The sequence below is a fragment of the Arthrobacter sp. K4-10C genome (assembly GCF_059090085.1).
Window position 1 is genome coordinate 398800 of sequence record NZ_JBNHFI010000001.1, and the last position, 114170, is coordinate 512969.

103 protein-coding genes, 1 tRNA gene and 1 pseudogene (1 of these 105 running past the window's edge) are annotated in these 114170 nt (G+C 66.4%); 43 read left to right on the forward strand and 62 right to left on the reverse strand.

Annotated features, from left to right (window positions below):
* The first annotated feature begins 166 nt into the window (after window positions 1-166).
* Window positions 167-1195: a LysM peptidoglycan-binding domain-containing protein gene (locus AC5RUU_RS01870; RefSeq protein ID WP_493973503.1), complete on the forward strand. Its 1029-nt coding sequence runs from the start codon at window positions 167-169 to the stop codon at window positions 1193-1195.
* 88 nt (window positions 1196-1283) lie between these two features.
* On the opposite strand, the gene AC5RUU_RS01875 is transcribed toward AC5RUU_RS01870, so the two are convergent.
* From AC5RUU_RS01875 to AC5RUU_RS01885, 3 genes are all read right to left on the reverse strand, one after another.
* Window positions 1284-1709 (reverse strand): CBS domain-containing protein, encoded by a 426-nt coding sequence (locus AC5RUU_RS01875; protein ID WP_493973504.1) that lies wholly within the window; start codon window positions 1707-1709, stop codon window positions 1284-1286.
* Between the two features lie 256 nt (window positions 1710-1965).
* Window positions 1966-2047 (reverse strand) — tRNA-Tyr (locus AC5RUU_RS01880).
* A 166-nt stretch (window positions 2048-2213) separates the two neighbouring features.
* Complete coding sequence (locus AC5RUU_RS01885; protein ID WP_493973505.1) at window positions 2214-2468, reverse strand: hypothetical protein; 255 nt, start codon at window positions 2466-2468, stop codon at window positions 2214-2216.
* A gap of 188 nt (window positions 2469-2656) precedes the next feature.
* Here AC5RUU_RS01885 and AC5RUU_RS01890 point away from each other — a divergent pair, with 188 nt between their 5' ends.
* Window positions 2657-3148: a YajQ family cyclic di-GMP-binding protein gene (locus AC5RUU_RS01890; protein ID WP_258802981.1), complete on the forward strand. Its 492-nt coding sequence runs from the start codon at window positions 2657-2659 to the stop codon at window positions 3146-3148.
* 172 nt (window positions 3149-3320) lie between these two features.
* Here AC5RUU_RS01890 and htpX read toward each other — a convergent pair whose 3' ends face one another.
* A complete protein-coding gene (htpX, locus tag AC5RUU_RS01895) occupies window positions 3321-4181 on the reverse strand; it encodes a zinc metalloprotease HtpX (protein ID WP_493973506.1) in 861 nt (286 codons plus the stop codon).
* A gap of 165 nt (window positions 4182-4346) precedes the next feature.
* On the opposite strand from htpX, the gene AC5RUU_RS01900 reads away from it, so the two are divergent.
* The 3 genes from AC5RUU_RS01900 (at window position 4347) to AC5RUU_RS01910 (ending at window position 7082) form a co-directional block, all read left to right on the forward strand.
* Window positions 4347-4832 carry a Fur family transcriptional regulator gene (locus AC5RUU_RS01900; RefSeq protein WP_493973507.1) on the forward strand — a complete coding sequence of 162 codons (486 nt, stop codon included), beginning with the start codon at window positions 4347-4349 and terminating at the stop codon, window positions 4830-4832.
* 7 nt (window positions 4833-4839) lie between these two features.
* Window positions 4840-6321, forward strand: coding sequence for a catalase (locus tag AC5RUU_RS01905; RefSeq protein WP_493973508.1), 1482 nt, complete (start codon window positions 4840-4842; stop codon window positions 6319-6321).
* 125 nt (window positions 6322-6446) lie between these two features.
* Window positions 6447-7082, forward strand: a complete 636-nt coding sequence (locus AC5RUU_RS01910) for a DUF2461 domain-containing protein (protein WP_493973509.1) — start codon at window positions 6447-6449, stop codon at window positions 7080-7082.
* A 50-nt stretch (window positions 7083-7132) separates the two neighbouring features.
* Here the strand turns inward: AC5RUU_RS01910 and AC5RUU_RS01915 are convergent, their stop codons facing one another.
* The 6 genes and pseudogenes from AC5RUU_RS01915 to AC5RUU_RS01940 form a co-directional block, all read right to left on the reverse strand.
* Entirely contained in the window at window positions 7133-7735 is a 603-nt protein-coding gene (locus AC5RUU_RS01915; RefSeq protein WP_493973510.1) for a TetR/AcrR family transcriptional regulator, read from the reverse strand.
* A gap of 88 nt (window positions 7736-7823) precedes the next feature.
* Window positions 7824-9374 carry an amino acid permease gene (locus AC5RUU_RS01920; protein WP_493973511.1) on the reverse strand — a complete coding sequence of 517 codons (1551 nt, stop codon included), beginning with the start codon at window positions 9372-9374 and terminating at the stop codon, window positions 7824-7826.
* A 174-nt stretch (window positions 9375-9548) separates the two neighbouring features.
* Window positions 9549-9956, reverse strand: a complete 408-nt coding sequence (locus AC5RUU_RS01925) for a DUF779 domain-containing protein (protein WP_493973512.1) — start codon at window positions 9954-9956, stop codon at window positions 9549-9551.
* Window positions 9956-10978 (reverse strand): annotated as a pseudogene (adhP, locus tag AC5RUU_RS01930) (alcohol dehydrogenase AdhP). The gene AC5RUU_RS01925 and the pseudogene adhP overlap by 1 nt, the downstream one beginning before the upstream one ends.
* A 39-nt stretch (window positions 10979-11017) precedes the next feature.
* The gene (exaC, locus tag AC5RUU_RS01935) at window positions 11018-12541 is read right to left on the reverse strand and encodes an acetaldehyde dehydrogenase ExaC (protein WP_493973513.1); all 1524 of its coding nucleotides are present in this window, start codon (window positions 12539-12541) and stop codon (window positions 11018-11020) included.
* A gap of 142 nt (window positions 12542-12683) precedes the next feature.
* Window positions 12684-14024: a GAF domain-containing protein gene (locus AC5RUU_RS01940; RefSeq protein ID WP_493973514.1), complete on the reverse strand. Its 1341-nt coding sequence runs from the start codon at window positions 14022-14024 to the stop codon at window positions 12684-12686.
* Between the two features lie 200 nt (window positions 14025-14224).
* On the opposite strand from AC5RUU_RS01940, the gene galE reads away from it, so the two are divergent.
* Window positions 14225-15244 carry a UDP-glucose 4-epimerase GalE gene (gene galE / locus AC5RUU_RS01945; RefSeq protein ID WP_493973515.1) on the forward strand — a complete coding sequence of 340 codons (1020 nt, stop codon included), beginning with the start codon at window positions 14225-14227 and terminating at the stop codon, window positions 15242-15244.
* Here the strand turns inward: galE and AC5RUU_RS01950 are convergent.
* Together AC5RUU_RS01950 and AC5RUU_RS01955 are read right to left on the reverse strand one after the other, a co-directional pair.
* A complete protein-coding gene (locus AC5RUU_RS01950) occupies window positions 15241-16683 on the reverse strand; it encodes an FAD-dependent oxidoreductase (RefSeq protein WP_493973516.1) in 1443 nt (480 codons plus the stop codon). The two genes, galE and AC5RUU_RS01950, sit on opposite strands and share 4 nt — an antisense overlap.
* 78 nt (window positions 16684-16761) lie before the next feature.
* Window positions 16762-17760: a DNA topoisomerase IB gene (locus tag AC5RUU_RS01955; protein WP_493973517.1), complete on the reverse strand. Its 999-nt coding sequence runs from the start codon at window positions 17758-17760 to the stop codon at window positions 16762-16764.
* A 104-nt stretch (window positions 17761-17864) separates the two neighbouring features.
* On the opposite strand from AC5RUU_RS01955, the gene rarD reads away from it, so the two are divergent.
* Window positions 17865-18926: an EamA family transporter RarD gene (gene rarD, locus AC5RUU_RS01960; protein WP_493973518.1), complete on the forward strand. Its 1062-nt coding sequence runs from the start codon at window positions 17865-17867 to the stop codon at window positions 18924-18926.
* Window positions 18927-18933: 7 nt separating this feature from the next.
* Here rarD and AC5RUU_RS01965 read toward each other — a convergent pair whose 3' ends face one another.
* The 7 genes from AC5RUU_RS01965 to AC5RUU_RS01995 form a co-directional block, all read right to left on the reverse strand.
* Complete coding sequence (locus AC5RUU_RS01965; RefSeq protein ID WP_493973519.1) at window positions 18934-19602, reverse strand: spherulation-specific family 4 protein; 669 nt, start codon at window positions 19600-19602, stop codon at window positions 18934-18936.
* 131 nt (window positions 19603-19733) lie between these two features.
* On the reverse strand, window positions 19734-20504 hold the full coding sequence (locus AC5RUU_RS01970; protein WP_493973520.1) for a hypothetical protein: 771 nt from the start codon (window positions 20502-20504) through the stop codon (window positions 19734-19736).
* A gap of 38 nt (window positions 20505-20542) precedes the next feature.
* A complete protein-coding gene (locus tag AC5RUU_RS01975; RefSeq protein WP_493973521.1) occupies window positions 20543-21556 on the reverse strand; it encodes a hypothetical protein in 1014 nt (337 codons plus the stop codon).
* Entirely contained in the window at window positions 21556-23214 is a 1659-nt protein-coding gene (locus AC5RUU_RS01980; protein WP_493973522.1) for a hypothetical protein, read from the reverse strand. Before AC5RUU_RS01980 ends, AC5RUU_RS01975 begins: the two co-directional genes overlap by 1 nt.
* A complete protein-coding gene (gene pelF / locus AC5RUU_RS01985) occupies window positions 23198-24775 on the reverse strand; it encodes a GT4 family glycosyltransferase PelF (RefSeq protein WP_493973523.1) in 1578 nt (525 codons plus the stop codon). Before pelF ends, AC5RUU_RS01980 begins: the two co-directional genes overlap by 17 nt.
* Window positions 24776-25748: 973 nt before the next feature.
* Window positions 25749-27119, reverse strand: coding sequence for a 4-aminobutyrate--2-oxoglutarate transaminase (gabT, locus tag AC5RUU_RS01990; protein WP_493973524.1), 1371 nt, complete (start codon window positions 27117-27119; stop codon window positions 25749-25751).
* Between the two features lie 37 nt (window positions 27120-27156).
* Entirely contained in the window at window positions 27157-28587 is a 1431-nt protein-coding gene (locus tag AC5RUU_RS01995; protein WP_493973525.1) for an aminobutyraldehyde dehydrogenase, read from the reverse strand.
* A 156-nt stretch (window positions 28588-28743) separates the two neighbouring features.
* On the opposite strand from AC5RUU_RS01995, the gene AC5RUU_RS02000 reads away from it, so the two are divergent.
* Window positions 28744-30180, forward strand: a complete 1437-nt coding sequence (locus AC5RUU_RS02000) for a PucR family transcriptional regulator (RefSeq protein WP_493973526.1) — start codon at window positions 28744-28746, stop codon at window positions 30178-30180.
* Window positions 30181-30208: 28 nt separating this feature from the next.
* Here the strand turns inward: AC5RUU_RS02000 and AC5RUU_RS02005 are convergent, their stop codons facing one another.
* Window positions 30209-31807, reverse strand: a complete 1599-nt coding sequence (locus tag AC5RUU_RS02005; RefSeq protein WP_493973527.1) for a CYTH and CHAD domain-containing protein — start codon at window positions 31805-31807, stop codon at window positions 30209-30211.
* Window positions 31808-32044: 237 nt separating this feature from the next.
* On the opposite strand from AC5RUU_RS02005, the gene AC5RUU_RS02010 reads away from it, so the two are divergent.
* From AC5RUU_RS02010 to AC5RUU_RS02020, 3 genes are all read left to right on the forward strand, one after another.
* Window positions 32045-33244, forward strand: a complete 1200-nt coding sequence (locus tag AC5RUU_RS02010) for an MFS transporter (protein ID WP_493973528.1) — start codon at window positions 32045-32047, stop codon at window positions 33242-33244.
* Window positions 33245-33250: 6 nt separating this feature from the next.
* Window positions 33251-33931, forward strand: a complete 681-nt coding sequence (locus AC5RUU_RS02015; protein WP_493973529.1) for a FadR/GntR family transcriptional regulator — start codon at window positions 33251-33253, stop codon at window positions 33929-33931.
* An 84-nt stretch (window positions 33932-34015) separates the two neighbouring features.
* Window positions 34016-35275 (forward strand): AI-2E family transporter, encoded by a 1260-nt coding sequence (locus tag AC5RUU_RS02020; protein ID WP_493973530.1) that lies wholly within the window; start codon window positions 34016-34018, stop codon window positions 35273-35275.
* A 101-nt stretch (window positions 35276-35376) separates the two neighbouring features.
* On the opposite strand, the gene AC5RUU_RS02025 is transcribed toward AC5RUU_RS02020, so the two are convergent.
* Window positions 35377-35913, reverse strand: a complete 537-nt coding sequence (locus tag AC5RUU_RS02025) for a hypothetical protein (protein WP_493973531.1) — start codon at window positions 35911-35913, stop codon at window positions 35377-35379.
* 153 nt (window positions 35914-36066) lie between these two features.
* On the opposite strand from AC5RUU_RS02025, the gene AC5RUU_RS02030 reads away from it, so the two are divergent.
* Genes AC5RUU_RS02030 through AC5RUU_RS02040 form a run of 3 tightly spaced genes read left to right on the forward strand, consistent with a single transcriptional unit; the run spans window position 36067 to window position 38527 of the window.
* Window positions 36067-36357 carry a hypothetical protein gene (locus tag AC5RUU_RS02030; RefSeq protein WP_493973532.1) on the forward strand — a complete coding sequence of 97 codons (291 nt, stop codon included), beginning with the start codon at window positions 36067-36069 and terminating at the stop codon, window positions 36355-36357.
* A 3-nt stretch (window positions 36358-36360) separates the two neighbouring features.
* Window positions 36361-37188, forward strand: coding sequence for a DUF1206 domain-containing protein (locus tag AC5RUU_RS02035; protein WP_493973533.1), 828 nt, complete (start codon window positions 36361-36363; stop codon window positions 37186-37188).
* Window positions 37189-37216: 28 nt separating this feature from the next.
* On the forward strand, window positions 37217-38527 hold the full coding sequence (locus tag AC5RUU_RS02040) for an SRPBCC family protein (protein WP_493973534.1): 1311 nt from the start codon (window positions 37217-37219) through the stop codon (window positions 38525-38527).
* Window positions 38528-38615: 88 nt separating this feature from the next.
* Here the strand turns inward: AC5RUU_RS02040 and AC5RUU_RS02045 are convergent, their stop codons facing one another.
* The 12 genes from AC5RUU_RS02045 to AC5RUU_RS02100 all read right to left on the reverse strand — a co-directional run bounded on the left by AC5RUU_RS02045 (window position 38616) and on the right by AC5RUU_RS02100 (window position 53143).
* The gene (locus tag AC5RUU_RS02045; protein WP_493973535.1) at window positions 38616-40082 is read right to left on the reverse strand and encodes an FAD-dependent oxidoreductase; all 1467 of its coding nucleotides are present in this window, start codon (window positions 40080-40082) and stop codon (window positions 38616-38618) included.
* Between the two features lie 100 nt (window positions 40083-40182).
* Window positions 40183-41451 carry a uroporphyrinogen-III C-methyltransferase gene (gene cobA / locus AC5RUU_RS02050; protein WP_493973536.1) on the reverse strand — a complete coding sequence of 423 codons (1269 nt, stop codon included), beginning with the start codon at window positions 41449-41451 and terminating at the stop codon, window positions 40183-40185.
* Window positions 41452-41754: 303 nt separating this feature from the next.
* A complete protein-coding gene (locus AC5RUU_RS02055) occupies window positions 41755-42699 on the reverse strand; it encodes a PLP-dependent cysteine synthase family protein (RefSeq protein ID WP_493973537.1) in 945 nt (314 codons plus the stop codon).
* A 135-nt stretch (window positions 42700-42834) separates the two neighbouring features.
* The gene (locus AC5RUU_RS02060) at window positions 42835-43821 is read right to left on the reverse strand and encodes an ABC transporter permease (protein ID WP_493973538.1); all 987 of its coding nucleotides are present in this window, start codon (window positions 43819-43821) and stop codon (window positions 42835-42837) included.
* Entirely contained in the window at window positions 43811-44536 is a 726-nt protein-coding gene (locus tag AC5RUU_RS02065; protein ID WP_493973539.1) for an ABC transporter ATP-binding protein, read from the reverse strand. The genes AC5RUU_RS02060 and AC5RUU_RS02065 overlap by 11 nt, the downstream gene beginning before the upstream one ends.
* 26 nt (window positions 44537-44562) lie before the next feature.
* A complete protein-coding gene (locus AC5RUU_RS02070; protein WP_493973680.1) occupies window positions 44563-45690 on the reverse strand; it encodes an ABC transporter substrate-binding protein in 1128 nt (375 codons plus the stop codon).
* 130 nt (window positions 45691-45820) lie between these two features.
* Window positions 45821-46987: an RtcB family protein gene (locus AC5RUU_RS02075; protein ID WP_493973540.1), complete on the reverse strand. Its 1167-nt coding sequence runs from the start codon at window positions 46985-46987 to the stop codon at window positions 45821-45823.
* A gap of 351 nt (window positions 46988-47338) precedes the next feature.
* The gene (locus AC5RUU_RS02080; RefSeq protein ID WP_493973541.1) at window positions 47339-48742 is read right to left on the reverse strand and encodes a sulfate adenylyltransferase subunit 1; all 1404 of its coding nucleotides are present in this window, start codon (window positions 48740-48742) and stop codon (window positions 47339-47341) included.
* The gene (cysD, locus tag AC5RUU_RS02085) at window positions 48742-49689 is read right to left on the reverse strand and encodes a sulfate adenylyltransferase subunit CysD (RefSeq protein ID WP_493973542.1); all 948 of its coding nucleotides are present in this window, start codon (window positions 49687-49689) and stop codon (window positions 48742-48744) included. Before cysD ends, AC5RUU_RS02080 begins: the two co-directional genes overlap by 1 nt.
* Complete coding sequence (locus tag AC5RUU_RS02090) at window positions 49686-50444, reverse strand: phosphoadenylyl-sulfate reductase (RefSeq protein ID WP_493973681.1); 759 nt, start codon at window positions 50442-50444, stop codon at window positions 49686-49688. The genes cysD and AC5RUU_RS02090 overlap by 4 nt, the downstream gene beginning before the upstream one ends.
* Window positions 50445-50473: 29 nt before the next feature.
* Window positions 50474-52219 (reverse strand): nitrite/sulfite reductase, encoded by a 1746-nt coding sequence (locus AC5RUU_RS02095; RefSeq protein WP_493973543.1) that lies wholly within the window; start codon window positions 52217-52219, stop codon window positions 50474-50476.
* Between the two features lie 54 nt (window positions 52220-52273).
* On the reverse strand, window positions 52274-53143 hold the full coding sequence (locus tag AC5RUU_RS02100; RefSeq protein ID WP_493973544.1) for a sirohydrochlorin chelatase: 870 nt from the start codon (window positions 53141-53143) through the stop codon (window positions 52274-52276).
* Between the two features lie 60 nt (window positions 53144-53203).
* Here AC5RUU_RS02100 and AC5RUU_RS02105 point away from each other — a divergent pair, with 60 nt between their 5' ends.
* On the forward strand, window positions 53204-53872 hold the full coding sequence (locus tag AC5RUU_RS02105; RefSeq protein ID WP_493973545.1) for a trimeric intracellular cation channel family protein: 669 nt from the start codon (window positions 53204-53206) through the stop codon (window positions 53870-53872).
* A 13-nt stretch (window positions 53873-53885) separates the two neighbouring features.
* Window positions 53886-54311, forward strand: coding sequence for a hypothetical protein (locus tag AC5RUU_RS02110; RefSeq protein ID WP_493973546.1), 426 nt, complete (start codon window positions 53886-53888; stop codon window positions 54309-54311).
* A gap of 134 nt (window positions 54312-54445) precedes the next feature.
* Here AC5RUU_RS02110 and AC5RUU_RS02115 read toward each other — a convergent pair whose 3' ends face one another.
* The 4 genes from AC5RUU_RS02115 to AC5RUU_RS02130 form a co-directional block, all read right to left on the reverse strand.
* Window positions 54446-55270 (reverse strand): DUF559 domain-containing protein, encoded by an 825-nt coding sequence (locus AC5RUU_RS02115; RefSeq protein WP_493973547.1) that lies wholly within the window; start codon window positions 55268-55270, stop codon window positions 54446-54448.
* Between the two features lie 426 nt (window positions 55271-55696).
* Window positions 55697-56797: a polyprenyl synthetase family protein gene (locus AC5RUU_RS02120; RefSeq protein ID WP_493973548.1), complete on the reverse strand. Its 1101-nt coding sequence runs from the start codon at window positions 56795-56797 to the stop codon at window positions 55697-55699.
* Window positions 56794-58125: a geranylgeranyl reductase family protein gene (locus tag AC5RUU_RS02125; RefSeq protein WP_493973549.1), complete on the reverse strand. Its 1332-nt coding sequence runs from the start codon at window positions 58123-58125 to the stop codon at window positions 56794-56796. Before AC5RUU_RS02125 ends, AC5RUU_RS02120 begins: the two co-directional genes overlap by 4 nt.
* 4 nt (window positions 58126-58129) lie before the next feature.
* Window positions 58130-58915: a demethylmenaquinone methyltransferase gene (locus AC5RUU_RS02130; protein WP_493973682.1), complete on the reverse strand. Its 786-nt coding sequence runs from the start codon at window positions 58913-58915 to the stop codon at window positions 58130-58132.
* Between the two features lie 129 nt (window positions 58916-59044).
* Here AC5RUU_RS02130 and AC5RUU_RS02135 point away from each other — a divergent pair, with 129 nt between their 5' ends.
* The 6 genes from AC5RUU_RS02135 to AC5RUU_RS02160 all read left to right on the forward strand — a co-directional run bounded on the left by AC5RUU_RS02135 (window position 59045) and on the right by AC5RUU_RS02160 (window position 65591).
* The gene (locus AC5RUU_RS02135) at window positions 59045-60457 is read left to right on the forward strand and encodes an isochorismate synthase (protein ID WP_493973550.1); all 1413 of its coding nucleotides are present in this window, start codon (window positions 59045-59047) and stop codon (window positions 60455-60457) included.
* A gap of 281 nt (window positions 60458-60738) precedes the next feature.
* Window positions 60739-61542, forward strand: a complete 804-nt coding sequence (locus tag AC5RUU_RS02140; protein WP_493973551.1) for an ABC transporter substrate-binding protein — start codon at window positions 60739-60741, stop codon at window positions 61540-61542.
* 129 nt (window positions 61543-61671) lie between these two features.
* Window positions 61672-62463 carry an amino acid ABC transporter permease gene (locus AC5RUU_RS02145; protein WP_493973552.1) on the forward strand — a complete coding sequence of 264 codons (792 nt, stop codon included), beginning with the start codon at window positions 61672-61674 and terminating at the stop codon, window positions 62461-62463.
* An 11-nt stretch (window positions 62464-62474) separates the two neighbouring features.
* Window positions 62475-63275, forward strand: coding sequence for an amino acid ABC transporter ATP-binding protein (locus AC5RUU_RS02150; protein WP_493973553.1), 801 nt, complete (start codon window positions 62475-62477; stop codon window positions 63273-63275).
* 253 nt (window positions 63276-63528) lie between these two features.
* Complete coding sequence (locus AC5RUU_RS02155) at window positions 63529-64746, forward strand: aminotransferase class I/II-fold pyridoxal phosphate-dependent enzyme (protein ID WP_493973554.1); 1218 nt, start codon at window positions 63529-63531, stop codon at window positions 64744-64746.
* Window positions 64743-65591, forward strand: a complete 849-nt coding sequence (locus tag AC5RUU_RS02160) for a VOC family protein (RefSeq protein ID WP_493973555.1) — start codon at window positions 64743-64745, stop codon at window positions 65589-65591. Before AC5RUU_RS02155 ends, AC5RUU_RS02160 begins: the two co-directional genes overlap by 4 nt.
* Before the next feature lie 4 nt (window positions 65592-65595).
* Here AC5RUU_RS02160 and menD read toward each other — a convergent pair whose 3' ends face one another.
* The 3 genes from menD to AC5RUU_RS02175 all read right to left on the reverse strand — a co-directional run bounded on the left by menD (window position 65596) and on the right by AC5RUU_RS02175 (window position 70728).
* Window positions 65596-67386 (reverse strand): 2-succinyl-5-enolpyruvyl-6-hydroxy-3-cyclohexene-1-carboxylic-acid synthase, encoded by a 1791-nt coding sequence (menD, locus tag AC5RUU_RS02165; RefSeq protein WP_493973556.1) that lies wholly within the window; start codon window positions 67384-67386, stop codon window positions 65596-65598.
* 61 nt (window positions 67387-67447) lie between these two features.
* The gene (locus AC5RUU_RS02170) at window positions 67448-69517 is read right to left on the reverse strand and encodes a PhoX family protein (RefSeq protein WP_493973557.1); all 2070 of its coding nucleotides are present in this window, start codon (window positions 69515-69517) and stop codon (window positions 67448-67450) included.
* A gap of 200 nt (window positions 69518-69717) precedes the next feature.
* On the reverse strand, window positions 69718-70728 hold the full coding sequence (locus AC5RUU_RS02175; RefSeq protein WP_493973558.1) for an o-succinylbenzoate synthase: 1011 nt from the start codon (window positions 70726-70728) through the stop codon (window positions 69718-69720).
* Window positions 70729-70824: 96 nt separating this feature from the next.
* On the opposite strand from AC5RUU_RS02175, the gene AC5RUU_RS02180 reads away from it, so the two are divergent.
* From AC5RUU_RS02180 to AC5RUU_RS02190, 3 genes are all read left to right on the forward strand, one after another.
* Entirely contained in the window at window positions 70825-71160 is a 336-nt protein-coding gene (locus tag AC5RUU_RS02180) for an ArsR/SmtB family transcription factor (RefSeq protein ID WP_493973559.1), read from the forward strand.
* A 16-nt stretch (window positions 71161-71176) separates the two neighbouring features.
* Entirely contained in the window at window positions 71177-71683 is a 507-nt protein-coding gene (locus AC5RUU_RS02185; protein ID WP_493973560.1) for an SRPBCC family protein, read from the forward strand.
* Window positions 71684-71795: 112 nt separating this feature from the next.
* Window positions 71796-72701: a phosphatase PAP2 family protein gene (locus tag AC5RUU_RS02190; protein WP_493973561.1), complete on the forward strand. Its 906-nt coding sequence runs from the start codon at window positions 71796-71798 to the stop codon at window positions 72699-72701.
* Window positions 72702-72737: 36 nt separating this feature from the next.
* Here AC5RUU_RS02190 and AC5RUU_RS02195 read toward each other — a convergent pair whose 3' ends face one another.
* The 9 genes from AC5RUU_RS02195 to AC5RUU_RS02235 all read right to left on the reverse strand — a co-directional run bounded on the left by AC5RUU_RS02195 (window position 72738) and on the right by AC5RUU_RS02235 (window position 80963).
* Window positions 72738-73853 (reverse strand): carboxylate-amine ligase, encoded by a 1116-nt coding sequence (locus AC5RUU_RS02195; protein ID WP_493973562.1) that lies wholly within the window; start codon window positions 73851-73853, stop codon window positions 72738-72740.
* Between the two features lie 306 nt (window positions 73854-74159).
* Window positions 74160-74810 (reverse strand): LbetaH domain-containing protein, encoded by a 651-nt coding sequence (locus AC5RUU_RS02200; protein ID WP_493973563.1) that lies wholly within the window; start codon window positions 74808-74810, stop codon window positions 74160-74162.
* Between the two features lie 737 nt (window positions 74811-75547).
* The gene (locus tag AC5RUU_RS02205) at window positions 75548-76063 is read right to left on the reverse strand and encodes a hypothetical protein (protein ID WP_493973564.1); all 516 of its coding nucleotides are present in this window, start codon (window positions 76061-76063) and stop codon (window positions 75548-75550) included.
* Window positions 76063-76554, reverse strand: coding sequence for a signal peptidase I (locus tag AC5RUU_RS02210; RefSeq protein ID WP_493973565.1), 492 nt, complete (start codon window positions 76552-76554; stop codon window positions 76063-76065). The genes AC5RUU_RS02205 and AC5RUU_RS02210 overlap by 1 nt, the downstream gene beginning before the upstream one ends.
* 145 nt (window positions 76555-76699) lie before the next feature.
* A complete protein-coding gene (locus tag AC5RUU_RS02215) occupies window positions 76700-77308 on the reverse strand; it encodes a SipW-dependent-type signal peptide-containing protein (RefSeq protein ID WP_493973566.1) in 609 nt (202 codons plus the stop codon).
* A gap of 80 nt (window positions 77309-77388) precedes the next feature.
* On the reverse strand, window positions 77389-77931 hold the full coding sequence (locus AC5RUU_RS02220; protein WP_493973567.1) for an alternate-type signal peptide domain-containing protein: 543 nt from the start codon (window positions 77929-77931) through the stop codon (window positions 77389-77391).
* A 135-nt stretch (window positions 77932-78066) separates the two neighbouring features.
* On the reverse strand, window positions 78067-78972 hold the full coding sequence (locus AC5RUU_RS02225; protein WP_493973568.1) for an LssY C-terminal domain-containing protein: 906 nt from the start codon (window positions 78970-78972) through the stop codon (window positions 78067-78069).
* Window positions 78969-79673, reverse strand: coding sequence for an esterase/lipase family protein (locus tag AC5RUU_RS02230; RefSeq protein ID WP_493973569.1), 705 nt, complete (start codon window positions 79671-79673; stop codon window positions 78969-78971). The genes AC5RUU_RS02225 and AC5RUU_RS02230 overlap by 4 nt, the downstream gene beginning before the upstream one ends.
* A 72-nt stretch (window positions 79674-79745) precedes the next feature.
* Window positions 79746-80963 (reverse strand): MFS transporter, encoded by a 1218-nt coding sequence (locus AC5RUU_RS02235; protein ID WP_493973570.1) that lies wholly within the window; start codon window positions 80961-80963, stop codon window positions 79746-79748.
* 153 nt (window positions 80964-81116) lie between these two features.
* Here AC5RUU_RS02235 and AC5RUU_RS02240 point away from each other — a divergent pair, with 153 nt between their 5' ends.
* The gene (locus AC5RUU_RS02240; RefSeq protein WP_493973571.1) at window positions 81117-81461 is read left to right on the forward strand and encodes a hypothetical protein; all 345 of its coding nucleotides are present in this window, start codon (window positions 81117-81119) and stop codon (window positions 81459-81461) included.
* On the opposite strand, the gene AC5RUU_RS02245 is transcribed toward AC5RUU_RS02240, so the two are convergent.
* Window positions 81429-83348, reverse strand: coding sequence for a hypothetical protein (locus tag AC5RUU_RS02245; RefSeq protein ID WP_493973572.1), 1920 nt, complete (start codon window positions 83346-83348; stop codon window positions 81429-81431). The genes AC5RUU_RS02240 and AC5RUU_RS02245 overlap by 33 nt on opposite strands.
* Window positions 83349-83571: 223 nt before the next feature.
* Here AC5RUU_RS02245 and AC5RUU_RS02250 point away from each other — a divergent pair, with 223 nt between their 5' ends.
* From AC5RUU_RS02250 to AC5RUU_RS02260, 3 genes are all read left to right on the forward strand, one after another.
* Window positions 83572-83895, forward strand: coding sequence for a hypothetical protein (locus AC5RUU_RS02250; RefSeq protein WP_493973573.1), 324 nt, complete (start codon window positions 83572-83574; stop codon window positions 83893-83895).
* A gap of 271 nt (window positions 83896-84166) precedes the next feature.
* Window positions 84167-84493 carry an ArsR/SmtB family transcription factor gene (locus tag AC5RUU_RS02255; protein ID WP_493973574.1) on the forward strand — a complete coding sequence of 109 codons (327 nt, stop codon included), beginning with the start codon at window positions 84167-84169 and terminating at the stop codon, window positions 84491-84493.
* Window positions 84490-85239 carry a cation diffusion facilitator family transporter gene (locus tag AC5RUU_RS02260; protein WP_493973575.1) on the forward strand — a complete coding sequence of 250 codons (750 nt, stop codon included), beginning with the start codon at window positions 84490-84492 and terminating at the stop codon, window positions 85237-85239. The genes AC5RUU_RS02255 and AC5RUU_RS02260 overlap by 4 nt, the downstream gene beginning before the upstream one ends.
* Window positions 85240-85278: 39 nt before the next feature.
* On the opposite strand, the gene AC5RUU_RS02265 is transcribed toward AC5RUU_RS02260, so the two are convergent.
* The 5 genes from AC5RUU_RS02265 to aztB form a co-directional block, all read right to left on the reverse strand.
* The gene (locus AC5RUU_RS02265) at window positions 85279-85818 is read right to left on the reverse strand and encodes a dihydrofolate reductase family protein (RefSeq protein WP_493973576.1); all 540 of its coding nucleotides are present in this window, start codon (window positions 85816-85818) and stop codon (window positions 85279-85281) included.
* A gap of 112 nt (window positions 85819-85930) precedes the next feature.
* Window positions 85931-87157, reverse strand: coding sequence for a zinc metallochaperone AztD (gene aztD, locus AC5RUU_RS02270; protein WP_493973577.1), 1227 nt, complete (start codon window positions 87155-87157; stop codon window positions 85931-85933).
* A 36-nt stretch (window positions 87158-87193) separates the two neighbouring features.
* A complete protein-coding gene (gene aztC / locus AC5RUU_RS02275; protein ID WP_493973578.1) occupies window positions 87194-88132 on the reverse strand; it encodes a zinc ABC transporter substrate-binding protein AztC in 939 nt (312 codons plus the stop codon).
* Window positions 88129-89334, reverse strand: a complete 1206-nt coding sequence (locus tag AC5RUU_RS02280; RefSeq protein WP_493973579.1) for a YncE family protein — start codon at window positions 89332-89334, stop codon at window positions 88129-88131. The genes aztC and AC5RUU_RS02280 overlap by 4 nt, the downstream gene beginning before the upstream one ends.
* Entirely contained in the window at window positions 89315-90220 is a 906-nt protein-coding gene (gene aztB / locus AC5RUU_RS02285) for a zinc ABC transporter permease AztB (RefSeq protein WP_493973580.1), read from the reverse strand. The genes AC5RUU_RS02280 and aztB overlap by 20 nt, the downstream gene beginning before the upstream one ends.
* Window positions 90221-90277: 57 nt before the next feature.
* On the opposite strand from aztB, the gene aztA reads away from it, so the two are divergent.
* The 5 genes from aztA to AC5RUU_RS02310 all read left to right on the forward strand — a co-directional run bounded on the left by aztA (window position 90278) and on the right by AC5RUU_RS02310 (window position 97716).
* Window positions 90278-90916, forward strand: a complete 639-nt coding sequence (gene aztA / locus AC5RUU_RS02290; protein ID WP_493973581.1) for a zinc ABC transporter ATP-binding protein AztA — start codon at window positions 90278-90280, stop codon at window positions 90914-90916.
* Between the two features lie 335 nt (window positions 90917-91251).
* Window positions 91252-92274, forward strand: coding sequence for an extracellular solute-binding protein (locus AC5RUU_RS02295; protein ID WP_493973582.1), 1023 nt, complete (start codon window positions 91252-91254; stop codon window positions 92272-92274).
* A complete protein-coding gene (locus AC5RUU_RS02300) occupies window positions 92271-93962 on the forward strand; it encodes an ABC transporter permease (protein WP_493973583.1) in 1692 nt (563 codons plus the stop codon). The genes AC5RUU_RS02295 and AC5RUU_RS02300 overlap by 4 nt, the downstream gene beginning before the upstream one ends.
* Window positions 93959-95131 carry an ABC transporter ATP-binding protein gene (locus tag AC5RUU_RS02305; protein WP_493973584.1) on the forward strand — a complete coding sequence of 391 codons (1173 nt, stop codon included), beginning with the start codon at window positions 93959-93961 and terminating at the stop codon, window positions 95129-95131. Before AC5RUU_RS02300 ends, AC5RUU_RS02305 begins: the two co-directional genes overlap by 4 nt.
* Window positions 95132-95169: 38 nt before the next feature.
* Entirely contained in the window at window positions 95170-97716 is a 2547-nt protein-coding gene (locus AC5RUU_RS02310; RefSeq protein WP_493973585.1) for an AMP-binding protein, read from the forward strand.
* 110 nt (window positions 97717-97826) lie between these two features.
* Here AC5RUU_RS02310 and AC5RUU_RS02315 read toward each other — a convergent pair whose 3' ends face one another.
* The gene (locus AC5RUU_RS02315; protein ID WP_493973586.1) at window positions 97827-99074 is read right to left on the reverse strand and encodes a glycoside hydrolase family 26 protein; all 1248 of its coding nucleotides are present in this window, start codon (window positions 99072-99074) and stop codon (window positions 97827-97829) included.
* Between the two features lie 232 nt (window positions 99075-99306).
* Window positions 99307-100752: an MFS transporter gene (locus AC5RUU_RS02320; RefSeq protein ID WP_493973683.1), complete on the reverse strand. Its 1446-nt coding sequence runs from the start codon at window positions 100750-100752 to the stop codon at window positions 99307-99309.
* A gap of 296 nt (window positions 100753-101048) precedes the next feature.
* On the opposite strand from AC5RUU_RS02320, the gene AC5RUU_RS02325 reads away from it, so the two are divergent.
* The 3 genes from AC5RUU_RS02325 to AC5RUU_RS02335 all read left to right on the forward strand — a co-directional run bounded on the left by AC5RUU_RS02325 (window position 101049) and on the right by AC5RUU_RS02335 (window position 103090).
* On the forward strand, window positions 101049-101438 hold the full coding sequence (locus AC5RUU_RS02325; protein WP_493973587.1) for an Hpt domain-containing protein: 390 nt from the start codon (window positions 101049-101051) through the stop codon (window positions 101436-101438).
* A gap of 34 nt (window positions 101439-101472) precedes the next feature.
* Window positions 101473-102237, forward strand: a complete 765-nt coding sequence (locus tag AC5RUU_RS02330) for an SDR family oxidoreductase (protein ID WP_493973588.1) — start codon at window positions 101473-101475, stop codon at window positions 102235-102237.
* Between the two features lie 97 nt (window positions 102238-102334).
* Complete coding sequence (locus AC5RUU_RS02335; RefSeq protein WP_493973589.1) at window positions 102335-103090, forward strand: ANTAR domain-containing protein; 756 nt, start codon at window positions 102335-102337, stop codon at window positions 103088-103090.
* 175 nt (window positions 103091-103265) lie between these two features.
* On the opposite strand, the gene AC5RUU_RS02340 is transcribed toward AC5RUU_RS02335, so the two are convergent.
* The gene (locus AC5RUU_RS02340) at window positions 103266-103403 is read right to left on the reverse strand and encodes a hypothetical protein (RefSeq protein WP_493973590.1); all 138 of its coding nucleotides are present in this window, start codon (window positions 103401-103403) and stop codon (window positions 103266-103268) included.
* Window positions 103404-104233: 830 nt separating this feature from the next.
* Between AC5RUU_RS02340 and AC5RUU_RS02345 the strand changes: the two genes are divergently transcribed.
* The gene (locus AC5RUU_RS02345; RefSeq protein ID WP_493973591.1) at window positions 104234-105499 is read left to right on the forward strand and encodes a glycoside hydrolase family 26 protein; all 1266 of its coding nucleotides are present in this window, start codon (window positions 104234-104236) and stop codon (window positions 105497-105499) included.
* Between the two features lie 356 nt (window positions 105500-105855).
* Entirely contained in the window at window positions 105856-106098 is a 243-nt protein-coding gene (locus AC5RUU_RS02350; RefSeq protein ID WP_493973592.1) for a three-helix bundle dimerization domain-containing protein, read from the forward strand.
* A 26-nt stretch (window positions 106099-106124) separates the two neighbouring features.
* Here the strand turns inward: AC5RUU_RS02350 and AC5RUU_RS02355 are convergent, their stop codons facing one another.
* Window positions 106125-107249, reverse strand: a complete 1125-nt coding sequence (locus AC5RUU_RS02355) for a serine hydrolase domain-containing protein (protein ID WP_493973593.1) — start codon at window positions 107247-107249, stop codon at window positions 106125-106127.
* Between the two features lie 733 nt (window positions 107250-107982).
* On the opposite strand from AC5RUU_RS02355, the gene AC5RUU_RS02360 reads away from it, so the two are divergent.
* Window positions 107983-108708: a hemerythrin domain-containing protein gene (locus AC5RUU_RS02360; protein ID WP_493973594.1), complete on the forward strand. Its 726-nt coding sequence runs from the start codon at window positions 107983-107985 to the stop codon at window positions 108706-108708.
* 48 nt (window positions 108709-108756) lie between these two features.
* Here AC5RUU_RS02360 and AC5RUU_RS02365 read toward each other — a convergent pair whose 3' ends face one another.
* Together AC5RUU_RS02365 and AC5RUU_RS02370 are read right to left on the reverse strand one after the other, a co-directional pair.
* Entirely contained in the window at window positions 108757-109944 is a 1188-nt protein-coding gene (locus AC5RUU_RS02365) for an acyltransferase family protein (RefSeq protein ID WP_493973595.1), read from the reverse strand.
* Between the two features lie 131 nt (window positions 109945-110075).
* Complete coding sequence (locus AC5RUU_RS02370) at window positions 110076-110897, reverse strand: SGNH/GDSL hydrolase family protein (protein ID WP_493973596.1); 822 nt, start codon at window positions 110895-110897, stop codon at window positions 110076-110078.
* A gap of 122 nt (window positions 110898-111019) precedes the next feature.
* On the opposite strand from AC5RUU_RS02370, the gene AC5RUU_RS02375 reads away from it, so the two are divergent.
* Together AC5RUU_RS02375 and AC5RUU_RS02380 are read left to right on the forward strand one after the other, a co-directional pair.
* Window positions 111020-111403 (forward strand): hypothetical protein, encoded by a 384-nt coding sequence (locus tag AC5RUU_RS02375; RefSeq protein WP_493973597.1) that lies wholly within the window; start codon window positions 111020-111022, stop codon window positions 111401-111403.
* Complete coding sequence (locus tag AC5RUU_RS02380; protein ID WP_493973598.1) at window positions 111396-113438, forward strand: DUF8189 domain-containing protein; 2043 nt, start codon at window positions 111396-111398, stop codon at window positions 113436-113438. The genes AC5RUU_RS02375 and AC5RUU_RS02380 overlap by 8 nt, the downstream gene beginning before the upstream one ends.
* A gap of 85 nt (window positions 113439-113523) precedes the next feature.
* Here the strand turns inward: AC5RUU_RS02380 and AC5RUU_RS02385 are convergent, their stop codons facing one another.
* Complete coding sequence (locus AC5RUU_RS02385; protein WP_493973599.1) at window positions 113524-113946, reverse strand: DUF1801 domain-containing protein; 423 nt, start codon at window positions 113944-113946, stop codon at window positions 113524-113526.
* 175 nt (window positions 113947-114121) lie between these two features.
* Between AC5RUU_RS02385 and AC5RUU_RS02390 the strand changes: the two genes are divergently transcribed.
* Window positions 114122-114170, forward strand: partial view of a hypothetical protein gene (locus AC5RUU_RS02390; RefSeq protein WP_493973600.1) — the start only. 236 nt of this gene lie beyond the right edge of the window; the window shows 49 of its 285 coding nt (coding positions 1-49); its start codon is at window positions 114122-114124; its stop codon lies off the right edge, out of view.

The window sequence follows — 114170 nt, forward strand, 5'->3', positions numbered from 1 at the left end:
CCGTTTCGTCGCGGAGCCTCCGTATTTCTGGGTATGCGGATGCCTCCATCCCGCGCTGCCTGCGCACCCCGGCACCAGCCGGAGCCACCGGCGCGCTGCATCTCGATCCGTCCCCGTTTGCCGCATTCCTGCGTCTGCGCGGGGGCCGACCCCGGATGGGCCACCCATGAACCAGCCATACCTCAACACCTCCGAAGCTGAGAGCAGAAGCTTCGCCACCGATGAACCCCGCAACGGCCTCACCACCGGCCGCCCCGCCATCAGCAACAGGCTGTGGGCAGGGATGGCCACCGCCGCCGTCGTGGCAGCGGTAGGCGTGGGAGCCCTGGCGGCCCCGTCCTCCTCCCTGGGCCAAGGTACGACGGCGGCCGGCGGGGTTGCCGGCGCCGCGGCACCTGCCGAAGGCGCTGTCCCGCCCGTGGACACGGCGGCAAATCAAGCTTCCTCCGGGCAGGAGCCCGGTGCTGCCGCCCCGGCAGAGGCAGCAGCGGCAGCCGAAGCACCCGCAGCCGAAGCACCCGCAGTCGAAGCGCCCGCACCAGCAGAGCCGGCGCCCGCGGACCCTGCACCGCCACCCCCTGCGGAAGCTGCGCCTGCCGCGGCCGGAGACCCGAACCTTTACACAGTGGTTCCGGGCGACACGGTGGGCGGCATCGCCGGCAGGCATGGGGTGGACATGAATGCCATGCTTGCCGCGAACGGCCTGAGTCCGTACAGCATCATCGTTCCCGGCCAGACGCTCGTCCTGACCGGCCCGCCGGCAGCAGCTCCTGCCGCGCCCGTTTCCTCCCCGGCTGCGGCGCCGGCTCCTGCTCCCGCACCGGCAGCGGCGCCGGCTCCTGCTCCCGCACCGGCAGCGGCACCGCCCGTACGCACCATTTATGTTGCCGGTGCTGGCGGGCAATCGATGGTGGACGCCTGCATCGGCCCCATCCACTACACCCCGAATGACGGCTACTCGCTGTTCATCACCGAACACGATTACTGCGGGGGCTGGGCACGCTTCTCGGGGATCGGCGTAGGAGAAACTGTGAGCATCCCCGGTTACGGCACCTACACGGTGACGGCCCGGGGCCAGGTTCCCAACCCGGGCACCACCAACGACGTGCTGAATGTATTCGGCGGGTTCCCCCGCGCCATACTGCAGACCTGCATCCCGGGTACCAGCCAGATGCTCCTGATTGCGCTGAACTGATTTTTCGGATTTCACAAGCTTGTCCGCGGGTCCGGACCTACAAGGACGGAATCCGCGGACAAGGCCAGGTTGCAGCAGGGTACCTGCGCTACACCCGATGGCGCTCCGAGATGTGCTCCACCAGTTCGCCCACGCGCTGCTCGGAGTAGTTGCGGGCAATGTCGCCCTGGCTGATGATGCCTACCAGCTTGTGGTCGGCGATCACGGGGAGCCGCCGGACCTGATGCCGCTCCATCATTTCGATGGCTTCGTCAACATTTGCGTCGGCATCAACCCAGTGGGGCTTGCCGGTTGCGAGGTCCCGGGCCATCACGTCGCTGGGGTTGCGGCCGGCGGCAACGCACTTGAGGACGATGTCGCGGTCGGTAATCATGCCCTTCAACTTTCCGTCGTCACCGCAAATGGGCAACGATCCGCAGTCGAGGTCCATCATCATCCGGGCTGCGTCCACCAGGGACTGGTTTTCCTTGATACACCGTGCGTCCGTGGTCATGAATTCACGTACAGCACTCATTGAATCCTCCTTCATCGATGGATGTATCGACGCAGGGCATCGGGGCACGTGCGCCGATATCGCCAGCCTACGCCGCCCCCGGCGCAGTGTCGACGGCGGATTTCCGCTTCTGCGGAGGCCCCAGTTCTCCCCCTCAGATGGTCAGCTCCCCCTGCAATAACAGGGGGAAAAGACCAGTGCGCGGGGAGCAGCCGGGCGGGAATTCCAGGCACGAAAAAGCCTCCGGAACCGTGTGGTTCCGGAGGCTTTCCTTGGGTGGCAGATGAGGGATTCGAACCCCCGTAGGCGTTGCCAGCTGATTTACAGTCAGCCCCCTTTGGCCGCTCGGGTAATCTGCCGAACTTCATAAGAAGACCCGGGCTGCAGTCTACAGAACGTCCGTTTCCGGGCCGTTCCGCTTCCAGTAACCGCGGGCAAGACAACTTTACAGAACTTCCGCCAAAGAATCGAATCGGGCCCCGGCCGGGCAGAAAAACCCTGGATCCTGCGGATGTTCGAAGCCCATCACGCCTCGCCCAGGATCCTCCCGGCAAGCTTCGCCTCGAATTTCACGGCCTGCTCCTCGGTGATCTGGTTCAGCTGCACAGCCCGCTGCAGATCCTCGCGGACGCCTTCCATCCGGGAGGACGCGTCCGCCACCGGACTGAAGATGATGGACGCAGCTACTGCCGCCGCCGCCACGGAGGTTGCTGCCGTCGCCACTGCCCCGGCCGCGGCTGTGGTGGTTTTCGTGACGTACTTGGCGGCTTTGCGGTGCATTGTGTTTTCCCTTCGAGCAACGATCCAACACGTACAACCCTTTCCGGCGCTCCTTCGTTCCCTCCGTGCGTCCGCTGAGAGGGAACTGTGAATCCCTCCACGCACCCGGCCGGGTATCCGTATTAGGCTTGAACGCAGTGATCCAGGCCCTGTCCGTGCACAGGGCTCCCACCCCCAGAAGGAGAGTCATGGCAGGCGAGTCAACGTTCGACGTCGTAAGCAAGGTGGACAAGCAGGAAGTGGCCAACGCACTCAACCAGGCCCAGAAGGAACTGGCGCAGCGCTACGACTTCAAGGGCGTCGGCGCCGAGGTGGATTTCAGCGGCGAGAAGATCCTGATGAAGGCCAACTCCGAGGAACGCGTCCTCGCCGTGCTGGACGTGCTTCAGTCCAAGCTGATCCGCCGCGGTATTTCGCTGAAGTCGCTGGACACGGGCGAGCCCTACGCGTCTGGCAAGGAATTCCGCCTGGAGGCCTCCATCAAGGAAGGCATCGCCCAGGACCTGGCGAAGAAGATCAACAAGCTCATCCGGGACGAAGCCCCCAAGTCGGTCAAGTCCCAGATCCAGGGCGATGAGCTGCGCGTTTCGTCCAAGTCCCGCGATGACCTGCAGGCAACGATGGCGCTGCTGAAGGACTTCGACGAAGCCGACCTGCAGTTTGTGAACTTCCGCAGCTAGCCATCAGTTTCAAGGCGCAAGATCCTGCCGCCGGCAATAGACGCCGGCGCTGCCTGATACGGGTAGCGCCCGCGTTTTTTCGTGTCGCGTTTGGTTTTCTGCGTCGCCGGACAAGGATGCCATGTGGCGGAAAGTACGACGCCGGCGCGCCAGTTTGGCGGCAGGCCCCAGGTCAGCGCCTGCCCGCCATCCGCTCCAGCCGGGCAATCCGGTCGCGCATGGGCGGGTGCGTTGCGAACAGCCTGGTGATCGCCCCGCCGCGGAAGGGGTTGGCGATCATCAGGTGCGATGCATTGACCAGCCGCTGGTCCTGGGGCAGCGGTGCGATACTGACGCCGCGCTCTATCTTGGCCAGGGCGGAGGCGAGCGCCAGCGGATCGCCGGTCAGCTGCGAACCGTCCTCGTCGGCGTCGTACTCCCTGGTCCGGGAGATGGCCATTTGGATCAGCGACGCCGCGAAAGGGGCCAGGAGGGCCATGGCCAGCACGGCCAGGGGGTTGGCGTTGCGACGGTCGCCACCGAAGAACAGCAGCATCTGCCCCACTGACGTGATGACGCCCGCGACGGCGGCCGCAACAGATGAGGTGAGGATGTCGCGGTTGTAGACGTGCATGAGTTCGTGGCCCAGGACGGCCCGGAGTTCGCGTGCGTCGAGGAGCTGCAGGATCCCCTCCGTGCAGCAGACGGCGGCGTTCCGGGGATTGCGGCCGGTGGCGAAGGCGTTGGGGTTCATAGTGGGTGAGATGTAGATACGCGGCATGGGCTGGTTGGCACGGACGGACAGCTCACGGACCATCCGGTGGAGCTGCGGGGCCTGTGCCTCGCTCACGGGATACGCCTGCATGGACCGGATGGCGATCTTGTCGCTGTTCCAGTAGCCGTAGGCCGTGGTGCAGACGCCCACCAGCGCCATGATCCAGATGGGCGCCGAGCTGCGCGTGCCTGCCCCGATCAAGGCTCCAAGGCCTAGCAGCACGGCCCAGAGGACGCCAAACAGCGCTGCGGTCTTCAGCCCGTTGTAATGCTTGTGCACGTCCGCTCCCTTCCTCCATGGGTCGATGACAGCCGCCGGCAGCCGGGCCGGCCCCCAGGCAAAATCCTAGCCCCGGCGTCTCCCGCGGTGGCCGCCGGCAACCGACTTGAAGAAGTTAGCCAACCCTTATTGTGAGAAATTCATAATAGGTGTTTCAATGGAGCCATGACGGAGCACTCTGGGGGCCACGAGGACTGGGCTGGAGCCCTGCGCGCCCACGGCCGCAGGGTGACCAAGCAGCGGCTGGCCGTGCTGGCCGCCGTCGAACGCCACCCCCACTCCCCCGCCGAAAGCATCCTTGCCGCTGCCCGTGCCGAGCTCCCCGAACTGACCGCGCAGTCCGTGTACGTGGTCCTGGGGGACTTGACGGACCTGCACATGCTGCGCCGCTTCGAACCCCCACACTCACCGGCTCTTTACGAAACCCGGGTGGGCGACAACCACCACCACGCCATCTGCATCAGCTGCGGACGCGTCGAGGACGTGGACTGCGCCGTAGGCCACGCACCGTGCCTGACGCCCCACTGGGATGAGAACACCAGGCCGATGACCATCCAGATCGCAGACGTCATGTACCAGGGCATCTGCCAGGACTGCCAGCAGTCCCAACAACTTCCCTCCAATCGTCCCTCCCAAGAAAAACAGAAATAGGAGAACAATGACTGTCATTTCGACAACCCAGTCAGGTGCCCCCGTTACGTCCGATGCGCACTCCAAGTCGGTTGGTGCCGATGGCGCCATCATCCTGACTGACCACTACCTGGTGGAAAAGCTCGCCCAGTTCAACCGGGAACGGGTGCCGGAGCGCGTTGTGCACGCCAAGGGCGGCGGTGCATTCGGCACGTTCAAGACCACCGAGGATGTCTCAAAGTACACCAAGGCCGCGTTCCTGCAGCCCGGCGTCGAAACCGAGATGCTGATCCGCTTCTCCTCCGTCGCCGGCGAGAACGGCTCCCCCGACACCTGGCGCGACCCCCGCGGTTTCGCCGTGAAGTTCTACACCTCCGAGGGCAACTACGACCTCGTTGGCAACAACACCCCGGTGTTCTTCATCCGCGACGGCATCAAGTTCCCGGACTTCATCCACTCCCAGAAGCGCCTTCCGGGCACGCACCTGCGCGACGCCGACATGCAGTGGGACTTCTGGACCCTGTCCCCCGAGTCCGCCCACCAGGTCACCTGGCTGATGGGTGACCGCGGCCTGCCCGCCTCCTGGCGTGAAATGCAGGGCTACGGCTCGCACACCTACCAGTGGATCAACGCCGCGGGCGAGCGGTTCTGGGTCAAGTACCACTTCCACTCCAACCAGGGCGTGAAGAACATGACGTCCGAGCAGGCCGAGGCCCTGGCCGGCTCCGACGCCGACTTCTACATCCGCGACCTGTCCGAGAACATCGAAGCCGGCAACCTGCCCTCCTGGGACCTGCATGTCCAGGTCATGCCCTACGAGGACGCCAAGACCTACCGCTTCAACCCGTTCGACCTGACCAAGGTCTGGCCGCACGCCGACTACCCGCTGATCAAGGTGGGCACCATGGAACTGAACCGGAACCCGGAGAACTACTTCGCACAGATCGAGCAGGCCACCTTCGCGCCGTCGAACTTCGTGCCGGGCATCGCTGCTTCCCCGGACAAGATGCTGCAGGCCCGCATCTTCTCCTACGCGGACGCACACCGCTACCGTGTGGGCACTAACCACGCCCAGATCCCGGTGAACCAGCCCAAGAGCCAGGTCAACAACTACAGCCAGGACGGCGCCGGACGCTACCTGTTCAACGCCCCGTCCGTTCCTGTCTACGCCCCGAACACCTTCGGTGGCCCGGCCGCGCTTGAGCCGCAGAACCCGGCCGGCGGCTGGGAGAACGACGGCGAGCTGACCCTTGCCGCGCATTCCCTCCACGCCGAGGACAGCGACTTCGTCCAGGCCGGCACCCTGTACCGCGAGGTTTACGACGAAGCCGCCAAGGCCCGCTTCCTCGACACCATCACCGGTGCCGTGGGCGGCGTCAAGCGCTCAGACATCAAGGAACGCGCCATCCAGTACTGGACCAACGTTGACGCCGAACTCGGCGCCAAGCTGCGCGCCAACCTCGGTGCAGCACCCCTCTCCGACGCAGAAGCAGCCAACAAGATCGGCTGATTCTCCGCTCGCTGAGCATTGAAACCACCCCGTCGCGGATGTTCGTGGCGGGGTGGTTTTTTGTGCTATCCACATAGCCAAAGGGTTTTATGGCCGCCGCCGGAAGCGGTCCCTAGGATCGCTGTATGACAAGTTTCCAGGGCATCCCGGCCGGCGCTTTCGGGTTCTATGCGGAGCTGCAGGACAACAACAACCGGGAGTGGTGGCTGGAGCACAAAGGCAGCTACCAGTCGCTGGTACGGGATCCGCTCACCTCCCTCCTGGCTGAGCTGGAACCCCGGTTCGGGCCGGGACGCATTTTCCGTCCCAACCGGGACATCCGGTTTTCACTGGACAAGTCCCCCTACAAGACAGCCCAAGGCGCGTTTGCCTCGGTGCAGGAAGGCGTGGGCTACTACCTCCAGATCAGCGCCGAGGGCCTGCTGGTGGGCGGTGGCTACCACTCCCATTCCCCCGCCCAGCTGGTCCGGTACCGGAACGCGGTGGACGCCTCCGGCACGGGAGAGTCCCTGCAGCGCATTACGGGTGCGGTGGCAGCCGCAGGTTTTTCGGTGGAGGGAGAGAAACTGAAGACGGTGCCCCGCGGCTACGACCGAAACCATCCGCGGGCCGAACTCCTGAAGCATAAATCACTCGCGGCCAGTATGGATCTCGGCCAGCCTGGCTGGCTGGACAGCCCTGCTGCCGTCAGGGAAATTTCCGGCCTGTGGGATGAGCTGCGTCCGCTGGTGGATTGGGTGGGCCGCTATGCGGCCCCGTGACACCCCGCAGTTGTTCCGGGTACTCTTCCCGCTTGCACTTGACGGGTGGTTCACGCCTCGTGGACGGCCGCGAGGCGGGTTTCAAGGTTGTTGAAGAAGACCGAGAGCATCAGTTCGAAAGCCTTGGTGGCCGCCTCCGGCTCGTTCATGACCACGAAGTCGAACTGCAGTCCGTAGAAGGTTGACGTGAACAGCCGGGCATCGGTGTCGGCGTACTCCTCAGGGATACCCTGCACCATCAGCCAGTCACGGGTCTTGTGGTGGAGCATCCGGAAGTGCTCCTGCGACGTTCCCCTGGGCTCTGCAGCCACGATGTCCTGGGCCGTGGCCTCGAATTCAAGCCGGGTCAGGTGGCGGTTCCGCTGGGCCATGGTCCACTGCCAGGAATCAAGCAGGAATTCCCGCCATGCTGCGCGGTCGATGTCGCGGACGTCGGTGTTCCGCATCCGGTCCAGCCGGGACTCAATGGAAACCACGATGTCATTGATCAGCTGGTCCCGGTTTCCGAAGTGGTACACCAGCACATAGGCACTCATGCCCAGCCCCTCCGCGAGGCTACGGAAGGTCAGCTCCGCAAGGGTCTTGTCCATCAGGTAATCGAGGATGGCGCCCAGCAGTTCTGCTTTTCGTTCGGTTCGTGTGGGGCGTGCCATGAATCCATCCTAAGAGCCGGCTCCGTCCCGGGAGCCGGGCATGTGAATGCCCGCCCCGGCCAGGCCCGGGCGGGCATCAGCAGGGCCGTCAGGCCCGGGAGTACTCGTCTTCCTGGTCGGAGTCGCGTACGGCTGCAGCGGCACCGTTGACAGCGGAGTTGGCCTCGCTGAAACGCTCGTTGAGGCGCGAGTGGCGCTGGCCGTAGGCGAAGTAGATGGCCAGGCCGATCGCGAGCCAGATGGCGAAGAAGATCCAGGTCTCTACGGCCAGGTTGGTCATCAGGTAGAGGCACAGCACCGCGGAAAGGATCGGCAGGACCTTGCCGAACGGGACGCGGAAGGCAGGCTTCAGGTCCGGGCGTTTCCTGCGCAGCACGATGATGCCCAGGCTGACCACGACGAAGGCGGACAGTGTGCCGATGTTGATCATTTCCTCGAGCAGGTCCACGTTGGTCAGGCCGGCCACCAGGGCAACCGCGGCGCCGCAGATGATCTGGAGGCGGGCCGGCGTCGCATGTTTCTCGCTGGTCTTGGACAGGGCCCGGGGCAGGAGGCCGTCGCGGCTCATGGCCAGGACCACCCGGGACAGGCCCATCAGCAGCACCATGATCACGGTGGTCAGGCCCACCAGGGAACCGAACGCGATGATCTTAGCGGCGGAGGTGTCTCCCACTGCTTCGAACGCGGTGGTGAGGGTGGGGTTTTCCGCCTCGGCCAGTTGGGTGTAGGACACCATTCCGGTCAGCGCCAGCGAGACAAGGATGTAGAGCAGTGTCACCAGGGCAAGTCCGCCGAAGATGCCGCGCGGCAGGGTCTTCTGCGGGTTCTTCACTTCCTCGGCCGAGGTGGCCACGACGTCGAATCCGATGAAGGCAAAGAACACCAGGGCTGCGCCGGCGAAGATTCCCAGGGTGCCGTACTGTGCCGGGGCTGCGCCCGTGAGGAACCCGAAGAAGGACTGCTTCAGGACGTCAGCGGTACCGGTTCCGCCTGTCGGCTCGGCCGCGGGAATGAACGGAGCGTAGTTCTCGAACTTCACGTAGGTGAAGCCGACTACGATCACGAAGAGGACAACGCCGATCTTGATGAGGGTGAAAATGTTCCCCACCCGTGCGGACAGCTTGGTGCCCAGCACCAGCAGCACCGTGAAGACGGCAACAATGAGGAACGCCCCCCAGTACAGGTCCACGCCGGCCAGTGAGATGGCCGGCGGGATGTCCGCGCCCATGAGGGCGAACACCTTGCTGAGGTAGATGCCCCAGTATTTGGCGATGACCGCCGCGGCGGTGAAGAGTTCCAGGATCAGGTTCCAGCCAATGATCCAGGCGAGGAGTTCGCCCATGGTTGCGTACGTGAAGACGTAGGCGGAGCCGGCTACCGGGATGGCGGTGGCGAACTCGGCGTAGCACATGATCGCAAGGGCGCAGGTGATGGCGGCGACCGCGAAGGACACGGTTACGGCAGGGCCGGAGAAGTTGGCTGCGGCCTTCGCGCCCACCGAGAAGATGCCGGCGCCAACAGCAACGGCGACGCCCATGATCATGAGGTCCCAGGTGCTGAGTGAGCGCTTGAGCTTGCGTCCGGGTTCATCGGCGTCGGCTATTGACTGCTCGATGGATTTAGTCCGGAGAAGGTTCATAGGGGATCACAATCCTGATTTCGGATGGAAACAGACTTATCCACGATAGTGTCCATCCACTGGACGGCCCCAATTGTTCCGAATGGTGAGACGGTACTGTTGCCGAACTTTATTCTGGAAAAGCACTTGGGGCCCTCCAGTTGGAGGGCCCCAAGTGCTTTTGGGCCGAACCGCTCAGGCGGGCCAATCCATCAGGGTGGACCGGATGAGGAAGCGTTTGCCTTCGGGCGCCTCCACCGAGAACCCGCTCCCCCGGCCGTTGACCACATCGACGGTCAGGTGGGTGTGGCTCCAGTAGTTGAACTGCTCCCGGGACATCCAGAACTCCAGCGGCTGCGGGTCCGCACCGCCGGACAGGTCAAACAACCCCAGCAGGACGTCCGAGTCCCCGGTCAGGAAGTCGCCCGCCGGATAGCACATGGGCGAGGACCCGTCGCAGCACCCGCCGGACTGGTGGAACATCAGGGGCCCGTGCCGGAGCCACAGCGAGCGCAGCAGGTCCACCGCTGCCGGCGTGAGCGCCACCCGGGAAAAGTCCTCCCCGGGCAGCGTCACAGCGGCATCGAGCCGCTCCGGAGCCATCAGAACCTCAGGACCACGCGGCCGTCGATCTTGGCGTGCTTCATCTCGTCGAATACCGCGTTGACCTCCGAAAGCTCCCGGACCGAGACGGTGGGGTGGATCTTGCCCTGCGCATAGAAGTCCAGGGCTTCCTCCAGGTCCTGCCGGGTGCCCACTATGGAGCCGCGGACGGTAAGACCCTTAAGCACAATCTCGAAGATCGGAGCCGGAAAGTCTCCCGGCGGCAGGCCGTTGAACACGATGGTGCCGCCCCGGCGTGCCATCCCGATGGCCTGGCCGAAAGCTGACGGGTGCACCGCAGTGACCAGGACTCCATGGCAACCTCCTGTTTCGCGCTGGATTACTTCAGCCGGGTCCTCGTGCAGCGCGTTAACAGTCACTTCCGCCCCGTGTGCCTTGGCGAGTTCCAGCTTGTCATCGGCGATATCGACGGCGGCCACCCGCAGTCCCATCGCGACGGCGTACTGGACGGCAATATGCCCCAGGCCGCCGATGCCAGAGATGGTGACCCATTGACCGGGCTGGGCTTCGGTCATCTTCAGGCCCTTGTAGACGGTGACGCCGGCGCAGAGCACGGGTGCCACTTCGACGGGGTCGGATCCCGCCGGGATGCGGGCGGCGAAGCGCGAGTCCACCAGCATGTATTGGCCGAAGGAGCCGTCCACGCTGTAGCCGCCGTTCTTTTGCGCCTCACACAGGGTTTCCCAGCCGGTACGGCAGTACTGGCAGTCGCCGCAGGCGGATCACAGCCAGGCGTTGCCCACCAGGTCGCCGACGGCGAGGTCGGTGACGCCCTCGCCGAGGGCCACTACTTCGCCGACGCCCTCGTGGCCCGGAACAAAGGGCGGTGCGGGCTTGACCGGCCAGTCACCCTCAGCCGCATGGAGGTCCGTGTGGCAGACGCCCGTGGTGAGCACCTTGACCAGCGCCTCCCCCGGGCCGGGGGTGGGTACTGCGATGTCCTGGACCTGGAGGTCCTGACCGAATTCGTTTACTACTGCTGCTTGCATTGTCGTCGTCATTGGCGAAATCCTTGCGTCGTTGTAGCGGGAGTGGAGCGGTTAGAAGAAGCCGAGCTTGTTCTCGTCGTAGCTGACCAGCAGGTTCTTGGTCTGCTGGTAGTGGTCCAGCATCATGGCGTGGTTCTCGCGCCCGATGCCCGAGGACTTGTAGCCGCCGAACGCGGCACCTGCCGGGTAGGCGTGGTAGTTGTTGACCCATACGCGGCCGGCCTGGATTTCGCGGCCTGCACAAAAGGCGATGTTTCCGTTACGGGACCAGACGCCGGCGCCCAGTCCGTAGAGGGTGTCGTTGGCGATGCCCATGGCGTCGTTGTAGTCGCTGAACTTCGTCACCGAGACCACGGGGCCGAAGATCTCCTCCTGGAAAATCCGCATCCTGTTGTGGCCTTCGAAGACGGTGGGCTGGACGTAGTAGCCCCCGGCGAGGTCGCCGGGCAGTTCGGCACGGCCGCCGCCGGCGAGGACTTTGGCACCTTCCTGCCTGCCGATGTCGATGTAGGAGAGGATCTTCTCGAGCTGGTCGTTGGAGGCCTGGGCGCCCACCTGGGTGTCGGTGTCCAGCGGGTTGCCCTGCACCATTTTTTCCACCCGGGCGACGGCGTCGGCCATGAATGATTCGTAGATGTCTTCCTGGACCAGGGCGCGGGACGGGCAGGTGCACACCTCGCCCTGGTTGAAGGCGAACAGCGCGAAGCCTTCCTGCGCCTTGTCGTAAAAGGCGTCGTTGGCCTGGGCGACGTCGTTGAAGAAGATGTTGGGGCTCTTGCCGCCGAGTTCGAGCGTGACTGGGATCAGGTTCTGGCTGGCATACTGGCTGATCAGGCGGCCTGTGGTGGTCTCGCCGGTGAAGGCAATCTTGCGGATCCGCGGGCTGGATGCCAGCGGCTTGCCGGCTTCCACGCCAAAGCCGTTGACCACGTTCACCACGCCGGCGGGCAGGAGGTCGCCAATTAGTTCCATGAGCACCAGGATGGACGACGGCGTCTGCTCGGCCGGCTTGAGGACGACGGCGTTGCCGGCCGCGAGCGCAGGTGCCAGCTTCCAGACGGCCATGAGGATGGGGAAGTTCCAGGGGATGATCTGGCCTACGACACCGAGCGGCTCGTGGAAGTGGTAGGCGGTGGTGTCGTCGTCCAACTGGGACAGCCTGCCCTCCTGGGCACGGACAGCGGAGGCGAAGTACCGGAAGTGGTCCGACGCGAGCGGCAGGTCGGCGTTGAGCGTTTCGCGGACGGGTTTGCCGTTGTCCCAGGTTTCGGCGACGGCGAGCATTTCCAGGTTTTCGTCGATCCGGTCGGCGATCCTGTTGAGGATAGCGGCCCGTTCCGCGACGCATGTCCTGCCCCAGGACGGTGCGGCCTTGTGCGCTGCGTCCAGTGCCAGGTCGATGTCCTCGGCGGTGCCGCGGGCCACCTCACAGAAGGGCTTTCCTGTCACCGGCGTGATGTTCTCGAAGTACTGCCCCTTCACCGGGGCAACCCATTCACCGCCGATCCAGTTCTCGTAGCGGTCCTTGAAGGTGACCTTCGATCCCTCGGTTCCGGGCTGTGCGTACACGGTCATTGCTAGCTCCTTTGCTGTGCAGAAGGCTTGCCCGAGCGGGCGTTTGCCGTAAAGCCAGCGTAGGAGCGGGCAGGTTGCAGCAAGGTTGCAACCAGGTGATCCAGCTCACGAAGCGATGACCGCGCCTCTCCGCACCACCGCCTTAGGCGTGGAGTTCGGCTTCCAGCCGTTCCAGGTCAGCGACGACGGCGGCCCGCTTGGGTGAGCGCGCCGGAAGGAGGCGCAGCGCGGCGCGGCGGACTCCGACGTCGTCCCTTGCCTCGGGGAGGTCCGCGTACTTGAGCAGGGCCTCGGCACTGCCATCGGTCAGGACCGCCTCGCGCAGCAGCGACGAGACCTTATGCCGCAGCTCGATAATGCCGGGGGCCTCCGACCTCGGCAGCACGGCGCCGCGGTAGATCTCCAGGGCGATGCGGTGGGCGCCGCGCTGGAGGCAGCTCAGCACCTGGCCGCTGTCCGGCACCACGTCCAGCGGAAGGCGGTAGGGCCGGGAGCCGGGAACGGCGTCCGGGTGGAGCTCCTGGAGGACCTTTCGCAGGCGGACCATCTCGGCGCGCAGCGTCACGGTGGAACCCTCACCCGGATAGAGCAGGACGCTGAGTCCCTCGGCAGTGAGCCCGTCCTGATGGGTGCTGAGCAACGCAAGGATCTCGCTGTGCCGTGCGGACAGCACCACCGTCCTGCCCTCGAGGCTGAGCAGGGCCTGGTCGCGGCCCAGCAGCTGAAGGCTGTTCCGGTACAGGCTGCCTTCCTTGCCGCCTGCCCGTGGTGCGCGGGAAGCGGAAGCCCCTGCCCGGCGTCGTGCAGGGCTGATGGCGGGATCCGCGGCAAGCTGCAGCCGCTCGACGCGCAGCTGCGCCTGGGCAGCCGCCACGGTGGCCTCCACCAGGGACAAGGTGTGGGGCGCCACCGCGGTGTCTGTCCCAGTAATGTCCACGACCCCCAGGACGGCGCCGGAATCGGGGTCGTGGAACGGGACGGCGGTGCAACTCCAGGCGTGGACTGCGCGCTGGTAATGCTCAGCCCCGGCAATCTGGATTCCCCGGCCAAGGGCCAGGGCGGTGCCCGGGGCACTGGTGCCCACCGTGGCCTCGGACCAATCGGCGCCGGCGACGAACATCATGCCTTCGGCCCGCCGCTGCAGCGCCGGGTCGCCGTCCACCCACAGCAACCGTCCCACCTCATCACCCACTGCCACCAGCAGCCCGCTGTCGTGGCTGGGCTGGACCAGGAGCTTGTTGATGACCGGCATGATGGCGGCCAGCGGGTGCTGGCTGCGGTAGTCTTCCAGCTCATCCGCATCCAGGGCGAGCGGGGCGGCGGGGTTGTCCGGGTTGGCCTTGAAGCTGACCGAACGCTGCCAGGATTCCCGGATCAGGGGGCGGAGAATGCCGGGGGCATCCGGAAGGGCCCGGCCGTCGAGCTGCTCGTGGGCGGCAAGGGCGCCGCGCTGCAGCGGTTCGGGCTGCATCAGGTTCCGCATTGAACTCCTGTTGGGCTTCTTTCGGGCATTGGCGCCCCTCAGACCGCGTGTGGGCAGTAGTTTATCCCGCGGGCACAAGGCCCCGCCCGTGCCTGGGAGGTTTTCCCGCGCACGGGTTGGCACTCCAGGCCGCGCATATGTCAGCGCTGACGCGCCTGAAAGAGTTCCTCCGGGGCGCTGACACTTCTAAGCTGTGGTGCATGAAGGTATTGGTTACCGGCGGGGCCGGCTACATCGGATCGCATACTACGCTTTGCCTCAGCGAAGAAGGGCACGACGTCGTAGTGCTGGACAACCTGGTGAACTCGAATCCTGAATCACTTCGAAGAGTGGAGCAGTTAACCGGCAGGCGCCTCGAATTCAGGCAGTTGGACCTGATGGATGCAGAGGCTGTCAATCGTCTTCTCGCTGAGGGCGGCTTCGAGGCAGTCATCCACTTCGCCGGATTGAAGGCAGTGGGGGAATCCGTTGAAAAGCCCCTGCACTACTACCGGAACAACATCATGGGCACACTGAACCTGTTGCAGGCCATGGATACCCATGGGGTCCGCCGGCTCGTTTTCAGCTCCTCGGCCACTGTCTACGGGGCTTCGCAGGATGTCCCGCTGACCGAAAAGGCTCCGCTGGATGCCACCAACCCGTACGGCCGGACCAAGGAACAGATCGAAGACATTCTCACTGATCTGGGCGCAGCAGATCCCGACTGGAGCATTGCCCTCCTCCGCTACTTCAACCCGGTCGGCGCCCACGAAAGCGGGCTGATAGGCGAAGATCCGGTTGGCATCCCCAACAACCTGCTGCCATTCGTCGCCCAGGTCGCCGTGGGGCGCCGGGAAAAGGTCATGGTCTTCGGCAACGACTACCCCACCCCTGACGGCACCGGGATCCGCGACTACATCCATGTCATGGACCTGGCGTCCGGCCACCTGGCCGCTTTGGGCTACCTGGCAAACAAAAAGGGTGTATTCCGTTGGAACCTCGGCACCGGCAAAGGCTCCTCTGTCTTGGAGGTTATTGACGCCTTCAGTGCTGTGGTGGGCCGGCCCATACCGTACGAAATCACCGGCCGGCGCCCGGGAGACTCCGCAGTCAGCTATGCCGATCCGTCCGCTGCCCTCGCTGATTTGAGTTGGGCGGCCCGCAGGGATCTCCGCCAGATGTGCCAGGACCACTGGCGATGGCAGCAGACAAACCCGATGGGTTACTCCCCGGAGGGCTAGGCGCTGGGTGTTTCGCGGGAAATCCTGATCATTTCCTCGCGCGGGACCACCTTGATCCGTTCACGGACCACATGGTCCAGCCCTTCGGGCCCGGTCCAGGCTGCGCCCAGTCCGGCTTCGTGGGCGTCCAGCTTGTTCCAGCCCTCCCAGGTGGTGTATTCAATGCCGCGCTCTTCGAGCAGGTTGATGATCGCCTGCGGGTCCGGGTTCTGGGCCGGCGGCAATGTCAGCCGGTCCTCGAGCAGGAAGCCGATGGTCTCCAGGGCGTCCCCCTTGGTATGGCCGATGAGGCCTACCGGGCCGCGCTTGATCCAGCCCGTGGCGTAGATGCCGGGAACCGGGTTGCCGCCCGCGTCCAGGACGCGGCCGCCCTCATTGGGGATGACGCCCCGCTTGGCGTCGTACTCCAGCTCGTCCAGGGGCGAACCGTGGTAGCCGATGGCGCGGTAGACGGCCTGGACGGGGTACTCGATGTACTCGCCGGTGCCCTTGGCATTGCCGGTGCCGTCCAGCTGCATCCGCTCGAACTTGACCCCGCCCACCTTGCCCGTGCCGTCGTCGAGCACTTCAACCGGACTGTGCAGGAAGTGCAGGTGCAGGCGGCGGGAGGACGGATTCTCTGACTCGGCATGTTCCTCCACCAGCCAGTTGGTGAGGGTGTTCACCATGGTTTTGATCTGGTTGTTGCTGCGGATCGCTTCGTCAGAGGCGTCATCGAATTCGAAGTCCTCCGGGTAGAGCACAATGTCCACGTCATCCATGTGGCTGAGCTCCCGCAGCTCCAGCGGAGTGAACTTCACCTGGGCCGGACCGCGGCGGCCGAACACGTGCACGTCCGTGACCGGGGAGGACTTCAGCCCCTGGTAGACGTTGTCCGGGATCTCGGTACTGAGCAGCTCCTCCGGGTGCTTGACCAGCATGCGGGCCACGTCCAGGGCCACGTTCCCGTTTCCGATCACCGCGATCTCCCTGGCGTCCAGCGGCCATTCGCGGGGGACGTCGGGGTGCCCGTCGTACCAGGATACAAAATCGGCGCCGCCGAAAGATCCGTGCAGCTCAATCCCCGGGATGTTCAGGTCCGCGTCCTTGACCGCGCCGGTGGAGAAGATCACGGCGTCATAGAAGGCGCGGAAATCGTGCAGGGTGAGGTCCCGGCCATACGTCACGTTGCCAAGGAACCTGATGTCGCCGCGGTCCAGTACCTTGTGCAGGGCGTTGACGATGCCCTTGATCCGGGGGTGGTCCGGGGCAACGCCGTAGCGGATCAGACCGTAGGGGGCCGGGTAGGCCTCGAAGAGGTCGATGCTGACCTCGAAGTCCCCGTCCTTGACCCCGCTGGATTTGGTGAGGATGTCCGCAGCATATACTCCTGCCGGTCCTGCGCCCACAATGGCGACGCGAAGCGGACGGGTGGAAGCTGATTCGCTGGAGGTGGACACCGGGAGCCCTTCTGAACTGGTCCTTCATTGCACAATGAGGATGCGCCGGAGGTAGCGCACAGTCCCTTATTCTAGGCCTCAGCCGCTCTTCGCCAGCGGGACCACGTTGCCTTCGCGGTAAAGCAGCGCCCGAAGCTCGGCCTCCGCGGAATCAGGCCGCTTCGGGTCGATGGTTTCGCCCTGGTGGTAGTGGTCCAGCACCCGTGGGTCCACATAGCTCTTCCGGGCGATCGACGGCGTGTTTCCCAGGACCTCGGAAGCTTCGTACATCGCGCGGCTGATGGCCCGCTTGCGCTTGGCTGCCGTCCGCTGCGCCCCGGTCCGGGCCAGGCTGGCGGCAGCTGCCACCGTGCCCCGGAGGGTCCGGAAGTCCTTGGCCGTGAAGTCCGAACCCGTCCGTTCCTTCACGTACGTGTTGATATCGGCGCTGGTGACAGGCCGCCAGTTCCTTCCCTCCTTATAGGCAAGGAGCCGGGCGTTCGGGCCGCGCCGCTTGAGCAGGCGCAGCAGGGCGGCGAGGTCGGCGTCGCGCATTTCCGATTCCCAGTCCTTGCCGCTCTTGCCGGGGAACCTCAGCAGGATCCGGTCCTTGCGGACCTGGACGTGGGCGCAGAGCAGGGTGGCGAGTCCGCGGCTGCCGTTTTCATTGGTGTAACGCTCTGAGCCCACGCGCAGCGAACCGCTGTCCAGCATCCTGAAAGCCCCGGCCAGGACGCGCTCACGGGAAAATCCCTCGCTGCGCAGGTCCATGGTGACCCGCCGCCGGGCGGACGGAAGCGACTCGGCCAACTGGAGGGCGCGGTCGAATTTCAGCCGGTCCTTCCGTTCCCGCCATTCCGGATGGTAGATGTACTGGCGCCGGCCCACGGCATCCACGCCGGTGGCCTGGATGTGCCCGTTTTCAAACGGGGCGATCCACACGTCCGTCCAGGCAGGCGGAATCCCGATGCTTTCCAGGCGGTCCCGGATTGGGCCGGACGGCAGTGTTGCACCATCAAGGTCCCGGTAGCTGAAACCCTTGCCCGCGGGCACACGGCGGTACCCGCGGCCCGAGGCGTTGCTGCGCCGGAGCCTCATGGCAGGGCCTTCAGACGGTCGGCAAATATCATAAAAGCAAGCCTACTGACTATTTTGGGTTTTCCGGCCTGCCGGCTTGGAATACCTGTCCTGCGGCTGGTGTTATGGGTTTCGTGCCTATCCCCGAAGGACCCGTCCCCAGCAGTCCCCCGGCCCCGTCGGCCGTACCGCCGGGGCGGCAGTCTTCCACCGGTGCAGCAGGGCGCCAGGCTCCCGGCGCACCCAAGGCAGTGGACAAAGAGACGACGGCGGGAATCCTCTTTGGCATCGGGGCGTACGGGCTCTGGGGGCTGCTCCCGCTGTACTTCTTCGTGCTTATGCCGGCCGGCGCCGTCGAAATCGTGGCCAACCGGGTGGTGTGGTCACTGCTGTTCTGCGCCCTGCTGATCACCGTGACCCGTGCCTGGCCGGTCCTGGTTGCGGCATTCCGGGACCGGGCGGTGTTCGGCAGCCTTGCCGTCGCGGCCATGCTCATCGCCGTGAACTGGCTGACCTATACCTACGGCGTGACCACCAACCAGGCCGTGGAAGCCTCGCTGGGCTACTTCATCAACCCGCTGGTTTCAGTCCTCCTTGGCGTGTTCGTCCTCAAGGAGAGGCTGCGTCCCCTGCAATGGGCCGCCGTCGGCATTGGCTTCGTTGCGGTGGGCGTGCTCACCTACTCCTACGGGAAGCTGCCATGGATCGCCCTGACGCTGGCTTTCAGCTTCGGCCTCTACGGCTTCGTGAAAAAACGGGTGGGCCCCAAGGTGGACGCGGTGACCAGCCTCAGCGTGGAAACCATGGTGCTCGCCCCTTTCGCGGCCGCCACCATGGTTTACCTGGGCGCGGCGGGATCTGCGACGCTTACCACACAGGGCCCGGGGCATTTCTGGCTGCTGCTGGCCTCCGGCATCATCACTGCCGTCCCGCTGCTCTTCTTCGGTGCTTCCGCCCGCCGGTTGCCGATGACCACCATCGGCCTGCTGCAGTACTTCGCTCCCCTGCTGCAGTTCATCCTGGCGCTGCTCGTGTTCCACGAAGCGATGACGCTGGCCCGCTGGATTGGGTTCGCTGTGGTGTGGGTGGCACTGCTGGTCCTCACCGTGGATATGCTCCGCACGGCCCGGAAGAATTCAGTGGCCAAACGCGAGGTCGCCCCCGGTCGCAACGCTTCGGAACGCTGACTCCGGGCTACTCTTCCAAGGCGTCCCGCTTCTCCGCCCAGTATGTCGGAAGGCTGTCGTAGGGGTTTGGTTCTTCATCGTCAGTCACGAACAGCTTTTCGACCCCCTGCCCGCGGGCCCGGTTTACCACCTCATCCAGCCGGTCCTGGGGAGCACCGCTGACGATATGCCACACCTCGGTACGCGTCTGCGCCCGAAGCCACTCCGGGGGTTCTTTCGCTGAGAAGTAGTTCTCCATCGGATCTTCGAAGGTCACAATGGCGTCGGCGAACTCAAAGTAGCCGCGGTCTGGCATTATTCCGGGGTTGAGGACCGCAATCCCTCCAGACCCGTGGACCACATCGGCGTAGTCCGCATAAGTATCGACCTCCTCCGAAACCGATGCCGCCTCGTCCAGGAAGATATCGTCCACGCCGTACCATTCCCGCCAGCGGTTGATGTCTTCTGTGACGGCAGCCGCCTCGCGCTCACCCCACCCGGTCATGACGTAGCCCAACACCCGGACACCTGCATCACGCAAAGTCCTGACCAGTTGGACGTGCCGTTCCGATGTTGCCGCACCGGGTCCGTTGTGGGGGTTGACGATGACATCGCGTACCTGTGGCGCGGCTTCAACTACCGACTGCCAAAAACCCGAGTCCTTCGGGTCAACGTACGCCGGGATGGCAATATGCAAACCATCCGATCCCGTGGACGGGAGCGGGGTAGGGGGGTCCGGGTCCCCCAGCCCGCACCCCGCCAGGAAGCACAGCAGGGCGGACGCCAGAACGGCAGCGGCCGGCCGCTTGCGCCTATACCCGGCGGCTTTCACCGTCCGACCCAAAGCTCTGCGGGAGGCCTGATGAGGACATTGTCAACACAGCTGTAGACAGGGTCGGTGAGGTGGAAGGCATCTATGTTGTAACCCCGCAACTCGGCCAACACCCGCGACGCCAGAAGGTCGGCGTACTGGAGGTCCCTGCTCGTGGCAGTCTCGAAAAGGGTTATTCCCAGAGTCGCTTTATAGGCGGCCATTCTTGCCAGCTTCGGCCTGTACGTGGCCGGGGACAGGAACCTGCCATCTGACAGCACGTCGTTCTCGCCCAGGTAGCCGTCCCCCGGTCCCATTGTTACCGACCGCTTCAGGACGTCGTCGGGATCCCATGCGTTCGCCAGCACGCTTAGCCCCAGGGAATGTGCGTATTGCACTGCTGCGTCGAACCGGGCCCGGGTTACCCCGTAGTCTGCACCGGCGCAATCGAGAAGCATTCCCCGGACGCCGAGCCGGCACCAGGCATCCATACGCTCGCGCAGCTCCCCCATGGAGTGGTTGGGTTCCCCGTCGATAACTCCGAGGGTGACGTAGCCGTAGGGGTGCCCACCCCGGGCGGTGACCCCCGCCATGATCGGAGCCGCCAAAGGATCGCCCTCCGGCGTAGCGGTGTCGTCACCGAAAACCACCACCCCGTACCCGTCGAAGGCGGCGACGGCACGAGCCACGTGTTCGCGGGCGCCGTTGACGTAGCTCGGCCACCCGTAGTAGATGGCAAACGGCCAAATTGCCGCTTGCTGGGTGCCCTGGACGCGTGCGCCAGTCACCTGGGGTGGCGGTTTTCGGGTCCCGAACCTCCAGGCCTTCACTTCCGTACTACCTGCAGTTCGTCGCCGCCTGCATAATCAAAGGCCCCCAGCCGGACTGGCTCGCGCCCCTGCTCGGTAATCTCCAAGGTGCCGTTGCCCTTCGCAGCGTAGGGCGGAAGTTCCAGCGTGGCATTGCCGCCGTGCGTTGCCACCGACTCTCCCAAGGTCGCGCCCTGGTTGTCAACGAGCCTCACGGCGGCGCCGTCGGGCAACCCGTGAAGCTGCAAGTGGTCGTCCTTGGCTACCCAAAAGTTCTGGAACGAGGAAACGAACGGCGTCTTGACGGCCTGCACCTCAAGGTACGGCTGGTAAGGAGCCTGGATGTCCAACTGGAGCTCGTCGGAGTGGAACACCTGTTCGCTGCCGAACCAGACCGTCAGCGTGCGCCGGCCGTCCGTACGCAGGGTAATTTCCTGGGTGTCCGGTGCGTCAGCCGCCGGAGTGCTGTTCCAGTAGTTGACGTATGCGGCGTTCCTCACATGCCCATACATATAGCCCACCCGCCAGGCTGTGGTTCCTCCCGTGCTGTCGGCTGACAGCACAATGAAGTTGATCAGGCCGGTGATCTTGGTGGAGGCAGTCTGGACGGCGAAGACTGCCTGGCCGACCTGGTCGAGCGACTGGATCTGTCCGAGCTGTTTCGACATCCGCACATGGAAGATGCTGGTCTCCGGATATGCGTCGTGCGTTACAGCGAAGTAGCCATTGTGGCTCTCAGCCTTCGGCATCGGCTCCACGCCAACCTGGAGGCCGTCGTCGGTGGCACGCACGAAGGCGAGATCAGGGTCGGTGTCACCATTGAACTCATAGGTGTCCTGTAGCACCCGGCTCGGGATGGCCTTGTCGAAGGGATTGTCCATAAGAGTGCCTTCGGTGGTCCGCAGCAGTTGCCACTGACCGGACGAAGCGAGGACAGTTCCCTCATCGTTGAGCACGCTGGCGGCGGAGGCGCCGGCAGCCGTGAGCCCTACGGCGGTCAGTATTGCCACGATAGTCCTGGAGAGTCTCATTAGAACGCCCTGAAGTAGCTGAGATCGAATTGACGGAACATGCGGTAGGCGGCCACCGAAGTCACAATCGCGAACACTGCCGACCCCGCCATCAGGCCAATGACGGGACCCAGAATGTCGTCCCACTCATAGGCAAGGATCAGTCCTGTCGCCAGGGACACACCCGCTCCGATCCAAACCACGGCTGCAGGCATCCGGGCCCTGCCGAGGCTGAACAACTGCCCGGTGTTGAAAGCGCCAATCCCCAATAAGAGGTAACCGATCAGCGACATGGTGTATACCTCTTTGGCCATCTGGAGGTGCACCGTCAAGAGGCTCACCGTAGCGAGCCAGTCTGTGGCACCCAGCAGGAGAGCACCGCTGACCAGCCCGACAAGCACCGTGACAAGCAGGTGCCGGCGGTAGAAACGGAGCAGCACGCGGTTGATTCCGTCATTGCCGGAGACACTGTGCCGCCTCATCTCGCGCCGCACCGTCGCAGGGAGCAGGAAACCTGCAGCGATCGCGTAGGTGAGGGTCGGAACAAGGATGAGCAAGCCGGTGCCGACACCCACCTGGTACAGCCCGTTGTAGTGGAAGACACCCATCCATAGGCCGCCCGCCACCAACTGGTCGACAATAAGGAGCACAAAGAAACCCGTCCCGTAGGCCCAGTAGGCACGCACGGAACGCGCCACCGGGCCAAGCCGTGGCGCCAGGACAGACCTGCTGGCACTTGATGTGTGTTCGTTCCCGACGGGTGGTGCTGCCAGCCGCCGCAGGACCCGGACATCGAACAGGACGGCGATAACCACAGTGGTCCACAATGCGCTGAACTGGACCCACTGGGCAGTGAAGAGGTTGATGTAGTTTCCCTCAGTGATCCACAGCCCGCCGATCACGGCAACCAGCCCGCCAGCGGAAGCAGCGATCACCACTTCCCGCATGGCGCGGGCCAGGTACAGCGGCGAGAAGGCCAGCAGCAGGACCCCGATGGAGATTCCGAAGAACAGGAATGACCGGTTTGCGGCGGGCGTGTATGCCTCAACAACGTACTCCAGAAGCAGGTAGCTGCCACCGATGACCACGAGGAGCGCCACCAGGCCTGCGCCCAGCGTCCAGCGGAGCGCCCATTGCAGCAAAGGGGCGTTGTGCTGCAGCGAATAGAACAGCCCCCTCCGTGCGAACGCCTGCATGAATCCGCCGGTCACAATCAGAGCAGCAAACAATGCCAGGCTGACGGTAGTGGAGAACATTTGCGGAGTGATCGTGGACCAGAAGGAAACACGCGCTATTACCAGCGCGAGGACTGCAACGATCCACGGCGCAGAATAGAGCAGCGCGCGGCCAAGAAGTCCCAAGCTCATCCGGTCTGGCCCGGGCGGCGGCTCGGGGACATGGTCGATGCTGCCGACCGGGGGTTCGTCCACCGGCCCGCCGTAAAGCGGCAGGAGTGACTTCACCTTGCCGGCGAGCTCGAAGACGTCCCTGCAGCCCAGTTCACGCGCACGCTCGTCGCTGTAACCCAGGGTGGCGAGGATCACTGCCACCTCGAAGGCGTCCTGCGCTTCCCGTGTCCTGCCCGCGACGGAGCGCGCCTCGGCGTGCAAGTCCGGGCCCAGTTCGTCGAGATCCATTGTGAGTTCGGCGGGGAGGGGGTTCTCAGGCAACATCGTCATTGACCACTCCTTGGTAGAGGGCGCCGTATTTCTCAAGGAAGCGCTCCCGGGAGAACAGGCCGACCGCGCGCTCCCGGAACTCCTCGCCGATTGCCGCACGTTCTGCCGGGGTTTTCCGGAAGAGGGCTATCAGCGCGTTAGCGAGCGCTGCCGGGTCTTGCGGCTCGACGAGCAGTTCGGGTCGGTTCAGTGCCTCCGGCACGCCGCCTACAGCAGTGGAGACAACCGGACGGCCACTGCTCATCGCCTCCACCACTGTGTAAGGGAACCCCTCCGAGACCGAGCAGAGCACCACAACGTCCGATTCCTGGTAGGCCCTCGCCGGGTCCTTCGTTGATCCCTCGAACACGACGTTGTCTTCGAGCTGCAGCATTGCCACGGCCAACCTGCAGCGTTGCGCATAGCGGCGGTCATCGTCAGGGCCATGGATCCGCAGGAGGACATCGGGAATTTCGCGACGAACCATGTTGAGGGCGGTGATGAGGCCAAGTACGTCCTTGAGCGGCTCAATACGCCCTACGTAGGCTATGGTCGGCCTGCTCAGCTCAACCGCTCGCGGAAAGAACTCGTCGGGGTTGACGCCGTTGTAGATGACCTCCAGCCGGCCGGGATCGGCCCCCAGCTCGTACTCCCACCTGGTGTTGTACTCGCAAACCGGCAGGACGGCGTCGGCAAGCGCGTAGGCACAGCGGGCAATCGAACGGTAGAGGTTGCCAAGCAGCACCTTCCGCAGGAGCGGGGTGTCATTCCGGACCAGATGAAGAACGCGTTCGCGAACGTAGACCCCGTGTTCGGTCAGGAGTAGTGGTACACCCCGGTAGGCTTTGGCTGCGACAGCGGGCAGCGCACATAATGCAGCACCCGACGAATGTGCCACGTCGACATCCGGAAGGGGTACCGCGAGAGGTGTCAGGTAGCGGTACAGCGAACGGGCGAAGTCGATTGCGTCGGCCATGGAAATGTCGGCCAGGAGCGAGTGTTCACTGAGCCGGGCACGCACCAGTTCCCAGCACCGCGGGTCACGCAAGCCCTCATGCAGGTCATTGTTCTCGGAGTACTTGGCGATGTCGGCGATGGCAGTGCCCAGTTCCCGCGGATCCCGGGGTTCCAACAGGTTTGCTACCAACTCCTCGTACGCAGGCAACAGCAAGTCCGCAAAGGCGCGCTCCCGCGACCGTCCCCGTAGCCTGGCCGGTCGCCGGGAATGTGCTGTTGGTTCGACGTATTCCTCCACTTTCTCCGTCCCCCACAGGGGGATGGGCAGCACCCGGACGTTGGGTGGGATGGAGAATGCGGGAGCTACGTCAGGGTTGCCTATCACGGCAGCCACCACGAACTCATGCTCAGGCAAGCCGTTTACGAGCTCATGGGCCCAGGTGGACACGCCTCCTTGAAAGTAGGGGTAGGTTCCCTCGGTCGTCAGCAGGATCCTCATGTCGCCGTCTTCACGCTCTCGCCAACACCGCGAGTGCTGTCCGCAAACTTCCGGGCCTGCTCGATGCACCATGCTGTCCGGTCGAGGTGTTGCAACTGGAGGAAGCATTTGGCAGCCGAAATCCATGCCTCGTGTGCCGTATTCGGCATGAGCCGGTTACGTTCCGCCGCCTGCACGTAGGCGGTTGCGGCGCTGGTAAGCAACTCCTCGCTTCGCTCCGCCAGGCCCTGCAAACGGGCTTGTTCTGCCGCCGCCCTGAACGCTATCGCAGCACGGCCGTGGCTGCCCTGCCTTGACCGCATCTCCGCTTCCCGGACGAAGCAAGTCATGGCCCTTTCGTGGCTTCCGGATCGGGCCGCTGCGTTGCCCTCTTCCCACATGTCGGTTTCCGGCGTGCCGGCCTGGACGCTCTGCTCACCAGCTGGGCCCGGACGCGGCTCGTTTGCGTCCCTGGACCCGAACAGGCGCCGGCCAGGGTGCCGGGGTCGGCCCGCAGAGGCCGGCCCTTGGTCCGCGAGGTGGGTCTTCCGGTCGTCAGTACCCGTTGACAACTGAGTCATTGCATCTCCCCTGTTCCGAGCGATATGTTTCACCGGCCTGGAGGTATCGCTTCCGTTGCGGGGATATCGTCAGCACATCGACGACGCACGCTCTCGGGATTGAAGTCTCGCTCACCATTTTCCTGCCAGCCGCGGCACCCTTGCCGGACCGGGAAACAAAATCTGTGGCCGCTGGAATCGTCTTTTGGTATTCGCTTATAGCGACGGGTTTCACAGTAGATCTCCTCAGAGTCTGACTTTTAAGGAGCCGCTGCTTAACCCCCCGGTGCTGTCCAAACTACGAGCCGCCCTGCTGACCTAACACGAGTACCGGGTACTCCAAAGGGAAGCTTGGGGCTACTTACAATGAGCTCTTCATGAAGCCGAGTGGCTAGGTGTTTTGGCCAGATAAGAGGGGGGGAATTAGGTAGCCTTCCTACCGGGTTAGGGGGGTGGGTAGGTACCCCGGCCCGGCGCTCTGACAACGAGAAAGGCAGCACCCCCGCCGCGTGGGGTGCTGCCTTTCCTGTTACTGCCTCGTTGGGACGCTTCGTGCTCCGTTAAGCGTTGGCCCTGATGGCCGCGGCCAGGACGTCCAGTCCGTCATTCAGCAGTTCATCGGTGATGACCAGCGGCGGCAGGAGACGGATGACGTTGCCGTAGGTGCCGCAGGTGAGGATGATGACGCCTTCCTTAAGGCAGGCGGCGGCAACGGCCTTGGTCAACTCCGGGTTCGGTTCCTTGGAGCCGGCCTGGACCAGTTCGATGGCCAGCATGGCGCCGCGGCCGCGGATGTCGCCGATGACAGACGAGCCGGCACCGCCAAGCTCAGCCTGCAGGTCCCGGAGGCGGCCGGTGGCAACGGATTCGATGTGGCGGGCCCGCCCGGCCAGGTCGTACTCCTGCATGGAGCCTATGGACGCCAGCGCCGCGGCGCAGGCCACCGGGTTGCCGCCGTAGGTTCCGCCCAGGCCGCCGGGGTGGACGGCGTCGAGCAGGTCGGCGCGTCCGGTGATCGCGGACAGCGGCATGCCGCCGGCGATGCCCTTGGCCATGGTCATGATGTCCGGGACGATGCCCTCGTGGTTGACGGCGAACCATTCGCCGGTACGGCAGAATCCGGACTGCACCTCGTCGGCGATGAAGACGATGCCCTTTTCCTTGGCCCAGCCGGCCAAGGCGGGGAGGAAGCCTTCGGCCGGGACGATGAAGCCGCCCTCACCCTGGATGGGTTCGATGATGATCGCGGCAACCTGGTCCCCGCCGATTTGCTTCTCGATCATGGTGATGGCGCGCTTGGCGGCCTCGGCGCCCGTGATGCCGGGATTTTCCTCGCGGTACGGGTAGCTCATGGGCATGCGGTAGACCTCGGGCGCGAACGGGCCGAAGTTGGTCTTGTACGGCATGGCCTTGGCGGTGAGCGCCATCGTGAGGTTTGTGCGGCCGTGGTAGGCGTGGTCGAAAGCCACGACGGCGTCACGTCCGGTGGCGAGGCGGGCCACCTTGATGGCGTTTTCCACGGCTTCGGCGCCTGAGTTGAAGAGGACGGTGCGTTTTTCATGGTCGCCGGGGGTGAGACGGTTCAGCTGCTCCGCGACGGCCACGTAGCCCTCGTAGGGGGTAACCATGAAGCAGGTGTGGGTGAAGTGCTCCACGGCTTCCTTCACGGCACCGACGACGGCGGGGTCCGACGCGCCCACGCTGGTCACCGCGATGCCCGAGCCGAGGTCGATGAACGAGTTGCCGTCCACGTCCTGGATGATGCCGCCGTCGGCGTCTGCCACGTAGACGGGGACGCTGGAGGCGACGCCCGCGGCCACTACGGACTTGCGGCGTTCGGTCAGGGCGACGGACTTGGGTCCGGGAAAGTCGGCCTGGACGCGGCGCTTCTGCTCCAGCCGGTAGGTGATTTCTGATGCTGTTGCGGTCATTGGGTTTCTTTCTTTTCTAAAGGGGCGCCGGCGGGGACTAGGAGTCGAGCGCGCTCATGACGTGCTTGATGCGGGTGTAGTCCTCCACGCCGTACATGGAGAGGTCCTTGCCGTAGCCGGACTGCTTGAAGCCGCCGTGGGGCATTTCGGCGGTCAGGAGGATGTGGGTGTTGATCCAGACGGCGCCGAAGTCCAGGTCGCGGCTGAGGCGCATGGCAGTGCCGTGGTTGCTGGTCCAGACGCTGGAGGCCAGGGCGTATTCCACGCCGTTGGCCAGTTCAACGGCTTCTTCCTCGGTGCTGAACTTCTGCACGGTGATAACGGGGCCGAAGGTTTCCTGCTGCACCACGTCGTCGGTCTGCTTGGCGCCGGTGATGATGGTGGGCTCAAAGAAGTAGCCCTTCTCCCCCGCCCGGTGGCCGCCGGTTTCGATCCGGCAGTTGGCAGGAAGGTTTTCCACCACGGACGTCACTGCGTTGAAATGGTTCGCGTTGTTCAGCGGGCCGAAGTAGTTGTCTTCGTCGTTCTGCGAACCGGTGTGCAGCGTGCGGGTGTGTTCCACCATGGCGGCCACGACGTCGTCGTGCACGGACTCCTCCACCAGCACCCGGGTGATGGCGGTGCAGTCCTGGCCGGCGTTGAAGAAGGCGAACTCGGCGATGGCCGCGGCGCTCTTCTTGATGTCGGCGTCCTTGAAGACGATGGCGGGTGCCTTGCCGCCCAGTTCCAGGTGGGCACGCTTGAGGCCCTTGGCCGCGCCGGAGGCAACGGCGATGCCGGCCCGGACGGAGCCGGTGATGGACACCAGGCCTGGGACCTTGTGGTCCACCATTATGGCGCCGGTCTCGCCCGTGCCAAGGATGACGTTCAGGACGCCGGCGGGGAGAATGTCGCCGGCCAGGCGGGCCAGGACCAGGGTGGATTCGGGGGTGGTGTCCGAGGGCTTGAGGACAACGGTGTTGCCGGCCGCCAGCGCGGGCCCGATCTTCCAGATGGCCATCAGGAACGGGTAGTTCCACGGGGCCACCTGCGCCACGACGCCGATGGGTTCACGGCGGACGTAGGAGGTGTGGCCCTCGAAGTACTCGCCGGCGGACTTGCCCTCGAGGATGCGGGCGGCACCGGCGAAGAAGCGGAGCTGGTCTGCGCCGGCGGCCACTTCCTCGGAGGCGATCAGGGAGCGGACCTGTCCGGTGTTGCGGTGCTGGGCCTCCACCAGTTCGTCGCTGTGGGCCTCGATGGCGTCGGCGAGCTTGAGCAGCATCAGCTGCCGCTGGCCCGGGGTGACGTGCTTCCAGGTTTTGAAGGCGTCCTTCGCCGCGGCCATGGCAGCGTCGACGTCGGCCTGCACCGAGATGGGCGAGTGCGCAACCACGTCCCCGTTGGTGGGGTTGATGATGTCCAGCCGGCCGGTGCCGGCGGGCGTAACGAACTCCCCGTTGATGAAGTTCTGCAAGGTTTGGACCACGGTGTGCAACCTCTTCTCTGAGCGGCCATCAGCGGCAGGCGGATGGATGGAACCGGTTTGAGCCTATGCCAGCACCCCCGCCCAGTGAATAGCCACCTGCACACCCTTCCCGATGTGGTTTAGTGCGGTTGTCCAGCACATGATTATCCTTGATCCATGGCCATTTCCCTCGCCGCCCTGCTGGGCGTGAACTCCCTCAAGCTGTCCAAGGTGGGAGTTGCCGAAACCACATGGAACCAGGAGATCAACTGGGTGGCCGTCACGGAGCTGGAGGATCCGCAGCGGTTCCTCAACGGCGGGGAGCTGATCCTGACGACAGGGCTGAGGCTCAAGTCCGCGCCTGAGCAGCGGCGGTTTGTCCGCCAGGTGCAACGTACCGGTGCGGTCGGGATCGGGTTCGGCGTCGGGCTCTCGCATGAGGCGGTGCCGCCGGCACTGTTGGCCGAGGCCAACCGCTGGGGCCTACCCGTGGTTGAGGTCCCCTACGAAACACCCTTCATCGCCATCACCAAACTCGTGGCCGACGCCCAGTCCGCGGACCACTACGCCAAACTGGAGCGCCTGATCGCCGGCCACCAGGTCCTGGCCCGCGCACTGCTCACCGGCGGCGGGCTGGCCGAGCTCCTGAAGCAGCTGGGCAGCATGCTCCGCACGGACATTGCGCTCACCCAGTTCACGGCGCAGCTCTACAACAGCAGCAGTGCATCCCCGTCTGCGGATTCCTGGTCCACCTATCCGATTCCCACAGGCCGGCGGGACGCCTGCACCCTATGGGTCCGGCAGCCGTTCGAGGACTCCGGCATCATCGGCTACGCGCAGAACCTGATCAGCGTGGAACTGAACAACATGGTCAAGCAGCGCCAGGCCCAGCGCGCCCTCTGCGGGCAGGTGCTCGAGGACGTCATCCACGGCGCCCTCGAAACCAGCGAGGCCCAGCGCCGCCTGGCCGGGGTGGGCGTCAACAGCACACGGAAGAACGTGGTGCTGCTGGCCGTCTCCGCCGCGCACAACAAGGCCCTGGGAAGCACGGCCGTGCCGCGCGAACTCGAGAACTCCGTTGCCGCCGTCGTGGGCAAGGACCTGGTGCTGGTGGTCAATGACGACGGCGGGACGGCGCCGGCCCTGGCACGGAAGCTCAGCGACCATTTGGCGGAGGCGGGCATCCACGCCACGATTGGCATCGGCGGCGCCTACACCAAGCCGAACGGCCTGCGCTGGAGCTACTTCGAGGCCCGCGACGCGGCGGGCCATGGGCTGCCGGTCAACGAGCCGGAGCGGCTGAGCCTGACCTCACTGCTCCTGGCCAGCGAGGACGTGCCGCTGGCGGACATGGCGCATGAGTCACTGAACCCGCTGCGCACCTTCGACGCCGCCCACGGCGCGGAGCTGATGACCACGTTGGAAAGCTACCTGAACAACAACGGCTCGGTGGCCGCCGTCGCCGAGGAGCTGACCCTGCACCGCAACACCGTCCGGTACCGGCTGGCGCAGATCACCGAGCTGACCGGGTACGACCCCGCGGTGACCTCAGACCGGGTGCAGTTGTGGCTGGCCCTGGCTGTAGCCCGGCTGTCGGCACGGCAGGGCAAATAGCCGGCAACTCCCCTTAAACGACACCGCATTAAATGACACCGCGCCGGAACAGGTCCCGGGACTTCTTGCGCGACTTCCGGTACTTCGACTCGGCCGCGGACATCAGTTCTTCCTGCCGCTTCAGCAGCGCGGCGTAGGCTTCGCCGACGGCCGCTCGGTCGTGGTCCGATCCCAGGCCGGCCAACAGGTCACGGGCCAGCACTGCGTCGTGGAAATCACCCAGGACCTTCTGCTGCCGGTGGGCTGCCTTCGCCAGCTTGCCCGCCCGCTTTCCTTTCACGAGGGCGGCCGACTCCGCAACGTGCCGGAGCCGCTTGGCGTCCTTGCGCACCTTGTGCAGGGCGTTCTCGTGGTCCATTCCGCGGCGGGCGTGAGCGGCCGCCTTGTGGGAGCGCCGGAGCCTTTTCGCCGCCTTATCCACTGCTTTTGCAGCCACCCGCAGCCCCGGCGCCACGGCCTGCGGGTGCACGGGCGGGTTGTCGCGGAACTCCTCGAGGCTGTCCAGGAGGCGGAAATAGCGGTCCGACCGCAGGGCCTCCTGGAGCCGGCGGTACCCGGCGTCGTACATAGCTCCTGCCTGGCGCTCCACCCGGTCGCGTGCCGCGTCCGTTCCCGGACCCGGCGCCAACCCGTCAAGGTGCCCCCGGAGCCGGGCCAGCAGGACCTCGGCGTCACGCGGCTCACCGAGCAGCCGGCCCAGCCATTTGAGCTCGTCCCGCAGCCGGCGCACGGGCACTGCCCGGTACAGCTTGCGGTACGCCGCCAGGACGGAGCGGAGCCGGCGGGTTGCCGAGCGCATGTCGTGCACGGCGTCCGGCTCTTCAAGCCTGACGGCGGCGTCCCGGGCGAGGAGCTCCTGGATCTGCGCCGCCACGTAGACCGTTACGACGGCGGCAGCCGGGGACTTCTTGCCGGCCGGCAGGGTGGGGGTGCCTTCCGCCGGGACGTCCTCCGCGCTGGCCTCCTCTTGATCTTCCGTCGGTCCGCCCAGCGCCTTGGCCAGTTTGGAAGCATGGCCGGCGGGGCGGGCGCCCGCCCCCGCCAGAAGCTGATCGGCGGGAGCGAACAGGCTGACCTCACCGTGCACGAGTTCCAGCTCCCATTCGCGCCACTGCTGCTTTTGCCCTTCACCAGTACCGGTCCCTGCTGCCGGCCCCGCCAGCCGCTCCGCGGTTACACGGTCGTCCGCCAGGTCGGCCAGGTGCACGCCGTCCTCCCCGTAGAGGGCATGGGTTGTCCGCTCCGTGTGGAGCCGAACTACGGGAACCGGCTTCGCTCCACGCAGGAATGCCTGGACGCGGGCCAGGAGGGCGTCCGGTACAACGTCGGCCTGGCCCAGCGGGGCGTGCAGCTCACGCCGCTGCTGGGGTCCCCCTCCTCCGGACGCCGACGGTTCAGGCGGCAATTTCAGGTGCCAGCCGGCGTCGCCTCCGCCGGTCCGCCGGCGGAGGGTGATGCGGCGGGAGGCCAGGGTGTGCGCGTCGGTGTCGAAATAGACGGCTTCCAGGACGGCAGTATGGGGCCCTCCCACCCGAGCCACGCCGGGGAGTCCTTCCAGCGCCGGCACCTTGGCGTCGCTGCCGACGTCGTACTTCTTCTCCACCTCGAGCCCCTGGGAAGCCTCCACAGCCGTCCTTCCACTTCCGCCGCTGCGCGCATGCCAGGCGCTTTGCCACCCGGCTTACGCAGTCTATGGCCCAGCGGCGTGCAGCCGGGAGAGCTTGCCCACAAAACCCTAGACATCAAACGTCTAACCTTTAGGCTGGACCCATGTCCGCCACTCCACCCGCCTCAGCCCTCGCCCCTGCATCGTGTCCGGCTCCCGCTGCCACGGCATCGGCCCGGCGCACCTTCCCCCTCAGCAGTGACGGCCATACAGGCCAGGCCGCGGTCCGCCGCCGTCTTCGGCGTCATTGCGCTGGTGCTGATCGGACTGAACCTGCGTGCCGGCATCACCGGCGCGTCAGCTCTGCTGCACGACCTCCAGGCGGTGCTCGGCTACGGCGTGCTGGTGGCGGCCGTCATCCCGTCCATCCCCACCCTCTGCTTTGCCGTGGCCGGGGCTGCGACATCCTGGCTAACCGGACGGCTGGGCGTGGAAAAAGCCATCCTGCTGGCCCTGGCCATGCTGGCCGGCGGGCTCCTGCTGCGTGGCATTCCGGCCACCGGGATGCTGATGGCCGGCAGCGTGCTGGGCATGTCCGGGCTTGCGGTCTGCAACGTGGCAATGCCGTCATTCATCCGGGAGCACTTCGCATCCCGGACCTCACTGATGACCGGTCTGTACACGGTCACGATGACCGCCGGGGCAACCGTCACCTCCGTCGCTGTGGTTCCCCTGGCCCAGGCGCTCGGATCGCCATCCGCCGCCGTCGGCGCCATCGGGATCACCGCCGTCGCCGCATTCCTGGGGTTCGTGCCGGTCGCGCTGCACGCGCACCGCAACAGCAGGCGCACCGCCGCTGGGCATGTGGCACCGTGGCCGCTGCTGCGGACCCGCAAGGGCGTGCTCCTCACCGCGATCTTCACGCTGCAGGCCCTGCTCGCGTACGCCCTGATGAGCTGGTTCCCCTACATGCTCACCACCATGGGCCTCAGCGCGTCGGACAGCGGAATGATGTTCGGGCTGATGCAACTGGTCTCGGTACCGGCCGGCATGGCTCTGATTGCCATCGGATCCCGCCCCCGGATGCTGCGCCCGGCGTTCTACCTGGTCAGCGTGGTCATGGTCCTGGGACTGGTGGCACTGCTCAGCCTCCCCGTGCAGCTCGCCTTTGTCTCCGCCGTCCTCATCGGCTTTGGTCTTGGTATCTTCCCGCTGGTGATGGTGATGATCAGTCGCAGCGGCTCGAGCACCGCCGAGACCACGGCACTGTCCACCCTTGCCCAGTCCTCCGGCTACCTGCTGGCCACCGCAGGCCCCTTCGGCATGGGACTGCTCCACAGCGCCACCGGAAGCTGGACCCTGCCCCTTGTGCTGCTCCTGGCCCTGGCGCTGGTCCAGGTTGTGGTGGCGCACCTGATCACCGGCCCGGCAATGACCGGTCGACGGAAGACAAAGTAGGACACCATGGCACTAAGCCCCTCCACCCGCCCGCCGCTGGCCGATGAAGTGACCGCCAAACTGCGGTCCATGGTCCACTCCGGCGAATGGCCGCTGAACCAGCGAATTCCGTCCGAGACTGAACTCATCGCCGGGCTGGGCGTTTCCCGCGGCACCCTCCGCGAGGCCATCAAGGCTTTGGCGCACAGCGGCATGCTGGAGGTCCGCCGCGGTGACGGCACCTATGTGCGCGCCACCAGCGAAATCTCCGGTGCCGCCCGCCGGATGTACCAGGACCACACGGAGCAGCACATCCTGGAGGTCCGGCTGGGGCTGGATACCCAGGCGGCCCGGCTGGCGGCAAGGAACGCCACTGCCGGCCACGTTGCAGCCTTGCGCGTACTCCTCACTACCCGGCACCAGGCCTGGCACAGCAGGGACTACGACACCTGGGCAAAGGCGGACTGGGCCTTCCACGAACGGGTGGCCCAGGCCTCCGGCAACCCCCTGCTGCACGAGCTCTACGTCAGTTTTGGCCCCGCCCTCCACCAGGACCTCCTGAGTCAGCATGGCCGGTCCGGCTTCGAAGGGCTTCCCCCCGAGGGGCACGAAGTACTGCTGGAGGCCATCGAACGGCACGACGAGGACGCGGCCGTCGCCACCGTCAACAGGAATCTAAACTCATGCGCAGAGTGGCTCGGCGCCTAGTCGGTCAGTAGGCTTACTATCTGACGTAGGTAGTAGGCCTGCCCTGCATCCGCGGGCCGGCGCCGCCGATGATGAGGAGTTCCCGTGGCGCGATCAACACGCCTGACCGAACACGAGCTGGGCAACGAGCCCCCGCAGCCGAAACAGGACGCCGAGGCTGCGGCCGGGCCGGCAGTGGAGGGCGCACCACGTCAGGGGCAGCGCCTTGGCAAATCCGGCCCGCAGCAGGGCGCCGAACAGCGTGAAACGAAGCCGCCGGGCGCGCTCTGGGCCGACGGGCTGGGACGGGTGGGCATCCGGTCCGCCCAGATCCTGCTGATCCTGGCCGTGGCCGTGGTGTCCGTCTACGGGCTGATGCAGATCAAGCTCCTGGTGATCCCGGTCCTGATCGCGCTGATCCTGGCCGCGGCCATCGGTCCGTTCGTCAACATGCTCCGGCGCCGCGGAATGCCGGGCGGCCTGGCCACCGGCATCGCCTTCATCGGACTCCTGCTGCTGCTCGGCGGCGTTTTCACCGTGATCTACTTCTCGGTCCGGAACCAGTGGGGCGAACTGGCAGCCCAGGCGTCCTCCGGCCTGGACGAGCTTGAAAACTTCCTCCGCACCGGCCCCATCCCCATCGAGCAGGAACAGCTGGACCAGGCGCGGCAGGGAATCATCGAGTTTGCCACCAGCAGCCAGGTCCGCTCCGGCGCGATCACCGGGCTTTCGGTGGTCACGGAGTTCTTCGCCGGCGCCGCCCTGGTGGTGGTCATCCTGTTCTTCTTCCTCAAGGACGGCGCCAGGATCTGGAACTTCCTCCTGCGCCCCTTCAGTGGCCAGCGCGAGGCCAAGCTGCGCCGGGTGGGAGGCCGTACCCTTGAGGTCCTTGGCGGCTACGTCCGCGGCACCGCCATCGTGGCGCTGGTGGACACCGTGGCCATCGGCGCGGCGCTGCTGATCCTCCAGGTTCCGCTGGCGTTCCCGCTGGCGATCATCGTGTTCATCGGCGCCTTCATCCCGCTGGTGGGCGCCACAGTGGCCGGGATCCTGGCCGCACTGGTGGCCCTGGTGGCGAACGGGCCCGTGGTTGCCCTGATCGTGGTGGCGGTGGTCATCGCCGTCAACCAACTGGAGGGCGACCTCCTGCAGCCCGTCGTCATGGGCAAATCGCTTCAGCTCCACGCGCTGGTGATCCTGATGGCATTGACCGCGGGCACCATCCTGGCCGGAATCGTGGGCGCGGTACTCTCCGTCCCGCTGGCCGCAGTCGCATGGGCCATCATCCAGGTTTGGACGGCCGAGGACCCGAACCTGGAGGATATGAACCCGGATCTGCCGGCGGCCGGCAGCAATTCGATCTGACGCTTCGGCCCCGCTCTTTCGACGCACAAATAACCTGGCGCACCTGATATTTCTGGTGCGCCAGGTTGTTTGTGCGTCGCAGCCGGCTGCGCGCGTCGCGTTTAGTTTCGGAGGCCCGCAAACACGTTCTTGGGCCGCTGCATCTCACCGTGCTTAGCACCGAGGATGACCACCAGGCCGGCGAACGCAGGGATGACCCACTGGAGCATTTTCAGCTGCTGCTGGGCAGCCTGCAGCTCGTCGGAAGCACCCGGGCGGGGCTCGGTGGCACCTTCGGAGCCCTCCTCGGCGAGCTTCTCCACCTTCTTGCCCAGGATGCCGGAGTACAGGGTCACCGCGGCACCGGCCACCGTCACCAGTGTCTTGATAACGGTGTCCCGCGCGACGCCCTCCTGCTTGGCGATGCGCTCCTTGTTCTCCAGTGCGATGGCCAGGTCAGCCACCAGGTGCGAGGCGAAGGCCGCCGTCTGGAACGGTGCCCACTTCATCCAGCCGGCGCTGGACAGCCGGGTGCGCTCGGAAGGGTCCTTGGCTTGCGCTGCTGCACCGTTCAGTCCGATGGCACCCATCAGGGATCCGCCGAACCACGCCGCTGCCGTCAGATCGTGAACTGACCGGGCAAAGAGATTTCCTGCCATGATGTGCATTCCTTACGTTGAACTGGTTGCGCGATGCCGCTGCTGCGGACTTCGATTTCCGTGCCCCTCAAGGTCATGGTCCGGCCATGATAAGCACACTTACTAATGTTACGAAACCCCGTCTTCGGGGAACGGACGCGTAATATCGTGGCCATGGGACACACAGGGACATTGTTCGGCTGGGCCTTCGGGGATCCGGCCCGGGAAGACGACGGCACATACGTGGACGGGCTCCAGCGAGAGGCTCTGCGGAACGCCCGCGAAACGGCGGAAGCCAAGGGCGTAAGTGCGGTTGCGGGCTCGGAAGTGTTCACTGTGTTGAGCGGCAACGATTCCCTGGTGGAGCTGGACAACGCCCCCGGGCGGCTGGTGGTCCGCTGCACCATCCATGTTAAGGGACCAGGCGCGGAGAAGCTTCGTGCCGAAGGGCCCATGAACGGCTGACCGATGTCGGACCGGGAATCCACGCTGAGCCAGGCGGCCGACGCCGTCGAGGAGGTCTCCAACCACAAGGCCCTGGATGTCCTGGCGCGCGCCGGATTCGCTGTCATGGCCCTGCTCCACATCATTGTGGGGGCCATCGCCGTAGCCGTGGCGTTCGGCCAGCCGGGTGAGGCGGACGCCACCGGCGCCATTGAGCAGCTGGCCGCAAACCCATGGGGACCGGCCGTCATGTGGGCATGCGTTGCTGCCTGCTGCGGCCTGTCCTTGTGGCAGGCCAGCGAGGCCACGCTCCGCATGCGGGGCAAGCCGCGCAAGGAGCGGCTCGCAAAGCTGATCTCGTCAGGTTTCCTGGCCGTTGCCTATGCCAGCGTGGGGCTCAGCTTCGCCGGCTTCGCGGTGGGGCTGCGCGGTGATTCCGGCGACAGCGCCCGTGACTTCAGCGCCTCGCTGATGGCCAACCCGCTGGGACTGTGGCTGCTGGTGGCCCTGGGCCTGACGATTATCGGGATCGGCATCTACTTCGTGTTCAAGGGTGCCCGGCGGGGGTTCAAGGAGGAGCTCTTCCGTTTCGACGGGACGCGGCGCGGGAAGCTGATCGACAGCCTCGGCGTCACCGGACACATCGCCAAAGGCATCGCCCTCAACCTCACCGGCCTGCTGTTCGTCATTGCAGCAGCCAAGCACCGCCCCGAGGAATCCACGGGGCTGGACGGCAGCCTGAAGGCCCTCCGCGACCATCCCTTCGGCCCGTACCTGCTGGTCGCCATCGGGGCGGGCTTCATTGCCTACGGCCTCTTCGCTTTGATCCGCTCCCGCTTTGGCCGCATGTAGTTCCACCGGATTTGGGTAGGAAGGAAACATGACGCACCTGACAACCGACAAGACGGCCGACGACGGCGGCGGCGTCCGCGCTCACGGCGCCTCACCCGGGACCCCAGCGGGAGGGTTCGCGCCGGAGGCCGGGGCACCGGTGCCCAGGGATGTGGCTCCGGGGGTCATGGAAGGGGCCGGCCACGCGTTTGCCGGCCTGTTCCGGATGCTCAAGGTGGTGCGGCCGGACCGGCCGATCCACCCGAAGGGGCTGGGTCTCACCGGGGAGCTGACCAGGACCGGCAACCCCTTTGAGGCAAGCGGCCTGGACTGGCTGGATTCGCCGGGGGTGGACGCGGTGGAGGCCAGGTTCTCGCGGTCGGTGGGCCTGCCGCAGGCACTGCCGGACGTCCTGGGGCTCGCGCTCCGGGTTACGCAGGCGGGCGGAGAAGCTTCCGACGCCCTGTCCGGCGGCGCCAGTGCGGATGTTCTGTTCTCCTCCACCGGCTGGCGAATTCCCGGCCGGTTCCTGCTGCAGCCCCGGCTCGACGTTGACGGCGCCACCATGACCACACTTATGCCGTACCGCGGCCGGAAGGGCCCGGTGCTTCTGGGACTGCGGACCATCAGCCTGCCGCCGGGGTCCCTGTCCTCAGGCGAATGGGTGTTGGGACTGTTCTGGGCACGGCCCGCGGGACGCTGGCGCCCGTGCGGCGAGCTCCGGCTGCACGCAGGTCCCCGGCCCGGCGACTCGGACCTGCGTTTCAACCCGCTGGAAAACCGGCCGCCCGGGGCGCAGACATACGCCTGGACCCGGCGGTTGCGGGAGCGCTCCTACCGCACGGCGCAGCGGAAGGCCCCTGCCGCCGTCGGACATCCTGCAAGCAACCGGGCCGTCACTGCAGAAGGAAGGAACACCATGTCCACCGTGTCCCAGCTGTTCAACTCCCCCGCAGCCGACGTATGGCGCGTCCTTGCCGACGGCTGGCTGTATTCCGGCTGGGTGGTGGGGACCTCCCGGATCCGTGCCGTGGACGATTCGTGGCCGCATGCCGGGGCCCGGCTCCACCACTCCGTGGGCGCCTGGCCGCTGCTGATCAACGACAGCACCAGGGTGGCCAACGCGGACCACGGCCGGCTGCTGGAAGTGGTGGCACGCGGCTGGCCGATGGGTGAGGCGAAGGTGGTGATCACGCTCGAGGACCGGGGCAACCAGTGCCTGGTGACCATCGCCGAGGACGCCATCAAGGGGCCAGGAAAGCTGATGCCCAAGTTCCTCCGGGACGCGATAATTACCGTCAGGAACCGCGAAACCCTCCGGCGCCTTGAGCTGATGGCGGCTGGCGGCGCGGGACGGTAGGCGGCTCTTAAACGAAGAGCGAGGCCATTCCGCGTCCATAAGGCCCTTTCGGGCCGGCGCGGAATGACCTCGCTTTCTTGGTAGTCCGTTAGACCTGGGCGGCTACGCCGTCACGGGAGATGTCCACCATGTCCTCGCGCGGCACCACCTTGATGCGCTCACGCTTGACCTCGACGCCGTGCGAGCCGCCGGCTTGGGTGGCAGCCGCGCCAAGGGCGAGCTCGTGGGCGTCCAGGGCCAGCCAGCCTTCCCAGCTGGTGAACTTCACGCCGCGGGCGTCCAGGAGGTCCACGACGGCGTCCTCGGCGGGCACGCTGGCAACCGGAAGGTTCTCGCGGTCCTCGAGCAGGTAGGTCACGGTCTCCAGGGCGTCGCCCTTGGTGTGGCCGATCAGGCCCACCGGGCCGCGCTTGATCCAGCCGGTGGCGTAGACGCCCGGCACGTGCGTGCCGGCGGCGTCCAGGACACGGCCGCCGTCGTTCGGGATGACGCCCTTCTTGTGGTCGAACTCGATCTCCGGCAGGGCTGAGCCGAAGTAGCCGATGGCGCGGTACACGGCCTGGACCGGGTAGTCCACGAAATCGCCGGTGCCGCGGGCGTTGCCGGTGCCGTCCAGCTCGGTGCGCTCGAACTTGATGCCGGCCACCTTGCCCGGCGTCTCGGGGTCGTCGTAGATCTCCACCGGGCTGTGCAGGAAGTGCAGGTGCAGGCGGCGGGAGGCCTTGAGCTCGGAAAGGTCCTCAGGCTGCTCGGCAATCCAGTTGGTGAGCGTGCCCACCATGGTCTTGGTCTGGTTGTTGGTCTGGATCTGCCGGTCCGATTCCTCGTCGAACTCGAAGTCCTCCGGGTACAGGATGATGTCCACATCCTTGGAGTGGGACAGCTCGCGGAGCTCCAGCGGGGTGAACTTGACCTGGGCCGGGCCGCGGCGGCCGAAGACGTGCACGTCGGTGACCGGCGAAGCCTTCAGGCCGGCGTAGACGTTGTCCGGGATTTCGGTGCTGAGCAGGTCGTCGGCGTGCTTGGACAGGACACGGGCCACGTCCAGGGCCACGTTGCCGTTGCCGATGACGGCGATTTCCTTGGCGTCCAGCGGCCATTCACGAGGAACGTCGGGGTGGCCGTCGTACCAGGAAACGAAGTCGGCGCCGCCGTAGGAACCGTCCAGCTCGACGCCGGGGATGTTCAGGTCGGCGTCCTTGATGGCGCCGGTGGCGAAGATGACGGCGTCGTAGTGCGTGCGGAGGTCCTCAATGGTGAGGTCCGTGCCGTAGTCCACGTTGCCGAAGAAGCGGATGTCCCCGCGGTCCAGGACCTTGTGCAGGGCGTTGACGATGCCCTTGATGCGGGGGTGGTCCGGGGCCACGCCGTACCGGATCAGGCCGTAGGGTGCCGGGTAGCGGTCGAAGAGGTCGATGCTCACCGTGAGCTCACCGCTCTTGACGGCTTCGCTCTTGGTGAGGATGTCCGCGGCGTAGACGCCTGCCGGGCCGGAGCCCACGACGGCGACGCGCAGCGGACGTTCGGCAGAACCTACGGAGGTGCTTGATGACACGGCTGTGTTCCTTTTGTTCGTTCCGGCCCAACCAGGTAGCAGTAGATGTCGTTTTGAGGGCTCATAACGACATCTGCTGCTACCCAGTTGGGTTGGTGGGCTAGGAGGTGAGGACTCGGGCGGTACGGGGGCGGTTGGGGGTGGTGGTGCTGTAGTCAGCGGTTTTGAAGTGCGACGGCGCGAAAGGGCTGACGCGCACCACGTCACCGATGACAATCACTGCAGGATTCGCGACGCCGGCGGCCTCGGCCTGGTCAGCGATGGAACCAAGCGTGCCGATGGTCACGCGCTGGTCCGGCAGATATCCGTTCTCCACAATACCAACCGGGGTGCCGGCGGGCAGGCCGGCTTCGCCCAGCGCGGACGCGGATTCGCGGAGCTGGCCGACGCCCATGAGCAGCACGATGGTGTGGTCGGGGCGGGCCGGAACCTCTGACAGTTCCTCGTGGCCGGTGACAACACTGAAGCCCTTGGCCAGGCCGCGGTGGGTGACCGGGATCCCGGCGGCGGCCGGGACGGAAATCGCGGAGGTGACGCCGGAAACCGATTCAACCTCGACGCCGTGTTGCCGGCAGTATTCGGCTTCCTCCCCGCCGCGGCCCAGGACGTAGGGGTCGCCGCCCTTGAGGCGGACCACGCGGTGGCCCTGCAGGGCCTCGTCCACGAGGATCCGGTTGATCTCGGACTGGGGAACGGGGTGGTGGCCGGGGGTTTTGCCGACCTCGATCACACGGACGTCAGGGGCCAGTTCGTCCAGGAGTTCGCGGGGGCCCAGGCGGTCAGCGACTACCACGTCTGCCTGGCCCAGGAGCCGGCGCCCGCGGACGGTGATGAGGCCGGTATCGCCGGGACCTCCGCCCACGAGGGCGACGGAGCCGGCGGCGGCGGGACGGCGGCGGCGCAACGGAAGGTCGCCGGTTTCCAGCGCAGTAGCCACGGCATCGCGGACGGCCATGGCACGGCGAGGGTCTCCCCCGGCGTTGACGGCGATCTTGACGTCGTCCACCTCCGCGACGGCGGGTGTCCAGGCTGCGGAGGCTTCATGGTCGGAGGCGTTGACGCACCAGATGCGCTGCGCCTCGGCGTCGGCCGACACTTGGGCGTCCACGGCAGCATCGCCGGTGGCCGTCTGGACGAACCAAACGCCGTTGACGTCTTTGGAGTCATATGCGCGCGCTTCCCAGGTGAGCAGGCCGGCGCCGGCCATGTCCTGGAGCGCGGGAGAGGCAACGGGAGCCACCACGGTGACCACGGCACCGGCGTCGAGCAGGCCCTTGGCGCGGCGGGCAGCAACGGGGCCGCCGCCCACCACCAGCACGGGACGGCCGAGGAGCCGCAGCGCCGTGGGGTAGATATCCTGAATTGCCATGAATCAACGGTAGGGCCGCGTCACAATCGCCCACAAAGGCCGAGCAACACCAGTTCACGCAAGGTAACGCTGCGTCACAAAGCCGGCCGGCCGCCGTCGACCTTCCCCGCGCGCCGGGGCACATTGGCACTCGCTGCCCTGCCTCGGTCTTGATTCTGCGGCATGTCCGTGGCAAAGCGCCCCGGATTGGTCGTCAAGGCCGGCGAGAAAGCGGCCGCGGCGGCGACAAGCCGTTCCAGGCACAGGAAACTGACGGCGCCAGTCCCTCAGACAGCCAACGCAGCATCTGATTCCGTGCCGCCACTATCTCCTGTACAGCTCCGTGCTGAGGTACCGGAAGCCTGTATCGCACATCAACGTGGCCACAGTAGCGCCGGCACCCAGCTGTTCAGCAACCCTCAGGGCCGCCACAACGTTCCCTCCGGAGGATGTTCCCGCGAAGATGCCTTCCTCGCGCGCCAGCCGTCGGCTCATCGCCATCGCTTCGTCCGATGACACCGTTTCAATTCCGTCTACCTCGTCCGGTTCCCAGAGCGGCGGGAGGAACCCGATCCCCGTCCCCTCGATCCGGTGGGAGCCGTCGGGGCGTCCGGAGAGCACGGCAGACTCCGCAGGCTCCACTGCTATCACGCGAACCTTGGGGATGTGTCGACGGAGCCCTCGTGCGGTGCCATGGATCGAGTGTGCGGTGCCAACAAAGTGGACTAATGCGTCCACACGGCCGTAGGACTGCTGCCAGATTTCTTCCCCCAGGGCCAGGTAACCGGTGATGGCGTCACGGTTGTTGAGCTGGTCGCAGGCCCAATGGCCAGGCTGCGAGCTGACCGCGGCTGCGCGGGCAATCATCGCCTTGATGAGCTTGCTTGTGATCCGTCCGTGGTCACTGGGCACGTCCTCCACCGTGGCACCCAGCGCTTCCATGGTGCGCCGCTTTTCGAGGCTGAATGCGTCGGAGAAGACGACATGGAGTCGGTAGCCCTTGGCTGCACACACCAAGGCCAGCGAGATGCCAGTTGTTCCGGCTGTGTACTCAACCACAGTGTCACCCGGGCGGATATCGCCCCGAGCTTCGGCGGCGCTGATCGCAGCCACTGCCATCCGGTCCTTCATACTCCCGGTGGGGTTGGCGTACTCCAGCTTCACCAACACGCGGGCAGACCCGGGCGGCACCACTTTCGTGAGTTCGACCAGCGGGGTTGAGCCTATGCCTGCCAGGATTCCTTGCCCTGGTTTTAGCGTCTGTTCCATGTATCCGCCTCACGCTGAGCGCTGCCGGGCCTGGAGCGGTCCGGTAAGGATCAAGGTATACCTGCCGGGAATCGAAGCACAGCAGAGCCCGACGGCGGGAGGTCGCCGTCGGGCTCTGCAGAAGGTGTGTTGGGGCTAGCGGGTGCTGCCGGCGAGGAGGCCGCGGCTGCGCAGGAGCCGCTTCTCGATGGGGGCGAACACCAGCAGTTCGATGAGGATGCCGACGCCCAGGATCAGCAGGATCGCTGACATCACCACAGACATGTCCGAGAGGACGCGGCCCTGGTCCAGGAGCGAACCCAGACCGAAGCCGATGGTACCGCCCACGGCGATGATTTCAGCGGCCATGAGTGACCGCCAGGAGAAGGCCCAGCCCTGCTTCAGCCCGCCGAGGTATCCGGGAAGGGCAGCCGGGAGGATGACCTGCAGTGCCATCTGCAGCCGTGACGCTCCCAGGACGGTGCCGACGCGGCGGTACTGCGGCGGGATCTGGTCCACCCCGGAAATGAGCCCGTTGATGATGGACGGGATGGCGCCCATGAACACCACGAAGTAGACGGTGGCGTCCGTCAGGCCGAACCAGATGATGGCGGCAGGCACCCAGGCCACGGACGGCAGCACCTGCAGGCCGGAGATCAGCGGACCGAAAGCCCTGCGCAGTGGTGCCACCTGGGCGAGCAGCAGGCCCACGGGTGTGGCGATGGCGACGGAGATGATGAAACCCACCACTCCGCGCTGCAGCGAGGTCCACATGGCTTCCTGCAGCTTGCCTTCGTTCCAGAGAAGGCCCATCTGCGCCACAACGTCCAGCGGCCCGGGCACCAGGTCGCGGCGCTTGACCCCGAGGGAGACGTAGAACTGCCAGATGAGCACCAGGACCACCAGGGCGGCGACGGGCAGCAGGATGCGGCTCCAGTCCATCCGGTGCTTGCGCTCGGCGTCGGACTGCAGCGAGTCCAGCCCGGACTCAAGCTCCCGAAGGTCCTCATTCCCTGTCGAAGTCCTCGTCAAAGCCGCATGGACATGAGGCGAGGACGAAGGCGCAGCGCCGGATGCCGCCCTGGTTTCGAGAGGGTCAACCACCGGCGTCCTGTCCTCGAGGGGCGTGGGGTTACTTGGCATGGCGGCGAATCTCCTCCCGCAGCCGGGCGGTGATGACCCCGGTCAGCTGGCCGGCGAGCCCGGCGTCGGTTCGGTGTTCCTCCGTGACGGCCCATTCCTGGACCACGCGGCCGGGGCGGGAGGACAGCAGCAGTACCCGCTGGCCAAGCCGCACGGCTTCACGGACGTTGTGGGTGACGAAGACGATGGTGCGCCCGGTTTCCTTCCAGATGCGCTCCAGCTCATCGTGGAGGAGGTCGCGGGTGATCGCATCGAGGGCAGCAAACGGCTCATCCATGAGCAGCAGCTGCCGGTCCTGGGCGAGGGAGCGCGCCAGGGACACGCGCTGCCGCATGCCGCCGGACAGCTCGTGGGGGCGCTTGTCGCCGGCGGTGCCGAGGTGCACCAGTTCCAGGAGTTCCTGGGCCTTGGCGCGCCGCTCGGCCTTGCCCACACCGCGCAGCTTGAGTGCCAGCTCAATGTTTTCCCGGGCGGTCAGCCACGGGAAGAGTGCTGCGTCCTGGAACATGAAGGCGGCACCGTCGCTGGGGACCTCCAGGGCGCCCGACGACGGCGCCTCCAGTCCCGCGATGATGTTCAGCAGGGTGGACTTGCCGCAGCCGGAGGCACCGAGGAGGGCCACGAACTCGCCCTTTTCGATGTTGGCGTTGACGTCGTCCAGTACCGGGGCGCCGTCGCCGAAGCGCTTGCCCAGGTGTTCCAGTACGACTGGCATGGTGCCGTCCTTAGGTAGTGGGTTGGTCAGTCCTGGCCGAGGCCGGCCGCGGAAATCTTGCTGGTGCCGGCGGCTTCGTTGAGTGCCCGAAGGTCGAAGAGCCCGCTGATGTCTGCCTGCTTGGTGGTGCCGGCGTCGACGCCGTCCTGCAGTAGCCGGGGGTAGGCACCCGCCAGCGGGTCGAGGGTGAAGGTGATGTTGTCTAGGGACCGGGCCAGGACGTCGTCAGCCAGTGCGGCGCCGGCGGATTCCTGCAGGGCTGAGTTGATGACCGCTGCTTTTTGGTCCGCGGGGGCCTCGTTCAGCCACGCCACCGACTTTGCGTGGCCGGCGAGGAGGGCCTTCACGGTGTCCGGGTGCTCGGCCGCGAACTTCTGGTTCACAATCAGAATGGTTGTGGGGAACTCGCCCGGCTTGCCGGTCCCCGTACCGTCCCACAGGTCCTTCTCGTCCACCAGCACCTTGGCTCCGGCCTGGAGCACCAGGCGTGACGCCCACGGCTCAGGCAACCACGCGCCGTCGAGCTTTCCGTCCTGGAACAGCTTGAGCGTCTGCGCGTTTTCGGTCGGGTTGATGGCGACGTCGCCGCTGCCGTCCACGTTGGTCTTAAAGCCCTGGTGGGCGAGCCAAGCGCGGAGGGCCACGTCCTGGGTGCCGCCGAGCTGCGGGGACGCGATGGTCTTTCCCTTGAGGTCTGCCGCCGAGTTGACCTCGGGCTTGACGACCAGCTGGGCGCCGCCTGCCGCAGCGCCGGCGATGACCCGGACGGATTCGCCCTGGCTCTTGACGAACGAGTTGATGGCCGGGTTGGGGCCGATGTACGCGGCGTCGATGGCGCCGGCGTTCAGCGCCTCGATGGCGGCCGGGCCCGCGTTGAAGGTCTCGGTGCTGAGGCTGGTGCTGCCCAGCGATTCGGCGAGGAAGCCTTCCTTGATGCCCACCAGTGCCGGGGCGTGCGTGACGTTGCCGAAGTAACCGAGCTTCAGCTCAGCGGCAGGGGTGGGGGCAACGGCGTGTGCCTCGGTGTTGCGCGAGACGGTGGACGCGACCACCGCTCCGACGGCGATGAGCAGGACCAGTCCGATGGCCAGGGCGGCCTCGATGGCACGCTTGCGCTTGGGTACCGCGCTTTCGCCTGCCACGATGCGGGTCATCCCGGGCTTGGAACTAGTCATTGTTTCACCATAGGGAGTGACATATTCGCGTTCAATGAAGCCTAAACGGGGGGTCACGCACGTTCATCTAGCGTCACATTCGGACGCGGTGGCACCGGGATTGCGCGGTTCAGTTGCCCTTCACGTTGACCAACTGCCGCAGCTTGTGCCGCACGGTCACGAGGTCCGCGGCGTCCTGCATCACCTGGTCGATTGGCTTGTATGCGGCGGGAATTTCATCGATAAATGCCTCCGACGCGCGGAACTCGATGCCGCGCATGGCCCGCTTGAGTTCCTCCAGGGTGAATGCCTTGCGGGCGGCGTTGCGCGAGTACTCCCTGCCGGCTCCGTGCGGAGAGGAATTGAGTGAAGCAGGGTTCCCCAGTCCTTCCACCACGTATGACGCCGTGCCCATGGATCCCGGAATAAGTCCCGGATCGCCGGGCTCGGCTTTGATGGCCCCCTTGCGGGAGACCCAGACCGGCTTGCCGTAGTGGGTCTCCTGCCGGGTGAAGTTGTGGTGGCAGTTGATCCGCTCGCGTTCATGCACCCGGCCACCCACCCAGTGGCCGAACTGGGTGCTGACACGGTCCATCATCTCCTCGCGGTTCAGCAGCGCGAAGTGCTGGGCCCAGCGCAGCTCGGCCATGTACCTCTCAAACTGGGATGTCCCCTCGTCAAGGTACGCGAGGTCCGGGTCCGGCAGGTAGACCTGGTTCTTCCGGGACACGTGCTGGGCGACGCCGATATGATGCTGGGCGATTTTGTTGCCGATGCCGCGCGAGCCGGAGTGCAGGAACAGCCAGACGTCCTGGTTCTCATCGGCACAGATTTCGATGAAGTGGTTGCCGGAGCCCAGGGATCCCAGCTGCAGCTCCCACTTGGCTACATACTGGCCCGGGTTGAAGCCAGCCTTCACTGCCAGTGCTTTCAGCTCGGCAATCCGGGGTTCCGCAGTGGGCAGCACCTTCTTGTTGTTGTGCCCGGCGGATAACGGAATGACGCGCTCGATGTCCTCACGGATCCGTTTGAGGTCCTTCGGGAGGTCTTTGGCCGAGTACTGCGTCCGGACGGCAATCATGCCGCAGCCGATGTCCACCCCTACCGCCGCCGGAATGATCGCGCGCAGCGTGGGAATGACCGAACCAACCGTGGCGCCCTTGCCCAGGTGCGCGTCGGGCATCAGCGCCAGGTGCGGGTAGATGAACGGCAGGCTGGCTGTCTTCACGGCCTGCTCGCGGGTTTGGCTGTCCAGGATCGAGGCCCAGTTCAGAAGCTTCGGGCTGATGGTTTCCATGCTCCGCCTCCCACTGCACGGCCTAGGACTAACGTAAGTCCTAGGCTAACCCGCACTTCAGAAGGAGAGGCAGCATGGTGGACGTCCAGACCGAGATTGTCATCAACCGCCCGCGGGCTGAAGTTGCCGAATACGCGGCCAACCCGGACAACTCGCCGCGCTGATAAACTCGCCGGGCTGGTCATGGAGCCGATGATCCGACGCGAGACCCGCAAGGACCTGCATCGGCTCAGGTCGATCCTCGAGGGGCGGCAGTAGGCCGGGCCAGGGGATAACAAAACCGCGGCTTGTTCGCGTGTCCGTCCCCTGAAGGTTCGGATCTGCGAACAAGCCGCGGTTTCGAAGGCAGAATCAGATGCTGTAGCGCTCGTCTTCGTGGTCGCCCGGGTGGTCCTTGACCAGGCCGGCGGCCAGCGTGTTGCCGTCCAGCGGATCGATCACCAGGAACGCTCCGGTGCGGCGGTGGTGCAGGTAGTTCTCGAGCGGCAGCGGCGCGGCGAGCCGGAGCTGCGCGTGCCCAATGTCGTTCAGCTCCAGGTTCGACGCCGGTTCCAGGTTGAAGGACGCCAGGTCCAGCTTGCCGGAGACGTTGCGGACCAGCGCCTGCACCGTGCGGGTGCCGTGCTTCACCAGCACCTTGGCGCCCTCGCGGAGCGGCTTCGGCGACAGCCAGCACAGCGCCGCGTACAGGTCAGCCGAGGCCTCGCGGACGGTGCCGGCGGCGGCAATGGTGTCGCCGCGGGCGACGTCGAACTCCTCGGCCAGGCGGATGGCCACTGACTGTGGGGCTGCGGCTTCCTCCAGCGATGCGCCGGCGAAGTCGATCCCCACCACGGTGGTGGTGCGCGGGTCCTGGCCGGGCGTCAGCACGGAAACCCTGTCCCCCACCTTCACCGAACCCTCGGTGATCTGGCCGGCGTACGCGCGGTAGTCGCGGTAGGCCTCCACGTCCAGCCCGGCGGCCACAGCGTCGGGAGCCAGGGCGCCCTGCGGCCGGATGACCAGCTGCACCGGGAAGCGGAAGCTCTCCAGGTGGCTTTCCAGTTCATCGGCGGCGGGCAGGGTTTCCAGCACCTCGAGCAGCGCGGGGCCCGTGTACCAGGGGGTGCGCTCCGAGCGGTCCACCACGTTGTCGCCGTCGAGGGCGGACACCGGGATGACCAGCAGGTCGGTGATGCCGTCGGAGCCGAGGCCCAGCTCGCGGCCCACCTGCTGCACATCGGCTTCGATGTCACGGAACACAGACTCGCTGAAGTCCACCAGGTCGATCTTATTCACGGCCACGATCACGTGTGCCACGCGCAGCAGCTGCAGCACGGACAGGTGCCGGCGGGTCTGCTCCAGCACACCCTTGCGGGCGTCAATGAGTACGACGACGGCATCCGCGGTGGAGGCACCGGTCACCGTGTTCTTGGTGTACTGCACGTGGCCGGGGCAGTCGGCCAGGATGAAGCTGCGGCGGTCGGTGGCGAAGTAGCGGTAGGCCACGTCGATGGTGATGCCCTGCTCGCGCTCGGCCCGCAGTCCGTCGGTCAGCAGGGCAAGGTCGATGCCGCCCTTGTCCCCGCCGAAGCCGCGGTCCGCTGACGTGCGGGCAACGGCGTCGAGCTGGTCTGCCAGGATGGCCTTGGAATCGTGAAGGAGGCGGCCCACCAGGGTGGACTTGCCGTCGTCGACGGATCCTGCGGTGGCGAAGCGGAAGAGTGTAGTGGGCAGGGCGGTCTCGAGGTCTGCAGCCAAAGTTTCGGTGCTCATTAGAAGTACCCGTCCTTCTTGCGGTCTTCCATGGCGGCCTCGGAGATGCGGTCATCTGCGCGGGTGGCGCCACGTTCGGTCAGGGTGGAGGCGGCGACTTCGACCACGACGTCGGCCACCGTGAAGGCGTTGGACTCGACGGCGCCGGTGCAGGACATGTCACCCACCGTGCGGTAGCGGACGGTCTTGGTGATGACTTCCTCGTGCGGCAGCGGCTGGGACACCTCGCCCACTGCGCGCCACATGCCGTCCCGGGCAAAGACCTCGCGTTCGTGGGCGTAGTACAGGCCGGGCAGCTCGATGTTCTCGCGCTCGATGTAGCGCCAGATGTCCAGCTCGGTCCAGTTGCTGATGGGAAACGCGCGGACGTGCTGGCCCACGGTGTGGCGGCCGTTGTACAGGTTCCACAGCTCGGGCCGCTGGTTGCGCGGGTCCCACTGGCCGAACTCGTCGCGGAGGCTCAGGATCCGCTCCTTGGCGCGGGCCTTGTCCTCGTCACGGCGGCCGCCGCCGAACACGGCGTCGAACTTGTTCTGCTGGATGGCGTCCAGCAGCGGGACAGTCTGCAGTGGATTGCGCGTACCGTCGGCACGCTCGGCCAGCTCGCCGCGGTCGATGAACTCCTGCACGGAGCCCACCACGAGCTTCAGGCCCAGGCGCTCCACCGTGCGGTCACGGAAGTCGATGACCTCGGGGAAGTTGTGCCCGGTGTCCACGTGCAGCACGGGGAACGGAACCTTGCCGGGCCAGAATGCCTTCGTGGCCAGGTGCAGCATCACCACGGAGTCCTTGCCGCCGGAGAACAGCAGCGCGGGCTTCTCGAACTCGGCAACAACCTCGCGGATAATGTGGATGGCCTCGGACTCGAGGGTGTCCAGGCTGGAGAGGCGCGTGGAAACGGCGGCGTCAGTCACCTGGGGAATCTCCTCGGAAAGATAAGTGCTCATACGTGTAGTCCGCATTCTGTCTTGTTGGTTCCTGCCCAGCGGCCGGCGCGGGGGTCCTCGCCAGGAGCTACTTTGCGGGTGCAGGGCTGGCATCCGATGGACGGGTAGCCCTGGGACAGGAGCGGGTTGACGGGCAGGAGGTTGTCGTCGGAGTACTGGACCAGCTGGTCGAACGTCCAGTCAGCCATCGGGTTGACCTTGACCAGGCCGTTCTTGTCGTCCCAGGTCACCAGCGGGGTGTTGGTGCGGGTGGGGGCTTCGTCGCGGCGGACACCGGTGAACCACAGTTCGTAGCCGGAGAGGGTTCGCTGCAGCGGGGCCACCTTGCGGAGGGCACAGCACTGGGCAGCGTCGCGGGCGAACAGGTCCTTGCCCAGGAGCCGGTCCTGCTGCTCCACCGTATTCTCGGGAAGCACGTCCACCACGTTGACGCGGAGGTTCGCGGCCACCTCGTCACGCGTGGCGTAGGTTTCCGGGAAGTGGTAGCCGGTCTCCAGGAACAGGACGTCGACGCCGGGCATCTGGTCCGCGACCAGGGCCGGCAGGACGGCGTCTGCCATGGAGCAGGCGACGGCGACGGCGGGCAACTCGAAGTTCCGCTCCACCCAGGCGATGACGTCCCGGGCCGGGGCGTCCCAACCGAGCTCGGCGGCACCGGCTTCGGCCAAAGCCTTCAGCTCTTCCTTCGAGCGCAGCTTGGGAGCGGCGGTTGCCACCGTGGCCTCAACCTGCGCCGAAGCCTCGGCCGGCTCCACAACGGGGTCTACCCCGGCTGCATGCTTGCTCACTGCAGTGCCTCCTCGTCTGCCGCGTGGGCCCACTCTGCGAAGGTTTGGCCTTCGGCGCGCTGGGCCACGAAGGTGCGGACAACGCGCTCCACGTAGTCCGGCAGGTCATCGACGTACACTTTCAGGCCGCGGACGGTCCGCCCGAGGCCGGCTTCCTCGCGGTTGTTGTTGGCCAGCCCGCCGCCCAGGTGGACCTGGAAGCCCGGGGAAGGATCGCCGTCGGGCGTTGGAAGCATCATGCCCTTGAGGCCGATGTCCGCCGTCTGGATGCGGGCGCAAGAGTTGGGGCAGCCGTTGATGTGCAGGGACAGCGCCTGCGGCAGTTCGCCGGACTCTGCGAGGTCGGCCAGGCGGCGTTCCAGCTCAGCCACGGCGGTGGCGGCGGTGTGCTTGGTCTCCACGATGGCCAGCTTGCAGTATTCGATGCCGGTGCAGGCGATGGTGCCGCGGCGGAACACGGACGGGCGGGCGGACAGGCCCAGCGCGTCCAGCTCGGCAACCAGCGGCTCCACGTGGTCCTTCTCGACGTCCAGGACAACGAGCTTCTGGTGCGGCGTGGTGCGCAGCCGGTAGGAGCCGCGGGCCTCGAGCGTGTCTGCGAGCTTGACCAGGGCAGCCCCGGACAGGCGGCCGGCGACCGGTGTGGCGCCGATGAAGAACTTGCCGTCCTTCTGCTCGTGGACGCCCACGTGGTCGCCCGGGCTTGTGGGCTTGGGGGCAGCCGGGCCGTCGGCCAGCTTGTAGCCCAGGTATTCGTCTTCCAGGATCTGGCGGAACTTCTCCGGACCCCAGTCGGCCATGAGGAACTTCAGGCGGGCCTTGGTGCGCATGCGGCGGTAACCGTAGTCGCGGAAGATGCTGGTGACGCCGAGCCACACGTCGGCGGCCTGCTCGGGCTTCACGAAAGCACCCAGGCGTTTGCCGAGCATCGGGTTGGTGGACAGCGCGCCGCCGGCCCACAGGTCGTAGCCGACACCGAGTTCGGGGTGGCGGACACCCACCAGCGCGAAGTCGTTGATTTCGTGGACCACGTCCTGGCTGGGGTGGCCCGTGATGGCGGACTTGTACTTGCGCGGCAGGTTGGACAGCAGCGGGTTGCCTATGAACCGCTCCCCCAGCTCCTCAATCAGCGGGGTGGGGTCGATGATCTCGTCCTTGGCGATGCCTGCCACCGGGGAACCGAGGATCACGCGCGGGACGTCGCCGCAGGCTTCGGTGGTGGATAGGCCAACGGCCTCCAGACGGTTCCAGATCTCCGGGATGTCCTCCACCCGGATCCAGTGCAGCTGGATGTTCTGGCGGTCCGTGAGGTCGGCGGAATCGCGGGCAAAGTCCACGGAAATGCGGCCGATGACGCGCAGCTGCTCGGTGGTGAGCGCACCGCCGTCGATCCTCACGCGCAGCATGAAGTACTTGTCTTCGAGCTCGTGCGGCTCAAGTGTTGCGGTCTTGCCGCCGTCGATCCCGGGCTTGCGCTGGGTGTAGAGGCCCCACCAGCGGAATCGCCCGTGCAGGTCCTGCCCGGGAATGGCGTCGAAGCCTTCCTTGGCGTAAATGGTTTCGATACGCTCGCGCACGTTGAGGCCGTCGTCTTCCTGTTTCCAGGTTTCGTTGGCGTTCAGCGGCGTTTTGCCGTCAACTTTCCACTGCCCGTGCGGCTTTGCAGCGGGGCGGGACGGGCGGGCGGGGCGCTTGGGGGCAGCGGAGTCCGCGGACGCTCCGGCTAGAGCTGTATCAGTCATGCATCGACTGTAGGTCCCGCCCGAATTGCGTCACAAAGGCCCGGAAACGCTAAGTCACCTAGGGAAATATTTCGTCACGAAACGCCGGACGGCCTTGAAGAAGCCACCCTGCTGTGCATCGGATCCCCCTGTTGCCTGGGGGTCCACGGGCGCTTCGGCGGCCGGCTTGGCAAGGGCCGCTGCGGCCGCCTCCCGGGCCTTCTCGACGGCGGCGTCGTACCGTTCCAGGGCAATCTCGGCGAGCGCCGGGGACGGCAGCAGCGGCTCAGTGACCAGGTCGGCGCCCGCCTTCGCCAGCTGGTCGTGGAAGTAGCCCGGCGCCAGGAGGTAGGAGGCAACCACCACGCGCCCGCCGACGTCGACAGCCCCCGCGGACTCCCCCGCCCCGGCACCTCCTGCCAGTTCCTCGCGAAGCATCGCGACGGCGTCGGACACGGAAGGCTTGGCTGAGGCACCGTAGGCGGCCACTATCCGGTTGGACCGCAGCTCCTGCAGCTGCCCCAGCAGCACCTCCACGCTCTTGGCCGCGTTCGGATTGGAGGAGCCCGCCGCGGCGAGGACCACCACATCGTTGTCCCTGACGCCCGCTTCGCGCAGCCGCTGGTCCAGCAGCGCGGCCAGTCGCGGATCCGGACCCAAGGGCGCGGCGGCGGCACTGCCCGGCCGGCTCTTCACCGCCCGCGCGATGTCCACCTTCACGTGGTAGCCAACGCTCAGCAGCAGAGGCACCACGACGGCGGATTCCCCCTCGGGCAGGCCCGCCACCACGTCCACCAGATCTGGCTGCTGGACGTCCACATAGGCCTCCCGGACATCGAGGCCAGGGCGGAGCTCGGCGATGGCGGCGCGCAACGCGTTGACCTCCGCAGCGCCCTGTGGGTTGGACGTCCCATGGGCACAGGCGATCATGATGGGGGTGTTCATAGGGGCTAGCGTAACGTTGGAGCCGCCCTGTCCGCCCTCTTTGAATTGCCGGGACGCTCAATGACATTCCCTTTTGACATCGCCCTGGTTTGGCTGGACCTGGCCGGTGTTTTTTTCTTCGCCGTCTCGGGGTCCCTGCTGGCTGCGCGCAAACAGTTCGACATCCTCGGCTCGCTCCTGCTGGCCTCGCTCGTGTCCTTGGGTGGCGGCGTGATCCGCGACATCATCCTCAACAGCGTCCCGGCGGCCTTCACCAACCCCGCCTACCTGGTGCCGCCGTTGCTGGCCAGCGTCCTGGTGTACTTCCTGTTCTCCAGCGTCCAGCGGTTTACGTCGCTGCTGGTGCTGTTCGACGCCGGCGGGCTGGCGCTGTTCTGCATCACCGGCACTTTGAAAGCACTCTCGTTCGGCATGAACCCGTTCGCGGCGGTCCTCCTGGGCGTGACCACCGCGGTTGGCGGCGGGCTGCTGCGCGACATCACGGCCAACGAGATACCCCAACTGTTCAACGCCCGCGACCTTTACGCGCTGCCGGCGTTCAGCGGGGCGGCCCTTACCTCCCTGCTGTGGGTGACCGGTCTATTCAACGCCGTGACTGCGTGCGTGGTGGCAGCCATGGTTTTTGCGTTCCGGGTGGTGGCCTGGCGCCGGTACTGGTATGTGCCGCTTGCCGTCCACGGGTGGCACCGCAACGGGCCGGCGGGCGGCGAATCGCGGGCCGGCAATTAGCTAGGATATGAGCATGACTGACATGTTCCTCGAGAAATTCCGCGCGCTGGTTCCGAAGTATCTCGAGGATGAATGGCAGGAAGCGGACGGGCTGTCCGTAGAGGAGTTGGACAAAGCCCTGGCCGACCACCAATTCCAGATCCCGCTGGTCCTGCGCGAGTTCTACCTGGCGCTGGGCGGCTGCGAGGACCTCATGGAGGCCTACCACTACTTCTGGGACCCGGACGAGCTCGAAGTGGACGACGAAGGCTTCCTCATGTTCCTCGAGGACGAGGAAGAGGAGTACACCTGGGGTTTCCGGGTGGGTGACCTCAGTGTCCCGGACCCCATCGTCTACCGCCGCAACAATGCCCGGGGCCAGTGGAAGTCCGAGGAAGGCACCTTCTCCGAGTTCGTGTTCGACATGTTCGAGTGGGCCTTCGAAGACGACGAGGAGTAGGGCTTCCTTGCTCCTTATGCGACCGCATTTCTCTTGGCTGGCCGCTGAGTCTCCCCAGCTTTGGAGCAGTTCGACGGCGTGTCACCCGGTTTCGCGGACGTGTCCCCGGTCCGCCGGCGCAAACCCGGGGAATCTCAGCGCACCACCCTGCCGCGCAGCACCTGCCACACCTCATCAATGATCTTTCGAGGGTTGTAAACCACGTCCGCGTAGCCATATCGGAGCACCGCGTAGCCGGTGAGCGTGCTCGCGTTGTTCCTTGCCCTGTCCTTCTTCACCTGCCGCGGCTCCAGGTGGCTGCCGCCGTCGATCTCTACAATCAGGAATCCTTCCAGGAGGAAATCCACAAACCCGATCCCCGGCAGCTCAACCTGGGTCTCAGTGTGGATCCCCTCGCTGCGGAAGAGTATCCGGGAAACCACCTCGATTGCCCAGTCCGCCGTCCCATCCACCAGGTCCAGCACACTCCTGGCACAGCCGTTGCGGTTACCGGGCAGCTTTTCCCGCAGGTAGCCCAGCGTGGTTACGCCCTGCCGCACCGCACTTTCAACGATGACGGCAGCTTCCATGGCCGGAAGGCAACGCAGGCTGTGGATCAGGACATCGGTGGTACTGGCGACGGGTTTCAGCCTATCGGGCGGCGGCACCAGGGACTCCCGGTGAACCACGGCATCGCGGGGACCACCGTGTTTGCAGAGCAGGTGAAGTGCCCGCGGCTCGTGGAGCAGCCAGAGCTGTCGATGGCCGGCAGCCGACACGCAGGTCAGCAGTCCGTTGCCCAGAACGGCGCCCACCAGGTCCGGAGCAGCGCCGGGCAGTGCAACCACCCCATGCCGGAGACGAAGAATCTCGCCGCCCGCCACCGCATTGCGGACGTCCCGGTCTTTGAATCCTGCCCGCAGGAGGGTGGATGTCCGGGCCACCGAGCCCGCCTGGTGGAGGAAACGGGAAAGGTCCATGAGGGCCAGCAGACCCGATATCCGTCAGCCGGGACAGGGCGGCCGAACCATATGTGGACAAGGTGGTGCTGGGTTTCCCCGGTTATGACCCCTGCGCACCGGCGCGTCGTGGCGACCCGCCGGGCCTTCAGAGGGTCCTTCACCGAAAGGTGGGGAAATCCAGCACGGAAAAGCTGTGACATCACTTTTAACAAAGAGCTTGCCATTTGTGACAGATCTGTCATAGACTGTTTCCGGATCCGCTAAACGCCTCCGGCGGGTCTGATGCGAACGGAGAGGTAGCCCCGGCTCAATGCAACGCAAGTTGCTGCGGACCGGGGCTATCCCGCTTAACAGCCAGCTGCCGGCGGCAGCGTTCAATCAGCCGCAAAGAAGAAGCCCGGCTCCCGTACAGCAGGAGCCAGGCTTCCACAGATTTCACAAGAGCTAGCTGGCGCGGTCCACCACAGCCAGCGCGAAGTTGGACAGCGATTCCTTGACTACGCCCTCCGGCAACGGAGCCAGCGCGGCGATGGCTTCGTCGGCCCACGACCGGGCCACAACCCAGGATGCTGCCGTAACCGGGTGCTCCCGGAGGCCGGCAACAGCCTCGGCCAGCGCCTCGTCCGAGGTCAGGTCCCCGTCCACCAGCTTGAGAAGTTCGACGGCGGACTGGTCGCCGCCCTGGGCAGCCTTCCGCAGGAGCAGCACCGGCAGGGTAGGAACCCCCTCGCGGAGATCCGTTCCGGGCGACTTGCCGGACTTCACCTTGACACCGGTGACATCAATGACGTCGTCGGCGAGCTGGAAGGCCACGCCCACCTTCTCGCCGTACTCCACCAGCACGGCCTCGTATGCGGGGTCTGCCTGCGCAAAGATGGCACCGAGCTGGCCGGAAGCTGCAACCAGCGAACCGGTCTTGTCCGCGATGACGGAGAGGTAGTGCTCCACGGGATCCTCGTCCGGGCGCGGGCCCACGGTTTCGTGCAGCTGGCCCAGGCAGAGCCGCTCGAACGTCCGCGCCTGGATGCCCAGCGCGCGCGAGCCCAGCTCGGACACCAGGATAGAGGCGCGGGCAAAGATCAGGTCACCGGTGAGGACAGCCACGGAGTTGCCCCACACCTCGTGCGCCGTGGGCGCACCCCGGCGGAACGGGGCTGAGTCCATGACGTCGTCGTGGTACAGGGTTGCCAGGTGCGTCAGTTCCACTACGACGGCGGCCTGCACCACCGCGGGCAGGGAAGCGTCACCAAGGTGGGCGCACAGCAGCGTGAGGAGCGGCCGAATGCGCTTGCCGCCGGCTTCCACCAGGTGGCGCGACGTTGCGTCAGCCAGCGGATCCGAGTTGGCGATGGCTTCGCGCAGTTTCTTCTCCACTTTGGCCAGGTTGTTGGTGATGGCCGGGCCCAACTCTGCATCTTCGGCGATGGCGGCGAAACCCGCCGGGAGCTGGAGGCCGGTGGCGATGGCGCTGGTGTTGAGGCTTGGCTCAGCGTCGGTCATGCCGTGTCCGGCATGGGTCCAGCTGTGCTCTGCGGGTTTGGTCACGGGTTAACCCTAACTTTTTGTTGCGGATACCGCTGATTCGTAGCAGACGGGGTATTGGATGTCGGAGGAACAAGCGACTCCAGGACCCGGATCACCCTGTCCTCTAAGCCCTTCGCAGACGGGTCCGTGAGGTTGGCCAGGAGCCGCACCACGAACCGCATCAGCACCGGGATGGGCATGCCGGTCCGCAGCGCGAGTTTCATGACGGCGGGCTTGCCGATCAGCGCGGCAAACACCCGGCCCAGGGTGAAGTGCGATCCCCACTGGTCCCGCACGTAGTCCGCGTACCGCGACAGGTGCGCGTCGGCGTCGTACGTTCCGCCCGAAGAAGCCAGGCGGGCGGAGGCGTCAACGATGAACTCGGCGGCAAATCGCCCGGACTCCATCGCGTAGGAGATGCCCTCGCCATTGAACGGGGAGACCATGCCACCGGCATCACCCAGGAGGAGCATGCCCGGAGAGTAGTGCGGTGTGCGGTTGAAGCCCATGGGCAGCGCGGCGCCGCGGATTTCGCCCACCTGGTTCGCAGGCGTGAAGCCCCAGTCGGCGGGCATGCCGGCGGTCCATTCGCGCAGCACCTGCTTGTAGTCGAGCTTGCCGAATTCCTTCGACGAGTTGAGGATGCCCAAACCCACGTTGGACGTGCCGTCGCCCACACCGAACACCCAGCCGTAGCCGGGCAGCAGTTTCCCGTCGCGGCCGGGGAGCTCCAGCCAGCCCTCCATCCAGTCGTCGTCCGTGCGCGGCGAGGTGAAGTAGGTGCGGACGGCGACGCCGAGGGGGCGGTCATCGCGCTTCCGGATGCCGAGGGACACAGCCGTGCGCGTCGAGTTGCCGTCAGCGGCGAGTACGACGTCGGCGCTGAAGTCCTGCGTCTCCCCCGTCTTGCGTCCGGACTCGTCCAGGAGCGCTGCGCGGACGCCCGTGACGCGGCCGTCCTCCGAATGCAGGGCGTCGGTGACGCTGTGCCGTTCGAGGATGATGGCCCCGGCAGCCTGTGCGTGCCGGGCCAGTTCCTCGTCGAAACCGAGCCGGGTTCGGATCAGGCCGTACTGCGGAAAGTCGGAAACCTCGGGCCACGGCAGTTCGATGGTCCGGCCGCCGGCGATCAGCCGCAGGCCCTTGTTGCGGCGCCAGCCGTCGTTTTCCGGGTGCGGCAGGCCGAGCTTCTGAATTTCCCGGACGGCACGCGGCGTGAGTCCGTCGCCGCATACTTTCTCGCGGGGGAAGCTGGTCTTTTCCAGGACCGTGACTTCAGTGCCAGCCCTGGCAAGGTAATACGCAGCGGTGGATCCGGCCGGACCCGCGCCGACAATCAGTACCTTCACGAGGTCAACGGGTGATGTTGCGGCGCAGCTTGGCCACCGGGCCCTTGTGCGCGGCAATGGCGGCAGCCGTTCCACCTGGAGTGCCAGCCGTTGACTCCGCGGGCTTGAACGCGCGGTGGACCGCCACGATGCCGCCGGTGAGGTTGCGGTAGGTGACGTTTTCCCAGCCGGTTTCCTGCAGCCAGGCCGCCAGGTGGTCCTGGTCCGGCCACGCGCGGATTGACTCGGCAAGGTAGACGTAGGCGTCCGGGTTGGAGGCGACCTTGACGGCGATTGCCGGGAGGGCGCGCATGAGGTACTCGGTGTACATGGTGCGCCAGAGCGGAACCACGGGCTGGGAGAACTCGGCGATGACCAGCCGGCCGCCGGGCTTGGTGACCCGGAGCATCTCCTGCAGCGCCTTCTTCGGTTCGTTGACGTTGCGCAGGCCGAAGGAAATGGTGGTGGCGTCGAACGTGTTGTCCGCGAACGGGAGGTTGGTGGCATCGCCGGCGATGAAGTCGATGTCCGGGCGGCGGCGCTTGCCCACCTTGAGCATCCCTAGCGAGAAATCGCAGGCCACAACATCTATTCCTGCATCGGCATATGGCTCACTGGACGTACCGGTCCCGGCGGCCAGATCCAGGACGCGCTGGCCCTTGGAGACTTCCATCGCTTCCACCACAACCTTGCGCCAGCGGCGGGTCTGCCCCATGGACAGGACATCGTTCACAACGTCGTACTTCGGTGCGACGTCGTCAAACATGGTGGCTACTTCGTCCGGACGCTTTTCCAAGGATGCTCGGTTCACCATGTCATTGTCTCAAATGTTCCGCAGGCCCCGGACCACAGGCCCTTTGACTCACCGCGCATTCGGGGATGCCCTATGATCCTCCGCTGCTGAAGGCGGCTTTGCGGTCGGGAGTAGTGTTGTCTCATCATGACGAGCACGATCCGCACCTTGACAGTCCCCCTGGATGGCAATGCATTCCCCGGGGGGCTGCCTTCGTTTCTGGTGCGGGACGACGTCCTCTGCTGGACCCGCCGCGAGGCCGGCCTTGCCGGCTTCGGCGAGATCGCGCGCTTCACCGCCACCGGTCCCGAACGGTTCCTTGAAGCCGACATTTGGTGGCGGCACTTGGTCATCGAAGCGGACGTCACGGACCTGGTGGAACTGCCCGGCACCGGCCCGGTCGCCTTCGGGTCCTTCGCCTTCTCCAAAACCTCGGCGCACGAGTCCCGGCTGATCGTGCCGGAGGTGGTGGTGGGCGTCCGGGACGGCCAGGTCTGGGTCACACAGCTGACATTCGACGACGGCGAGCTCACCGGGGAGAGTGCCCTTGCCGCGCTGGACCGCTGGGTTGGCGGGGGCACAGCAACTGCCGCCGCACCCCTTGCGGACGGGGCCATGGCGACGGCGGCAGCGGACTCCGCCAGGGTCCTGCCCCAACGCGCCGTTCCCGCCCGGCCAGGCGGCGCCGTCGTACGCCCGCTCCCCCTGGCCGCCGGCGCAACACTCCACACCGGATCCCTCAGTGAGGAAGCCTGGATGGAAGCGGTGTCCGCGGGGGTGGCGGAAATCCGCACGGGGGCGCTGGAGAAGCTGGTGCTGGCCCGGGACGTGGTGGCCACCATTCCCACAGGTGTGAACGCTGCGAAGGTGCTGCGCGAGCTGGCGGTGCGGTACCGCGAATGCTGGACCTACGGCGTTGACGGGCTGGTGGGTGCCACCCCTGAGATGCTGATCCAGGTGGAGGGCAGGACAGCCCAGGCACGCGTGCTGGCCGGAACGCTGGACCGGCGTGACGCCCACGGCGAGGACGGCCTTCCGATGGACTACGCCACCCGGGTGCTGGCGGGGTCGGAGAAGCAGCGGCATGAGCACGAGATTGCGATCCAGTCGCTCACCACACAGCTGGCGCCGTTCTCGGAGGCGATGAACGCGCACGACGAACCTTTCATCCTTGAACTGCCGAATGTGTGGCACCTGGCGTCCGACGTCAAAGCCGAGCTGACCGAGGTGGAAGGCCACGTCCCCACCTGCCTGGCGCTGATTAACGCCCTGCACCCCACGGCCGCCGTCTGCGGAACGCCCACCCAGGTGGCGGGCGCACTGATCCGCAAGCTGGAGCACCTGGACCGCGGCCCCTATGCCGGCCCGGTGGGCTGGCTCGACGCAACCGGCAACGGCGAATGGGGAATTGCCCTGCGCGGTGCCGTGATCGAGGCTCCGGACACCGTCCGGTTGTATGCCGGTTGCGGCATAGTGGACGGTTCCCTGCCTGAGGTGGAACTGGCCGAAACGTGGGCAAAATTCCGCCCGATGCTGGAGTCGCTTGGCATCAGCACCTGATTCCCTCGCCCCTCCCAACCAGCCTCCTCCCCCAACAAGCGCCCTCCCCCAACTAGGTAGCAGTACCTGTCGTTTAGGGGGCTCAAAACGACACTTGCTGCTACCTAGTTGCGCCAAGCGTCCGGGATTGCAGACAGATCGGCATGCGACACGCTTGATTTCTACTGTGATTTAGTTATCCAATAGTGAAACTAAGTTTCCTGTGATGCACATCTCAATATCGGCGCTACACTATGAACCGATTTAGAACCGCATACCCCTGCAACAAAAGGTAAAGAAACATGCAGCTCAAGTCCCTGGCCACGGCCAAGATCACCGCCAAGGCAGCAGCAGTTCTCGCCGTCGGCGCCCTCACCCTTACGGCGTGCGGCGGCGGCAGTTCAACGCCAGCCGCGTCCGAAGGCGGCATCCAGCTGATCAACCCAGGCAAGCTCACGGTCTGCGCGGACGTCCCCTACGAGCCCTTCGAATTCCAGAAGGACGGCGAAACGGTCGGCTTCGACGTGGACATCGCCAAGGAAATCGCCAAGGACATGGACGCGGAACTGAACATCGTGGACAGCTCCTTCGAAGCGATCGAGACCGGCACCGCCCTGACCCAGTGCGACCTGGGCATCTCCTCGATCTCCATCACGGACACCCGCAAAGCCGTCATGGACTTCTCCACCCCGTACCTGGATGACGACCTGGCCCTGGTTGCCAGCGACAGCTCCGGCATCCAGAGCCTTGACGATGCCAAGAACAAGAAGGTGGGCGTCCAGCAGGCCACCACCGGTGCCGACTACGCGAAGGAACAGGGCATCGAAGCCCAGCAGTTCGAAGACACCGGACTGCTGGTGCAGGCTCTCCAGGCCGGCACCATCGACGCTGCCCTGGGCAACCAGTCCGTCCTGGGCTACGCCATCAAGGACGACCCCAAGTTCAAGAGCGTCGAGGAATTCGCCACCGGCGAGCAGCTGGGTGTTTCCATCAAGAAGGGCAACACCGCGATGGCGGAAAAGGTCAACGGCACGCTCAAGCGCCTGACCGACGACGGCTCGCTCGAAAAGTTCAAGACCACCTGGTTCGGCGAAACCGCCAAGTAGCCAGAGCGCGGGCCTGAGGCGTCCATCGCCTTGGAGCCTTCGCGGCCCTGAGAACCACGCAGTTGGGGCCCCGGACACGCTGTACCGCAGTCCGGGGCCCCAGCCACGCATAATGAATGTGAGCAACCCATGGCAATGACCGCACGTCAGCGAGCCAGAACAAGCCTGTATGTCCAGGCCGGAATTTTTGTAGTGGCCGTCGCCGCGCTGATCCTGGCCACCGACTGGGAAACCATCGGCAACAGCGTCTTCAACTTCGCCAAAATCGGGCCTATGTTCCCGGACATCTTCGTCACCGGCCTGGTCAACACCCTGATCTACACCTTCCTCGGCTTCGTTGTGGGCCTTTCCGGCGGCCTGGTACTGGCCCTGATGAAACTCTCCAGCTTCCCGCTGTACCGCTGGATCGCCACCGGCTACATCGAATTCTTCCGCGGCATCCCCGCGCTGCTGGTGTTTATCGCCTTTGGCTACGGCGTTCCGCTGGCCTTCGGCGTTTCCTGGAACGTCACAGTGATCGTGATGATCTCGCTGGGCATGGTGGCGTCGGCGTACATCGCCGAAACCCTCCGCGCCGGCCTCCAGGCTGTCCCCAAAGGCCAGATGGAAGCCGCCCGGTCATTGGGCATGCCGCAGTGGCGGGCCATGGTGACCATCGTGATCCCGCAGGCGTTCAAGATCGTCCTGCCGCCGCTGACCAACGAGATCATCCTGCTGACCAAGGACTCCTCGCTGATCTACGTCCTGGGCCTGACCGCCTCGCAGTACGAGCTCACCAAGTTCGGCCGCGACGGCATCTCCAGCCTGGGTGCCGGCCTGACGCCGCTGCTGGTGGCGGGTGCCTTCTACCTGGTCATCACCATCCCCCTGAGCCTCCTGGCCCGGAAGTTCGAAAGCCGCTCCGCGCGGACCAAACGATAGGCAGGGAAGCCATGAACGACGTCGTACATTCAGCCGGCAGCACCGGCACAATTCACGCGGCAGGCGTCTCCATCAAGGACCTGCGCAAGGCCTACGGCACCAACGAGGTCCTCAAAGGCATCAGCCTGGACGTGGCGCCGGGGGAGGTCGTGTGCCTCATCGGGCCCTCCGGCTCCGGCAAATCCACCCTGCTCCGCTGCGTCAACCTGCTGGAGCAGCCCAACCAGGGCAGCATCCACGTGGGTGGCTTCGAAGCCACCGATCCCGACGTGGATATCGACAAGATGCGCCGCAAGGTTGGCATGGTGTTCCAGCAGTTCAACCTGTTCCCGCACCTGGACGCCAAGCGCAACTGCTCCATCGCCCAGACCAAGGTCCTCAAGCGGTCCCAGGCCGAGGCGGACAAGGTGTCCCTCCATAACCTGGAGCGCGTTGGCCTGGGTCACCTGGCCGACCGTTTCCCGGACCAGCTCTCCGGCGGCCAGCAGCAGCGCGTTGCCATTGCGCGTGCGCTGAGCATGGACCCCGAGCTGATGCTCTTCGATGAGCCCACGTCAGCGCTGGATCCGGAGACGGTGGGCGACGTCCTCTCCGTCATGCGGAACCTGGCCAAGGAGGGCATGACCATGCTGGTGGTCACGCACGAGATGGGCTTCGCCCGCGAAGTGGCCGACCGCGTGGTGTTCATGGACGGCGGCGTTGTGGTGGAGGAAGGCGTGGCCGAGCAGGTCATCAGCGCCCCCACGCAGCCGCGCACCAAGGAATTCCTGCGCCGCGTCCTGGATCCCACCCACATCGAGATCGAGGAGTAGGTCCCTCCCCGCTTTCGCTGCGCACAATCCCGGGCGCTACGGATTTTTCCGCAGCGCCGGGGATTTTGTGCGTCCTGGGTCAACTTGAGCGTCGAGCCGCGTGGAATACGAACGACGGCGATGCGCACCACTGTGCGGACCTTTACTTCCGGCCGTGTTGGAGCCGAGAATGGGTCCCACCACAGCCCTGACTCAGCAGCGCGCTGACCGTCCGGCCGCCGTCCCACCGGCTGGTTTAAACAGGAGCGCCGACATGAACAACCAGCCATCAGCATCCCGGGCGGCAGCGGTCTCTGAACGCGCTGCACGGTTGGCGGCCATCCCCTCGTTCCAGCGGGTTGACTCCTACATCCGGAAGTACGTGTCCCGGGGTCAGGACCGGCCCGGCGTCTGCGACTTCACGTTCGGCAATCCGCACCAGATGCCGTCGGACCGCTACGTCAACACCCTGCGGGACGCGTTGTCTCCCCGTAATGACCAGTGGTTCGCCTACAAGACCAACGTGGAGACGGCGCAGGAGGCCGCCGCCCAGTCCCTGCAGCGCCTGCTGGACGTGCCCTTCAGAACGGAGGACATCTACCTCACCACCGGCGGGTTCGCCGCGATCGCCCTGGCGCTGAAGACCGTGGCAGATCCTGGCGACGAGGTGATTTACAGCCTGCCGCCGTGGTTCCTGTACGAGCCGCTGATCCTCGAAGCCGGGCTGGTGCCGGTGAAGGTGAAGGTCAACACCGCAACGTTCGATCTCGACCTCGGCGCGATCGAAGCGGCCATCACGGAGCGGACCCGCGTTGTGATCGTCAATTCGCCCAACAACCCCACCGGACGGATCTATCCTCCGGAACTGCTGCAGCGGCTCGCGGAAATGCTGGAGGCGGCGTCGGCCAGGACTGGGCGCCGCATCTACGTCATCTCCGACGAGGCCTACAACCGTATTGTGTTCGACGGCGTGCGGTTCCACAGCCCGGCCGAGTTCTACCCCCATACGCTGCTGGCATACTCCTACGGAAAGACCCATCTCTCCCCCGGCCAGCGGGTGGGCTACCTGGCGCTGCCGCCCACTATGCCGCTCCGGGACGAGCTGGGACCCGCCATCAGCGGCCTGCAAGTGGCCATGGGCTGGGTGTACCCGAATGCGCTGCTGCAGCACGCGTTGCCCGAGCTGGAAAAGTTTTCCATCGACGTCGGGCAGCTGGAGAGCCGCCGGAACCGTCTGGTGGATGCGCTGGGCGGCATGGGCTACATGATGCAGCCGCCGGAAGGCACCTTCTACCTGTTTGTATCCACCCCCGGCCCTGACGACGAGGCGTACACAGAGTCCCTCGCCCGCCGCGACGTCTTTGTTTTTCCCGGCACGTTGTTCGAAACGCCGGGCTTCTTCCGGATTTCCCTGACGGCCAACGAGGACATGATCGAACGCAGCCTGCCCACTTTCGAAGCGGCGGCCAAGGAATACAGGAGCGAGGCATGAACGGACGGACCTACCCACCCGGCGTCCCCTGCTGGATCGACACAACACAACCGGACATCAATGCTGCAACCGCCTTCTATGCCGGTCTCTTCGGCTGGACCTTCGAGGAAGTAACGAGTCCCGGAGCACCGGGCCCTTACCTGGTGGCAAAGCTCGACGGCCGGGACGTGGCAGGGATGGCCGGCGGCCCGGATGACGTTCCGGCGTGGAGCACCTACATCTCCGTCGACGACGCGGATGCTGCGGTGCAGCGTCTGGTCACCGCCGGCGCCAGCTTGCGGGCCGCGGCCGCCGATGCAGGAGAGTCCGGCCGCAGCGCGGCACTGGCGGATCCTGAAGGCGTCGAGTTCCGCGTCTGGCAGCCCGGGCGGCGGCCAGGGGCGGAAGCGGTAAATCAGCCGGGGACCTGGAATTTCAGCGACCTCCACACGCGCAACCCCACCGACGCCATCCGGTTCTACCAGGTCGCGTTCGGCTGGCAGGTGGACAACATCGGCTTCGGGATGGGGGACGCCGACTTCGGCATGATGGTCCGAAAGCCCGGGTATGGCGACCACCTCGAGGCGACGGTCGATCCGGATATCAGGGCCCGGCAATCAGACTTTGAGGCCCCGCCCGGCTTCGAGGACGCGATCGCCTGGGTAGTGGGCACTGCCGCCAATGAACCGCCGCACTGGCACGTCACCTTTGCTGTTGCCGACCGGGACCAGACGGTCCTGGACGCCGAGCGGCTCGGTGGCCAGGTCCTAAAGCAAGACGACACCGGTTGGACGCGCGAGGCATTGATCCGGGACCCGCAGGGAGCAGAGTTCACGGCGAGCCAGTTCACGCCGCCAACAGGGTGACTGATTACGGCGACAGCACTCCCCCGACGGCGGCAGCCACGGCGCCCCTGATCCGGGCGTGCAACTGCCGGAGGGAGCGGCGGTCCGTGCGGACCTCCACAATGCTGCGCCCCGACACCGGCTGGGCAAGCGCTTCGGCGAGTCCCGCCGTCGTGCTTACCGAGCAATGCCCGACGCCGTACGCTGCGGCGAGTGCCGCGATGTCCACCGAGTGCGGGGTGGCGAAGAGGCGCTCGACGGCGTCTCCGTACTTGCCGGCCTCCTCGACGGCACCGTGCTCGAGCAGCCCAAAGATGGCGCCGCCGGAATCGTTGAGCACCACCATCCGCAGGTCCGGCTGCTCCTCCCCGGCGCCGAGGAGGAGGCCGCCGGCGTCGTGCAGGAAGGTCACGTCGCCCAGCAGGACTGTGGTTTCCTGCCGCCCGCCCAACGCAAGGCCGGTGGCGGTGGAGATGGTGCCGTCGATCCCGGCGAGGCCCCGGTTGGCGTAGACGGTGGCGGCGGGTTCCGGCGCGGGCAGGCCGGCGAGGTCCACGTCGCGGATGCCGTTGGACGAGCCCAGGAGCAGTTGCCCTCCGGTGTGCCGCCACACCAGGGCGCCCACGGATGGTCCCGTGGCCGCAGCCTCGGCGGACAACACCCCGTCCAGGGCGTGCTGTGCGGCGGATCCGGCAAGCAGCCAGGTGTCCAGCCACGCGGACGCGCCGCGGCCGGCGAAGTCGGCGAGGTCGGCCAGGGTTTCCAGCGGCAGTTCGGTGCGCCGGCCGGGCTCGTACCACGCGACCGGGACGGGCTGGTAGAGGGCTGACTCGACGTCAGGCCTGGCCAGCAACGCCGCGACCGGACGGGAGAGGGTGGGCCGCCCGAACAGCACCACGCGCTCGACGGGCTGGGCGGAACCTGCCCCGAAATGCTCGAGCAGCAGCCGGTATGGACCCACTGCATTGGGTCCGAACCGGGAGTTGGACGACGGCTCGGCGAGCAGCGGCAGGCTGTGGGCCCGGGCAAACGCCTCAGCCACAGGGCCGGCGTCGTGCCCGGCAAGTACCACGGTCCGCCGCTCCGGCAGCTGCGCCGCAGCCGGGGGCAGGTTCATGACGAGGGGCTCGGTCCCGATCCGGAAGCGCTGCCGCTCCACCGCCGTCGGGAGCCCGTCGTCCGGCGACGGGACCAGCGGATCCCGGAACGCCAGGTTGAGCTGCACCGGCCCGGGCGGGATCTCGGCGAAGGCGCCGGTGGCCGCGGAAAGTCCGGTCTGCACGGCACGCTCGGGGTTGCTGCCGGCAGGTACATCCGCGGCGAAGCGGACCTGCTCACCGAAAAGGTCGGGCTGGATAGTGGTCTGGTTGGCGCCCGTGCCGCGGAGTTCGTCGGGCCTGTCGGCGGACAAAACAATCAGCGGGACTGCCGCATGGTTGGCCTCCATGACGGCCGGCAGCAGGTTGCCGGCGGCGGTCCCGGACGTGGTCAGGACGGCCGCTGGCGAACCGGTGGAAAGCGCCAGCCCCAGGGCCGTGAACCCGGCCGCGCGCTCGTCAATGCGGACGAGCAGCTCCACCCGGCTTTCAGCGGACGCCTCGGCCAGCGCATATGCCATGGGCGCTGACCGGGAACCCGGCGAAACTACAACGTGCCGCACCCCGCCGTCGAGCAGGGTCCTGACGGTGATGCGCGCTGCCGCGAGGGCGCTGAGCTCAGGAGCGGCCTCCTCACTATCGGCCGCATCCTCGGTGTGGGAGTCGGCGGTTGCGTCGGAAGGGGCAGCGTCGGGGGCCGGTTCGTTCAGCGAAGTCACCAAACCAGTCTGCCACCCCCGACGCTCTCCCACTCCTGGCGCCCCAACCCCCGTCCGGGGATTAGCCGCGGAACACCTGGATCACGGACGGACGCGGGGCACGCGCCTGGCCGGCTGCTGGCGTCGTACCCGCCGCAACGTAGTCGGGGAAAAAGGAAACCTGCTTCTCGAAGGAGCCGTCCTCGCCCGGGTGCTGCACGGCGACGAACACGGTGCGCTCCTCGTCGTGGATGATGGGGCCGCAGGTCTCGGCGTCCCGCGGGACGGCGAGGAACTGCTCCACGTTGCCGCGCTCGGCGCCTTCCAAAGTGACCTTGAACAGGCCGTCCGCCCTGCCGATGCCGGACGGAGCGCCGTCAGTGGAGATCCAGAGGTTGCCCACGGAGTCGAAAGCGAGGTTGTCCGGGCAAGAGATGGGTGAGACCCTGTCCACCGGGAAGCCGGAGAAGTAGGTGACGTCGCCCTGGGCGGGGTCGCCGCACACCATCAGCAGGTTCCACGTGAAGGTGGTGGAGGTCTGGTCGCCGGTTTCGGTGATCTCCACAATGTGTCCGTCGCGGTTCTCGTTGCGCGGGTTGACCTCGGTGGCCTTCTCATTGGAACCAGTGCCGCGGTTGGAGTTGTTGGTGCAGGCCACATAGACCTTGCCGGTGTGCAGGCTGGGCTCCACGTCCTCGCAGCGGTCCATCTTGGTGGGGCCAACCTTGTCGGCGGCCAAACGGGTGTACACCAGGACCTCTTCCACGGACATGCCCGGAACGGCGGACTTGCCGTCAACCACCAGCGGCAGCCATTCGCCGATGCCGTCGAAGGCGCCGTCGGAGGGCAGGGCGCCGGTACCGGTGATTTCCGCGGCGGGCGAGTTGCCGGTGAACTTGGCGACGTAGAGGTTGCCGGCGGACAGCAGGGTCATGTTGTGCTTGCGGTCGCCCTCGCGGTACTTGTCCCTGGAGACGAACTTGTAGAGGTAGTCGAAGCGCTCGTCGTCGCCCGAGTAGGCCACGGCATGCCCGGATTTGGCGATGATGACATTGGCGCCTTCGTGCTTGAAGCGGCCCAGCGAGGAGTGCTTCTTCGGAGTGGAGGTGGGGTCGAAGGGGTCAACTTCCACAATGTAACCGAAGCGGTTGGCCTCGTTCTCGTAGCCCGGGTTGCGGGTGTCCCAGCGGGGATCGTCCAGCTCCCACTGGCGGGCAGTGGGCTTGGAGGTCAGCCCGTAGCGCTTGTCCGAGGCGGAGGTGCCGGGAGCCACGAAGTAGCCGTTGAAGTTTTCCTCGCCGGAGAGGATGGTGCCCCAGGGCGTGGTGCCGCCGGCGCAGTTGCCCAGGGTGCCTTTGATGGCACGGCCGGTGGGATCTGCGACGGTCTTCACCAGGGAGGAACCGGCGGCCGGGCCGGTCAGTTCGTATACTGTGCTGTTCAAGTAGCGCCGGTTGAGCCGGGCGCCCTTGACGTAGCTCCACGGCTTGTTCTTGTTCTTGCGCTCCAGCTCCACCACTGACAGGCCGTGCGCGGCCGCACCCACAGCGCGCATCTGCTCTGCCGGCATGGTGCCCGGGAACATGATGTTCTCGTTCGTGTATTCGTGGTTGGAGAACAGGACCGCCCGGTTGCCCCTGCTGCCAGGGATTTCCAGAATGTCCGTGTAGTCATTGTTGTAGCCGAACTGCTTCTCCTGCGCGGCTGCCGTCTGGTTGTTCAGGTCGAACTGCGGCGCATCGTTGAAGATGGGGTCGCCCCAGCGGATGATGGGCTGCCAGGTGAAGCCCTCGGGAACGGTGACGGCGTCCACCATGGCGTCGATCGACGGGATGGCGGTGAACTGCAGCTTGGACTTGCCGAAGCCTTCCTTCGCCGCTTTGGACAGGCCCGCGGCGCTGGCGGAGTCAGGAGAGGTGGCAGCACTGCCAAGTACGACGGCGAGGGCACCGGCGGCGCCGAAGCCCAGGGCGGCGCGGCGGGACATGGTGGCGGAGGCGATGTCGCGGAAGTAGCTGTTGGAGCTGGTGTTGCAGACGTCGCCTGCGCAGGCGTTGTCGCACTTCAGTGCGCAGGTGACGGCACTGCGCTTGCCCTTGGTATGGCCGAGCATCGGCAGCAGCGTGAATTTGCGGGTGGGCGTTTCAGACATGAGGGTGCCTTCCAAAATGTTCCTCTGGGGTCGGTGCCCACCCTGTCAGCCGCTTTCTACGCGGAAACATCAGACAAGTGAAGTCCCGGTTAACCCCGCGTGACCTGCAGGAACGGTGCCAGAAGAAAAGAGTGTCCCAGGGAGACCCACCATAAGTGAGAGAGCGTCGCGGGAAAACCCGCCAAAAGTGAAAGAGAGTCCTAGGCGGCGAGGAACGCGTGGACGCGACGCAGCCGGGCCAGCCACCAGTCCCGCCGCTCGGGGGAAGCGGCGTACCGCTGAAGCAGCCCGGCGTCGGCGGCGACGTCTCGGAGGCGGATGGCGCCGTCGTCGGCCATCAGGGGGTCCAGGATGACGTCCGATTCAAACAGCGACACCGTTCCCAGGCCGCAGGCGTACGGCAGTTCCGGCAGCGCGGCGGCAAGGGCCAGGCCCGCGCGGATCCCAACGGATGTGTCCAGTGCAGAGCTGACGACGGCGGGCAGCCCAGCCTTGGCCACGATGCCCAGCGCGTTCCGCACTCCCCCGAGCGGAGCCACCTTGACCACGATCAGATCGGCGGCGCCGGCACGGGCAACGCGGAGCGGGTCTTCCTCCTTGCGGACGCTTTCGTCGGCGGCGATGGGCACCGGGATGCCGGCCGCCTGCAGCTGTGAGCGCACCTCCGCGAGTCCGTCAATGGTGGGTACGGGCTGCTCCGCGTATTCCAGCCCGACGGCGGACAGCCGGGTGAGTGCCGCCACGGCCGTCGGCACGTCCCACCCCCCGTTGGCATCCACCCTCAGGGCTGCATCCGGCAGTGCGGACCGGACGGCGGCGAGGCGGTGGGCGTCGTCGTCCAGGGTCTGGCCTTTTTCGGCGACCTTGACCTTCACGGCGTCCACCCGGCCAAAGCGTGCCAGGACCTCGGGCACCCGGTGGGCGGGGACGGCGGGCACCGTGGCGTTCACCGGGATGACCGTCCGCAGGGGCGCGGGAAAGCCGAGCCATGCGGCCTCAATCGCCGCGGCAAGCCAGCGGGAGGCCTCAGCATCGCGGTACTCGGGAAACGGGCAGAACTCTCCCCACCCGGCCGGGCCACGCAAAAGCAGCGATTCGCGCTCCATGATGCCGCGGAACTTCACCCGCATCGGGAGGCTGACCACGTGCGCGCCGGCCAGCAGCTCCTCCAGGGGCGGCAGGTCCGGCAAGGGCAACTCGATGGCAGGCATGGGGTTCACACTACCGGCGGGACCAAGCCGGTAGCCGAGCGCACAAAAGTCCGGGGAAACCTTCAAAACATATCCATATGGATATATGATTACTCCATGGCACGAGCAGCAACCACAGTGGATGCCTTCAACGCGGTGGCAGAACCGCGGCGCCGGGAGCTCCTGGACGCCCTGGCGGCCGGCGAGTGCACGGTCAATGAGCTCGTGGACAGGCTGAGCCTGGCGCAGCCGCACGTGTCCCGGCACCTCCGGGTCCTGCGGGAAGTCGGGGCAGTCTCTGTTCGGGACGAGGGCAGGCAACGCGTCTACTCGCTCAACGCCGAGGCCCTGAAACCCATCTACACCTGGGCAGCCGGCTACAAGCACCTCTGGGCCGAGCGGTTCGAGCTCCTCGAGGACGTGCTTGACGAACTGAAACAGCAGGAAAGCTAAGAGAAGGAGCAGGGCAGTGGCACAGGCAGGCAGCGGCACCATGGAGGTCACCTTCCCCAGCGACGAGGAAATCCTGATCACCCGCACGGTCAACGCACCCCGGCACCTCGTCTACAGGGCCTGGACCACACCTGAGCTTGTCAGGAGGTGGTGGCCGGGCCGGCGGGGCGAGATGACGGTGGCGGACATGGACTTCCGGGTGGGCGGCGCATGGCGGTACGTCATGATGGCGCAAGGGGGGTTCGAGGTGGCATTCCACGGGACGTACCGAGAGATAGTCCCCAACGAGCGGATCGTCCAGACCGAGGTGATGGAGGTGCCGGGCGCCGCAGCGGACAGCGAAGAGGGCGCCGTGGTCAACACGGTCACCTTCGAGGAGGCCGACGGCGGCGCCACCACAGTCAGCATCCGCACCAACACGGGAAGCAGGGAAGTTCGGGACATGATTGCGCAGTCCGGCATGGAGGGCGGCGTGCGCGAGCAGTTCGAGATCATCGAGGAGCTCGCAACTTCCCTGGCCTGAGGGACCCTCCACGGCACGCCCGGAAGCCCCGTTGGCGTCCAGCGCGGGCGAGTCCACGGCACGCCCGGAAGCCCAAAGCAGTCTCCCAGCTTTCTGTGACACCCTTAACCCGATGACAATTTCACGGCAGGCAGGCACCAGGACCGCTTCCCGACCCGCTCCGGGCTCGGGATTCCTGTTCGCGCTGGCTACCCTGGCCTGTGTCGCCGGGCTGGTGGCCACTTACTACTACTTTGTGCAGACCACCACGGGGCAGTTCATTGATGAGTCGGCGCTGGTGGAGGCGGTGGAAATCCACGGCCCGGCAGGCAAGGCGAGCACCAGGTTCCTAGATCTGCTGCCCACCATCTCGCTGGTGATGGCCGCCGTCGTAGTGCTGTTTGTGACGGTAATCCGGAAACGCTGGATGGAGGCCGGGATTGCCGTGGCGGCGTGCGTCGGCGCCAACGTGGCCACCCAGATACTCAAGGCGCTGCTCCCGGCCCGGCCGGAGAAGGGTGTAGTGACGCTGGACATCAACTCGCTTCCGTCCGGCCACACCACGCTGGCGGCGTCGGCGGCAGCCGCAGTGTTCCTAATGGCATCCCCGCGCTGGCGCCCGATGGCTGGTTTCGTGGGCGGTACCTTCGCCATCGCCTCGGGCGTTTCCACCCTGATCAACCAGTGGCACCGGCCGGCGGACGTGGTGGCGGCATTCCTGCTGGTTGGCGCGTTCATGATTCCCGCCGGCTGGCTGATCATCCGGCGCGGGGCGTGGAACGCCTGGGACGGCTTCGGCGGGCACATCGGCTCAGCCCGGATCTGGCTGACGCTGCCGGTCCTGATCGGGCTTGCCTCCGCCGTCGTGGCCATGTATTCGTTGATCCGCATCGCGCCCAGCCCCTGGCAGGAAACCAGCACCACCAATTACTTCTGGGCCGGGATCTCGCTGATTGTGATTGCGGGCTACCTGGCCACGGTTGCCACCACGTCAATGTTCGCCTTTGCAGCACGACGGCGGGGCTCACCGGGGCGGTAGCACCTGCCAGCGGGGGCGGCGTTACAACACAGCGATTCAGCCCAGCCGAACGCCCAGATCCAGCGAAGACGACGCGGGCAGGCAGGTGGTGTTGACGGCGTCGGCCACCACATCGCGCAAGCTTGAGGCCACGGCGTACGAGTTTCGCTGCACGGCGCCACCGGTCCCGCGGTTCAGGACCTGGAACAGCAGGAACTCCACGGCGCTGAACTCCCCCTGTTCCTCGAGTACGGGGCGGAGGTGGTCCAGAAGGGCAAACGCCACCTCGAACGCGCCTTTCGGCGTGCCCGTGAACGGGTCCGCGAGGTCGCCGTCGAGCCCAAAACGGCTGGCCTGCCATGACGCGAGCCGCAGCTGGGTGGCCGACGCGGGCACCGGCACGACGCCGGTCCGCCACTGCCGTGCCGCCGTCTCAACGAGGCCCCGCACCAGTGCGGCCACGAGCACGGCGTCGTCGGCAAAGAGGCACACATCGGCCACCCTCACCTCCACGGTGGGATGTTTGTGGCTCAGCCGCGCATCGAAATAGAGGTTGGCCTTGTCCAGCGGAACCCCTGAGCTGAGGATCTGTGCGATCTCGTGGCGGTAGGCCGTGGCGGAACCGAAAATCTCCGCCGGCCCGGTGGTGGGCCACCGGCTCCAGGCCTGGGAACGGTAGCTGGCGTAGCTGGTGTCCACGCCGTTCCAGTACGGTGAATTGGCACTGATCGCCAGCAGGACGGGCAGCCAGATCCGGATGCGGTCCAGGATGGCCACGCCTTCCTCCTCCGACTCGATCTCCACATGCACATGGCAGCCCCCGGTCAGCTGCTCAACTGCGGTGAGTCCGAACCTCTCCATGAGCCGGGCGCAGCGGTCACCCGGGGCGATGGTGGACTGTACCGGGAGCGGCGAGGTTGCCAGCGCAGCGGCACGGGCTCCAACCCTCCTGGCCGCGGCATCCGCGCTCTTCCGGCCGTCCGTGATGTCCTGGGCCAGCTCGGCCAGGCTGATGCGTGGCAGGGTGCAGGTTTCGATCTGCTCCTGCTTCATTTCGCTGGTGAGGCGGGGAAAGTCACTGAGCTGTTCGAGGACCTCACCCATCGGCACAAGGTTCCCGTTGCCGCCGTCGACAATCAGGAACTCTTCCTCAACACCCAGCCGGCGTGTCACCGCGCACCCTCAGCGATGCACGTGCAGCCACCCGGCACCTGCCCAGCTGCAGGCGCAAAACAGTTCAGGAAATAGTAAGCCACATCGCTCCTCGGCGTCAGTCCGCAGGGCACTTGCCAAACGTCGCACCATCTTCACACATCCCGCGCAAGTGCGGGCGGCAGGGAGGTAGCGGGCAGCTTACGTCTGCATGAACGCACGACGGCGCCCTCAATCTTCCCGCACAGCTCCTGCCAGCAGCCGGTGCCGGCTACCCTCCCTGGCGTTCCGAGGGTAGGTACCCCTTGGGTTGTTGGGGCGGCGAGCCTAGAAGACGCTGCCGGGGCCGGCCCGGAAGCTGTGCGCAGGTACCCCAACCCAGGTTTCGTTGTCCGGCACGTCCTGCAGAACGGCGGCGCCGATGCCCACGGAGGCATAGTCCCCGACGGACAAGCCATCTGCTATCCCGGCGTTCATGCCGATGCTGGCCACCCGTCCCACCAATGCGCCCTCCCCCACGGAGGCCCCTGCGGAGACTGTGGCAAAATCGCCTGCCTGCACGTCGCACGCCAGGTTCACCCCCGGCATGACCACCACATGGTTGCCCAGCAAGACATGCGGGCCGAGGGTGGACTTGTGCAGCAGGATGCTTCCGGGACCAATCCGGCAGTCCTCGGGTACCCGGATGTCCGAGTCCACCACTGTTGCGTAGCGGTTGGTGTTAACTCCCAGCTGCGCCAGCGTGGTCACCACGGTTTCCCTGTCCAGCGCCGCCGGAAGGCACACCATCAGCAGCGCGCGTTCGTAGCGGACAGCATCATCGATGGGGCCAAGGACAGCGGCACCGTCGATGGTCACATCCAGCAGCTCGGGGTCGTCGTCGAGGATTCCCAGGATGTCGTACTGGCCGCTGGCGCGAACGGTCAGCAGTACTTCTCGCGCCAGTCCGGTCGCAGCCAGCAACAGCAGTTCGCTCACGCGTCGTCTCTTCCCGGCCCGTGGCAGTGGGCGGCAGGTGGGTGACTGGACGGGAGCACCGCTTCTTGGCTCCTGGCCATGGATACGGGCCCCGGCGCTCTGGGGTTGGGCGCCGGCGTGCCCAAGAACAACGTAGCGCCGCAGTTGGCCGCAGGAAAAGACGACCCAGAACCCAAAACCAAGATGGGGGGATTATGTGGGGGTACTGCACGTATGACTGTGCCGGCAATTCCTGTAGAGAATTTGACGGTTTCTTGATGAGTTCCGCACACTTTGTTGATCCAGGCATTACATAGTTGCTCTTGCCAGGCCGAAAGGCCCCGGCCGGATGGCTCTCCTGTAAGCCATTAGTCTCCTGGCGGCGTCTTGAAGTGGGCGCCGCCAGGTACCCGACTCCCGGCCCGCCACATGCGACAGCCCGCGTTTTGCGAGGCCCGGCCCCCCGCCAGCTTCTTCCGGCCATCCTCGGCGCCCCTGTACCGCTGCGGCCATGTACCGCGCCGGCCCCCAAATCCCGCGCCGGCCCCCAAATCGCCGGAACGCTGCGAAAACGCTGTTCCGTACCGGCGTCCCGGACGCTTTCCAGCGATTTCGCGGGCCCAGTGCAGCCTTGCTCCCAAGTTCACCCTGCCTTTGAGCGGGCACACAACAGTAGCGAAAGACAAAAGGCCAGCTCGGCAGAAGCCGGCGCCACTAGGTGGGGGGACATAGCGGCGCCTGCTTCCGCCGAGCTGGCGTTAGCCCCGGGACAGCACCGGCGCTGCAGGGCAGATGATCTTGCCGTTGAAAGTACTGTTGTTCAGTGTGATGTCCACGTGTGAAGCGGTCTGGTCCAGGTAAATGGCCGTGACCCGCACGGTCAGCGGACCTGCCGGGTTGTCCCTGATGATCTCTGACTGGTGCGGGCTGCCGGTAAGGACAATAGTTCCCGGAGTCAGCCCAAGAAGGCTGAGGGGGCCGGGGTAGCTTGGACCCACGCTGCCATCGGAGCGCACCGCCGCATAGCTGATGTTTGCCGGTCCCGTAGGAAGCGTGACCTTCAAGGTCGCCACTTTTTCCGGCGCATCATTGGTGCAGGTAACCGAAGTGATCGCAGGACCGGGCCAGTTTGCCGCGGCTCTCACAGTCAGTGTCGCCGTCGCGCCCTGCTGCCAAAGTGCCGACGCCGAGGCCCCGCCGAGTCCCAGCAGCACCGTCAGTGCAAAGGCGCCGACGGCGGCCGCAGCACCGGGCAGGTTCCGGAACCGGCCCATCAGGATGCCTCGGCGGTGCGGTCCCGGCGGGACTTGCGCACGGACCTGAAGACCGTGAGGGCACCATAGCCGATGAGGCCGACGGCGGCGAGGGTGGTCCATGTGCCGCGGTCGGAGTTCCCCAGGGCATTGGCTACGAAGCCGACGTACGGGACCGCGTAGAACAGCTTGCCCCTAACCTGGATCTCCCGGACGGGTTCGGCATCGTTGGCGCCGTTGTTGTCGCCCCGCGTGATGAGCGTCTTCTCGCCCTGCTGCGTGGCACCGAAACCGACCACCCGGTGCGTCTCCACCTCGGGCCGTCCCGAGTGCAGCTGGAACGTCACCACATCGCCGTACTGGAGCCCGTCGAAGGCCACCGGCTTCATGACCAGGAAGGTACCCGGCGGGAACTTGGGTGCCATGGAGTTGGTGAGCACGGTGTATGTGGATGAGCCCGTGACCACCGGCACCACAACCAGGATCATCGCGGCGAACAACGAGATGATCATGGCGGACATGCTGGCGACACGTCCAACGATGGCCCACCAACCGTCGCCTGTGCGTCCGCCAGAGGCAGTTTTCGACGGCGTTGCACCCGCCGGGTGCGCAGTGTCCCGCTGTGGGGCTGCTTCAATAACCGGGGCTTCGGTCAGGTCAGCAGCCACCGGGCACCCCGCACAACTGACGGGCGGTGAGCGGAAGGGTAATGTTCACTGCTTGTCCTCTCACGGAAGCGGGGGCGGTCGGGCTAAGGCTGACCCGGAAGCAGAAGATCGTTGAACCGCCCTTGGCGACCGCTGGCGAAACCAATCCTGCGGAACTGATCGGCGTATACGTACCGGTGGCACTGCATTCGGCGGTGGATGCTGCCGTTTTCGCACTGACTGTCACGTACTGCGCCAGGCTTCCCCCTGACGCATTGGCCAGGACAGGCTGCCCCGCCAGGACGGAAGTGTTGAAGCTGCCGCCGGCGTTGGTGTTGTTGGCGGCCACCACGCCGGCGAACACCGAGCCGCCGGGCGAGAGGGTGGCTGCGGGTGTGATTGCCAGATTGGCTGACTGGCCGGAAGCCAGCGTCATGTTCGTGACCTGGCCGGATGGCAGTGCGGTGAGCGCCACATCGAACGATGCCGAGGCCACCTTTCCAGGGGCGGCGGATGCACTGGCACTCCACAGTGCATACGTGCCTTGCACCGTCAGCAGTCCCAGGAGCACTCCCGCGGCGATGAGTGCCGTCGCTTGCAGTGAGCGCTGGATGCACATGATGTCCTCCTGGTCCTGTTCCGGTGGTTACCGGCGGGTGGCAGACTTCCGCCCCCGCCTGCGGCAGCTCCCGCAGCAGATTAGGACAGGCCGGGCTGGGTGACCTGGGTCAGCTGGAATGCGACGTTGTTGAAGTCGTAGCTGGCATTCACGTTGGCACGGCCGGCAGTGCCGGACAGGAATTCGAAGGTGATGGTCGCGGTGACCGTCTGCGCAGATCCTGTGGGCGTCAACGGGTTGGAGACAGGAGTGGAGCCGACCGTCAGGACAGGACCGGTGACGGAGACATTCGTGGGGGTGAAACCGTTGGTTGCGGTAATGCCCGTGGTGCTGATCGCGGCCGCCATCTTGTCGCCCACCAGCGTGACGGTCAGGTCCTGCGTGAAGGTGAGCTTGTCGCCGGGAACCACCTTGTAGGTAGTGATGTCAACGGTGTCGCCGTTACGGTCCGTCCACTCGCCGGCGCTGGTGGCGTTGACCACGTTCAGGTCACCGGCAACGATGGTGCCCGGCGCCTGTGCTGCAGAAGCGTTCCAGTTCGCCAGCGTTCCGCCGCCGCCCAGCAGCAGTGCTGCGCCGACGGCGATGGCTGCGGTTCCCTTGACCATGGTGCTGTTCTTCATGATGTGTCCCCTCAGACTTTGGTGTGTGTTGCCTAGCTGAGGACCACTTTGCATGGCCAAACTCAGGACCTGAGGGGGTATAGGGTCAAGGTTTTCTCAAGAAAATATCAGCACGTCAAAGGCGCTTTTTAGGGTTCAGCCAGGGCCCGGCCGGCCCGGTTGGTAGAGGTCGATGATGGGCAAATGGCCGTCGGTGCGGATAGCGTCGCCGCCGCCGTTCCGGTGGTGGTAGCCGGTGGAGTAGTTGAGGATGACGTGCACCGACTCCACAGCGCGTGCTGACCGGAGCGTGTCGATGATGAAGTCGCGTTCCTCATCCGTGCGGTCGGCGATCTTGTGGGTGATCTGGAACGTGAAGAGGGACAGCCCCACGCTGCGGTCGTACGTGCCGGCGCCCACAAAGTCGACGGACAGGCCGCCCGGCAGCATCCAGCCGTCAGGGCATTTCCAGAACCGGACATGGTGCCGCTTGCGCGGGTTGCCGTCGATTTCGCGCTGGAATGCGAGGTCCTGCTTATTGCCGAACACGTACAGCGAACTGACCGGAGCCTCCGGGTAGCTGCGTCCCAGCACGGTGGAGGTCAGGGTCCGCCAGGCCGTGGCCGGCGTGATGGGGTCCGCCTCAACCCAGCCTGCGGACAGCATCGCCCGCCGCAGCTCTTCGCCGGTCCCCACCACAGCCAGGTTCACGGGGTCGCCCAGCACGCCGTCGCCGGTCCTGGTCCGGCCGATGAAGTAGTCCGGGATGTAGAGGCTGCTGAGGATCTTGTGGATGCGCGGCAGCAGGGCGTACGCCAGGATCAGCCACACCGGCAGGAACACCCACGCCTGCTCTGGCCCCCTGGAGAGCCGCGACAGCAGGAAGAACCACACAGCCCATCCGACGGCGATTGTCACCACCAGGTACAACAACCGCTGCAGCACCGCCAGCACGGTGGCCCACCGGCTCTGCCGGCGCTCACGGGAACTCTCCGGACGCGAGTGGTCAGGCTCTTCCGGAGCCGGCCGCCCGCCGTCGTAATTTCTGTCCACAGAACTCACGGCTCGTTGGAGGCTAACTGTTCCACGATGATCCGGGCGGCCTCCGGATCCCCCAGGATCCGGAAATGCCCGGCACTTGCCAGCTCGATGTTGGTGGCTCCCGGGAGGACACTGCCCTCCGGGATGTGCGGATCGAACGGGCCGTAGATAGACGTGATGCGGCTGTTGATGGCTTCCTCGCGGGCAAGCTCCAGGGTCAGGGCATTGCGGGGCGAGAACATCCGCAGGCTCGGCAGCAGCATGTAGCGCGCGTAGCTGGAACCGGAAAACGGCGTGCACACCGCGATCATCCGGGATATCCGCTGCTCCGGGTCCAGGTTCAGCATGGCGTACTTGCCGATCAGTCCGCCCTTGCTGTGCGCCACGATGGCCGCGTCGCGGAGCCCGGCCTCCTCAATATGCTGCGCCACCAGCCGTGCGGCCGCCGGTATTCTCAGCTTGTTCCGCTGCAGCACCGTCACCACGTGCACGGGATGGCCTGCGTCGTGGATGGACTGGATGAGCGGCAGCATGAACTGCCAGTTTTCGTACACGCCCGGGATGATCACCACCGGGTTGCGGTGGCCCTGATGGAAGGAGCCGGGCTGCACGCGCGACAGCACGCCCGCAACCTGGCACGCCGCCGCATACAGGTAGTCCTGCAGCCACCACAGTCCCTTCTGCGGGGCACTGATCCGTGTGGGAATACCCGTTTCACCCATCTGTCGAGGATAACCGCCACACACGTGCGCCATCACTTCTGGTCCCTAAACCCGCGTTTCAGGGGCCACGAGTCAGTAGTTCCGGCGGTGCTTCAGCCGTGGAATCACGACGACGAACACGGCCGCCGCCGCGAACCCCAGGATGCCCGTGGCTGAGACCCCCGCGCCCAGGGACGCCACGGCCGTCACCCCGGACAGGAGCACCGGCCCGCCGGTGGATCCGGCGTCTGCCATGAACCGCCACAGCCCCAGGAACTGGCCGCGGCCGCGGTCGGGTGAGAAGTCGGCGCCAAGGGTCATCACCAGCCCGGAGCTGATCCCGTTGCCGAAGCCGATCAGCAGCGCCGCCAGCAGCAGGCCCACAAAAGACCCGGTCAGCGGGATCAGCAGCAGCGCAGCACCCATGAGCAACGTGGACGGGACGGCAACGAACTGCCGGCCCCTGCGGTCCATGAGCTTGCCCGCCGGATAGAACACCAGCATGTCGATGGCCCCGGACAGCCCATAGATCAGCGATGCGGAGGTTGCGTCCATGCCCAGATGGTCCGCCCACAGCGGGATCACCACCTGACGGGACGAACGCAGGGCACTCAGCAGCAGGATGCCGACGCCCAGCGACAGGAACACGCCGGCATGGGAGACCGCCACTCTGCGCAGCGTGGGCTCGGGGCCGGCCAAGCCGCCGTCGTGCGTTTCCACTGCGGCGAGGTCCGGGATGGTGAGGGAGAGCAGCGCCGCGGCCGCCATGGCCACCACGCCCACCCAGTACGCGCCGCCGATGCCGGAAAACTGCATCACCGCAGCGCCGAGGAACGGACCGATGAACACGCCGATCCGGTTCACGCCGCCCAGTGTGGACAGCGCCCGGGCGCGGAACTCCACCGGCACCGCCTCGGTGAGGTACTTTTGGCGGGCCAGGCCAAAGACGCTGCCTGCCATCCCGACGACGGCCATCGCCGCGGCGAGCAGCCACAGTCCGTCGGGGACCAGGAAGGACAGCCCTGCGGCCGCCATGGCCAGCCCGGCGGCGACGGCGGCGCCCACGATGGACCACCGCTCGCCGAACTTGAGGGTCACGAGTGACGCGGGCAGGTTGAAAAACCACGAACCGAGCCCCATCAGGGTCACGACCAGCGCCGCGACGGCTACCGTGGCACCGAGGTCCCTGGCGGTCAGCGCCACCACCGGAAGGATGGCGCCCTGCCCGATGCTGAACAGCAGTGTGGGTCCGAAAGCGGCCACGGCAATGCTGCGCAGGCTGAAGGCTTGGGGGTCATCCGGGGAAGTCATCGGACTTATCCTATGGTCGCGGCGGCCCCGGATTTGCCCCCCGCGGCCGGGGACACATCCGGGAAAATTCGGGGGTCACAAATGGGCTGCACAGGAGTAGCGTTCGACTTATGGGGCGCTGTTCCGCGCCCATAACCAAGGGGAGGGCATCTGATGGGTGAAGTGTGGATCCGCACGCTCGGCAACGGGCTGGTCCGGGCAGCCAGAGTCACCGAAATTTCATCCACCCGGGGATCGCTCCAGGAGGACCAGGGGTATTCGCTGAAAGTCATCGTGGACGGCAAAGGCCATGTCCTGATCGATGACGCGGAACTCCAAGGCTCCCTGGCCGAGCGGCTGGAGTACGCGCGGCACATGGAGGACGCCCTGCTGCTCGCCATGGACGAGGCCCGCGCCAGCGACGCGTCCGTGGTGATCTCCTACGAACCGGAACGCGAGCGCTGGTCCTCGGCGCCGGTTGCGGTGTTAACCGGCCGGCTTCCCCAAGTGGTCGGCTGACGCTGCCGGCCCATCCTGCTGCCGGCTGGCATGCACGTGCCGGCTGGCATGCACGACGGCGGGAAGCGGCTGGGGCAGCGCGGGTTCCGGTTCGGGTGTCCCACGGAGTCCGCCCGCGGTTGTCCGTGCCGGCAGCCCGCTGATGCTGGTGCGCGTAAAGCACAGCGCCCACAACGCAACCACCAGCACCACCACCAGCACCCACGGCAGGTCCGGCCAGGCGAGCATGAACGGCACGGCCACGGCAACCGCCGTCACGATCAGCAGATACCAGGTGACGTACCACCAGGGGTTGCCCGGCGGGTTGCGGGTGGGGTCGCTCGACTGGCGGAAGGACGGCTTCCGCATGCGTTGGAGCCGGTCGTGCAGAACGCCCCACACCGGCCCGTTCAGCAGCCCGATCAACACTCCCGCGAACACGGCCGTGGTCACCGCCAGCACGCCCCAATTTTCCCAGTGCCCCCAATGGTAGGACGGGCCGGAGCACAGCCAGGAGGACCACCACGAATCCTGGCCGGCGCCGGAGGGGCCGCACTGCACCAGGTTCCGCGCCCACTCCTGCGCGCCCAGCCAGGCCAGGGCGGCCGGGGCGCTGAGCGCGGCCGTGAGTACCGAGAGAAGCCGGGTCACCCCAAGGCTCTTCACCATGACGCGGTGCGGGCGCAGCCGCCGGTCGCCGTCGAACCCCCGCAGCGCGAGGCCGTCCGGGTCGGAGGGCGGGTCCAGGATCAGCCGCGCCAGCGGATCAAGCACCTCCACCCGGTTCCTGGAATAGACAATGTGGTCGTAGATCAGGGCGGACCTGTTGTAGACCGGGTGCTCCTCCGGGCCGGGGCCGCCGTCGCCCGCTGTGTCCCGGGCGTAGATCTTGCCGAAGACGGGGAGCGGGCCGTTGGCATGTGTGGAAATCGGGCCGGCGGGGACGAAATCGAACTTGCCCCACACATTGATCCAGCGGGGCCGGTCCGGGTTCGCCAGCCAGTCGGTCACCGGGTCCTCCCCCGTTCCGCCGCCCCACTGGGCATAGCCCAGCAGGTCCAGTCCGCTGCCCACGCTGACGAAGTTCGTCGCCCGCGCCTGGTTCTGGAACAGGACCTGACCGCTGATCGCGGCACCCTGGCTGTGCGCCACGACCGTCACCTGCGTGCCGCCGTCGTGGTCCCAGCGGCGCAGCGTGTCCACCACCCGCTGCCGCATCGCAGCCGCCTGGAGGGGCTTGCGCTTCCACACCTGCGGGTCGCCCAGGAAGTCCGCAAACAGGGAGACGATCTTTCCGATCCACCGGCCGGGCCCGGGAATCCACGCCAGGACAATGGCCAGCAGCAGCACCACCAGCACAGCCAGCAGGATGAAGAACCCGGCGACCGCGGCCAGCGAGGTGAGCAAGAGCTGCCGCAGCCGGGCCCCGAGCCATGCGGGACTGGCCCGCCGCCGGCCCGGATAGAGGTTCCACCTGATCAGCTGCACCGACCTCTTGTACACACGGAGGGCGGTCCGCAGCGCCCAGGAGTACGTGGACGCTGCCGACGCCGGCTCGAAGTCGCTGCCCCATGACGCCTCGGTCATGAGGACAGTGAGATAGTCCGGCTTTCCGTCCGCATAGCCGCGCAGCACCTTCAGCCACACCTCAGGCGCGTCGCCGACGGCGTTGGCTTTGGTGATCACAAGGGGCGGGTGCAACGCGTCGGGCACCAGGTCCAGGGAAAGGTCGTGGAGGCTGAGCATCAGCGGCTGTGCCCACTCCTGCAGCGTCCCGCCCTTGAGGGCCCGTCCCATGCCATGGACAAACACCACCGCGTGGTCCGGGCGGTTGCCTGCGCTTTCCCCGGCACCGCCGCCGCTATCCGTATCCGCGTCCCCCAGGCCGTCGCTTGCGCGCTTGCCCATGGGCTAATGATGGACCTGCGCCGGGCAGGAGGGAAGCGTGGAGCCTGTTGCGGTGGCGGCATGTCGGCGGGATCCGGTCCACGTCACGAAAAGAACAAACGGTGTAATAAATACCCCAGTGTTGCGTGGGTCACATCTTGCCCCTACTCTGGATGAGGCTGATGCAAACGGCCATTGCAAGAAGCTGCAGCGTCGCAGCCAATGCCGGGGAAGGCTTTACAACTTGAACTCTAAGCTGAACATTGTTGTCCGTATCGATCTCGACCACGCACGTGCCAGGGTGATTGCAAAGGGGCATATCACCGTTCACAGCGTCAACGCCCTCTATGTAGTAGCAAAGCGGGCCAATTCACTCAGGGAAGGTCTCGACCTGGAGCTGGATATCTCACACGCACGTGTGGATGAAGCAGCGCTGGAGATGCTCCGGACCTCTTCGGAAACCCGTCACCTTCCAACCAGGATCGATCCGCAGCAGGCACCGTGCACCATCAGCGTGCTGGCGCCGCACAGGAAGGCTGCTGTTCCAGCCGCCTCCATGGCCGCGTAGGCCACATCCCAGGCAACTCCCAGCGCCCAGTACGGGGCCCCGAGCCTGCCACCCAGATCCAAGTTTTACGTTCTTTTCGCCCTGTCCTCCAGTACGGTTGTACCCGCCTCTCCGGGTAGCTATACCGGACAGGGCGAAAAACCCTCTCTTCTTACTGCCTCCTGCTGCCGAACGGTTGTTGATCGGCCTGCCGTCAGGCACAACCGGAATGCATGCCGCCGGACACGATACAGCTGGACGTGAATACACTCAGGGCTGTACTGTCCCAGTTGTGGAAACCCTGACGCATGCACCCGTGCTGGCGCGCTTCGGTTACGCGGTCTCAGACCCCACCCGGGCGCGGATCCTGCTGGCCCTGTCCGATGGCGCCTCGTACCCTTCCGATCTGGCCGATGCCCTGGGCGTATCCCGCCAGAGCATGTCCAACCATCTGGCGTGCCTGCGCGGCTGCGGCCTGGTAGTGGCTGTCCCGGACGGCCGGCGGACCAGGTACGAGTTGGCCGACGGCCGGCTGGGCCATGCCATCCGGGACCTGCTTGGCGTGGTGCTGGCTGTCGATCCCGCCTGCTGCGCCCCGGACGGGACGTGCACCGTATGACCAGCCTGCAGCTTTCGCCGGCACCCGACCGACGGGAGGTCCTCACCCGGCGCATCCGGTTCTTCGCCGCGGCCACCATCACCTACAACGTGATCGAGGCTGTCGTTGCGTTGTGGGCAGGTGGCGTTGCAGGTTCGGCCGCGTTGATCGGCTTCGGGCTGGACTCCGTTATCGAGGTGGCGTCCGCCGTCGCGTTGTCCTGGCAGTTTGCCTCAAAGGACCCCGAACGGCGCGAGCACCTGACGCTGCGGATCATCGCTTTGTCCTTCTTTGCCCTCGCGGTTTTCGTCTCCTTTGATGCCGTCCGGTCACTCCTCAGCGGCGAACCGGCAGAGCACTCGACGCCGGGCCTCATCATCGCTGCGCTGAGCCTGGCCGTCATGCCGGTGCTGTCCTGGCTGCAGCGCCGGGCCGGCCGCGAGTTGGGGTCCAGGACAGCTGTTGCCGATTCCAAGCAGACCCTGCTGTGCACCTACCTCACGGCGGTCCTCCTGGTGGGCCTGGCGCTGAACAGCACCCTGGGCTGGTGGTGGAGTGACGCCGTCGCAGCCCTTGCCATTGCGGCCATCGCTGTCCGGGAGGGCATCAATGCCTGGCGCGGCGACGCCTGCTGCGCTGCCCCGCACACAGCCGTGGCCCCCGCTGCCAAGCCCACATCCGCCGTCGAGCGCGTTGCCGGGCTAGACATCACGGCCGGCAAGTCCGAAACCGGCTGTTGTACGGACTGCACGCCCGGATCAGCCTGATAGGGCGTTCAGCACCAGGACTTCCACCCGCTCTGGAGCTCATTTGCGGGAGCCCGCCAGGCGGTAGTTCAGCAGCACGATGCCCGAGGGGAAGGGCCTGCACTCTGCAAGTTCGAGCCTCTTGAGTCGGCTGATGCTGCCGAAGAACGGTATGCCGCCGCCGAGGATGACCGGGATGACGGCAACGCCCAGCTCGTCCAGCAGCCCGGCCTCGATGAATTCGGTCACCAGCTGGCCGCCACCATAAACGCAAATGTCCTTCTGAACAGGAACGGTGGCCTTCAGCCGGGCCACCAGATGGTGCAGGTCCCCGCTGAAGAGGTGCGTGTTCTTTGGCGTGGCAAGGGTTTCATCGTGGGTGACCACATAGGTGGAGACGGCGGGACCGCCCAGGCCCATCCCGGCCACTTCACGGTACGTGTTGGCCCCCACGATGTAGGCTCCCGTGCGTTGCTCCGTGGCCGCGAAGCCGTAGTCTTCGTTCTTCGACATGGCGTCATTGAGCCACGACAGGTCACCACTCACTGACTGGATGTACCCATCAAGGCTGGCGGCCATCCCGCCGAACACGGTCGTCACATCTGCTGACGCTAGGCACCGCGGGCTCTACCGTCAAGAGCACATGTTTGCACGACGTAGCCAGCGAACGCCCCCGCACGGGTTGCGTGCAGGAGCGTTCGCGGGTAAGCCGCTAGCCGGTGACGCCCGTCAGTTCGTTCGGGGTATCCTTCAGCGTGCCGGTGCCGGTGATCTTGCCGGACTCGATGTCCACGGCGTGGATGGTGTTGGTCTTCGGGTCCGAGATGAAGGCCGTGTGCCCGTTGACGAAGATGGCGGGCCGCGGGTCCTGCCACTTCAGCGGTTCCTCCCAGGCTGGGATGACCGGGAAACTGTTGGTCACGGCGGCGGTGTCCGGGTTGATCACGTGCAGCGCGCCGTCAGTGCCGAGCACCAGGGCCTCGCCGTGCGGGCCGCGGGCGAGGGAGCGGAAGCTGTAGCTGGTCCCGAGGTCAACCAGCTTCAAGGACTTGGATTCGGTGTTGATCAGCGAGATCTGCTCCGGCCGTTCCAGTTCGGCGTCCTTGTCCTGCTTGTAGTCGCCCAGGGTCACGGGAGACTCGTCGGAGCCGGCCTGGTTGCCGATCCGGCCATACTCGGTGGGGCTGTCCAGCTTGGTGATGGCACCATCGGCGTAGATAAGGACGCCGGTCTGGCAGCCGATCACCACGGCCTCCCCCGCCGCGGTGGCTTCGCCATGCACCCCCGGGCAGTCCTCGTTCCGCGCGATTTCCTTGCCGTCCTTGTCCAGCACCACGATTCCGGGCCGTTCCTCCTCGTTCCCGAGCGTGAGGACCAGTTCGCCGTTGGAAAGTTCGACGGCCACACCGTGGTGGGCCTCCTCCGCCTGGTGTGTTTCAACCTGGGGCTGCCCGGACGCGAGGTCCTCGGATTCGAAGACGGTCACCTCGCCGGTGCCGTCGCTGAACAGGATGGTCTTGCCGTCATGGCGGACCACGTGCCCGGGCTTGCTGGTGGGGAACGAGATGTCCGTCATGGCGGGGTCCTGCGCGTAGTGCTTGCCGCCGGCGGACCAGACGCCCGTGTCCAGCACCTCGAAGCCCTTGGCGGTGGAGATGATCACATGGCGCCCGTCCCCGGCCGGGTTGATTCGGTTGAAGCCCTCAATGGGGAAGTCGCCGAGCACTTCGAAGGACTCGGGGTCCAGAACCTGGACGCCGCCGTCGTACGTGGTGACGATGCGGGGCGCCGCGGCGTCAACCGCGGCAGCAGTGCTGGCGGCGGTAGCCGCCGATGAAGCGCTTCCGGCCGGCGTGGCGTTGGAGCCGCAGCCGGTGAGCATCAGGCCGGTGACGGCCAGCGCTGCCAGGAGGCGGACGGGTGGGGTGCGGTGTTGCATAGCGTGTTTCCTTCTCTTCAGAGGGGTGGGTGACACTTACGACAGTGCTTTAGTGATGCTTTCGGTGTTGGCACGCATCATGTCCAGGTAGGTGGCGCCGGTTGAGCCTGCGGCGCCCAGGGATTCCGTGAACAGCGGGACCACGGCGATGTCCTGCCCGGCCTCGGCGGCGAGAACCTGGGCCAACCGCTCGGGCTGGGAGGAGTCGGCGAAGATGGCCACCACGCCGGCTGTACGGATCTTGCCCGTCAGGTCGTTGAGGTCGGCGGAGCTGGGCGAGGCGAGCGTGGTACCACTGGGGATGACCGCGCCGATTACCTCGAACCCGAACCGCTGGGCCAGGTAGCCGAACACGTGGTGGTTGGTGATGAGCTTCCGCTTGCCGGGGTCGATGGCGGCGAAGCTGGCTTCCATCCACGCCTCGAGCTCGCCCAGCTGCCGCACATACCCGGCCGTGTGCGAGCGCACAGCGTCCGCGTCCACGCCGTCCACATGCTCCAACACGCTGCCTGCAATTGCCTCGGCAACCTTTGCCACCCGGGAGGGGTCGGTCCAGAAATGCGGGTCCTTCGCGCCGCCGCCACCATGCCCGGTGCCGTCAGCGTCGCCGTGCGTGAACGTCAGGGGTTCGACGGCGTCCATCGCCGCCAGCGTTGGCACACCTTCAGCGGCGGCTGCTTCCACATGGTTGAGGACCCCTTCCTCCAGGCCGCCGCCGTTGTGGACGATCAGGTCCGCGTTCTCGGTCACCGCGGCCTGCTTGGCGGATATGCCGAAGGAGTGCGGGTCGGCGTTGGCTTCCATCAGCACCACCACCTCGGCCTGGTCACCCACCAGGTTGCGGGTGATGTCGCCCAGGATGTTGGTGGTGACCACCACGGTGGGCCGGTCGGCGGCGGCTGCGGAACATCCGCTGAGCGCAAGGCCAAGCACCACAAGTAGGCCGGCGAGCCGTGCAAGGATGCCCCGCCTCACAGCCCGGTCTCCAGCATCAGGCCGGCGGCGGGCACCTCGAAGGTCCGGGCGATCCGGAGCCCGTCCGCGTAGTCGATCTCGTGGATAACGGAGCGGGCGGGGTCGCTGACGTACGCGCGGGAGGCGTCGATGAGCAGTTGCGGGACCGCGCTCCCGGCCGGTGCTTCAAGCAGCGGGATTTGGGCGGCCACCCCGCCGGTGGCTGGGTTCAGCGTCAGGAGGGAACCGTCGGTGCCGGCAGCCAGCACCCGCTTCCTGTCGCCAACCGCCGAGGCTGCGGCAACCGGGACAGGGGTGGCCAGGTGGGTCCACGTCCGCTTGGACACGTCCAGGTGCCAGACCCCGTCCTCCCCTGCGGGCCCGGCGAGTTCGTTCGAACCGGGACGGTGCCCAAGGCCCGTCACCGGCGGATGGCCTTGGCCGCCGTCGGGATACGGGATCTTCTCCGCGGCAAAGGCGCCCTCATCCTCTGTGATGAGCAGGGCGCCGTCGGTACAGGTGAACACCACGCCCACCCGGGTGGCGGCATGGCCGGACAGGCCGGCACAATCCTGCGCGGCGAGCACGGTGTGGTCCTCTGCGTCCCGGACCTCCACCCCGCCGGCCGCGGCACCGGAAGCAACAGTTGCCAGGAAGTGCCCCTCGTACGGCACCACCATGCCGTCATGCGGGGTGCTGGTTATCCGTGCAGACTCCGCCACGTTGCCGGCGTCGAGGTCCTTGTGCCTGTACACGGACGCGTACCCGCCGGAGGTTGAGAAGACCGCGATGGACTTGCCGTCTCCGGCCACTGCCCCGGCGTCCGGCACCGTCAGGGCACCCACCAGGCCGGGTTCGGCGCTGTAATAGTGCTTGTGCTCGCCGTGGTCCACGGTCCAGGCGCCGGTATCAAACACCTGGACGTCCTTCGCCGTGGCGAGCAGGGCGTAGCGGCCGTCCTGGTAGGCGGCGTCAATGCGGCCGGACGTTCCGGCGTCAGCCGTTTTCCCGGTGAGCAGGGACAGCAGCTGCCCATGCCCCGTTTCCCGGTCGAAGGTGAGCAGGCCGGTCTGCGGCTCGGGGTTTTCCTGCGCTCCGGCGATGTAGCCGTGCGGGGTGGCAGCTTCGTCGGGTTGGGCTTCCGGCCCGGGCGCCGCGCAGGCGGACAGCAGGAGGGGAAGACCGAGCAGGAGGAGGGACAGTTTAGGCGTGGTGCGGGGCACGGGGAAGCGGTTCCATTTCTAGCGAGGGAGCGGGAGCGGGTTCGACGGCGGGAGCAGGGCCGGTGCCCGGCAGGCGGCGGACTGCGGCGCGGACCAGGGTGGAGACGAAGTAGGACAGGGCGGCCACCAGGGCGATGGTGGCGCCGGCGGCCGTGGACGCGTACCAGGAGATCCAGAGGCCGGCCACCACGCTGGCGGCACCGATCAGGGAGCCGAGGACCATGACAGTACGGATGGATTTGGCCCAGACCAGCGCAGCGGCAGGCGGGGCGATCAGCAGCCCGAACACCAGGAGGGTTCCCACCACCTGGAAGGACGCCGCCACGGCGAGGGTGACCAGGCACAACAGCACGAAGTGCGTCAGCCGTGGCCGAAGGCCCAGGCTCGCCGCCTTCTGCGGGTTGAACGCCGCCGCCAGGAAGGCGCGGTGGAACACAGCCGCCGCGGCCAGGACCACGAAGCCGACGGCTGCCAGCACCAGGATGTCGTCCGTTCCGACGGCGAGGACGTCGCCGAAGAGCGTCCCTGTAAGGTCCACTGCGAACGAGCCGGAGGCGGACACGATGATCACTCCGGTGGACAGCATGATGACGAAGAGCAGGCCGATGGCTGTGTCCTGCGAGACACGCCGGTTCCGGGTGATGGCAGAGACGCCGGCCGCCGTCGCCGCCGCACTGAGGGCCGCGCCCACAACGAGGTTTCCGCCTGCCAGCGCCGCGATGGCGATGCCGGGCAGCAGTCCGTGGGACATCGCGTCGCCCAGGAACGCCATTCCGCGCACCACTACCCAGGTACCGACGACGGCGCAAACCACCGCCACCAGGCCGCCGCCCAGCAGGGCGCGCTGCACGAATGAGGCGTTCAGGGGATCAAGTAACCATTCCATCGCGCTTCATCGTACAGTATTAAATGAGACTCATTCTCAACAAGGAAAGGCGGCGCTTTGCAGACACTGACGCTGAGCGGGGTGGGGTATGCGTACCCCCACAGGCAGGTGCTGAAGGACGTGTCACTTGCCCTCGCCCCGGGGACGCACACGGTTTTGACGGGGCGGAACGGGTCCGGAAAGTCCACGCTGCTTGCCCTGGCGGCGGGGGTCCTGCAGCCTGCGCAGGGCACAGTACAGGCGGCCTCCCGCCCGGCGTTCGTCATCCAGCACACCAGGACGCCGGAGACCATGCCATGCACGGTGCGCCAGGCAGTGGAGATGGGCAGGTGGCCGCACCGGCGCGGCCTGCTGCCGCTGCTGCGCACGGACCGGCAGAAAATTATGGCGGCCATGGAACGGATGGGGATCGGGGACCTGGCCGGGCGGCAGTTGCAGGAGCTCTCCGGCGGGCAGCGCCAGCGCACCCTCATTGCCCAGGGGCTGGCGCAGGAGTCCGCGATCCTGATCCTGGATGAGCCCACAGCCGGCCTGGACAGCACGGCGCACCGGCTGATCCGCGCCGCCGTCGAGGATGAGCTGCGGCGCGGTGTGACAGTGCTGGAGTCCAGCCATGACGCCGGAGACATCAGCCGGGCGGACCGTGTGGTGATGCTCGACGGCGGCCTGGTCGCCGCGGACTCGCAAAAGGCCTGAGCCGGGTTAGGGAAAAGCATCCGCCGGCGCCCCGGGGGAGGCACCGGCGGACGTCTTGAGACCTCGGGATGTACCCGTTGTACTGTCCCCCCAGCCCGGATGACCGGACATCGCCGCGCACTGCAACACGGCGTGCAAATACTGTCGCTTCCGCTCCTCAAGAAACGGTCAAGATGCGCGCAAGGCTTTGGCAGTTTCTTTGGCAGCTGGCGGGGGCCCCGGTGTCCCGCGACTTAACATATGGCAGCCGCTACGCGGAATTAAGATAGCCTTACCTTGCCAAATTCGCGTGCGGTCGCGACGCCGCCCCACCTGTGTGAGAAGAGCCCCCCAACGTGCCCATTCGACGCCTGCTCGCTGCCACCGCAAGCCTTGCCGCCGCTGCGGCCGCCCTGACTGGCTGCGGCATCATCGGCGGGCAGCCCGCCGACCTGCAGATCTACTCGGCCCGCCACTACGACCTTGAGGGCGCGTTCGGGCAGTTCACTGAGGAAACGGGCATCTCGGTGGAGTTCATCACCGGTGACGACGCCGAGCTGCTGGAGCGCCTCAAAGCGGAGGGCGAGGACACCCCCGCCGATCTGTTCATGACTGTGGACGCCGGAAACCTGTGGAACGCCGCGCGGCAGAACGAGCTTGCCGCCGTCAACTCCCCCGCGCTCAACGACGCAGTTCCGCAAGACCTCCGCGACCCGCAGGGCCGGTGGTATGGCCTTGCCATGCGCGCCCGCACCATCACCTACAACCCCTCCAACGTGGATCCCGCTGAGTTCGATACGTCCGACACCTATGGCGGACTCGCAGACCCGAAATGGAAGGGCCGGCTGTGCATGCGCGACGCCACGTCGTCCTACACCCAGTCGCTGGTGGCGAGCCTGATCGACCTGCACGGGCGGGAAAAGGCGCTGGAGATCGCCAAGGGCTGGGTGGCCAACGACGTGCAGATCATGAGCAACGACGTCCTGCTGCTTGATGCCATTAATGCCGGAACCTGCGATGTAGGCATCAACAACCACTACTACCTGGCCCGGACGCTGGACGAAAAGCCGGACTTCAACGTGGACCTGTTCTGGGCAAGCCAGCAGGGCGCGGGAACCCACGTGAACATCTCCGGAGCGGGCGTGGTGGAGGGCTCGGACAACGCGGAGGACGCACAGCGGCTGGTGGAATGGCTCGCCGCCAAGGGACAAAACGCGTTTGTGGACGCAAACCACGAGTTCCCCGTCAATCCTGCGGTGAAGCCCGAGCCGGTTATCGCCGGGTTCGGCGAGTTCAAGCGGATGCCGCTGAACGCTGAAGCCTACGGCGACCTCAATGCCGAAGCGGTCGACCTGCTGGCCGAGGCCGGATACAAGTGACCGAAACGGCGGTCCTCGCACAGGCGGGAACGCCGAAGCGCCGTCCCGGCCGGACGGCCGGTGCCCGCCGCCCGGCGTGGTCCGCCCTCGTGGCCGTTGTGGCCGCGGTGGTGGCCACACCGGTGCTCGCAGTGGTCCTCGACGGCCTGGGCAGCGCGGGCACCACGGTGCCGCCGCGGGGGCTTGCCGGCATGGTGCTCACTACCCTGCTTCTGATGGCCGGCGTGGCTGCGGGATCGCTGTTCGTCGGTGGTGGTTTGGCGTGGCTCGTCACGGCCTACCGCTTCCCCTTGCGCAACGTCTTCGTCTGGCTGCTGGTCCTGCCCCTGGCTGTTCCCGCCTACATCCTGGGCTTCGTCTTCCTGTCCGTCTTCGACGTGACCGGCCCGGTACAGTCGGCCCTGCGCGGCGTCCTGGGTGCGGATATCTGGGTGCCAGAGGTCCGTTCGCTTCCCGGTGCGGTGCTGGTGATGTCGCTGTCCCTGTACCCCTACGTCTACCTGCTGGCACGCACCGCGCTCATCGAGCATTCCCCTGGCACGTATGACGCGGCCCGCACACTGGGAGCCGGCCAGGGACGCGCGCTGCGCCGGGTCCTGCTGCCGCTTGCCCGGCCGTCGCTGGCCGCGGGCATGTCCCTGGTGATGATGGAGACCCTGACCGACTTTGCAACGGTGCAGTATTTCAATGTCCAGACCGTCTCCGTGGGTGTCTACCTGGTCTGGAAGGGAACGTTCAACTTCCACGCCGCCACCCAGCTTGCTGTCCTGGTCCTCCTGTTCGCGGTGGCCGTGCTGGCAGCCGAGCGGGCGCTGCGCGGCCGTGCCCGCTTCCACCGGCAGGGCGGGCGTGGACAGGGCCTGCAACCGAAGCGGCTAAGCGGGGGCCGCGGCTGGGCAGCGGCCGCGCTTTGCACCGCAGCCGTCAGCACCGGCTTCCTGATCCCCGTTGTCCAGCTCCTGGCCTGGGCAGTGGGCGGGGCCACGAGGAACCCCGGGTTCCTGGCAGACCCCCGCTTTGCCGAGTACGTCCTCAACACGCTTCTGGTTGCTGCCATCACCGCCGCGGCCTGCGTTGTCCTCGCGATGACGGTTGGTCACGGAGTCCGCCTGAGCGGGGGCCGTTTCGTGTCCTCCGCAGCACAGGTGACAACGTTCGGGTATGCCGTTCCCGGTGCTGTGGTGGGCATTGGCGTGCTCATCTCCTTCGCCGCACTGGACACAGCCCTGGAGCGCGCAGGTGTTCCCGGAGGCACCGGGCTGCTCGTGACAGGTTCAGTGCTGGGTATCCTCTACGCCTACGTGATCCGCTTCCTCGCCCCGGCGTACCAGGCCGTGGACGCCAGCTTCGCCAAAATTCCTTCAACCATCACATCGTCCGCCCTCAGCCTGGGTGCCGGCCCGCGCCGGATCCTGGCCCGCGTGCACTTCCCCCTGGCCCGCTCGGGAATTGCCGTGGCACTGATGCTGGTGGCGATCGACGCCGTCAAAGAGCTCCCCATCGTCTTGCTGCTGCGGCCCTTCGGCTTCACCACGGCTTCCGTATGGGTCTACGAGCTGGCACGCGAAAACTTCTGGGAGAAGGCCTCGCTGCCCGCGCTGGTCATCGTCGCGGCCGCCGTCCTCCCCGTCCTGGTCCTTGCCAGGCAGGCCCGCAGGGCTGAGATCGATGGAAAGGCCGGCACATGAGTATCCGTGCGAGCATCAGGGCGGAAAACGCTCCGCGTCCTGCCGGTACCGGTGAGCCCCCGGCCGCGCTGGTGTTTGAAGGCGTCACCAAGCACTACGGTTCGGCCGTGGGCGTGGATTCCCTGGACCTGGCAATCCCCGCCGGGGAGCTGGTGACCCTGATCGGCCCCTCCGGCTGCGGAAAATCGACCACGTTGCGCCTCGCCGCAGGCCTGGAGCGGCCGAACTCCGGCACCATCCGGGTTGCCGGGGACGTGGTGGCTGACAAGCGCCGGTTTGTTAACCCCGAGCAGCGCCGCGTGGGGCTGGTGTTCCAGGACTATGCCCTGTTTCCGCACATGACCGTGGCCGGGAATGTCGAATTCGGCCTGGACCGGATGGGCCGCGGCGAGCGCCGGGCCCGGACGGGAGAGGTGCTGGACCTTGTCCGGCTCGCCCACCTGGCCGACCGGTACCCGCACGAACTTTCCGGCGGCGAGCAGCAGCGCGTGGCGCTGGCCCGCGCCCTGGCCCCGCGGCCCGCCGTCGTACTCCTTGACGAGCCCTTTTCAAGCCTGGACGAATCCCTCCGCGCGCAGGTGCGCAGGGACACTGTGGCGACGCTCCGGGAGGCCGGCACCACCGGGGTGCTCGTGACGCACGACCAGACCGAGGCTCTTTCAGTGGGAACCCGTGTGGTGGTCATGCGCGGCGGGGTCATCGAACAGGCTGACACGCCGGAGATGGTCTTCGAGCAGCCCGCAACCCGCTTCGTTGCTTCCTTCATGGGGGACGCCGACTTCCTTCCGGCCCGCGTGCACCGGGCCCTGCTCACCTGCGAGATCGGCGTTGTTTCAACCGTCCCCGGGTGGGCGAACAGCGAGGCCGACGTAGACGTGGTGCTGCGGCCCCATGAGGTGGCGCTGCGACCGGACCCGGCATCAGCGGCACGCGTGTCCGCCGTGGAATACCACGGGGCGTTCGTGCTCCACTACGTCACGCTGGCCTCCGGGCGGACCCTGCGTTCCTGGCAACCCCACAGCGTGCGCCATCCCGTGGGCACAGCGGTCGACGTGACGGTGGCGGCGGGCACTTCGCCCACGCTGCTGCTGGGCGATACAGCGATCACCACGCCGCCACCGGGCAGTTCCCTCGGCAACCGCTCATCCGAGCCCGCACAGCTACGATAGGCCCCTTCCATGTTTCCTCATCCAGACGGGGCATCGCTGTGACCGCGCAGCCCGACCTCGCGCGGGTCGCGTTCACCGACCTCGCCCGCCACGGCGACCGCCCTGCCGTCCTCACCGCGGCCGGCACCGTCTCCTACCGCGAGCTTGCGTCCCTGGTGGACCACCTCGCCATCAGACTGGGAACGCAACGCCGGCTGGTGATGCTGGCGGCGCGAAATGACCTGGATTCGCTGGTCGGCTACCTTGCCGCACTCTCGGCGGGGCATCCGCTCCTGCTGGCGCCGGCGGACAAGCCCGCCGCCCTGGCCTCCCTCGTGGACGCCTACGACCCCGATGCGGTGCTCTGGCCCGGCGGCCATGACGGCGCACCCATGCTCCAGGAGCGGCGGGCCGGCTCCCGGCATGAACTGCACCCCGACCTGGCGCTCCTGCTCAGCACCTCGGGCTCCACGGGCTCCCCGAAACTGGTCCGGCTCTCCCACACCAACCTCACGGCCAACGCCGAAGCGATCGCCGAGTACCTGCACATCGGCCCCCACGACCGGGCCGCCACCACGCTGCCCATGCACTACTGCTACGGCCTGTCCGTGGTCAACAGCCACCTGGTCCGCGGGGCGGGGCTGGTCCTCACCGACCTTTCGGTGGTGGACCCCTGCTTCTGGGAACTCTTCCGCGACCAGCGCGCCACCTCCTTCGCCGCGGTTCCCTACACCTTCGACCTCCTGGACCGGGTGGGTTTCGCGGACAAGGACCTGCCGCAGCTGCGTTATGTCACCCAGGCCGGAGGGCGGCTGGCGCCGGAGAAGGTCCGTTCCTGGGCCGAGACCGGGCAGCGGCGCGGGTGGGACCTCTTCGTCATGTACGGGGCAACGGAGGCCACCGCGCGCATGGCCTACCTGCCCCCGGACCTGGCCGCCGACCATCCCGACGCCATCGGCGTTCCGGTGCCGGGCGGCACGTTCCGGATCGACCCCGTGGAGGACCTGGCAGACGGCGAACTGGTCTACAGCGGCCCCAACGTCATGCTCGGGTATGCCGAGCAGCCTGCGGACCTCGCATTGGGCAGGGAAATCCACGAACTGCGCACCGGTGACCTGGCCCGCCAGCAGGCGAATGGCCTCTATGAGGTCGTGGGCCGCCGCAGCCGGTTCGTGAAAATCGTGGGCCTGCGCGTGGACCTTGGTCAGGTTGAACGGATCCTCGCCGGCATGGGGATCACCGCGGCCGCGGCGGGCTCCGACGACGGCCTTGTCGCCGCCGTCGAAGGCGACCACGACGGCGGCATGCTCGCCAAAGCCCTCGCCGGCAGCCTGGGGCTGCCACGCGCCGCCGTCGTGATTCACCCTGTGGAGCGGCTGCCCCGCCTGGCCACCGGCAAGATCGACTACCCGGCGGTCCGCTTTCTCGCGGCAACGGAAGCCCCTCCGGTACCGGACGCTGCCCACGAGACGCCGGCCGCCGACGCATCCGGCGACGGTCCGGCCGATATCCGGCGCATCTTCATGGACGCCCTGGAATGTGACAACGTGGCAGGCGATGACACGTTCGTCTCCCTCGACGGCGACTCCCTGTCCTATGTGGCAGTCTCCGTGCGGCTGGAGGCAGTGCTGGGACAACTGCCATCCGACTGGCACCTCCTGCCCATCAAGGAACTGGAACGCCGGCGCCCGGCCAAGCGGCGGCGCCTTCTGTCATTCCTGGAGACCTCCCTTGTGGTGCGGGCGGCAGCGATCGTGTGCGTCGTGGCCACGCATGTGGAGCTGTTCACCTTCCAGACCGCCCACCTGCTCTTCGCCGTGGCCGGCTACAACTTTGCCCGGTTCCAGCTGGCCGAGGACCGGGTTCCGAGGCTGCGCCGCCAGCTCCGTGGCCTTGCCCGCATCGTGGTGCCCGCCGTGGCGTTCATCGCCGTCGCCTACGTGCTCACGGACCACTACACCGTGGCGAACATCTTCCTGCTCAACGCCATGCTGGGCCCGGACCAGGTCACCACCCAGTGGCACTTCTGGTTCGTGGAACTGCTCGTGTACATCCTGCTGGCCGTAGCGGCGCTTATGGCCTTGCCCTGGGTGGACCGGTGGGAGCGCCGGGCGCCCTTCGCCTTCGCCCTGGGCCTGGTGGCCGTTGCTTTGCTGAGCCGCTTCGACATCCTGGACCCCGGCCTGCCCAAGCCGCCACCCGTCTTCTGGCTCTTCGCGCTGGGCTGGGCCCTCGCGCGCGCCCGCACCAACCTGCACCGGGTGGCGGTTTCCATCATCACACTGCTGACCCTGCCGGGGTTCTTCAACAGCACGGTGCGGGAGGCCACCGTAGCCGCCGGGATCCTGCTGCTTGCGTGGGTGCCTGCGCTTCCGGTCCCGGCAGTCCTGCGCCGGGTAACCGGGTGGCTGGCGGCGGCGTCCCTCTACATTTACCTGACCCACTGGCTGGTGTACCCGGTGCTGCTCCCGCTCAGCCCGGTCCTTGCGGTGCTTGGGTCCCTGGTGTTCGGAGTGGGTTACTGGGCGTTCTGCCGGTGGCTGCCTGCCGCGGTAAAACGTCGGAAGGACTTACACAAGGCGGGCGGCACCGGCTCTGGCCGCTGAACAGGGTCCCCTTGTGGGGGGCCTCCTCCCGGACGCTCTCTCACATTTGGCGCGGTTTTCGCGGACGCTCTCTCACTGGCTATCCAGCTGCCGGTACCGCTGCTCCTAAGTCAGGCAGGTGTGCACGTTCCGGCTGGCCCGTAATGGAGCCACGCCGGCAGTGAGGCTGTGAAGGCGTCGCGTATTGCCGGGTTGCTGGTAACCCTCCAGTCCACGCTGCCCCTGGCTTCCGGTTCGTCCCGTTCCCATTCCAGCCAGGTGACCATCTTCAGCTGCGGAAACCGAGCGGGCGTCTGCTCACTGAACACCTGGCCCCACCAGGCCTGCTTAATGGCAAGTTCGTCTGCCCCTCCGGCGCCGGGGACGAACAGGGCTGCCGTTCCCGTGATGGCTAGCGGCTTGGCATGGGCTTCGCCGTATACCTGGTAGAAGTCCGGGAGCGGGCTGTCGTCCCCGTTGGCACCCACATAGTTGCCGGTAAGCTGGTCCGCGAACTTTCCGGATTCCGGCAGCTCATTCTCGCCCCAGGGTTCTTCGGAACCCCAGTGGAAAAGGGACATGCCTGCCCAGTCCACTGCATCGTCGCCTGGATAGTAGGGGGCGTACGGATCATCGTCTGTGGTCAGGGACCCGTCACCGTTGGTATCCAGCGCGGTGTAGTCGGCTGTGTCCGGCTTGGCCCCGAACCCGGTGCCTGCGAAGGGGTAGCCTCCGCCGTAGGCCGGAGCCCACATCATGGCCGAGCCCGGTGCCTGTGCGTGAACGGCGGAGGCCACCGTCCGGAAGGCGTTGATGTAGCGGGCCGGCTGCTGCCCCCAGGGAGACCAGGAGCCGTTCATGTCCGGGGCGAACGTGACGATGACGGGCACGCCGCGGTTGTTGAACTCCGAGAGGTCCTTGGCGAGGGCCTGGACGGAAGCTTCTGTCACTGCATCGAGCCCTTCGGCCGGCTCCAGTGTCAGGAGCATCATCTGCCCATACTCCCGGACCTGCTCAACGGTTCGCTCCAGGTCCAACTTTTCATCGTCCGAGTAAGGGAACGCGGTGCTGTGAACGGTTACGGCCGGTTTGTGCCCCGCATCGAAGGAATACCCATAGAGCGACTTGGCGTGTGTATCCAGGTTCACGCCGAAGAGGGCACCCTGTTCCGGTACCAGCTCAGTCCGGTTTAGGACTTTGCACACGGGCAGTGACGACGACGGCGAAGCGGCGGGCTGTGCCGGAGTGTCTGCCAGGCCGTCTTGGAACACCGCGAACCCCACCCCGGCGGCAACAAGCACTATGACGGCAGGAACGGCGATGTTCCTGAACCTCTTTCCTCCAGACCGGCGGTTCTCCGTTGAAACTTGCTTAGTCATACGCGGCAACACCTCCCCGGGCTGCAGATGAACTACATATTAGGGCTGGGAGCGGCTTGTGTCCCTGCCCGCCGGTAGGTGTACCGGCCTGCCCACGCTCCAGGGCGACCGCAGTTCGGGCACCAGAAGTGAGAGAGCGTCCGCGGTTTTGGCACCAGAAGTGAGAGAGCGTTTGGCGAACGACGGCGGCCCGCCGGGACACGCCGTCGTCCCTCTTCAGGGGTGGGGACCCTCAGCCCTTCTCCGCTTCGCTGGCTTCCGCAGCTTCCGCAGCTTCCGCGGCTTCCGCAGCTTCCGCGGCTTCCGCTGCCGCCGTCGCATACGACGCCGAAACCCGGCGGTAGACCGGGGTGAGGAAGGCCAGCAGCGCAGCCACGATCATGATGATCCCGGCCACCAGGAAAACCAGGGCGATGCCGCGTGACGTGCCCTCACCCAGCAGCGGCGCCAGCTGGGCTGCCCCCTCGCTGGACCGCGCGTAAGGGATGATCCAGAACTGGGCGATCGGCGCGATCAGGAAGGCGGTGATGGGCGCCGCCGCGGACTCGAAGGCCATGGCAAACCCGAACACCCTGCCCTGCTTCGGCAGCGGCACAACCTGCTGGATGACGGTCTGCTCCGCGGCCTCCACAACCGGCACGAGGGTCAGGTACAGCCAGATGCCCACGACGTACAGCCAGGCCCACTCGCGCAGTGTGAACACCGCACCGAGGAACCCCATGGCCACGACGGCAATGAGCAAGGTACGCAGCGGGTTGGCGCCGAGTCCGAACTTCCCGATCAGTGCACCGCCCACAAGGAACCCGCTGGACCCTACCGCCAGGAAAATCCCCCACAGTTCCACCGGGAACATTTCCAGCCCGTATGGATCCATCAGTGCCATGTAGACGCCGCCGATGAAGTTGTTGAACGTGGAGAACAGGATCAGCGCGAACAGCCCGGTGATGGCCAGGACAGCGGCAAGGGCACCACGGAAATCGAAGCCGCCGTGCGCATCCGTGGCGGCCGCACGCACTTCCTCGGGCATGTGCAGGGTGAGCAGGTGGGCAAAGGCCAGCGCTGTAAGCCCGACGGCGACGGCGATGGTCCAGCCCATGCCCAGCAGTCCCACCGACAGCCCGGAGAGCACCGAGGTGACAAGGAACATCAGCCCCTGCACCATGCCCACCAGCCCGTTCGCGTTCGCCCGCCGATCGGGCTCGATGAGGATGGTGACGGTTGTGGACAGGGCGATGTTGCGCAGGTTTTCCACCACCGCGCCCACCAGGATGATCAAGGTGAACAACCAGAACCAGGGCTGCGTCAGATCCAGCAGTCGCGCGGCGGGTGTCAGCAGGAACATCACGCCGGACAGCACGAACATCAACAGTGTGAAGACGGCGGCAAAGCGCATCACGGCGAGCTTGCGGTACCTGTCCACGAACGTGCCGAAGCTGATGCTCGACAGCGCGATCAGCAGCATGTAGGCGCCGCCCACCACACCGGTGGCAATAACGTTGCGCGTCTCCAGGTACACCCAGAAGGTCAGGGCGAACCACAGGTAGCTGGTGGTGATGTTGGCGAGGGCGGTGTTCACCAGGATCCCCGCAAAAGTCCGGGACCGCTGTTTTGGAGTACGCAGGGAGGTGTCGACGGCGTCAGGGTCAGCCAGGTGCGCGGCCTCGCCGTCCTCACCCATCGCCTGAGTCACCGCCGCGTCTTCGGAATGGCCCGCCCCGCCGTCGGGAGAAACTGCAGCACGGCCCCCGGCCGGTTCCTGCTCAGTCATGCGTTCCAGTGTAGTGAGAAGGAACCGGCCCGCACATGGGTGAAAGCCCCCTAAATGCGGACGGCAGGGCAAAGTCGAGTACTCGCTACTCGTGCCCCATACCTGCACGGCACCATAGGGTCCTTCCTAAGCCTGGGGGCTAGACAGCGGTTCTTCTTTATGAACAGGAGAAGGGCCAATCACTCCTGGCGAAGGGACAACTGCCGATGCAGGCCGACAGCCTCCCCCGACCCCTCCTGGACCCGTCCGTGCTGGAGAGGCTGCGCGCCTCGCTGGACGACGACGAGGACATCTGGCGGGTGTTCGTGCAGAACTACATCAACGAGCTGCCCGTGAGGATGGAGAAACTGCGCCTCACCCTGACCACCGGGGACCTGGCCGGCGCAAACGATGCCGTCCTCAGCCTGAAAACCTCCAGCCAAATGGTGGGCGCCGAACGCTTGGCCGCCCTGGCCCTGGATCTTGAAAAGGATCTGCACCAGGAAGCCGCCCGCGCCGATCCCAGCGTGACCCTCCCCCATCTGGCCGCGGCGCACCTCCGCCGGATCCTGCAGTGCGGCAAACAAACCACGTACGCCCTGCGGGCGCAGCTGTGACCCGAACGGCAACCGGCGGGCATAGGATTTTTCCATGAGGATTGCCGTTGCAGGGGGAACTGGTAACGTCGGGCGCCACGTGGTGGAACTTGCGAAAGAGCGCGGCCACCAGGTGGCCAGCCTTAGCCGGTCCGAGGGCGTGGACCTGGTCAGCGGCCGCGGCCTGGATGAGGCATTGAGGGGCGTGGACACGGTGATTGACGTGTCCGGGATTAACAGCACGTCAACCAAGAAGGCCGTGGATTTCTTCACCAACGCCTCGCAGAACCTGCTGGCCGCGGAGAAGCGTGCGGGCGTGAAGCACCATGTGGTGCTCTCGATCGTGGGCATCGACAAGGCCACCTCCGGCCTCTACGCCGGGAAACTGGTGCAGGAGGACACCGTCCGGCACGGCGATGTCCCGTGGACCCTGCTGCGGTCCACCCAGTTCCATGAGTTCGTGCCGCTCGCCGTGAAAACCGCCTCGGCCGGCCCGGTGGTGGTGGTGCCCAAGATGTTCACCCAGCCCGTGGCGGCCCGCGAGGTGGCGGAAGCCCTGCTCAACGCGGCGGAGGCTGGCCCGCAGGGACGCATCGCGGACCTGGGCGGGCCGCGGACGGAGGAGCTTGACGGCCTGGTCCGTGCCTACCTGAACAAGACAGGCCGGCGCAAGAAGGTGGTGGAGGTGCCCTTCCCGGGCCCCATGGGGAAGGCCATGCGCAGTGGTGCCCTGATCCCGGCGCCGGGTGCCGCCGTCGGACGCCAGACCTTCAAGGAGTGGCTGGAAGCAAGTAGTGGCAGGTACGGGCAGCAAAAGTAGAGTACCCGCTACTCGTGTCCTCCCCCGGTTCGCCGCATAAATTCGAGGAAAGCCTGCGCCGCCGCCGGCCTGGCCAGACGTCGATGGGGGAAGAAGAATGGCGTTCCAGCCGATTTCCGGAAGCAAGCGGACGGACCGCACCGACGTCCTGCTGGACCTGATCACCGGCGCTGACACGGACCTGGAGTCGGTCCAGCGGCTGGCCACGGCGGCCGCGACGGCGCTGAGCGGATCGGTGGGTTTCGATTCCGCCGCCACCCTGCAGCGTGCAGGGAGTCCGCCCGTCACCGCCGGAAGCGTGGGGACAGCTGAACGTTTGGCCGCATCCGACGAACGGTACGGTGACGGCCCTATGGCCCAGGCCGCGGCGGCGTCGGGGCCGGTCCAAGTGACCGGCGAGGGTTCGTCCCAGCGGTGGGAGGCATACCGACGGCGGCTGGTGGAGTCCGGATACGGCGCCGCACTGGCGGTGCCGCTTGAGCTTGAGCCCCGCATCACTTGCGCCATGGTGTTCCTCGGGCCGGCCGGATTCGACTTCACGCCCAGCCTGGTCAGCGAGGCCACATGGTTTGCGGGGGTGGCGTCGCAGAGCATGAAGCTTGCCCTGGAGGTGCGCAGCGTCCGGTCCGCCGGGGACAACCTGAGGACCATGCTGGAAAGCCGCACCTCGATTGACGTGGCCTGCGGGGTGATCATGGCACAGAACCGTTGCTCGTACACGGAGGCGTTCAGCAAGCTCGCGGGGCTGTCCCGGCAGCGGAACCTCAAGGTCCGCATCGTTGCCGAGAACATGCTCAGGGCCATGTCCGGCGGGTCGCCGGCCACCCGGTTCGAGCCGCCCGCGCTGGCGTAGCCCGTTACCTAGTGGTTCTCGGGGAGTGTTGCGGCGGAGTGGCCGTCACTCCAACTGCCTGGGCTCGGGGACGGCCCAAGGGCCGCGGTGCATGCGTCACAACGTCCCACAAACTGATGGGGACAGTCCATGTCCTGGCCGTCGACGGCCGGCAGTGTTACATGCATGGTTCAACCTAGCGGGTGAGTGCGTACGCGGCAATGGCCAGGCCAATCACCAGGACAATGTTGACGATCACATACGGGGGAACGCCCCGCTTGACCTCCGTGGGCATCCTGCGGCGCCCGTGCTTGCGGTTGATTACTTCAGCCATGCGTCGAATCTATGCAGTGCTCAAGCAGCAACGCCCGCGTATTGCCTACTCGATTTACTAAATGCCACTACGTGCTTTCGGTGCGGCTGCTGCACACGCGCCCGGGAAAGGGGAAAGCCCCTCCTAGGAGGGGCTTTCAACGTAGTGGTCAATTGTCATTCGGTGTTGGTCAGCGGTGATGCACTCCCCCTTCCCGGACGCCCCCGGCGCCCATCCGGACTATGACAAAGACGATGTTAGCCACGCGGGCTTCGGCCCGTAAAGGGGTCCGGCACAAAAACTTCACCGGAAGTTGGCTGCCCGGTGTCCTCCTGTTTCCCGGCCAGGCACCCTGACAACCACGCACGATGGCGGTGCGCGCCGCCGTCGTGCGCCTCACCTCGCTCTTCACGCAGGGCACAGTGCAGGAAACGGTTAGTGCCGGGCCTTGGCGCGGATCACTCCGGCTGCCAGGAGGCCGGCGGCACCAAGTGAGGCCAGCATGCCGCCAAGGGCCACAACGTATTCAGTGATCGTCATTGTTTCCACTCCCCTTCGAACTGGAACTTCCTGATGGGCCCAAGCTACGCGCGGAGGGTCAAGGTTGGCCGAAGGATCGCCGCGGGTTGGGTCAAGATCTCTGCGGCAGCACGCCCGGCGCCCATCCGCCAGGACGGCACCGGGTGCTTCCTCGGCCAAAGCTGCGCAGATCCTGCGGCGTTTTGGCCCAGCAGGCTCCCGGGGACCCGGACACTTAAAGAGGGGTCCTTTCCGTTCGGCCCTTGTCCTCTGCAGCGGCCGCCTTCCTTCCATCCCGGACGGCTGCTGCCGGATCCCGTTGGAGGGGATTTATGAAGCTACTCAGAACACTGGTCTCCGTCCTGGCCCTGCTGGCGGGCGGCACGGTCTGGATTTCGGCCCCGGCGCACGCCGCCACTGCCATCGTCACCCTCAGTCCCACTACAGGCCCGGCGGGCACGTCCGTGACCGTCACCGGCACAGGCTTCCCGAAGAAGAGTTCAGGCACCGTCATCGCCGGCACCGCAAAGGCCGCGTTCAAAACCAGCGCGTCCGGCTACTTCACGGCCGAGGTGGTCATGCCAATGACGGACGATCCCGCGGTTGCGGTCCGCGCTACGTCGGGCACGGCGAGCGCCGCGGCCACGTTCACCTACACCTACAGCTCGCCCTCCGTCACTGAGGAGGACCCGAACCTTGCCCCGTCACCGGCACCGGCTCCCGCAGCCCCGGCCCCGGCATCCGCCGTCCTCCGGTTCGGCGTGGGCACACCCGGAGGCCCCCTCGCCTCGGCGGAACTTGACGCTGTGACGGCCCTTGCCGGTGAGGCGCCGTCGATCATCCTGTCCTACAAGGACTTCAACCAGGCTCCCCCGATCACCGAACTCGAAGCAGTCCGCGCCCGGGGCGCCCAGACGCTGCTCACGTGGGAACCGTGGGCCTGGGGTGGCGGCACCGAGCAGCCCGCCTACTCACTGGACCGGATCGCCGCAGGTGATTTCGACCCTTATCTCCGGCAGTGGGGCCAGGCCCTGGCCGGCTGGGGTCACCCGGTGATGCTGCGGTTCGGCCATGAAATGAACGGCAACTGGTACCCGTGGTCCGAACAGCTTAACGGCAGCGGCAGCGGCGACTACGCCAGCGCCTGGCGCCATGTCCACGACGTCGTTGCGGCAACCGGCGCCTCGAACATCACCTGGGTCTGGAACCCCAATGTCCCCTACTGGGGCTCCATCCCGCTTTCCGGGCTCTACCCCGGGGACGCGTACGTGGATGCGGTGGCGCTGGACGGCTACAACTGGGGAACCTCCGCGTCCTGGAGCAGCTGGCAGTCCCCTTCGCAGCTCTTCGGCGACGGCCTCGCCCAGCTGCGGAGCCTGGCACCGGGGAAGCAGATCCTGATCGCCGAGACGGCATCGGCGGAACAGGGCGGCTCCAAGGCCGACTGGAACACCGCCCTGATCAGCTACCTCGCCGCCCAGCCGGACATCACCGCCATCACGTGGTTCCACTTCAACAAGGAAACCGACTGGCGGATCAACAGCAGCACCTCCTCCGCGCAAGCGTTCGCCGCGGCCCTTGCCGCCCGGCCGAAGTAGGTTGCAAGACGTACGACGGCGGCACGCGCCCGCCGTCGTACGTCGCCTTCCGGATCCGGTGGTTGAGCGCGTCGAGACCTGGGGAAGTTTTGAGGAGTTCTTGATGGCAACTGCGCTGCTCCTTGAGGATGGCAGTCCACAGTAGTTGGTGAGAGGCCGGCGGCGCATGGGGGTGCAGCTGGAAACTGGGTCCGGTAGTACGGCGGCCTTGAGTCGGGCAACCGACGGTTTCAGCGCTTGGCGGTGTTGGGAGGCCAGCACCGCCAGGCGAACCCCCCGTCCCCGGGGACCGCTTGGAGAGCCACAGCGAATAAGTGGTTGTTGACTCCCCTGCCCTGCAGGTCGAAGCTTTGGGGATGTTCAAAGAACCCGAAGTCAGGGCGCTCCTGGCTGTCGTCGACCGGCTCGCCGAGCGCTTTCCCGGTCACCAGCGCGCCGTCATTGAGCAGGTGGTGGCCGAAGAGCACGTGCTGTTCGACGACGGACCTATCCGGGACTATGTCCCGGTCCTCGTGGAACGGGCCGCGAAGCTGCGCCTCTCCCACGGTTTGCCAGCGGCAGGCGGCAGCGGGGACGGGAGCGTTGTCAGGGTCACCTGACAAAAGGACTGGACCTGCGCATGGGCTCAGCTGCACAGGCTTCTGGCTGTCGCCCGGACGGCTTCCTCCATCTCGGGGGCGAGCGAAGGCACGGCGGTGATGTCTATTTCCGCCGGGGGCAGCGCGATGGCCGCTGACACCTGCTGCCCGCCGTCAAAAGAGGACACCGACTGAACGTTGTAGGCGCCTCCCCCGCCGTACACAAAGACGTGGCGTGTGCCCGGGCAGATGTCGTCAGTCCACTGGAGGCCTCCCAGGTCGTAGGGATCACCGTCCACCATGGTTTGCCACGATTCGTTGCTGACAAGCCTCCCTGTGGTGAGGGCCCTGAAGAACCTGCTGAGGTCCTCAACAGTGGAGATGATCCCGGCGTCCCCTGAGCCTGCAACCGCGTCGACGCGTGTGAAATCGATCCGGTTCCCGTCCGACAGTATGTAGCCGTGAAGCATGGGCTCAGGCGGCTGGCCCGGGGCCGCCACTTGGGTGCTGCCCATGCCGGCCGGCCCGAACACATCAGCGGCGAGAACCTCCGAGAGCGCGCGGCCGTGTATCCGTTCCAGAAGCCAGCCCAGCACCTCCCAGTCAGTTGCTGACCAGGCCGGGTTGGAGACTGGCCCCGGCGGGTTGCCGACTCCGGCGGCCAGCCTGAGCCGCTCCTCGAAGGTCAGGGTGCGCGTCTTCAGTTCTTCCGCGGTCCTCGCCTTAATGAGGGGAGGGAAGTAGTCGGCCAGGCCGGATCTGCTGCCCAACAGCTCCCGGATAGTGGTGCGCCAGCCGGGGAATATGGCTCCAAACTCGGGCAGATGAGCGGAGACGGGGTCATCCAGGCGTACGGTGCCCTTTTCCACGAGTTTCATGACGGACACAGCCACCATCGGCGTCCCGGCACCGCTGATCCACACCCGGTCCGTTGGTGCCGCCTTCTTGTTGGAGTCCAGGTCTTTCACTCCGGCGGCCTCCAGCTCCTCCTGGTCGCCGCTCCGTACGTGGAGGACCACGCCCGAGGCTCCCTGTGCCGTGGCCTCCTGGGCAAAGGCTTCCAACTCCGCAGCGAGGTTCGCGGGGGCCGTAGAAGTTGTGTCCGCGGGGCTGCCGAACGTGCATCCGGCAATCAAGAGGGCAGCGGCGAGAACCGCAGTTTGCCGTCTCAACGTGGCACCAGGGCCCGGAGCATGACAATCAGCCCATTCCCGCGGGACCTGCCCAGGTGCCCGGGGCGCCAGTCCCGCCTCCGCCCCGGTCATCATCCTTGCCGCACCGGAGGCACCGCTTATACAGGCTGCCGTCCTCGGTGTGTTCAACATGCCACTCGTGGCGGAGATTCAGCCTGCACAACAGTGCCTGGATCACGACTACCCCTCTCCGAGAATGCGCCGTCCACCCACTCCCAATTATGTTCCTCCGGCCAGCATTTAAGTAGGTCGAAGCGGGCGGGACCAGGGTTGCCGTCGGCGCTGCTTAGTGCCGGAAACGCGGTTTGCTTCAGTCTTGATGAAGTCTTGACTGCTACTGGCCTGGTTCTTGAGTTGTCCCGTGCACAGTGATGAATGAAAGGCCGGGAAAGCATGGGGTGCACCTGGGAAGCTGAGGCCCAGTCAGCCCGCGCCTTGAATCGGGAAACCGATGGTCTCCAACACTTGGCGGCGCCGTACAGCGGCGCCGCCAAGTCACCCACGCAGACATGATGTGCACACGAGCAGACTGGGGCCGATGACGGAGGCGGCGGATCAACGTCGATCCGCAAAAAGTCATCGGCCCCACTTCCACACCGGCAGCGATCCTTCGCAGTCGAGCTCCTTGTCCCCCATTGTTTGGCTTGAGGGCAGGCGATACCATGCTGGCGGGGGGAGGGCCTGGTCTCAAGACGAGCGTTAGGGGCCCATCATGACCGATTTCTTCACCATGCAGCCCGGCGAGACCGCGGCTCCCGTTCCACCGGGACCTGTCCTGTGCAACGGGACGGCGGGTATGCGGCGAATCCACCGCGTCTTCCTCTGGGCGTACGATGAGGCGCCCGGCCTGGTGCGCTCGGCCGCACCGGGTGACACCGCCCGCGCGGCCTACGTGGGCGAAGTGCTGGGCAACTTCGACAAGCTGCTCCACATCCACCATGAGAGCGAGGACCTGCTCATGTACCCGCAGCTGGAGCAACGGGCACCGGCATGCGCGCTGCACGTGGGGCAGATGCTCGAGCAGCACCGGCAGGTGACGCGGCGGCTCGAAGTCATCGAGCCGGTCCGCCTGCGCTGGATGGAAACGGCAGCGGCCGCGGACACCGAGGAACTCGCCGGGCTCTACGAGGACCTGTCGGCCGTCCTCAGCGTGCACCTCCGCCGCGAGGTCACCGAGGTCATGCCCGCCGTGGAAAAGGTCATGACCGAGAAGGAGATGCAGGCAGCCGCCCAGCACGGCAGCAGCCAGGTCAGCAACAAATTCCTGGTCGGCTACCTCGGGATGGTGCTCGCCACCAATCCGCCCGCGGACCGGAAGGAGCTCTTCAAGGAGATCCCGCCGCCCGTCCGCCTCGCCTACAAACTCGTTGGCCGCCGGATGTACCGCAAACAGTACGCGACGCTCTTCCCGGGACGCCCCATTCCCGAAACGCTTTAGCCACCAGTGGTTGGGGCCCCTGGTACCGGTGGTTGAACCGGTCGAAACCTACGCGCCCCGGCCCGCTGGTACCAGTTCACGCTCCCGCACATCCCCGCCGGCCGGAGGAACGACGGCGGGTTCCAGCCTTTTGTTTGCCCAGCGGCGGAGCGGCCGCTCCACGAGGCGGAAGGACGCGTAGGCGAGCAGCACGGTCAGGGCCGCTGCCAGTGTGATCCGGACCGGCAGCGACGGCACAAGTGGCATCAGCAGAAGGTACACGGGGATGTGCCAGAGGTACATGGCGTAGGACAGGTCCCGGCCGGGGCCGGCCAGCCAGGGGTGGCTGAGGACCCGTGCCATGAGGCCGGCAGGCTGCAGGACAAGCGAGCCGATCAGCACAGCTGTGAGCAGGGAGAGCACTGTGGGCCCAGCTGTCCAGAAGGCGTCGAACCACGGGCCGGGCGTGTGCGGTTCGTGCAGCAGGAACAGCGCCGCCATCAGCGTGAGGGCAGCTGGCGGGGCACCCCGCCGGGCCGCCGCCTGAAGTGAAACGTGGAGCTTGGAACCCGGGCGGATGCTGGTGAGCAGCAGGGCCAGCACGCCCCCGATCAGCAACTCATCGGCCCTCGTGTCCGGCCCGTTGTACAGGCGGCCCAGCGGCGCGCCCGCTGAAACCAGCAGGAACCGTTCCAGCAGGAAGACCGAGGCCAGGCCCGCCGTAGCCCAGGCGACAGTCCGGACGCGCCAGAACCGCAGCATCACCAGCAGGAGCAGCGGCCACACCAGGTAGAACTGTTCCTCCACGGCGAGGGTCCAGGTAGGGCCGAGGGTTTCGCCAGTGATGGAGTCTCCGAACAGCCCGAAGTGCGCCAGGTTCATGACGTATGCGGCCGCTGGAAGGACGAATTCCGCCTGGCCGCCCCATCCCGAGCCGGGAAAGGCAAAGCCGACCGCGAGGATCACCCCGCACAACGCCAGCAGTGCAGGCCACAGCCGGGCCAGCCGCTTGGCATAGAAGACACCCAGCCGCAGCCGTCCGGTGGTGAGGCGTTCCTTCAGGATCAGCAGGGTGATCACGAAGCCGCTGAGCGTGAAGAAGACGTCCACCCCGATGAACCCGCCGGGCATCTGTTCGGTTGCGGTGTGAAAGAAGAAGACACCCGCCACCGCCACGGTACGGAGCCCGTCGAGGGCGTGCTTCCGCCCAGCGATCAGCCCGCCTTCCGGGCTTGAGGGACGTTCCAGAACTGGCAAATTTCCGCTGCTTGACCTAAAAACCACCCAACAAGCATATATAACGTTTCGGTAACTGCGCTGGATGGAGTCTGGACAGAAGCTTGGAATCCGTCGGTGCTGTACGGCGCGCAGCCGCCGTCATGCGCGGCTCACTGCACCAGCGCGGCCCAGGACTCCAGGAACTTTTCCGCGATGTAGGCATGGCCGGCGGAGTTCGGGTGGGCGCCGTCAAAATCGAACCCCGGGCTGTTGGCGGTTGTGAACCAGCCGGCGTCGATGGCGTCGATGAACGGCGCGCCGGCGGCTTCGGCGCCGGCGCGGACGGCACTGTTCGCCGCGCGGAGTTCCTCCGCCAGCGGCTGGGGCGCCGACGGCCCGAGCACTACCACCTGCACTCCCGGCCAGAATCTGCGCGCCGACAGGATGGTCTGGGTGGTGGCGGCTTTGATTTCCTCGGCGTTGGGGATCTGCGCATCGTTCTGTCCGCCCTGGAGAATGAGGACGTTCGGGACGAAGGACCGGTTGGCAGCAACCTGCTGCAGCCGGAGTTCGTACTCGCCGGCCAGCTCATCCTGGGCACCGCCGCCCCATGCGAACCCGGTTCCGCCCACGCCGTCGATGTTGGTGGGGTATCCGAGCGAGCCGGCAACCAGGTACGCCCAACCCTGGCCGGGCTGGTCCGCACCATCCCCGGCGGTGTAGGAGTCGCCCAGAATAAGGACCACGGGCTCGGCCGGCAGGTCGATTCCCGGCTGCGGCGCAGCTGCCGTGGGTGTGGGAGTGGCAGTTGCCGTGGATGCTGGAGAAATTGCCGGCGTGGCGGCCTGCGTGATTGCCGTGGCGGCCGGCGCAGCTTCACCTAGGCCGCCTGGATTCATCAGGGCGAGTGCTGCCACCCCGAAGGCAGCGGCTGCCAGCACAAAAAGTGCACCGTACTTGATCCACTCCTGCATGGGCACGTTTCTCGTCACGCGGCACATCCTACCGGCCCGCAGCGCTTCCCACCCGGTGCCAGCACCCCGGGCGGTAACGGTGCTGTAACGCGCATCTGGTCGACTGGTTCCTGTGATCCCTCGCGTGTGAGGACGGTGTTATGGGACAGCCGTGGAGTTCCTTCCGGGTGGCAGGTTTGGCACTGGACGTCCCGGACCAGCTCGCACCCTCACCTGAACGCGCCATCGAGGGCGGGGCTGCCGTCCTTGAGGGTGCGGGCATCCGCCTGACCGTCGACACTGGCCCCTTCGCTGATCCCCTCACCCGCTACGCGGACAAGCCCGCCTACGAGCATTGGCAGGAGGCCGTGGGCGGCGACACCGCGGACTTCGTCTCGTTCGAAGAGGAAGGCGTCCGCACCGTTGCCGCCAATTTCCCCGGCCGCGCCACCGCCGTCGTCCATCTTTCTGCCGACGCAGAACGGGGCACCGCCCTGCAGATCCTGCGAAGCATCCGAACAGATCAAGGAGAGTCCAATGACTGAAGAGCAGTACCGTGCGGCCCCGTACCTCGCCGCAGTCCAAAACACCGGCCCCGGCGAACGGAATGCGGGTTTCAGCAAGGTGCAAAGCTACCTTGAGCGGTTCGGCTACCTGGGGCCATCCACCATCAGGGAGCTCGGGGTCCTGGACGACCCCACCGCCGGCGCCCTCCGGAATTTCCAGGAGTATTTCCATCTGCCCGTCACCGGCGTATTCGACGACGCCACCCGCGAAGCAATGATGCGGCCCCGCTGCGGGCTTCCGGACATGAGGGCGGGCGAACTCGCCTTCTCCACCCAGTGCGCGTGGGCCGATCGGACGCTGACCTATGCCTTTGACACCGGGACCGGCGACGTTGCCGGGAACGCCGAATTCGACGCCATCCGGCGTGCCATCCAGACCTGGCAGAACGTGGGCGGGTTGACCTTCACGGAGGTGGCCCTGGGCTCCAGCCCGGACATCCGCATCGGCTGGCGGCCGGCAGCGGACCCGGACCACTCGATGGTTGGCGGGGTCCTGGCCCACGCCGATTTCCCTCCGGGCTGCAGTGTCATCACTAACACGCTGCCCAAGCCGGTCCACTTCGACGACAGCGAACATGTCTGGAGCGTCGGTGCCGCGGCAAGCGCCTTCGACATCGAGACTGTGGCACTGCACGAATTCGGCCATATCGTGGGGCTTGCCCACTCCAGCGTCGCGAACGCCGTGATGGCACCCACCGTGGCCTCCAACTTCACCAAGCGTGCCCTCACGCAGGATGACATCGACGGCTTCCGGTCGCTGTATCCGGCCGCCCCGCAGGCGTGGTCCGGGTGGAACTCCCTGGGCGGCGTCATCACCTCAGACGTTGCTGTGGGCAACAACAAGGACGGGCGGCTGGAGGCATTCGCCCGGGGCACCGAAGGCGCCGTGTGGCACCGGTGGCAGACCGCACCGAACGGCAACTGGGCCGGCTGGAACTCCCTGGGCGGGGTCATCACCACCGAGATCGCGGTGGGCAACAACCTGGACGGCCGGCTGGAAATCTTTGCCCGGGGCACGGACAACGCCCTTTGGCACCGGTGGCAAACAGCACCGAACGGCAACTGGGCGGGCTGGAACTCCCTGGGCGGGGTCATCACCGGACCGCCGGCCACGGGGCGCAACGCGGATGGCCGGCTGGAGGTTTTCGCGCGCGGAACCGACGGTGCCGTGTGGCATCGGTGGCAGACTGCACCGAACGGCAACTGGTCCGGCTGGCACTCGCTGGGCGGCGTCATTACCTCCGAGATCGCCGTCGGCAAGAACAAGGACGGCCGCCTCGAACTCTTCGTCCGCGGCACGGACAATGCCCTGTGGCACAAGTGGCAAACGGCACCGAACGGCAACTGGTCCGGCTGGCAGTCCCTGGGCGGCATCCTGACCTCCAACATCTCCATCGGCAGCAACGCCGACGGCCGGCTGGAAGCCTTCGTCCGCGGCACGGACAATGCCCTGTGGCACATGTGGCAGACAGCGCCCAACAGCGGATGGTCCGGCTGGCACTCCCTGGGCGGCCTCCTCACCTCCGACATCGCCGCGGGCAGGAATGCGAGCGGCCGGCTTGAGGTCTTTGTCCGGGGCACGGACAATGCCCTGTGGCACATGTGGCAGACAGCGCCGAACAGCGGATGGTCCGGCTGGCACTCCCTGGGCGGCCTCCTCACATCCAACATCGCGGTGGGCAGCAACGCCGACGGCCGTCTAGAGGTGTTCGTCCGGGGCACGGATAACGCCCTGTGGCATAAATGGCAAAACCGGCCGTTCCTGACCGAGGAGTCCACCGGGTCAGCGGGTGCTGCGGCCATGGCCGGTGCGGCGGGCGCGGATATTTCCGCCGATGGTGCCGCTCCCCAAACGGCGGGGATGCCGGCGGGCGCCATGGGCGGGGGCGGGGCACCAAACGGGCAGCAATCACCCGCCGCCCCGGCGATGCCCGTTGGAACAATGGACGGCAACGCGGCCAAGGAACAGGCTTCGGACAAGATGCCGGCGGGGGCCATGAAAGCAGGTGGGTGAGCCCGTCGAAATGCGTACGACGGCGGCGCGCCCGCCGTCGTACGCCACCTCGAGCATCGCGGGTCAAAGTTGCAACCGAGGGAGATCAGGGCACCGGGGGCTGCGTTTCGGCAAGTGAGCGCTCCAGCAGTTCACGCAACACGCCGCGGTCCACCCCCGTCAGCCGGGTGAGGTAGAGGCAGGCCTTGCTCGCCCGGTGCTTTCCAAGCCGCGCCATCAGATCGGGCCAGCGTTCGGCGAAGTCGTTGGCGAGGTAGATCGTGTGTTTCGCGGGACCCGTCGCGAAGGCGAGCAAGGGAGCGCGGCCCCCGTGGCCGCTTTCGTAGCGGTACTCGTGCTCGCCGAAGCCGATGATGCGGCCCGCCCAGACCACCGGCTGCTCTCCGCTCATCTCGGCCAGGAGCGCCAGCAGTTCGTCGGCCTCGGCACGTCGCGGGCCTGTGGCGCGGTCTAGCACGTCCGAAACGGGCAGGTCCGATGGTGTCATGGCAGGCGGCTTCGCTGGCATGTGGTCTCCTTGCGGTCATGCTGGACAACCAGAATAGTACGCCGGTGGTTGGACCGGTCGAAACGCGAAACCTGCCCGAAGGGTTAGCCAACCGTGACCTGCGGGGCGTTCCTTCGCCGTGCAACAGCCGCTACTGTCAACAGCACCATCCGGGACAAACGGAAAAGAGGCGACGATGAGCATAGACATCGAAATTGGTAGCAGCCTCAGCAACGAGGACGCGG

Coding starts and splice junctions, on each gene's coding strand:
- AC5RUU_RS02220 (WP_493973567.1), bottom strand. CDS start 77,931: ATGAAGAACAGCACCATGGTCAAGGGAACCGCAGCCATCGCCGTCGGC.
- AC5RUU_RS02140 (WP_493973551.1), top strand. CDS start 60,739: ATGCAGCTCAAGTCCCTGGCCACGGCCAAGATCACCGCCAAGGCAGCA.
- AC5RUU_RS02350 (WP_493973592.1), top strand. CDS start 105,856: ATGTTCAAAGAACCCGAAGTCAGGGCGCTCCTGGCTGTCGTCGACCGG.
- AC5RUU_RS02245 (WP_493973572.1), bottom strand. CDS start 83,348: ATGGGCAAGCGCGCAAGCGACGGCCTGGGGGACGCGGATACGGATAGC.
- AC5RUU_RS02335 (WP_493973589.1), top strand. CDS start 102,335: ATGGCGTTCCAGCCGATTTCCGGAAGCAAGCGGACGGACCGCACCGAC.
- AC5RUU_RS02150 (WP_493973553.1), top strand. CDS start 62,475: ATGAACGACGTCGTACATTCAGCCGGCAGCACCGGCACAATTCACGCG.
- AC5RUU_RS02105 (WP_493973545.1), top strand. CDS start 53,204: ATGACATTCCCTTTTGACATCGCCCTGGTTTGGCTGGACCTGGCCGGT.
- rarD (WP_493973518.1), top strand. CDS start 17,865: ATGGGTTTCGTGCCTATCCCCGAAGGACCCGTCCCCAGCAGTCCCCCG.
- AC5RUU_RS02170 (WP_493973557.1), bottom strand. CDS start 69,517: ATGTCTGAAACGCCCACCCGCAAATTCACGCTGCTGCCGATGCTCGGC.
- AC5RUU_RS02340 (WP_493973590.1), bottom strand. CDS start 103,403: ATGGCTGAAGTAATCAACCGCAAGCACGGGCGCCGCAGGATGCCCACG.
- AC5RUU_RS01925 (WP_493973512.1), bottom strand. CDS start 9,956: ATGGCTCCGGAGCGGCTCGATGCCGCTGTGACGCTGCCCGGGGAGGAC.
- AC5RUU_RS01920 (WP_493973511.1), bottom strand. CDS start 9,374: ATGAACCTTCTCCGGACTAAATCCATCGAGCAGTCAATAGCCGACGCC.
- AC5RUU_RS01885 (WP_493973505.1), bottom strand. CDS start 2,468: ATGCACCGCAAAGCCGCCAAGTACGTCACGAAAACCACCACAGCCGCG.
- AC5RUU_RS02110 (WP_493973546.1), top strand. CDS start 53,886: ATGACTGACATGTTCCTCGAGAAATTCCGCGCGCTGGTTCCGAAGTAT.
- AC5RUU_RS02320 (WP_493973683.1), bottom strand. CDS start 100,752: ATGGGTGAGGACGGCGAGGCCGCGCACCTGGCTGACCCTGACGCCGTC.
- AC5RUU_RS02030 (WP_493973532.1), top strand. CDS start 36,067: ATGGGACACACAGGGACATTGTTCGGCTGGGCCTTCGGGGATCCGGCC.
- AC5RUU_RS02040 (WP_493973534.1), top strand. CDS start 37,217: ATGACGCACCTGACAACCGACAAGACGGCCGACGACGGCGGCGGCGTC.
- cysD (WP_493973542.1), bottom strand. CDS start 49,689: ATGAGCACTTATCTTTCCGAGGAGATTCCCCAGGTGACTGACGCCGCC.
- AC5RUU_RS02315 (WP_493973586.1), bottom strand. CDS start 99,074: ATGACTAAGCAAGTTTCAACGGAGAACCGCCGGTCTGGAGGAAAGAGG.
- cobA (WP_493973536.1), bottom strand. CDS start 41,451: ATGGCAATTCAGGATATCTACCCCACGGCGCTGCGGCTCCTCGGCCGT.
- AC5RUU_RS02000 (WP_493973526.1), top strand. CDS start 28,744: ATGGCCATTTCCCTCGCCGCCCTGCTGGGCGTGAACTCCCTCAAGCTG.
- AC5RUU_RS02210 (WP_493973565.1), bottom strand. CDS start 76,554: ATGATCATCTCGTTGTTCGCCGCGATGATCCTGGTTGTGGTGCCGGTG.
- AC5RUU_RS01900 (WP_493973507.1), top strand. CDS start 4,347: ATGACGGAGCACTCTGGGGGCCACGAGGACTGGGCTGGAGCCCTGCGC.
- AC5RUU_RS02360 (WP_493973594.1), top strand. CDS start 107,983: ATGACCGATTTCTTCACCATGCAGCCCGGCGAGACCGCGGCTCCCGTT.
- AC5RUU_RS01915 (WP_493973510.1), bottom strand. CDS start 7,735: ATGGCACGCCCCACACGAACCGAACGAAAAGCAGAACTGCTGGGCGCC.
- AC5RUU_RS01980 (WP_493973522.1), bottom strand. CDS start 23,214: ATGACGATGTTGCCTGAGAACCCCCTCCCCGCCGAACTCACAATGGAT.
- AC5RUU_RS02065 (WP_493973539.1), bottom strand. CDS start 44,536: ATGCCAGTCGTACTGGAACACCTGGGCAAGCGCTTCGGCGACGGCGCC.
- AC5RUU_RS01890 (WP_258802981.1), top strand. CDS start 2,657: ATGGCAGGCGAGTCAACGTTCGACGTCGTAAGCAAGGTGGACAAGCAG.
- AC5RUU_RS02385 (WP_493973599.1), bottom strand. CDS start 113,946: ATGCCAGCGAAGCCGCCTGCCATGACACCATCGGACCTGCCCGTTTCG.
- AC5RUU_RS02175 (WP_493973558.1), bottom strand. CDS start 70,728: ATGCCTGCCATCGAGTTGCCCTTGCCGGACCTGCCGCCCCTGGAGGAG.
- exaC (WP_493973513.1), bottom strand. CDS start 12,541: ATGACCGTGTACGCACAGCCCGGAACCGAGGGATCGAAGGTCACCTTC.
- AC5RUU_RS02015 (WP_493973529.1), top strand. CDS start 33,251: ATGGCACTAAGCCCCTCCACCCGCCCGCCGCTGGCCGATGAAGTGACC.
- AC5RUU_RS02080 (WP_493973541.1), bottom strand. CDS start 48,742: ATGAGCACCGAAACTTTGGCTGCAGACCTCGAGACCGCCCTGCCCACT.
- gabT (WP_493973524.1), bottom strand. CDS start 27,119: ATGACCGCAACAGCATCAGAAATCACCTACCGGCTGGAGCAGAAGCGC.
- AC5RUU_RS02180 (WP_493973559.1), top strand. CDS start 70,825: ATGGCACGAGCAGCAACCACAGTGGATGCCTTCAACGCGGTGGCAGAA.
- AC5RUU_RS02075 (WP_493973540.1), bottom strand. CDS start 46,987: ATGGAAACCATCAGCCCGAAGCTTCTGAACTGGGCCTCGATCCTGGAC.
- AC5RUU_RS02145 (WP_493973552.1), top strand. CDS start 61,672: ATGGCAATGACCGCACGTCAGCGAGCCAGAACAAGCCTGTATGTCCAG.
- AC5RUU_RS02215 (WP_493973566.1), bottom strand. CDS start 77,308: ATGTGCATCCAGCGCTCACTGCAAGCGACGGCACTCATCGCCGCGGGA.
- aztD (WP_493973577.1), bottom strand. CDS start 87,157: ATGCAACACCGCACCCCACCCGTCCGCCTCCTGGCAGCGCTGGCCGTC.
- AC5RUU_RS01905 (WP_493973508.1), top strand. CDS start 4,840: ATGACTGTCATTTCGACAACCCAGTCAGGTGCCCCCGTTACGTCCGAT.
- AC5RUU_RS02235 (WP_493973570.1), bottom strand. CDS start 80,963: ATGACTTCCCCGGATGACCCCCAAGCCTTCAGCCTGCGCAGCATTGCC.
- AC5RUU_RS01875 (WP_493973504.1), bottom strand. CDS start 1,709: ATGAGTGCTGTACGTGAATTCATGACCACGGACGCACGGTGTATCAAG.
- AC5RUU_RS01910 (WP_493973509.1), top strand. CDS start 6,447: ATGACAAGTTTCCAGGGCATCCCGGCCGGCGCTTTCGGGTTCTATGCG.
- AC5RUU_RS02240 (WP_493973571.1), top strand. CDS start 81,117: ATGGGTGAAGTGTGGATCCGCACGCTCGGCAACGGGCTGGTCCGGGCA.
- aztB (WP_493973580.1), bottom strand. CDS start 90,220: ATGGAATGGTTACTTGATCCCCTGAACGCCTCATTCGTGCAGCGCGCC.
- AC5RUU_RS02260 (WP_493973575.1), top strand. CDS start 84,490: ATGACCAGCCTGCAGCTTTCGCCGGCACCCGACCGACGGGAGGTCCTC.
- pelF (WP_493973523.1), bottom strand. CDS start 24,775: ATGGATTTCGGCTGCCAAATGCTTCCTCCAGTTGCAACACCTCGACCG.
- AC5RUU_RS02055 (WP_493973537.1), bottom strand. CDS start 42,699: ATGGAACAGACGCTAAAACCAGGGCAAGGAATCCTGGCAGGCATAGGC.
- AC5RUU_RS02060 (WP_493973538.1), bottom strand. CDS start 43,821: ATGCCAAGTAACCCCACGCCCCTCGAGGACAGGACGCCGGTGGTTGAC.
- AC5RUU_RS02115 (WP_493973547.1), bottom strand. CDS start 55,270: ATGGACCTTTCCCGTTTCCTCCACCAGGCGGGCTCGGTGGCCCGGACA.
- AC5RUU_RS02305 (WP_493973584.1), top strand. CDS start 93,959: ATGAGTATCCGTGCGAGCATCAGGGCGGAAAACGCTCCGCGTCCTGCC.
- AC5RUU_RS01940 (WP_493973514.1), bottom strand. CDS start 14,024: ATGCGGAACCTGATGCAGCCCGAACCGCTGCAGCGCGGCGCCCTTGCC.
- galE (WP_493973515.1), top strand. CDS start 14,225: ATGAAGGTATTGGTTACCGGCGGGGCCGGCTACATCGGATCGCATACT.
- AC5RUU_RS02380 (WP_493973598.1), top strand. CDS start 111,396: ATGACTGAAGAGCAGTACCGTGCGGCCCCGTACCTCGCCGCAGTCCAA.
- AC5RUU_RS02330 (WP_493973588.1), top strand. CDS start 101,473: ATGAGGATTGCCGTTGCAGGGGGAACTGGTAACGTCGGGCGCCACGTG.
- AC5RUU_RS02095 (WP_493973543.1), bottom strand. CDS start 52,219: ATGACTGATACAGCTCTAGCCGGAGCGTCCGCGGACTCCGCTGCCCCC.
- AC5RUU_RS02025 (WP_493973531.1), bottom strand. CDS start 35,913: ATGGCAGGAAATCTCTTTGCCCGGTCAGTTCACGATCTGACGGCAGCG.
- AC5RUU_RS02375 (WP_493973597.1), top strand. CDS start 111,020: ATGGGACAGCCGTGGAGTTCCTTCCGGGTGGCAGGTTTGGCACTGGAC.
- AC5RUU_RS01975 (WP_493973521.1), bottom strand. CDS start 21,556: ATGAGACTCTCCAGGACTATCGTGGCAATACTGACCGCCGTAGGGCTC.
- AC5RUU_RS02325 (WP_493973587.1), top strand. CDS start 101,049: ATGCAGGCCGACAGCCTCCCCCGACCCCTCCTGGACCCGTCCGTGCTG.
- AC5RUU_RS01955 (WP_493973517.1), bottom strand. CDS start 17,760: ATGAGGCTCCGGCGCAGCAACGCCTCGGGCCGCGGGTACCGCCGTGTG.
- AC5RUU_RS02230 (WP_493973569.1), bottom strand. CDS start 79,673: ATGGGTGAAACGGGTATTCCCACACGGATCAGTGCCCCGCAGAAGGGA.
- AC5RUU_RS02035 (WP_493973533.1), top strand. CDS start 36,361: ATGTCGGACCGGGAATCCACGCTGAGCCAGGCGGCCGACGCCGTCGAG.
- AC5RUU_RS02070 (WP_493973680.1), bottom strand. CDS start 45,690: ATGACCCGCATCGTGGCAGGCGAAAGCGCGGTACCCAAGCGCAAGCGT.
- AC5RUU_RS02345 (WP_493973591.1), top strand. CDS start 104,234: ATGAAGCTACTCAGAACACTGGTCTCCGTCCTGGCCCTGCTGGCGGGC.
- AC5RUU_RS02160 (WP_493973555.1), top strand. CDS start 64,743: ATGAACGGACGGACCTACCCACCCGGCGTCCCCTGCTGGATCGACACA.
- AC5RUU_RS02205 (WP_493973564.1), bottom strand. CDS start 76,063: ATGGGCCGGTTCCGGAACCTGCCCGGTGCTGCGGCCGCCGTCGGCGCC.
- AC5RUU_RS02155 (WP_493973554.1), top strand. CDS start 63,529: ATGAACAACCAGCCATCAGCATCCCGGGCGGCAGCGGTCTCTGAACGC.
- AC5RUU_RS01870 (WP_493973503.1), top strand. CDS start 167: ATGAACCAGCCATACCTCAACACCTCCGAAGCTGAGAGCAGAAGCTTC.
- AC5RUU_RS02190 (WP_493973561.1), top strand. CDS start 71,796: ATGACAATTTCACGGCAGGCAGGCACCAGGACCGCTTCCCGACCCGCT.
- AC5RUU_RS02100 (WP_493973544.1), bottom strand. CDS start 53,143: ATGAACACCCCCATCATGATCGCCTGTGCCCATGGGACGTCCAACCCA.
- AC5RUU_RS02135 (WP_493973550.1), top strand. CDS start 59,045: ATGACGAGCACGATCCGCACCTTGACAGTCCCCCTGGATGGCAATGCA.